Annotated in this window: 97 protein-coding genes and 1 riboswitch (2 of these 98 running past the window's edge); of the genes, 50 read left to right on the forward strand and 47 right to left on the reverse strand. The window is 44.5% G+C overall.

The features are described 5' to 3' along the window. The 3 genes in view from JJ941_RS01865 to JJ941_RS01875 are tightly spaced (at most 11 nt apart) and all read left to right on the forward strand, a layout consistent with a single transcriptional unit that may run on beyond the window. Nucleotides 1–182, forward strand: the final stretch of a protein-coding gene (locus JJ941_RS01865) for a hypothetical protein (protein ID WP_290961656.1). Its footprint begins 508 nt before the window's first position; the window shows 182 of its 690 coding nt (coding positions 509–690); its start codon lies off the left edge, out of view; the stop codon is at nucleotides 180–182. A 3-nt stretch (nucleotides 183–185) separates the two neighbouring features. After that, a complete protein-coding gene (locus tag JJ941_RS01870; protein WP_290961659.1) occupies nucleotides 186–1,973 on the forward strand; it encodes an adenylate/guanylate cyclase domain-containing protein in 1,788 nt (595 codons plus the stop codon). Nucleotides 1,974–1,984: 11 nt separating this feature from the next. After that, on the forward strand, nucleotides 1,985–3,181 hold the full coding sequence (locus tag JJ941_RS01875) for a hypothetical protein (RefSeq protein ID WP_290961662.1): 1,197 nt from the start codon (nucleotides 1,985–1,987) through the stop codon (nucleotides 3,179–3,181). Between the two features lie 12 nt (nucleotides 3,182–3,193). Here JJ941_RS01875 and JJ941_RS01880 read toward each other — a convergent pair whose 3' ends face one another. After that, nucleotides 3,194–4,864, reverse strand: coding sequence for an amidase (locus JJ941_RS01880; protein WP_290961665.1), 1,671 nt, complete (start codon nucleotides 4,862–4,864; stop codon nucleotides 3,194–3,196). Between the two features lie 191 nt (nucleotides 4,865–5,055). Beyond that, a riboswitch (cobalamin riboswitch) is annotated at nucleotides 5,056–5,272 on the forward strand. Nucleotides 5,273–5,435: 163 nt separating this feature from the next. Between JJ941_RS01880 and JJ941_RS01885 the strand changes: the two genes are divergently transcribed. The 4 genes from JJ941_RS01885 (at nucleotide 5,436) to JJ941_RS01900 (ending at nucleotide 13,557) form a co-directional block, all read left to right on the forward strand. Beyond that, on the forward strand, nucleotides 5,436–7,292 hold the full coding sequence (locus tag JJ941_RS01885) for a TonB-dependent receptor (RefSeq protein WP_290961668.1): 1,857 nt from the start codon (nucleotides 5,436–5,438) through the stop codon (nucleotides 7,290–7,292). Nucleotides 7,293–7,928: 636 nt separating this feature from the next. After that, a complete protein-coding gene (locus tag JJ941_RS01890) occupies nucleotides 7,929–11,591 on the forward strand; it encodes a vitamin B12-dependent ribonucleotide reductase (protein WP_290961670.1) in 3,663 nt (1,220 codons plus the stop codon). A 349-nt stretch (nucleotides 11,592–11,940) separates the two neighbouring features. Next, nucleotides 11,941–12,555: an inorganic pyrophosphatase gene (locus JJ941_RS01895; RefSeq protein ID WP_290961673.1), complete on the forward strand. Its 615-nt coding sequence runs from the start codon at nucleotides 11,941–11,943 to the stop codon at nucleotides 12,553–12,555. A 6-nt stretch (nucleotides 12,556–12,561) separates the two neighbouring features. Then, nucleotides 12,562–13,557 carry a cation diffusion facilitator family transporter gene (locus JJ941_RS01900; protein ID WP_290961676.1) on the forward strand — a complete coding sequence of 332 codons (996 nt, stop codon included), beginning with the start codon at nucleotides 12,562–12,564 and terminating at the stop codon, nucleotides 13,555–13,557. 88 nt (nucleotides 13,558–13,645) lie between these two features. Here the strand turns inward: JJ941_RS01900 and JJ941_RS01905 are convergent, their stop codons facing one another. From JJ941_RS01905 to JJ941_RS01915, 3 genes are all read right to left on the reverse strand, one after another. Further along, complete coding sequence (locus JJ941_RS01905; RefSeq protein WP_290961678.1) at nucleotides 13,646–14,797, reverse strand: ribonuclease D; 1,152 nt, start codon at nucleotides 14,795–14,797, stop codon at nucleotides 13,646–13,648. A gap of 86 nt (nucleotides 14,798–14,883) precedes the next feature. Continuing rightward, nucleotides 14,884–15,453 carry a hypothetical protein gene (locus tag JJ941_RS01910; protein ID WP_290961681.1) on the reverse strand — a complete coding sequence of 190 codons (570 nt, stop codon included), beginning with the start codon at nucleotides 15,451–15,453 and terminating at the stop codon, nucleotides 14,884–14,886. A gap of 85 nt (nucleotides 15,454–15,538) precedes the next feature. Beyond that, nucleotides 15,539–16,426 (reverse strand): aldo/keto reductase, encoded by an 888-nt coding sequence (locus JJ941_RS01915; protein ID WP_290961684.1) that lies wholly within the window; start codon nucleotides 16,424–16,426, stop codon nucleotides 15,539–15,541. Between the two features lie 185 nt (nucleotides 16,427–16,611). Here JJ941_RS01915 and JJ941_RS01920 point away from each other — a divergent pair, with 185 nt between their 5' ends. Continuing rightward, nucleotides 16,612–16,869 (forward strand): DUF4212 domain-containing protein, encoded by a 258-nt coding sequence (locus tag JJ941_RS01920; protein ID WP_349294175.1) that lies wholly within the window; start codon nucleotides 16,612–16,614, stop codon nucleotides 16,867–16,869. A gap of 2 nt (nucleotides 16,870–16,871) precedes the next feature. Next, nucleotides 16,872–18,638, forward strand: a complete 1,767-nt coding sequence (locus tag JJ941_RS01925) for a sodium:solute symporter family protein (protein ID WP_290961688.1) — start codon at nucleotides 16,872–16,874, stop codon at nucleotides 18,636–18,638. A gap of 1 nt (nucleotide 18,639) precedes the next feature. On the opposite strand, the gene JJ941_RS01930 is transcribed toward JJ941_RS01925, so the two are convergent. The 6 genes from JJ941_RS01930 to JJ941_RS01955 all read right to left on the reverse strand — a co-directional run bounded on the left by JJ941_RS01930 (nucleotide 18,640) and on the right by JJ941_RS01955 (nucleotide 22,314). Next, on the reverse strand, nucleotides 18,640–19,038 hold the full coding sequence (locus JJ941_RS01930; RefSeq protein WP_290961691.1) for a hypothetical protein: 399 nt from the start codon (nucleotides 19,036–19,038) through the stop codon (nucleotides 18,640–18,642). A 12-nt stretch (nucleotides 19,039–19,050) separates the two neighbouring features. Next, nucleotides 19,051–19,491: a cytochrome B gene (locus tag JJ941_RS01935; RefSeq protein WP_290961694.1), complete on the reverse strand. Its 441-nt coding sequence runs from the start codon at nucleotides 19,489–19,491 to the stop codon at nucleotides 19,051–19,053. A 47-nt stretch (nucleotides 19,492–19,538) separates the two neighbouring features. Then, a complete protein-coding gene (locus tag JJ941_RS01940) occupies nucleotides 19,539–19,898 on the reverse strand; it encodes a DUF1499 domain-containing protein (RefSeq protein ID WP_290961697.1) in 360 nt (119 codons plus the stop codon). A 32-nt stretch (nucleotides 19,899–19,930) separates the two neighbouring features. Beyond that, nucleotides 19,931–20,485, reverse strand: a complete 555-nt coding sequence (locus tag JJ941_RS01945) for a TIGR00730 family Rossman fold protein (RefSeq protein ID WP_290961699.1) — start codon at nucleotides 20,483–20,485, stop codon at nucleotides 19,931–19,933. Beyond that, nucleotides 20,485–21,645 carry a cysteine desulfurase family protein gene (locus JJ941_RS01950; RefSeq protein WP_290961702.1) on the reverse strand — a complete coding sequence of 387 codons (1,161 nt, stop codon included), beginning with the start codon at nucleotides 21,643–21,645 and terminating at the stop codon, nucleotides 20,485–20,487. The genes JJ941_RS01945 and JJ941_RS01950 overlap by 1 nt, the downstream gene beginning before the upstream one ends. A 261-nt stretch (nucleotides 21,646–21,906) precedes the next feature. After that, complete coding sequence (locus JJ941_RS01955) at nucleotides 21,907–22,314, reverse strand: endonuclease domain-containing protein (protein ID WP_290961705.1); 408 nt, start codon at nucleotides 22,312–22,314, stop codon at nucleotides 21,907–21,909. Between the two features lie 306 nt (nucleotides 22,315–22,620). Here JJ941_RS01955 and JJ941_RS01960 point away from each other — a divergent pair, with 306 nt between their 5' ends. Beyond that, nucleotides 22,621–23,814 (forward strand): phosphoglycerate kinase, encoded by a 1,194-nt coding sequence (locus JJ941_RS01960; protein ID WP_290961708.1) that lies wholly within the window; start codon nucleotides 22,621–22,623, stop codon nucleotides 23,812–23,814. Nucleotides 23,815–23,857: 43 nt separating this feature from the next. On the opposite strand, the gene JJ941_RS01965 is transcribed toward JJ941_RS01960, so the two are convergent. Then, nucleotides 23,858–24,448, reverse strand: coding sequence for a DinB family protein (locus JJ941_RS01965; RefSeq protein ID WP_290961711.1), 591 nt, complete (start codon nucleotides 24,446–24,448; stop codon nucleotides 23,858–23,860). 151 nt (nucleotides 24,449–24,599) lie between these two features. Between JJ941_RS01965 and JJ941_RS01970 the strand changes: the two genes are divergently transcribed. Continuing rightward, nucleotides 24,600–25,691, forward strand: a complete 1,092-nt coding sequence (locus JJ941_RS01970; RefSeq protein ID WP_290961714.1) for an AI-2E family transporter — start codon at nucleotides 24,600–24,602, stop codon at nucleotides 25,689–25,691. 9 nt (nucleotides 25,692–25,700) lie between these two features. Here JJ941_RS01970 and JJ941_RS01975 read toward each other — a convergent pair whose 3' ends face one another. The 3 genes from JJ941_RS01975 to JJ941_RS01985 form a co-directional block, all read right to left on the reverse strand. Next, complete coding sequence (locus JJ941_RS01975; RefSeq protein WP_290961717.1) at nucleotides 25,701–26,711, reverse strand: TlpA disulfide reductase family protein; 1,011 nt, start codon at nucleotides 26,709–26,711, stop codon at nucleotides 25,701–25,703. A 145-nt stretch (nucleotides 26,712–26,856) separates the two neighbouring features. After that, a complete protein-coding gene (locus JJ941_RS01980) occupies nucleotides 26,857–27,567 on the reverse strand; it encodes a CPBP family intramembrane glutamic endopeptidase (RefSeq protein ID WP_290961720.1) in 711 nt (236 codons plus the stop codon). 55 nt (nucleotides 27,568–27,622) lie between these two features. Then, nucleotides 27,623–28,096, reverse strand: coding sequence for a nuclear transport factor 2 family protein (locus tag JJ941_RS01985; protein WP_290961723.1), 474 nt, complete (start codon nucleotides 28,094–28,096; stop codon nucleotides 27,623–27,625). A 291-nt stretch (nucleotides 28,097–28,387) separates the two neighbouring features. On the opposite strand from JJ941_RS01985, the gene pheA reads away from it, so the two are divergent. Next, complete coding sequence (gene pheA / locus JJ941_RS01990; RefSeq protein ID WP_290961726.1) at nucleotides 28,388–29,527, forward strand: prephenate dehydratase; 1,140 nt, start codon at nucleotides 28,388–28,390, stop codon at nucleotides 29,525–29,527. 14 nt (nucleotides 29,528–29,541) lie between these two features. Here the strand turns inward: pheA and JJ941_RS01995 are convergent, their stop codons facing one another. From JJ941_RS01995 to tnpA, 4 genes are all read right to left on the reverse strand, one after another. Then, nucleotides 29,542–30,609: a hypothetical protein gene (locus JJ941_RS01995; protein WP_290961729.1), complete on the reverse strand. Its 1,068-nt coding sequence runs from the start codon at nucleotides 30,607–30,609 to the stop codon at nucleotides 29,542–29,544. Nucleotides 30,610–30,855: 246 nt separating this feature from the next. Beyond that, nucleotides 30,856–31,800: an FAD-dependent oxidoreductase gene (locus JJ941_RS02000; RefSeq protein ID WP_290961732.1), complete on the reverse strand. Its 945-nt coding sequence runs from the start codon at nucleotides 31,798–31,800 to the stop codon at nucleotides 30,856–30,858. Next, entirely contained in the window at nucleotides 31,790–32,989 is a 1,200-nt protein-coding gene (gene xseA / locus JJ941_RS02005) for an exodeoxyribonuclease VII large subunit (RefSeq protein WP_290961734.1), read from the reverse strand. The genes JJ941_RS02000 and xseA overlap by 11 nt, the downstream gene beginning before the upstream one ends. Nucleotides 32,990–33,065: 76 nt before the next feature. After that, a complete protein-coding gene (gene tnpA / locus JJ941_RS02010) occupies nucleotides 33,066–33,488 on the reverse strand; it encodes an IS200/IS605 family transposase (protein ID WP_290961737.1) in 423 nt (140 codons plus the stop codon). A gap of 227 nt (nucleotides 33,489–33,715) precedes the next feature. On the opposite strand from tnpA, the gene JJ941_RS02015 reads away from it, so the two are divergent. The 7 genes from JJ941_RS02015 to JJ941_RS02045 all read left to right on the forward strand — a co-directional run bounded on the left by JJ941_RS02015 (nucleotide 33,716) and on the right by JJ941_RS02045 (nucleotide 42,429). Next, a complete protein-coding gene (locus tag JJ941_RS02015; RefSeq protein WP_290961740.1) occupies nucleotides 33,716–34,996 on the forward strand; it encodes a dihydroorotase in 1,281 nt (426 codons plus the stop codon). Between the two features lie 116 nt (nucleotides 34,997–35,112). Beyond that, the gene (gene tsaB, locus JJ941_RS02020) at nucleotides 35,113–35,769 is read left to right on the forward strand and encodes a tRNA (adenosine(37)-N6)-threonylcarbamoyltransferase complex dimerization subunit type 1 TsaB (protein ID WP_290961743.1); all 657 of its coding nucleotides are present in this window, start codon (nucleotides 35,113–35,115) and stop codon (nucleotides 35,767–35,769) included. Between the two features lie 66 nt (nucleotides 35,770–35,835). Next, nucleotides 35,836–36,681: an acetyl-CoA carboxylase, carboxyltransferase subunit beta gene (gene accD / locus JJ941_RS02025; protein ID WP_290961745.1), complete on the forward strand. Its 846-nt coding sequence runs from the start codon at nucleotides 35,836–35,838 to the stop codon at nucleotides 36,679–36,681. A 74-nt stretch (nucleotides 36,682–36,755) separates the two neighbouring features. Further along, nucleotides 36,756–38,933 (forward strand): S9 family peptidase, encoded by a 2,178-nt coding sequence (locus JJ941_RS02030; protein WP_290961748.1) that lies wholly within the window; start codon nucleotides 36,756–36,758, stop codon nucleotides 38,931–38,933. A 101-nt stretch (nucleotides 38,934–39,034) separates the two neighbouring features. Next, nucleotides 39,035–40,033: a GTPase ObgE gene (gene obgE, locus JJ941_RS02035; protein ID WP_290961751.1), complete on the forward strand. Its 999-nt coding sequence runs from the start codon at nucleotides 39,035–39,037 to the stop codon at nucleotides 40,031–40,033. After that, complete coding sequence (gene dprA / locus JJ941_RS02040; RefSeq protein ID WP_290961753.1) at nucleotides 40,008–41,126, forward strand: DNA-processing protein DprA; 1,119 nt, start codon at nucleotides 40,008–40,010, stop codon at nucleotides 41,124–41,126. Before obgE ends, dprA begins: the two co-directional genes overlap by 26 nt. 94 nt (nucleotides 41,127–41,220) lie before the next feature. Continuing rightward, nucleotides 41,221–42,429: an ATP-binding protein gene (locus JJ941_RS02045; protein ID WP_290961755.1), complete on the forward strand. Its 1,209-nt coding sequence runs from the start codon at nucleotides 41,221–41,223 to the stop codon at nucleotides 42,427–42,429. 53 nt (nucleotides 42,430–42,482) lie between these two features. On the opposite strand, the gene JJ941_RS02050 is transcribed toward JJ941_RS02045, so the two are convergent. From JJ941_RS02050 to JJ941_RS02070, 5 genes are all read right to left on the reverse strand, one after another. Further along, entirely contained in the window at nucleotides 42,483–43,628 is a 1,146-nt protein-coding gene (locus JJ941_RS02050; RefSeq protein ID WP_290961758.1) for a hypothetical protein, read from the reverse strand. 181 nt (nucleotides 43,629–43,809) lie between these two features. Further along, nucleotides 43,810–45,546 (reverse strand): phospho-sugar mutase, encoded by a 1,737-nt coding sequence (locus JJ941_RS02055; protein WP_290961761.1) that lies wholly within the window; start codon nucleotides 45,544–45,546, stop codon nucleotides 43,810–43,812. A 128-nt stretch (nucleotides 45,547–45,674) separates the two neighbouring features. After that, nucleotides 45,675–46,616 (reverse strand): stomatin-like protein, encoded by a 942-nt coding sequence (locus tag JJ941_RS02060; protein ID WP_366069218.1) that lies wholly within the window; start codon nucleotides 46,614–46,616, stop codon nucleotides 45,675–45,677. Nucleotides 46,617–46,618: 2 nt separating this feature from the next. Continuing rightward, nucleotides 46,619–47,575 carry a stomatin-like protein gene (locus JJ941_RS02065; protein WP_290961766.1) on the reverse strand — a complete coding sequence of 319 codons (957 nt, stop codon included), beginning with the start codon at nucleotides 47,573–47,575 and terminating at the stop codon, nucleotides 46,619–46,621. A 1-nt stretch (nucleotide 47,576) separates the two neighbouring features. Next, on the reverse strand, nucleotides 47,577–48,074 hold the full coding sequence (locus tag JJ941_RS02070; RefSeq protein ID WP_290961769.1) for an NfeD family protein: 498 nt from the start codon (nucleotides 48,072–48,074) through the stop codon (nucleotides 47,577–47,579). 171 nt (nucleotides 48,075–48,245) lie between these two features. Between JJ941_RS02070 and JJ941_RS02075 the strand changes: the two genes are divergently transcribed. Then, nucleotides 48,246–50,033, forward strand: coding sequence for an ABC transporter ATP-binding protein (locus JJ941_RS02075; RefSeq protein ID WP_290961772.1), 1,788 nt, complete (start codon nucleotides 48,246–48,248; stop codon nucleotides 50,031–50,033). Between the two features lie 83 nt (nucleotides 50,034–50,116). On the opposite strand, the gene JJ941_RS02080 is transcribed toward JJ941_RS02075, so the two are convergent. The 4 genes from JJ941_RS02080 to JJ941_RS02095 all read right to left on the reverse strand — a co-directional run bounded on the left by JJ941_RS02080 (nucleotide 50,117) and on the right by JJ941_RS02095 (nucleotide 54,650). Continuing rightward, the gene (locus tag JJ941_RS02080; protein WP_290961775.1) at nucleotides 50,117–51,088 is read right to left on the reverse strand and encodes a hypothetical protein; all 972 of its coding nucleotides are present in this window, start codon (nucleotides 51,086–51,088) and stop codon (nucleotides 50,117–50,119) included. 19 nt (nucleotides 51,089–51,107) lie between these two features. After that, nucleotides 51,108–51,983, reverse strand: a complete 876-nt coding sequence (locus JJ941_RS02085; RefSeq protein WP_290961777.1) for a hypothetical protein — start codon at nucleotides 51,981–51,983, stop codon at nucleotides 51,108–51,110. A 119-nt stretch (nucleotides 51,984–52,102) separates the two neighbouring features. Next, a complete protein-coding gene (locus tag JJ941_RS02090; RefSeq protein ID WP_290961780.1) occupies nucleotides 52,103–53,059 on the reverse strand; it encodes a pyridoxal-phosphate dependent enzyme in 957 nt (318 codons plus the stop codon). A gap of 4 nt (nucleotides 53,060–53,063) precedes the next feature. Next, nucleotides 53,064–54,650, reverse strand: coding sequence for a hypothetical protein (locus tag JJ941_RS02095; protein WP_290961783.1), 1,587 nt, complete (start codon nucleotides 54,648–54,650; stop codon nucleotides 53,064–53,066). Between the two features lie 128 nt (nucleotides 54,651–54,778). Between JJ941_RS02095 and JJ941_RS02100 the strand changes: the two genes are divergently transcribed. Further along, on the forward strand, nucleotides 54,779–57,388 hold the full coding sequence (locus tag JJ941_RS02100) for a M14 family metallopeptidase (protein ID WP_290961786.1): 2,610 nt from the start codon (nucleotides 54,779–54,781) through the stop codon (nucleotides 57,386–57,388). A gap of 60 nt (nucleotides 57,389–57,448) precedes the next feature. Here JJ941_RS02100 and JJ941_RS02105 read toward each other — a convergent pair whose 3' ends face one another. The 5 genes from JJ941_RS02105 to JJ941_RS02125 form a co-directional block, all read right to left on the reverse strand. Further along, nucleotides 57,449–59,035 (reverse strand): amidohydrolase family protein, encoded by a 1,587-nt coding sequence (locus JJ941_RS02105; RefSeq protein ID WP_290961789.1) that lies wholly within the window; start codon nucleotides 59,033–59,035, stop codon nucleotides 57,449–57,451. Nucleotides 59,036–59,106: 71 nt separating this feature from the next. Continuing rightward, nucleotides 59,107–59,565, reverse strand: coding sequence for a methylated-DNA--[protein]-cysteine S-methyltransferase (locus JJ941_RS02110; protein WP_290961793.1), 459 nt, complete (start codon nucleotides 59,563–59,565; stop codon nucleotides 59,107–59,109). Nucleotides 59,566–59,875: 310 nt separating this feature from the next. Continuing rightward, entirely contained in the window at nucleotides 59,876–62,110 is a 2,235-nt protein-coding gene (locus JJ941_RS02115) for a TonB-dependent receptor (protein ID WP_290961796.1), read from the reverse strand. A gap of 54 nt (nucleotides 62,111–62,164) precedes the next feature. Then, nucleotides 62,165–62,638: a hypothetical protein gene (locus tag JJ941_RS02120; protein WP_290961799.1), complete on the reverse strand. Its 474-nt coding sequence runs from the start codon at nucleotides 62,636–62,638 to the stop codon at nucleotides 62,165–62,167. A 149-nt stretch (nucleotides 62,639–62,787) separates the two neighbouring features. After that, the gene (locus JJ941_RS02125; RefSeq protein WP_290961801.1) at nucleotides 62,788–63,015 is read right to left on the reverse strand and encodes a hypothetical protein; all 228 of its coding nucleotides are present in this window, start codon (nucleotides 63,013–63,015) and stop codon (nucleotides 62,788–62,790) included. A gap of 108 nt (nucleotides 63,016–63,123) precedes the next feature. Between JJ941_RS02125 and JJ941_RS02130 the strand changes: the two genes are divergently transcribed. The 3 genes from JJ941_RS02130 to JJ941_RS02140 all read left to right on the forward strand — a co-directional run bounded on the left by JJ941_RS02130 (nucleotide 63,124) and on the right by JJ941_RS02140 (nucleotide 67,963). Then, nucleotides 63,124–63,486: a hypothetical protein gene (locus tag JJ941_RS02130; protein ID WP_290961804.1), complete on the forward strand. Its 363-nt coding sequence runs from the start codon at nucleotides 63,124–63,126 to the stop codon at nucleotides 63,484–63,486. Between the two features lie 159 nt (nucleotides 63,487–63,645). Beyond that, on the forward strand, nucleotides 63,646–66,336 hold the full coding sequence (ppdK, locus tag JJ941_RS02135; RefSeq protein WP_290961806.1) for a pyruvate, phosphate dikinase: 2,691 nt from the start codon (nucleotides 63,646–63,648) through the stop codon (nucleotides 66,334–66,336). A 142-nt stretch (nucleotides 66,337–66,478) separates the two neighbouring features. Further along, a complete protein-coding gene (locus JJ941_RS02140; RefSeq protein WP_290961808.1) occupies nucleotides 66,479–67,963 on the forward strand; it encodes an NAD(P)/FAD-dependent oxidoreductase in 1,485 nt (494 codons plus the stop codon). 137 nt (nucleotides 67,964–68,100) lie between these two features. On the opposite strand, the gene JJ941_RS02145 is transcribed toward JJ941_RS02140, so the two are convergent. Both JJ941_RS02145 and JJ941_RS02150 read right to left on the reverse strand, forming a co-directional pair. Continuing rightward, nucleotides 68,101–68,817 carry a ribonuclease H-like domain-containing protein gene (locus tag JJ941_RS02145; RefSeq protein ID WP_290961810.1) on the reverse strand — a complete coding sequence of 239 codons (717 nt, stop codon included), beginning with the start codon at nucleotides 68,815–68,817 and terminating at the stop codon, nucleotides 68,101–68,103. Nucleotides 68,818–69,524: 707 nt separating this feature from the next. Further along, nucleotides 69,525–70,526 carry an asparaginase gene (locus JJ941_RS02150; protein ID WP_290961813.1) on the reverse strand — a complete coding sequence of 334 codons (1,002 nt, stop codon included), beginning with the start codon at nucleotides 70,524–70,526 and terminating at the stop codon, nucleotides 69,525–69,527. A gap of 234 nt (nucleotides 70,527–70,760) precedes the next feature. Between JJ941_RS02150 and JJ941_RS02155 the strand changes: the two genes are divergently transcribed. Further along, entirely contained in the window at nucleotides 70,761–72,887 is a 2,127-nt protein-coding gene (locus JJ941_RS02155) for an elongation factor G (protein ID WP_290961816.1), read from the forward strand. A 124-nt stretch (nucleotides 72,888–73,011) separates the two neighbouring features. Here JJ941_RS02155 and JJ941_RS02160 read toward each other — a convergent pair whose 3' ends face one another. Genes JJ941_RS02160 through JJ941_RS02175 form a run of 4 tightly spaced genes read right to left on the reverse strand, consistent with a single transcriptional unit; the run spans nucleotide 73,012 to nucleotide 77,344 of the window. Further along, nucleotides 73,012–74,424, reverse strand: coding sequence for an OstA-like protein (locus JJ941_RS02160; RefSeq protein WP_290961819.1), 1,413 nt, complete (start codon nucleotides 74,422–74,424; stop codon nucleotides 73,012–73,014). 36 nt (nucleotides 74,425–74,460) lie between these two features. After that, nucleotides 74,461–75,015, reverse strand: a complete 555-nt coding sequence (gene lptC / locus JJ941_RS02165) for an LPS export ABC transporter periplasmic protein LptC (RefSeq protein WP_290961822.1) — start codon at nucleotides 75,013–75,015, stop codon at nucleotides 74,461–74,463. 56 nt (nucleotides 75,016–75,071) lie between these two features. Further along, complete coding sequence (gene upp / locus JJ941_RS02170) at nucleotides 75,072–75,698, reverse strand: uracil phosphoribosyltransferase (RefSeq protein ID WP_290961824.1); 627 nt, start codon at nucleotides 75,696–75,698, stop codon at nucleotides 75,072–75,074. A gap of 2 nt (nucleotides 75,699–75,700) precedes the next feature. Further along, nucleotides 75,701–77,344, reverse strand: a complete 1,644-nt coding sequence (locus JJ941_RS02175; RefSeq protein ID WP_290961827.1) for a sodium:alanine symporter family protein — start codon at nucleotides 77,342–77,344, stop codon at nucleotides 75,701–75,703. A gap of 312 nt (nucleotides 77,345–77,656) precedes the next feature. Between JJ941_RS02175 and JJ941_RS02180 the strand changes: the two genes are divergently transcribed. From JJ941_RS02180 to JJ941_RS02215, 8 genes are all read left to right on the forward strand, one after another. Continuing rightward, nucleotides 77,657–77,950, forward strand: coding sequence for an HU family DNA-binding protein (locus JJ941_RS02180; protein WP_290961830.1), 294 nt, complete (start codon nucleotides 77,657–77,659; stop codon nucleotides 77,948–77,950). 473 nt (nucleotides 77,951–78,423) lie between these two features. After that, nucleotides 78,424–81,390 carry a lamin tail domain-containing protein gene (locus JJ941_RS02185; RefSeq protein ID WP_290961833.1) on the forward strand — a complete coding sequence of 989 codons (2,967 nt, stop codon included), beginning with the start codon at nucleotides 78,424–78,426 and terminating at the stop codon, nucleotides 81,388–81,390. Nucleotides 81,391–81,467: 77 nt separating this feature from the next. Further along, on the forward strand, nucleotides 81,468–81,671 hold the full coding sequence (locus tag JJ941_RS02190) for a PID-CTERM protein-sorting domain-containing protein (RefSeq protein ID WP_290961837.1): 204 nt from the start codon (nucleotides 81,468–81,470) through the stop codon (nucleotides 81,669–81,671). Nucleotides 81,672–81,789: 118 nt separating this feature from the next. Continuing rightward, nucleotides 81,790–83,679, forward strand: a complete 1,890-nt coding sequence (locus tag JJ941_RS02195; protein WP_290961840.1) for a T9SS type A sorting domain-containing protein — start codon at nucleotides 81,790–81,792, stop codon at nucleotides 83,677–83,679. A 2-nt stretch (nucleotides 83,680–83,681) separates the two neighbouring features. Next, on the forward strand, nucleotides 83,682–84,503 hold the full coding sequence (locus JJ941_RS02200; RefSeq protein ID WP_290961843.1) for a nitrilase-related carbon-nitrogen hydrolase: 822 nt from the start codon (nucleotides 83,682–83,684) through the stop codon (nucleotides 84,501–84,503). An 89-nt stretch (nucleotides 84,504–84,592) separates the two neighbouring features. Beyond that, nucleotides 84,593–85,807 (forward strand): 2'-deoxycytidine 5'-triphosphate deaminase, encoded by a 1,215-nt coding sequence (locus JJ941_RS02205; protein ID WP_290961846.1) that lies wholly within the window; start codon nucleotides 84,593–84,595, stop codon nucleotides 85,805–85,807. Next, nucleotides 85,804–86,031: a hypothetical protein gene (locus JJ941_RS02210; protein WP_290961849.1), complete on the forward strand. Its 228-nt coding sequence runs from the start codon at nucleotides 85,804–85,806 to the stop codon at nucleotides 86,029–86,031. The genes JJ941_RS02205 and JJ941_RS02210 overlap by 4 nt, the downstream gene beginning before the upstream one ends. A gap of 58 nt (nucleotides 86,032–86,089) precedes the next feature. Continuing rightward, a complete protein-coding gene (locus tag JJ941_RS02215; protein WP_290961852.1) occupies nucleotides 86,090–86,785 on the forward strand; it encodes an RsmE family RNA methyltransferase in 696 nt (231 codons plus the stop codon). A gap of 52 nt (nucleotides 86,786–86,837) precedes the next feature. Here the strand turns inward: JJ941_RS02215 and JJ941_RS02220 are convergent, their stop codons facing one another. Together JJ941_RS02220 and JJ941_RS02225 are read right to left on the reverse strand one after the other, a co-directional pair. Then, the gene (locus JJ941_RS02220) at nucleotides 86,838–87,389 is read right to left on the reverse strand and encodes a hypothetical protein (RefSeq protein WP_290961854.1); all 552 of its coding nucleotides are present in this window, start codon (nucleotides 87,387–87,389) and stop codon (nucleotides 86,838–86,840) included. Between the two features lie 65 nt (nucleotides 87,390–87,454). Then, on the reverse strand, nucleotides 87,455–88,609 hold the full coding sequence (locus tag JJ941_RS02225; protein ID WP_290961857.1) for a lycopene cyclase family protein: 1,155 nt from the start codon (nucleotides 88,607–88,609) through the stop codon (nucleotides 87,455–87,457). 143 nt (nucleotides 88,610–88,752) lie between these two features. On the opposite strand from JJ941_RS02225, the gene JJ941_RS02230 reads away from it, so the two are divergent. Next, nucleotides 88,753–89,772 (forward strand): GntG family PLP-dependent aldolase, encoded by a 1,020-nt coding sequence (locus JJ941_RS02230; RefSeq protein ID WP_290961860.1) that lies wholly within the window; start codon nucleotides 88,753–88,755, stop codon nucleotides 89,770–89,772. A 179-nt stretch (nucleotides 89,773–89,951) separates the two neighbouring features. Further along, on the forward strand, nucleotides 89,952–90,410 hold the full coding sequence (locus JJ941_RS02235) for a nuclear transport factor 2 family protein (RefSeq protein ID WP_290961864.1): 459 nt from the start codon (nucleotides 89,952–89,954) through the stop codon (nucleotides 90,408–90,410). Nucleotides 90,411–90,471: 61 nt separating this feature from the next. On the opposite strand, the gene JJ941_RS02240 is transcribed toward JJ941_RS02235, so the two are convergent. Next, complete coding sequence (locus JJ941_RS02240) at nucleotides 90,472–91,368, reverse strand: 3-methyladenine DNA glycosylase (RefSeq protein ID WP_290961867.1); 897 nt, start codon at nucleotides 91,366–91,368, stop codon at nucleotides 90,472–90,474. A gap of 99 nt (nucleotides 91,369–91,467) precedes the next feature. Here JJ941_RS02240 and JJ941_RS02245 point away from each other — a divergent pair, with 99 nt between their 5' ends. The 14 genes from JJ941_RS02245 (at nucleotide 91,468) to JJ941_RS02310 (ending at nucleotide 108,025) form a co-directional block, all read left to right on the forward strand. After that, nucleotides 91,468–92,334: a UbiA family prenyltransferase gene (locus tag JJ941_RS02245; protein WP_290961870.1), complete on the forward strand. Its 867-nt coding sequence runs from the start codon at nucleotides 91,468–91,470 to the stop codon at nucleotides 92,332–92,334. Between the two features lie 283 nt (nucleotides 92,335–92,617). Next, nucleotides 92,618–93,262 (forward strand): thioredoxin family protein, encoded by a 645-nt coding sequence (locus tag JJ941_RS02250; protein ID WP_290961873.1) that lies wholly within the window; start codon nucleotides 92,618–92,620, stop codon nucleotides 93,260–93,262. A gap of 62 nt (nucleotides 93,263–93,324) precedes the next feature. Beyond that, the gene (locus JJ941_RS02255; protein ID WP_290961876.1) at nucleotides 93,325–94,503 is read left to right on the forward strand and encodes an aspartate aminotransferase family protein; all 1,179 of its coding nucleotides are present in this window, start codon (nucleotides 93,325–93,327) and stop codon (nucleotides 94,501–94,503) included. 174 nt (nucleotides 94,504–94,677) lie between these two features. After that, a complete protein-coding gene (locus JJ941_RS02260; RefSeq protein WP_290961879.1) occupies nucleotides 94,678–96,039 on the forward strand; it encodes an NAD-dependent succinate-semialdehyde dehydrogenase in 1,362 nt (453 codons plus the stop codon). Between the two features lie 113 nt (nucleotides 96,040–96,152). After that, on the forward strand, nucleotides 96,153–97,874 hold the full coding sequence (locus tag JJ941_RS02265) for an NAD+ synthase (protein ID WP_290961882.1): 1,722 nt from the start codon (nucleotides 96,153–96,155) through the stop codon (nucleotides 97,872–97,874). A 99-nt stretch (nucleotides 97,875–97,973) separates the two neighbouring features. Next, the gene (locus JJ941_RS02270; protein WP_290961884.1) at nucleotides 97,974–99,980 is read left to right on the forward strand and encodes a LysM peptidoglycan-binding domain-containing protein; all 2,007 of its coding nucleotides are present in this window, start codon (nucleotides 97,974–97,976) and stop codon (nucleotides 99,978–99,980) included. A 4-nt stretch (nucleotides 99,981–99,984) separates the two neighbouring features. Beyond that, nucleotides 99,985–101,628 (forward strand): S41 family peptidase, encoded by a 1,644-nt coding sequence (locus tag JJ941_RS02275; protein ID WP_290961886.1) that lies wholly within the window; start codon nucleotides 99,985–99,987, stop codon nucleotides 101,626–101,628. Nucleotides 101,629–101,631: 3 nt separating this feature from the next. After that, nucleotides 101,632–102,483 carry a PHP domain-containing protein gene (locus JJ941_RS02280; protein WP_290961888.1) on the forward strand — a complete coding sequence of 284 codons (852 nt, stop codon included), beginning with the start codon at nucleotides 101,632–101,634 and terminating at the stop codon, nucleotides 102,481–102,483. A gap of 1 nt (nucleotide 102,484) precedes the next feature. Further along, on the forward strand, nucleotides 102,485–102,955 hold the full coding sequence (gene ribH, locus JJ941_RS02285) for a 6,7-dimethyl-8-ribityllumazine synthase (protein ID WP_290961891.1): 471 nt from the start codon (nucleotides 102,485–102,487) through the stop codon (nucleotides 102,953–102,955). Nucleotides 102,956–103,029: 74 nt separating this feature from the next. After that, nucleotides 103,030–103,857 (forward strand): isoprenyl transferase, encoded by an 828-nt coding sequence (locus tag JJ941_RS02290; RefSeq protein ID WP_255134887.1) that lies wholly within the window; start codon nucleotides 103,030–103,032, stop codon nucleotides 103,855–103,857. A 28-nt stretch (nucleotides 103,858–103,885) separates the two neighbouring features. After that, the gene (gene bamA / locus JJ941_RS02295) at nucleotides 103,886–106,345 is read left to right on the forward strand and encodes an outer membrane protein assembly factor BamA (RefSeq protein WP_290961897.1); all 2,460 of its coding nucleotides are present in this window, start codon (nucleotides 103,886–103,888) and stop codon (nucleotides 106,343–106,345) included. Next, on the forward strand, nucleotides 106,345–106,881 hold the full coding sequence (locus JJ941_RS02300) for an OmpH family outer membrane protein (RefSeq protein ID WP_290961900.1): 537 nt from the start codon (nucleotides 106,345–106,347) through the stop codon (nucleotides 106,879–106,881). The genes bamA and JJ941_RS02300 overlap by 1 nt, the downstream gene beginning before the upstream one ends. A gap of 53 nt (nucleotides 106,882–106,934) precedes the next feature. Next, complete coding sequence (locus tag JJ941_RS02305) at nucleotides 106,935–107,453, forward strand: OmpH family outer membrane protein (RefSeq protein WP_290961903.1); 519 nt, start codon at nucleotides 106,935–106,937, stop codon at nucleotides 107,451–107,453. A gap of 23 nt (nucleotides 107,454–107,476) precedes the next feature. Next, complete coding sequence (locus JJ941_RS02310) at nucleotides 107,477–108,025, forward strand: OmpH family outer membrane protein (protein WP_255134883.1); 549 nt, start codon at nucleotides 107,477–107,479, stop codon at nucleotides 108,023–108,025. 55 nt (nucleotides 108,026–108,080) lie between these two features. On the opposite strand, the gene JJ941_RS02315 is transcribed toward JJ941_RS02310, so the two are convergent. Then, complete coding sequence (locus tag JJ941_RS02315) at nucleotides 108,081–109,193, reverse strand: hypothetical protein (RefSeq protein ID WP_290961908.1); 1,113 nt, start codon at nucleotides 109,191–109,193, stop codon at nucleotides 108,081–108,083. A gap of 40 nt (nucleotides 109,194–109,233) precedes the next feature. On the opposite strand from JJ941_RS02315, the gene JJ941_RS02320 reads away from it, so the two are divergent. Beyond that, complete coding sequence (locus JJ941_RS02320) at nucleotides 109,234–109,926, forward strand: ribonuclease HII (RefSeq protein WP_290961910.1); 693 nt, start codon at nucleotides 109,234–109,236, stop codon at nucleotides 109,924–109,926. A gap of 7 nt (nucleotides 109,927–109,933) precedes the next feature. Here the strand turns inward: JJ941_RS02320 and rodA are convergent, their stop codons facing one another. The 5 genes in view from rodA to JJ941_RS02345 are tightly spaced (at most 14 nt apart) and all read right to left on the reverse strand, a layout consistent with a single transcriptional unit that may run on beyond the window. Then, the gene (gene rodA, locus JJ941_RS02325) at nucleotides 109,934–111,184 is read right to left on the reverse strand and encodes a rod shape-determining protein RodA (protein WP_255134880.1); all 1,251 of its coding nucleotides are present in this window, start codon (nucleotides 111,182–111,184) and stop codon (nucleotides 109,934–109,936) included. Then, entirely contained in the window at nucleotides 111,177–113,042 is a 1,866-nt protein-coding gene (gene mrdA / locus JJ941_RS02330; RefSeq protein ID WP_290961914.1) for a penicillin-binding protein 2, read from the reverse strand. The genes rodA and mrdA overlap by 8 nt, the downstream gene beginning before the upstream one ends. Before the next feature lie 6 nt (nucleotides 113,043–113,048). Continuing rightward, nucleotides 113,049–113,519, reverse strand: a complete 471-nt coding sequence (mreD, locus tag JJ941_RS02335; RefSeq protein WP_290961917.1) for a rod shape-determining protein MreD — start codon at nucleotides 113,517–113,519, stop codon at nucleotides 113,049–113,051. After that, a complete protein-coding gene (gene mreC, locus JJ941_RS02340) occupies nucleotides 113,516–114,358 on the reverse strand; it encodes a rod shape-determining protein MreC (RefSeq protein ID WP_290961920.1) in 843 nt (280 codons plus the stop codon). The genes mreD and mreC overlap by 4 nt, the downstream gene beginning before the upstream one ends. A gap of 14 nt (nucleotides 114,359–114,372) precedes the next feature. After that, nucleotides 114,373–115,343, reverse strand: partial view of a rod shape-determining protein gene (locus tag JJ941_RS02345; RefSeq protein ID WP_255134876.1) — the 3' portion only. 94 nt of this gene lie beyond the right edge of the window; the window shows 971 of its 1,065 coding nt (coding positions 95–1,065); the start codon falls outside the window, past its right edge — the gene reads right to left on this strand; the stop codon is at nucleotides 114,373–114,375.

Here is a 115,343-nt window from a genome sequence, read left to right on the forward strand (position 1 = left end):
TGCCCCCGCGTGTGGTAACATGGATCAAAGTTAAAAGCGGTGATTCTTTCACCATCGAAGATGTAGAGGCAGGGAATTATCAGTTAAAGGTTTATGCACTGGGATTTCAGGAGCGGGCTATTCCGGTTGAGATTGTTTCCGGTGAAGCTGCGACTGTGGGAACCTTAACGCTTAGTAATTAAGCTATGAACAGAAGTCAATTTTTCAGTTTGAGGTGGAAGCTGCTGACCGGTTTTGTTGGCCTGGTACTTACTACTGTTTTGATTTTACTGTTCAGTTCCAGCCAGATTTTAGAGTCTCGCATTCGTCAGGATATCGATGCCAATTTCAGTGAGGCCGGACGAATATTTGAGCGTATTCAGGATGTCCGGTTTCGCCAGTTACGGCAAACAGCCATCTTACTTGCAGATATTCCAAGCCTGAAAGCGGCCATTTCTACCGGTGATACTGCCACTGTTAATTATGTGCTCCGGGAAGACCTGCTGTTCCTGCTCGATTTCGACCCCATCATTCCGGATTCGCTTGTTCCCAGTGAGTTCTATATGAATCCGGATTCGGCCGGGTTATTAATTATATGCGACTCGGAAGGTAAACCCCTGGGGCAAATGTCATCCACACCGCTTCCGAGATATTCCATTGCAGACAGGGCAGGAATCAGTACAGCCCTGCAGGGAGAAATGCCCTCGCAAAGCTATATCTGGAAAGAAGGAGACCGATATTTCAATGTGATTACCATTCCGATTTGGTCCGGGAATCAGCTGGAGGGTACGCTTTCGTACGGATTCCCTATCCGGCAGCAGGAAACAGAACAGCTTTCCAAAGACATAGGCCTCGAAGTATTGTATTATGTAGATAATCAGCTGTTGGCCGGTTCGTTCGAAGAAATATCTCCATCCAATAAAAACACGCTTTCCAGGAATATACACGCCGCAACTTTTGAGGTGCTGAAGAACGGACAGGCAACCTCAACCGAAGTAGCGTTAGGCTCAGAGAACTGGCTCATTTATATCGCACCGATGTTTGAAACCACCGGCAGCATCAAAGGGATTGACGGGTACTACGCAGTAGCTAAATCATTGACGCAGGAACTCATTCCACTGCAAAACCTGCAATTGCTGATATTTGGAATCGGGATATTTGCTGTTGCCGGCGCTATCGTCATCAGTATTTGGATAACAGGCCGAATCACCAAACCCATTTACCTATTGTTAGACGGCGTACAGCGTGTCGAAAAAGAGGACTTTAGTGAAGAAGTACCGATCACAAGCCGGGATGAAATCGGGGAACTGACACGGGCCTTTAATGAACTGGTGGAAGGACTGAGAGAGCGCTTGTTAATGCTCAAATTCGTTTCTGAGGCCACCCTTGATGCCATCAAGAAGAATATTTCACGCATAGAACCCGGCGGTGAACGAAGGGATGTTACCGTTCTCTTTTCCGATATTCGTGGATTTACTGCCTGGGGTGAAAATCACACGCCGGAGCAGGTCATTGATATGCTGAACAATTTACTGAGCTATCAGGCCGATTTGGTGCATAAGTTTGGCGGTGACGTTGATAAGTTTGTTGGTGATGAACTGGTAGCTGTATTTCAGGGAGAGGATAAGGAGCAACAGGCTGTGAATGCTGCGGTTCAAATTCAACAAAGGCTGAAGTCCCTGTTGCAGAAAGAGCAAGAAGATCTGGCGGTGGGAATTGGGCTCAACAGCGGTGAAGTGGTTATGGGGGCCATGGGCAGCGAAAACAGAATGGACTTTACGGTATTGGGCAGCACGGTCAATTTGGGAGCCCGATTATGTTCGGCAGCCAAGAAGCATCAGATTTTAATTTCTGAATCTGTTTTTCTGAATCTGGAACGTAAAGTGCCTGTCAATGAACTTGAAACCATAAAGGTGAAGGGTATTGAAAAGCCGGTTCAAATCTATGAGATAGACTGGCAAACCGAGGATATGATGTCAATCGCGAAGAATTAGGGAGGCAAACCATGAATACCAAAACACGTTATGCTTTTATCATTGTTTCAGCGCTCAGTTTTTTTGCGGTTCCTGCAGTGGGGCAGGTTCAAATTGGCGGACTGGCAGATTTCGAAATTCGAAAAGGTGGAAGTGATTCATCTCCGTATGTAAATCAAACGCCCAATGAGAACTGGTCTGTGTACACTCCATATCTGCGATTATTTATAAGTGGCGGAATTTCGGAAAAATGGTTTGTTTCGGCTGCCTTACAGGCCGATTATTATGACGGGAAGCAACTCAGCTCCCCATTCTTTTCGGTTATGAATATTAATTACCTGCCTATATCGGGGTCTGACTTTATGGTGACGGCTGGTCGTTTCGTGACTCCATACGGAGCCTATTCCAACCGCGTACTTTCCTCCGATAACCCCTTTGTTCACCTTCCGCTTTCTCATGCATCGGGACTTCCGATTAGTAAAACCCGTGGCACGTTATACTCCCAGGTAGATTACGGGGAAGACATAACGGGGCTTACAATGGTGTACCAGCGCATGTACACCCAGGGAATAATGATAGGAAATCGTTTAGGAGATTCAGGTTGGCTTAAGTACAACCTGGCGGCTACATTAGCAGCTGCTTCAAGTCATTTTGAGTATGGGGAACATGCTACTCCGGCATTTACCGGGAGAATGGTTTTACAGCCCGTTTTTTGGGGAAGCCTGGGGCTTTCATTAAGCCATGGTTCCTACTTGAAACGGGATGATATTAATGTTTCACTTACTGATGACGAGCTTGCGGGATATAAACAGACGCTTTTTGGTGCAGATATGGAGCTGTCCTATCATTATTTTACCTTTTTGGCATCCTACAACTGGAGCAAATGGGAAGCACCGTATCTTGATTCCGTGGGCACTACGATTTCCTTAGTGTGGGAGGATGAAGTTCAGGTACAACACCTGAGTTCAGAACTGGTAATGGATTTCCCATTCCTCCCCGGAGCTTACGCTGGGATAAGGGCAGAGCGATTGATTTCAGGAGATCTGAAAAACAATCAATCTACCTATAGCTACGAGAAATGGACCTATGATCGGGATCGAATTGAGTTCACAGCGGGAATGAAACTCGAGCGCAATGTAATTTTGAAAGCGTCCTATCTGTATTCAACAAACGGAGGTACCGAGTTACAGGACAATGTATTCGCCCTTCAACTTAGTGCCGGCTTTTAGAATCGTTTTCGGTTAATTACTAAAAAGCGGAGGGTGTTTGGTATGATGATCGGTAACATCCTGATAAGCTTTAGCTACCGACAGTACAGTGGCTTCATCAAATAGATCTCCCACAAACGTGATGCTGGTCGGATGCATGTCATCGGTAAATCCATTGGGTAAAACCACACTTGGATGTCCGGTAAGATTGGTTGTCAGTAAATTTCCCCCTCCAAAAGCCGGAGAGATATATACATCAACCTGTTGCATAACGGAATCCATTTTCTGAATCAGTTGATAGCGCGCACGGTTAGCATTGATATATTCCGTAGCGGGGATAAAATGAGCAGCGCGAAAAGTATTGGGCCAGGCATTGGGTTCCTGCCACTTCATGAGATCGTCCTGATCGGTCAAAGTGAGCTGATCGAAAGCAGCGGCACCTTCAGCAGTAAGAATAATTCGAAGAGCACCGATTTCAAACTCAGGCAGTTCAACAGGTATGAGTTCAATCCCAAGATCTCTGAAAGTTTCCAATACCAGGCTGTCCCGTTCCTTATTCCAATAATCACGTTCAAAAGCAGATTTCAGGTAACCGATTTTCAGCTTTTTAATATCTAATTCGGCGTCATAATTGAAGGGAAGGTCGATGATCGTCTGATCGGTTCCATCGGGGCCATAAATGGCATTGAAAACCAGGGCCGCATCTTCTACGCTTCGGGTTATAGGGCCGATTTTATCCATGCTCCAGCTCAAAGCCATAGCTCCCGTTCGGCTTACCCGTCCGTATGTTGGTCGCAGGCCGGTAGTACCATTTCGGGTGGAAGGAGACACAATAGACCCCAGCGTTTCGGTTCCGATGGCAAATGGGAAAAGTCCGGCTGCAGTACCCGATGCTGAACCGGCAGATGAACCGCTGGATCCCTGCTCCAGATCCCATGGATTGTTGGTACGTCCGCCGAACCAGATGTCTCCGTAGGCAAGTGCCCCCAAAGTAGTTTTAGCAATCAGCACGGCTCCGGCTCCATCTAATTTTCTTATGACAGTGGCTGTTTCATCAAGTTCCTGATCTTTGAAAGGCATAGCTCCCCAGGTGGTCTTGTAACCCTCAACGGCCAGCAAATCTTTGGCTCCATAGGGGATGCCGTGCAGAGGTCCGCGATAAATTCCCTGTTCCAGTTCCACATCCATTTGCTGAGCCTGCTGAAGTGCTCTTTCCCTGGTTACGGTGACAATTGCCTCCAGTTTTTCATCATGCTGCTCAATGCGGTTCAGGAAAAATTCGGTCAGCTCTACGGATGAAATTTTTCGGTCTTTAATCAATGAAGCCAACTCTCCGATGGTATAAAAAGCCAGGTCATTTCGGTTTTCGGGAAGTTCTACATTCTCGGGCAAATCCCACGTTTGTGATTTCTGCTGAAAATCAAAAGTCTTACCCACCGGGATAGGGTTGAATTGAAGGGACGGGGGGACTGAATTATTTAGCTTAAAGTCACGAATGGTTTGAAGGTCATCGCGGGTGTCATTCAGCGATTCAATCATGGAGTCCCGTTCAGTCTGAGTAAACTCAAGGCCAATCACCGAAGCTGCATCCTGAATCATCGCTGAGGTGATGGGAGTATTTTGGGGTTGAATAAGTGTGAATGCAAATAAAAAACCGAGAATAATGCCTCCGGAGAAGAGCATTATTTTATTCGTTTTTTTCATGGTGTCCTTCTTTTCTGAATGTAATTAAAGCCAAATATTCTGTACGGGGATTATGAAGAGAAACAGTGACTAAGTCAATGTCATATATAGAATTGTCAGCTTTTTACAAGGTATGCATCAGGGTTATATCATATTGCATCTGAGAGACTTAGAGAATTCTACGTTTGATTTAAATGAAAATGTCTTTAGTTTAGCAGCGAATTAATGATGGTCTCGGGTGTATGTGTTTCATCACCCAGAGTTAAAAGGGAATCTCGTGAGAAACGAGAGCTGTTCCCGCAACTGTAATCCGAATCCGCCTCATGGCGGATGAAGTGCAGCCTCACCTTTGCCACTGTTTCTTAATTGAAACGGGAAGGCGCTGCAATCGGAGAAGCCAGGAGACCTGCCATCATTTAACCGATGCACCTCTTTCGGGTAAAAGGATGTGCAGCTGAACAATCATGCTTTTAGCTCTGGATTTTATTCTGTTTCCCTCACACTGATTCCCAGTCCAAGGGATTACTGTATATCATTCAGAAGGAAGTTTTTTACCCGCCCAAAGTAATTCAAAATCATAAATACAAAATACATGAAGCATTTAATTACGCTGATCACCCTTTTTCTACTGGCGGTTTCCAATTACACCTACGCACAAGTTGCTGATACCCTCGATTTAGGAGAAGTAGTAGTAACAGCATCCAAAACCCCCACTACCGATCGGGAAACAACAAAACCTGTGACGGTCATTGAACGGGAAGAAATCGAACGACATACCGGCTTATCCATTTCTGAGTTATTGAATCAGCAGAATGGAATCACTATAAACGGGGCGGCATCAAGTCCGGGCAAAGACAAATCGGTGTACCTTCGCGGAGCATCTACACAATTTACCCTTATTCTTATTGACGGTTTTCCTGTTACCGATCCATCGGGAGAAGGAGGGGCATTTGATCTGCGCCTTTTACCTTTGGAAAACGTAGAACGCATTGAAATCGTGAAGGGAAGTATGAGTACACTCTACGGTTCGGACGCCATAGCCGGAGTGATCAATATCATTACAAAGAAAAGCGAGACCGGGACTTTCAACGTAAACGGAAAAGCATCCTACGGTTCTTTTAATACCTACGATTGGGAGCTCGGCGCAAGCGGAAGTTCGGATATCATTGACTATACGGTGAATGTGACACGCACCCAAACAGACGGCATTTCAGAAGCAGAACCCCGGGATGGGGCTGATTTCAAAAAAGATGGGTATGAAAGAAATGCTATCAACACCCAGGTTTCGGTTAAGCCTGTAGAGGGCCTGACCCTTACTCCATTCTTGAACTACTCCCAATATGATGGAGATTATGATGCGGGTGCTTTTTCGGATGCAGACAACCGTTACGAAGCGAACCTGCTGAATACCGGCGCCCGAATCAGTTATAAAGGGGATAATTTTGAGATTAAAGAAGCAGCTACGTTCACTCAAACCGGGAGAAAATTTACCGATGGATTCGGAGTGTTTAATCCTGAAGCGTCGTTATTTAATTCTGACCTGTACGGTATCTACAACAAGTTTGAGAAAGTAAGGCTGCTTGCCGGATTTAATGTTCAGAGTTTAAATTTTCAGCTGGAGGGAATTGATGAGGGGTCTCAGATTTTGAGTCCTTATGTAACCGCATTCCTGAGATCAGGATTTGGGTTGAACGGTGAGCTTGGACTCAGGCTAAACAACCATTCTGAATATGGAAGTAACTGGACGTTTAATGTGGCTCCGGTTTATAACATCACGGAAGAAATTAAGTTACTTGCGTCGGTAAGTTCCGGATTTAAAGCCCCAACCCTCAATGAATTATTCGGTCCGTTTGGTGCAAACACCGAATTAAAACCCCAGCAAAGCCTGACGGTAGATACTGGCGTTGAGTTGCAATTATTGGATGGAAGATTATCCGCTTCCGCTATCTACTTCCGAAGAACCATTGAAGATTTGATTTCGTACAGCGGCAACCAGGGATACATTAATGTGAACGAGCAGAATGATTCAGGTATTGAATTGTCTGTGGGATATAAACTTGACCAAACGAAGGTCGAGGTTTTCTATAATTACCTGGATGGGGCAATCACTCAAAACGGGGAAGAAACGGATAACCTGATTCGCCGCCCTGATCATAATTTTGGGGTGAACCTGAATCAGCAACTCACTTCCAATTTTAGTGTAAGTCTCAGCGGACAATATGTGGGTGAGCGAAATGATCTTTACTTCAACACCAATACCTTTTCCACTGAAGAAGTAGAGCTGGAAAGTTACGTACTGATTAACGCAAATATTCAATATCAGCTATTGGATGAACAACTTGCCGTTTTTGCGTCGCTGAACAATTTATTGAATGCAGACTATACGGAAGTGTACGGTTTCAACACTCCGGGATTCCACTTTAAGGGAGGAGTGAAATTCCTATTCTGATTTTCTGAATTAATAAGAATTATGTAGCCGAAAGAAACCGGGCGTTGCTTCATTTATGTCAGCGTCCGGCATTGTTTTCTATTTCTATTTGGTAACGCCCCTCAAGCATTTGCCAGCCATGGTTTTTACAAATATTACTTTCTATTAAATATAAATATGAAAGTAATATTAGATGCCTTTCCGCTTAAAAAATCTATATACTTTTATTCAAAATATTATTTGATATATATCGAATTATAATTATAAAAATATAGAATTAATGATCTTTTCGTAAAAGCAGGGTGTGGATAACTTTCTCCAATCACCCTATTACTTACCGTAAAATATTCGTCTTTAAACTGATTTTAAAAGTAATTTCAGCAACGCCTCAAAGTCAGCAAATCATTTATACAATAAAATGTATAATAATAAATTCATTTTTATAAGTTGATTTTGCATGTTTATAATTAGTGAATTCACAGATGTGGATAAGTCCCCTAATTTGTGGAAAAGTATTTGATTTTTTTCTTGCCCAATCACCTCTGCTCGTCTATATTAATTCGTACTTCTTTAGGAGATAAGGTATCGGGATTTGTTTAATTGTCTCTCATCTACGAAGGTTTCAACATAATATTAATACACTAACGAAGTACGCCAATGAAATTTACTCGCTTCTATACTAAGTCGGACTGGAAGACTCCATTTGACGACATCGAATTTGCAACACGCACCTCAGAAATTAAAAACCCGGACGGCTCCCAGGTATTCCATATGGAAGGCGTTGTGGTTCCTGAAAGTTGGTCTCAGGTTTCCACCGATGTTATCGCTCAGAAATATTTCCGCAAGGCCGGAGTTCCTGCGAAACTGAAAAAGATCAAAGAGAAGGGAGTGCCCAAATGGTTACAGCGATCTGAAGCTGATGAAAAGGCACTCAAAGATCTGCCCGAAGAAGAACGTTATACACATGAAATTGATAGTAAGCAGGTCTTTCATCGTTTGGCGGGATGTTGGACTTATTGGGGTTGGAAACACGACTATTTTGACAGCGAGGAAGATGCGAAAGTTTTTTACGATGAATTAGCCTGCATGCTGGCTAACCAAATGGCTGCACCTAACAGTCCGCAGTGGTTCAACACCGGGCTGCATTGGGCATATGGAATTAATGGTCCTGCACAAGGTCATTATTATGTGGACGGCAAAACCGGAGAGCTCAAAAAATCCGAAGATGCTTACACCCACCCGCAACCCCATGCCTGCTTTATCCAGAGTGTAGATGATGACCTGGTGAATGAAGGCGGAATCATGGATCTGTGGACACGTGAAGCGCGTCTGTTTAAATATGGATCCGGAACCGGAAGTAACTTCTCTAAAATTCGCGGAGCCAACGAACCGTTGAGTGGCGGAGGAAGAAGTTCCGGCCTCATGAGTTTCCTCAAAATCGGAGACCGTGCTGCCGGCGCCATTAAGTCTGGCGGTACCACCCGACGTGCAGCCAAGATGGTGACGCTTGATCTCGACCACCCGGACATTGAAGAGTATATCAACTGGAAAGTTCGAGAAGAGCAGAAAGTGGCCGCATTGGTAGCCGGATCTAAAACGGTTCAAAAGCACCTTAAAAATATTATAAAACTCTGCCATACACCGGTTGAGATTGAAGGACGTACTTTCAACGGAGCGATGAGCCGCGACCCGCTGAAAAACAAAGAACTGGCTGCGGAAATCCGTAAAGCCAAGAGAAATCAGGTTCCTCTTAATTATATAGAGCGTGTGATTCAGCTGGCTGCACAGGGATTCACCGATCTTGAATTTGATACATACGACACCGATTGGAATTCCGAAGCGTATTCAACCGTAAGTGGTCAGAATTCCAACAACTCCGTTCGTGTGCCAAACTCGTTCATGAAAGCAGTGAAGGAAGATAAAGACTGGCACCTGTACGGCCGTGTGGAAAAAGATGATGCAGCTGAAGAGGGCAGAGAGCCGAAGCCTATGAAGACGATGAAGGCCCGTGAACTTTGGGACGACATCGCCTACGCAGCCTGGTCGTGTGCTGATCCCGGAACCCAATACCACGATACCATCAACGAATGGCATACCTGCCCCGAAGATGGTCCGATCAATGCAAGTAACCCTTGCTCGGAATATATGTTCCTGGATAATACCGCTTGCAACCTCGCTTCTCTGAACCTTATGAAATACTTCAAAGGAGATGAGTACAAAGAATTTGATATTGAGTCGCTGGAATACGCCTCCCGAATCTGGACGGTTGTTCTGGAGATTTCGGTACTGATGGCTCAGTTCCCGTCCAAAGAAATCGCGGAGTTATCTTATGTATTCCGCACGCTTGGGTTGGGTTATGCTAACATTGGTGCTGCGCTGATGGTACAAGGACTTCCTTACGACAGTGAAGAAGGAGCTGCCGTTGCCGGAGCTGTTACCGCGACCATGCATATGACGTCCTACGCCACTTCAGCCGAAATGGCGAAAGAGCTGGGTACCTTTGAAGGCTACGAGCGCAATAAAGAACATATGCTGAAGGTGATCCGTAATCACCGCCGTGCAGCTTACAATGCTGACCCGGAAGAGTACGAGGGACTTACGGTGAAACCGATGGGCATCGATGCTTCGATCTGCCCGGATTACCTGGTGAAAGCGGCTAAAAAGGCTTCTGACAAAGCGCTGAAAATGGGTGAAAAACACGGTTACCGAAATGCACAGGTAACGGTGCTGGCACCAACCGGAACCATTGGTTTGGTGATGGACTGTGATACCACCGGTATTGAGCCGGACTTTGCCCTGGTGAAATTCAAGAAATTGGCCGGTGGCGGTTACTTCAAGATTATCAACCAGGCGGTACCTAAAGCACTGAAGAATCTCGGTTATTCTGCCAAGGAATCGCAAGAGATTATCAACTACGCGAAAGGAGCCGGTTCGGTGGAAGGTTGCCCACACATCAACCCTGAAACACTGGGTGAGAAAGGCTTCACCGACACGCAAATTGATGCGATCAACGAAGCACTGCCCGGAAGTTTTGACATCAAGTTTGCCTTCAACCAGTGGACGCTGGGCGAAGACTTCTGCAAGGATGTACTCGGCATTACCGAAGAGCAGCTCAATGACATGAACTTCGACATGCTGCGCTACCTTGGATTCAGCAGAGAGCAAATCCAGGAAGCCAACGATTATGTATGTGGAACCATGACTGTTGAAGGTGCCCCGCATCTGAAAGAAGAAGATTACGCGGTGTTTGATTGCGCCAACCGTTGCGGCCGAATCGGCACACGCTTTATTTCTGCCAAAGGACATATTCGTATGATGGCTGCCGCTCAGCCTTTCCTTTCCGGCGCTATTTCAAAAACCATCAACCTGCCAAATGAAGCGACCATCGAAGATATGAAGGACGCTTACATGGATTCGTGGGAGATGATGCTGAAAGCGAATGCGCTGTATCGTGACGGTTCCAAACTAAGCCAGCCGCTGAATTCTATGGCGGATGTGCTGGAGGAAATTGACGAAGAAGAGGAAGCTCCGGCTGATGCTGAAACCACTATGGCACAGGATAAAGTGCTTGAAGTGGCCGAGCGAATCATTCACAAGTATGTGGCCCGTCGTCAGCGACTTCCGTTCCGTCGCGAAGGATACACACAGAAAGTGAAGATTGGCGGACAGAGTGTTTACCTGAGAACCGGGGAATACGAAAACGGCCAGCTTGGTGAAATCTTTATTGATATGCACCGAGAGGGAGCCGCTTTCCGAAGCCTGCTGAACTGCTTTGCCATCTCTATTTCACTTGGATTGCAGCACGGAGTACCACTGGAAGAATTTGTGGACGCCTTTGTGTTCACCAAGTTCGAGCCAAGCGGTATGGTAAACGGAAACCCACACGTGAAGATGAGTACATCTGTAATTGATTACATCTTCCGTGAGCTTGCGGTTACCTACCTAGGCAGAGAAGACCTGGCGCACGTGCCGGCCGAGCAGATCGAAACCCGAAATTTACGTCCGACCGCTGATGCCCAGGCTGAAGCCAAAGCGGACAATACACAGACCGAGGCGAAAGCCCCCAATGCATCATCATCATCGGATGCTGTCGCAAAAAAGACCGTAGCTGAGCCCGAACCGGCCGCTGTTGATACCAGCGAAAGTGCTCAGGTTCAGCAAAAAGCGGTACAGTCTGACAGCTACGAGAGCGAATACGACAAAGCCAAACAAATGGGATACACCGGTGAAGCCTGCCCCGAATGCGGCAGCATGACCATGGTTCGTAACGGAACCTGCATGAAGTGCATCACCTGTGGATCTACAACTGGCTGTAGCTAATTCGTTATTGGTTGATTCGTAAATCGTTAATTCGATTAACGAAATCACCATTTAACGAATAACCACTTTCATGGAGAACAGGATAAACCCTGATTGGCCGATAGCCAGTCGGGGTTTTTTATTAGCCCCATAACTAGTTCAAGCGTCCGCTTGGACAAGCTGGAAAAGGCCAAATAAGCAGAATTAAACATGGCACAAGCGGACGCTTGCGCTATTTAGCTTCATTTTAGCCAATTTAAAAGGTATTAATCAGAAAAAGTTCATCCTTCAAATTTCGATGTTCCTTGTTCGATGTTCCATATAGTTTTACCTTGAGAGGCATCAAAGTTCTAACACTCACCATTGAGCTATGAATTTTCCCAATCCTTTTTTCCGGTGGAGGCCGCATCCGTGGCACGGACTGGAAGTGGGCGAAGATCAACCCAAGATCGTAAACGCCTTTATCGAACTCACCCCTTTTGATACTATCAAATACGAAGTGGACAAGAAAACCGGCTACATGCGTGTAGATCGTCCGCAACGAAGCTCCTCACTTCCCCCATCTTTATATGGATTTATTCCCCGTACCTATTGCGGAAATCACGTGGGTGAACTGTCGAAAGATGATGTAAAAGGGGATGGTGATCCGCTGGATATTTGCGTGTTGAGTGAACGACCGATTGACCGGAACGAGGTTATTTTAAGCGCCCGCGTGATCGGAGGACTGCATATGGTGGATCACGATGAAGCGGATGATAAAATCATCTCCGTACTTGATAACGACACCTATTACAGCAACATAAACAGCGTGAATGATTTACCCCCGGTGCTGATCGAGCGGCTTCGTCATTACTTTGGTACCTACAAGCTGATCCCGGGAAAAAACCAGAATGACGTGTATGTGCAGGGCATTTTTGATGCGGACCATGCCTATAATGTAATCGAAGCCTCAATCAAAGATTACGAAGAAATGTTCGGTGAATAGAACCTGATGCAGAAAGCTCGGGAAAATATTCGGGTGCAATGGTTCATCGTTGCGGTGGCAGTCATTCTTTTTGTCATAAAGATGACGGCCTGGTATCTCACCAACTCGGTGGCTGTTCTCACCGATGGACTCGAAAGTATCGTCAATGTGCTGAGTGGCTTTATCGGGTTATACAGCCTGTATCTTTCCGCAAAGCCCAAGGATGAAAATCACCCTTACGGACACGGAAAAGTAGAGTTTATTTCAGCAGGAATTGAAGGCACGCTCATCACCCTTGCCGGATTGTACATTATTGTAGAAGCCGTGCAAAGCTTCATTCATCCGGAGCCGCTGCAGAGCCTGGATCTCGGTATAATCCTGATTGGAATATCAGCGGTAATCAACTTTGGGTTTGGATACTGGGCTTATCAAACCGGAAAGAAAAACGACTCGTTGGCCCTTCAGGCAAGTGGCCGACATCTTCAAACGGATACTTATACCACCATTGGTATCATAGCAGGACTGATTCTCATCCGTTTTACAAATATTCTTTGGCTGGACGGGGCCGTGGCAATTGTTTTTGCCCTTATGATCATACACATGGGCTTCCGGATCTTACGGGCAGCGGTGGCGGGAATTATGGATGAAACCGATGAAGAATTACTGGCTGAATTGATTGCTTACTTACAACAAAACAGAGATCCGAAATGGATTGACCTCCATAACCTCAGGATCACAAAATATGGGCCCACTCTTCATGTGGATGCTCATCTAACCCTCCCATGGTACCTTACGGTAAAAGAAGCCCACGCCGAGCTGGATAACATCGAAGAGTTAATTACACATAAGTTCGGAGACAGAATAGAGATTTTTATTCATACCGATTTCTGTCAGGAATTTTCATGCTATTTATGCACCATTGAGAATTGTGAAGTACGTCAGCATCCATTTGAAAAACGCATTAAGTGGACGGTAGAAAACGTAGCTTCTGATGGAAAACATAGACTTTCAAAATCAGTGTAAATCAATTTTTCTGTGTTATCCGAGTTCCATTGAAATAAACTGTCAGTCCATATTCATTCAATCTTAAAATATAATGCTGCCAGTTTGATCAGACATAATCACTCAAATCCAGGTCCAGCTCTTCGGCATACCTTCGCAGCAACTTCACTTTATAATCAGGCATCAGCTCTGTTTCGCCGGCTATAATTTCTTTGGTGAGTCGGTTGGGGAGAATAAAGGATTTGGCATGTTTGCCAAAATCAGTCACTAACCGATCCTGAATAGGGGAAAGAAGTCTATTTCTCAGATCATTGATTCGGTTCTGTTCATTCCGCATGGCCCGGTATTCCTCACCGGTCATAGTATCGCTGGCTTTTCGGGAAGTAGATAGGTCCTGCTCTTTTGCCTCATGGATTGCAGAATCAACCACCGATTGAAGCTGAGACTTAAAGTTATCATTCTTAATCCGCCCGTAAATCCCCATGGTCTGTTTCCAGTTGTGCACTTTATCAGGATTCTGAGCAAGCTCACTCACTATTTTTTTACTGGCAAGCTGATACATAGGCTTGTTCAGTTCGCGGGCTTTCTCATCAAAGAAATCCATGAGTTGGCAATAGACGAACCATTCAAAAACAGACAGGTTATTCTTGTCCTTTTCTTTGATCAGGTTGTTGTGATCTTCATCGCTGTAATCCAGGTGATCAAAAACGTCGTTCTCTTGCTTAATCCAGTCGAGGATACCCCGTTTTTCGGCTTGTTGATTGAGTTTGGCTTTAAAGTCGAGCAGGTAAATTACATCATCTGCTGCATATTGTTTTTGATTTTCGGAAAGCGGTCGTTTCCACCAGTTGCTCTGCTGTGAAGAGCTGTTCACCTTTACATCCAAAACCTCTTTGATGAGATTGGTCAGGGAAGCCGGTTCGTAATTCAACAGACTGGTGGCGGCATCCAGATCGTAGAGGTTTTTAGGAAAGCATCCCAGGGAATGCAGCAGACGAAGATCTTCTCCGAATGCAAAAACCACTTTCTGTACCTCCGGGTTCTGGATGACCGGAAAGATAGTCTTTATATCGAGATCGTCACTGAGTGGATCTACCAGGTAACAGTCGTTTCCGTCATAAATCTGCATGAGGCACATATTGAACCCATAGCGATAACGATTGCGATCAAACTCTAAATCTATGGCGAATTCTTTGGTTTGGTGAAGGTCTGAAGTGAGCTTTTGGAGATCATTATTCTCAGTGATGTAGTGAATAGCCATGTATTGTATTAAGTGCGAATTTGATACAAGGTAAAGATAAGCAGCCCAAATTTCTGATGGTTGTAAAAAGGTATCAGGCTAAGCTTTCATTTACCTGTCCGCGAAACCACAATCCGTGTATTAGCAAAAGCCTCCAGTTTTTTTAACTGTTCCTTTATTTGCTCTGACCATTGTAGCTGGGAGCGGTAATCCATGGAATAATTGGTGGCTTCATCATACTCTTTTTGTGCTTCCTCAAGATCAGCCATGGCCTGATCACTCATTTCCTCGAATACACTTACAGAGATGGTCCCGGCTTCCATGGCTTCTTTGACCCGCTTTCGGAATCTCCGTGCGTTTACTTCCGCCAGGTCAAAATGACCCTGTTCGTGGAGCAGAAGGGTAGCAATCCAGCTTTTGGACCAGGATTCATTTTTACTGAAGTAGGTTTTTATTTCGGCTTCATACTGCTGCCCGTTCATGTTAAACGAACTTTGATACCCAACAACAGAAAAGGCGGCGTGTTCACTGTATCGCTTGGGAATCTCCTCGAAATCAGTCCAAACCAATTCGTAGTCATCGCTCCAGTAGATATAATTTTTCCCGGGTTGATGCTGCCCGAAAACCAAACCGGAGCTAAACAGGAAAATCAATATGGTGGTTGCTATTGCCTTCATAATCGTGAATGGATGGTGGTATAATATCCGTCAACACGATGAGAAATTAAAATAAAGGCAACAAAAAGCTAACCGAAAGTTGGGGTTAACGGTGTTGATCATACTTTTTGGGAGATAATATGCTTCTGAGGTTATCCAATTCCTCTGCAGAAACAGGGGATTTCATCGAATTGATTATCTCCTCTAACTGATGCTTCGTGCGGATGCCAAGAACGGCTGAAGCTACCGCAGGATGATCCAGCACAAATTGAACAGCTGCTGAAATCGGGTTTCCGGTGTTATTGGCTGCCCGTTGTACTTCTTCAACTTCTTCGGTTGAATGCACCAGGTAATCACGAGCCGGCTTATCGATAAGCATGCCTTTACCCAGGGTTCCACGGGTAATCACACTGATATCATTTTCTGCAAGCAGATCCAGGCTTTCTTCTTCCGGGCGACGATCCAGCAGGCTGTACTGCATCATCACGCAGTCCATATCTGAGCGTTCTGCGTATTCCCGAATGGTATTTGGGCGGATGGACGAGATTCCATAAGCCCGAATCTTACCCTGATGTTTGAGACGTTCAAATGCTTCAATAATTTCGTCAATAGGATCTTCAATGGTTCCGCCATGCAGCATATAAAGATCAATGTATTCGGTCTGGAGCCTGCGTAAACTCTCATTCACGCCCGTCAGGATGTATTCTTTGGTAGGATTCCATTCCCATCCCGAACCATCTTCATCCCAAACATTACCAACCTTGGTAGAAATAATAACTTCATCCCTGAAAGGTTTCAGCGCTTTTCCAACTACTTCCTCATTTAGGCCATGATTGTAGAGGTCGGCGGTGTCAAAGAAATTGATCCCTTTATTATAGGCTTCACGGAGAAGGGAAGAGGCTGATTCTGAGTTGTTCTGAACTTCCAGAGACATACAACCAAAACTGAATTCACTTACTTCAAGATCTGAATTTCCCAATCTGTTGTACTGCATAATCCTCTTTTTTTGATGTGGAATAATATAATCAGATGTGGGAAAGAATGATTCCTGTTTCGCTCCAAAACAACGACTCACAATCACCGTTCGCATAAAAACCGGATTCAATCACATTCAAAAATTTGATTCATTCCTTCAAATACTGCATACTAAGCCGGAATAAAACTATGGAGGTCATACAGATGGAAGAACGGGACTTAAAAGGGTATTGGAAACGAAATCTCAAATACCTGGGCATTTTGCTTAGTATCTGGTTTGTCGTTTCCTACGGTTTGGGAATTTTACTTGCTCCCGCTTTAAATGAAATTCAGATAGCCGGATTCAAGCTTGGCTTTTGGTTTGCCCAGCAAGGTGCCATTTATACCTTTGTGATCCTCATTTTTGTTTACGTGTATTTGATGAACAAACTGGATCGTGAATTTAACGTGAATGAGGACTGATCATGGATGTTCAAATCTGGACTTATATTTTAGTTGGAGTAACCTTTGCCCTTTACATCGGCATAGCTATTTGGGCTAAAGCGGCCTCCACCAGCGATTTTTATGTAGCGGGAGCTCATGTGAATCCCATTACGAACGGGATGGCTACCGCGGCTGACTGGATGTCAGCAGCTTCCTTCTTATCCATGGCCGGCCTGATATCTTTCATGGGCTACGACGGCTCGGTGTACCTGATGGGGTGGACCGGCGGTTATGTGCTGCTGGCCTTACTGCTGGCACCTTATCTTCGAAAATTCGGCAAGTTTACCATTCCTGATTTTATCGGCGACCGGTATTACTCCAACTTTGCCCGAACCATTGCCGTGATTTGTGCACTGGTGGTTTCATTCACCTATGTAGCCGGACAGATGCGCGGGGTTGGACTGGTGTTCTCCAAATTCCTGGAAGTAAACATCGATCTGGGTGTTCTGATTGGGATGGCGATCGTCTTTTTCTATGCTGTTTTGGGTGGAATGAAGGGAATTACCTATACGCAGGTAGCTCAGTACTGTGTGCTGATTTTCGCCTTTATGGTTCCGGCATTCTTTATCTCTTTTCAGCTCACCGGAAATCCAATCCCTCAGTTTGGATTTGGTTCTACCTTAGCGGATGGATCCGGACAGTACCTGCTTGAAAAGCTTGATCAACTGCATACCGAGCTCGGTTTTGCTGCCTACACCAGCGGTACGAAAAGCATGCAGGATGTCTTTTTTATTACCGCGGCTCTAATGATCGGTACGGCCGGGTTGCCCCACGTAATCGTACGTTTCTTCACCGTTCCTAAAGTGAAAGATGCCCGTGTTTCTGTAGGCTATGCACTGATTTTTATCGCGATCTTGTACACAACCGCTCCGGCTATTGCGGCTTTTGCCAAATACAACATGATGGAAACGGTAAACGAAGAAGAATACACCGAAATGCCTGCATGGTTTAATACCTGGGAACAAACAGGACTGCTCACCTGGGTAGATAAAAATGATGACGGAATTATCACCTACGCTCCCGGCGAAGCTATCGTTGGACTGCCGGATATTCAGCGAAATGCGGATGGGGAAATTATCCGTGGCCCTTTTGGGGAAGTGAAGGTCAATAACGAACCTACAGATACCAATAACGAATTATATGTAGATCGGGATATTATGGTGCTCGCCAATCCGGAGATTGCCAATTTGCCGGCCTGGGTTGCCGGGTTGGTAGCCGCAGGTGGGCTGGCCGCGGCCCTTTCAACCGCAGCGGGTTTACTGTTGGTGATATCCACGGCTGTTTCTCACGACTTAATCAAGAAGCAGATTAAAACTGATATTTCTGACAAAGCTGAATTGATGTGGGCACGCATATCAGCGGCCGCAGCGGTAGTAATTGCCGGTTATTTTGGGATTAATCCCCCGGGTTTTGTAGCGGAAGTGGTGGCTATAGCCTTTGGGCTGGCGGCAGCGTCCTTCTTCCCGGCTATTATCCTGGGCATCTTTTATAAGAAAATGAACCGTCAGGGCGCCATTGCCGGAATGATAGCCGGACTGCTGTTCACGCTTTCCTATGTGGTGTTCTATAAAATTGCCTTCCCGGAGTTTAATTCACCGGAATACTGGTGGTTTGGAATTTCACCAGAGGGTATAGGTACACTGGGTATGCTCCTGAACCTGACCGTTTCTTTTGCAGTTGGTATGATCTTCCCGGAACCGCCGGAGGATGTGCAGGAAATGGTGGAAAGTATTCGCTATCCGAAATAATTCAGAATGGAAAATAGGAAATGAATAAAAACCAAAGAAGGTAGCTTAAACTAATTAAGATGAATCTTTGGTTTCGTTTCCTGAGAAATCCTTCATTTTCAAGTTCAATAATGCCCATGCCACTTGGAACGAACCAAAGAAGAGTGAAAGGAGCAAAAACCAACAGCAGTGTCATCTGAAAGTATGAGTAAGAAGCATTCTTCTTGATTTCTTTAATTTGCTTCTTAGCCTTGCTATGGCTTTTTGCTCTTCTTTTTTGCGTTCCTAAGCAAATACCTCTTTTTGTCAGTTCATCGGAAGCAATCCTAAGCACATCATCTTCCCATTCGTCTGGCGAGTCAATGATCTTCAGAAGATCATCTTTGTGTCGCTCTCTTATAGGAGGCTTGTAGGCTTTCAAAACAATATTCTATTAAAACCATCCGGCCCCTAAACCGCGGAAAGGCCAGGGGATGGAGGCAATAATCACCAAAAGGCCAATGCCATACATAATGGCAATTCGTTTGTACTTGGCTACGGAATCAGACATACGTTTAGCCGTGCTGAAACCAATGGTAATCAATGCAATGGCGATGATCATCATGGACATGTGCTCTACAGTATAGAACCGGAGCACCTGGCTTTCCATTACGCCGGATTCAAATGAAACTTTGGGGCTGATAAAATAAAGAGCCAGACCTATCAATAGCTGGATGTGCGTAAAAATAAGGGCAAGAAGAGCGGCAAGCCTATCCGATTTTTGATAATCTTTTTTGCCTGACCACCCGGTAACGGCTTTGAACAAAGCCCAGACAATGAGTACCAATACAATCCATCGAAGTCCTGAGTGTGCGTGTAATAATCCTTCGTACATGTGCTAAAATATTTTCTTTAATTGATGAAGATGAATATAGCCAAGAATTAACTCTTAATCTTAAGCTTAGCTTTTTTGAGAATGCGTTTTACACGACGTTGATTCACCCCGAGATCGTAAGCTCCAACCCGGCTTGCACTTCGGATGAAAACAGTAGTTGTTCCAGCGGCTTCTTCCATAATTACATCCACATCATCCTTAAATCCAAAAACGGGAATGCGATATACGGCATGAAGTTCAATCCTTTTGGGATCGATCACTTCCCACCGGTACGATTCTTCGTCGAAGACTTTAATAAATGCTTCGTACACCATTTCGAGACCGGTTTGATATACTTCTGAAGTCCGGATACAGTTCGGCGTAGCAGGGCAGGGAGGTAGTGGATTCTTTTCGGAAATTTTGGGCATAGTCGGATTGAAACTTGATTACGAGATAAGAATCAATCCTCCTCGAAAAAACGTTCCAGCATTTCAATACAAGAGTCAATCTCGTTACAAACTTTGAAGAGCTTGAGGCTGCTTTTTCTTACAAAATCATACTGAATTGAGTTCTCGGTAAACTTAACCAGTCCATCGAAATACCCCTCTGCATTAAGCAGGAAAATAGGTTTGTCATGAATACCCAACTGCCGCCAGGTAAGGATTTCAAAGAATTCGTCAAGAGTTCCGAATCCACCGGGCAGGATAAGAAAAGCGTCAGAAAGAGATTCCATAAGCGCTTTTCGGGTATGCATGTCCTGCGTTTCGTGGAGGTCGGTGAGTTCGGTATGGGCCACTTCCAGTTTCTTAAGCCGCGTTGGGATCACCCCAAAAACGTCACCGCCACTTTCGAGGGCGGCATCGGCCAGCTTGCCCATCATCCCGACTTTACCACCGCCATAAACCACACCCCAGTTTCGCCGGGCAATTTCGCGACCCGCTTGTTGGGCCAGCTCGGGAAACCGTGGGTTATTGCTTTCTCTGGAACCGCAATACACGCAGACGTTTTTCTTCATCAGGCTACGGTAAACATTCGTTTGAGAACGGTGTCAAGTTTTTCCACAAAATAGCGCACATCCTCTTCGGTATTCTGCTTACCGAAACTGACGCGAATGCTCGACTTAGCCAGTCCGTCTTCCATGCCAATACCATTCAGCACATGCGAAGGCTCAACCGCTCCGGAAGTACAGGCTGACCCATTGGATACACAAATACCCTCAATATCCAGGTTCAGCAGCAGCATCTCGCCATCTATATATTTTCCCTGCTCATCACTGAAGGAGAGGTTAACGATGTGGGGCACTCCGTTGTCTTGCGGGCCATTCACATTGTAGTTGAAGTCCAGGTTGTTGTCCATCTCTTTGAGGAGAAGGGAACGTAGTTTTTTGAAATGCTTTTGATGTTCATCCATCTCTTCAACAGCCAGTTCAAGGGCTTTGGCAAAACCAACAATTCCGGGCACGTTGAGGGTACCTCCCCGGCGGCGGCGTTCCTGAGATCCGCCATGTACCCACGGGATCCATTTAGAGCCATTTTTCACATACATAATTCCGGTTCCCTTCGGCCCGTAAATCTTGTGAGCACTGCCGCTCAGGAAGTCAATCCCCAGATCTTTTACGTTGAGCGGAATTTTACCCAGACTTTGAACGGTATCGGAATGAAGGGGTACTCCGTGCTCTTCACAAACTTCGGCAATTTCTTTCAGCGGGTTGATGGTACCGATTTCATTATTCACGTGCATTATCGTAACCAGTGCCGTGTTTTCGGTAATGGATTCTTTAACTGCCTCAGCCGTGATGGTACCACAATCTCTGGATGGGGCAAAAACGGGTTTAACTCCCTGCATCTTGGCAAGCTCTACCGTGTGCAGAACGGCATGATGTTCCAGTTCGGAAGTGATTACTTCTTTCTTATCTCCGGAAACAGCCAGCACACCTTTAATAACGGCATTATCGCTTTCGGTGCCGCCACTGGTAAAGATGATCTCTGAAGGTTCAGCACCAATTAAAGCTGCCACTTTTTCCCGGGCGTCTTCCACTACCACCTTCGATTTCTGCCCCAGGTGATGAGGGGAATTGGCGTTTCCGTAATTTTCTTTCAGGTAAGGAAGCATGGCTTCCAGCACGCGATCATCTAAGGGTGTAGTGGCCGCATGATCTAAGTAAACCGTTCGCATTCAGTGAATAAGGTTTGGATTATTTTTTGCCCTGAGAAAATATCCATTATTTGATTGAAAAGCAGGGATAAAAGCGCTTTCGGGATTAGGATCAGAAACCGGGCGTACCCGCCTCGCCCTGATTTGAGCAGGGCTCAAATGTTCCCTCTCGGGGAGAGGGATGTTCTTTGGGAAATAGAGGTGTGAGTTCACTCAAATATTTGTATAACTCAAACACCTGTGTCCCTCCGGGGAGGGACAGATCATAGTCGCAGACTATGATCAGGGCGGAGGTCCGGACTCTGCCCCGTCCTCTAATTCCAAAATCACTTTATCTATAGCCATAAGCACCGCATCCATATTGGTAAGCACATCTTTGTTTCGGAACCTGATCACCCTGAACCCGGCTTCTTCTAAATGTCGCTGCCTTCGTTGGTCGTATTCAAAAGCTTTCGGGCTGTCATGGCTTGAACCATCCACTTCAATGATCAATTTCAGCTTTTTGCACATGAAATCAGCGATGTAATTCAAAACAGGTCGTTGCCGGTTGAACGTGTATCCCATGCGCTGCTTTTTCCGAAGCCCGTATTTCCAAAGGCAAACCTCTGCTTTGGTCATGTTTTTCCGTAAAGAACGGGCATTGGGTCTAAGGTCTTTGTTATAGTAGTTAAAAGCGGAGTTTCTTGACATATTTGCACCCTCTTTTTTGGGAAAGTAGTGTTCTTTGGGGTTTTATGCTACGGGGTGGGGTTGTACCCGCCTCGCCCTGATTTGAGCGGGGCTCAAATGTTCCCTCTCGGGGAGAGGGATATTCTTTGGGGTGGTGGTGTATGGGTTTGTTCATAGATTTTGTAATGCACAAATACCTGTGTCCCTCCGGGGAGGGACAGATAAAAGTCGAAGACTTATTATCAGGGCGGTGATTACCGCTTCATTTCGTGGAGAGATCTTGGTACCTTCATCACCGAATTACCAAACAATTTATTTACTCAAGCCATGGCGAAACTCACACTCAACGATATTGATGTAAAAGGGAAAAAAGTGCTGATGCGCGTAGATTTTAACGTGCCTATTGAAAACGGGGAAATCACTGATGACAATCGAATTGTACAGGCACTGCCATCTATAAAGCACGTAATTCAGAATGGCGGGTTATTGATATTGACCAGCCACCTTGGGCGACCGTCGGGGATGCCGGAACCTGAATTCTCCCTGAAACCGGCAGCCAACCACTTAGCTGAGTTAATTAATGCCAAAGTTCACTTCGCGGAAGATTGTATAGGGGATAAAGCAGAAGAGGCGATATACAATGCCAAGCATGGAGAAGTGGTTGTGCTCGAAAATGTCCGCTTTCATAAAGGGGAAACCAAGAATGATGAGTCGTTTAGCAAAGCGCTGGCTTCCCATGCCGATGTGTTTGTGAATGATGCTTTTGGAAGCAGTCACCGTGCCCATGCTTCGGTGGCTGGAGTTACACGCTATCTGCAGCCGGCTGTTTCAGGATTTTTGCTGGAGAAAGAGATTAAGTACCTGGAAGAAAGCATCAATGATCCGGATCGTCCGTTTGTGGCAATTTTGGGTGGAGCTAAAGTGTCCGATAAAATCGGAGTGATTAAGAACCTGATTTCAAAAGTGGATTCCATCATTATTGGCGGGGGTATGACTTATACTTTTTATAAAGCCAAAGGCTGGCCGATTGGAAATTCTTTGGTTGAAGATGATAAAGTTGAATTAGCCAAAGAGCTGCTTCAGGAAGCCGAAGAACAAGGCATCCGGTTTATGCTGCCACTGGATTCTGTAGTTGCCAAAGAATTTAACAACGATGCAGAACACAAAGTGGTAGATGAAGAAGGTATTGAAGACGGCTGGATGGGACTCGACATAGGCCCACAGTCTTCCATTGCTTTTGGAAACCAGATTAAGGCTGCCAAAACCGTACTATGGAACGGACCGATGGGGGTGTTTGAAATGGAGAACTTTGCAGACGGAACCTTCTCTGTTGCGGAAGCCCTGGCTGAAGCCACTAAATTCGGAGCGACCACCATTATTGGAGGTGGTGACTCTGCAGCTGCAATCAAAAAGGCAGGCCTCAGTGATGAGGTATCACATGTTTCTACCGGCGGCGGAGCCAGCCTTGAGTACCTGGAAGGAAAAGAACTTCCCGGTGTTGCATGGTTGACGGATAAGTAAAAAGAAAAGCCTCTTACTTGATATAAGAGGCTTTTAAGTTCACTTACATTCCTTCCATTTCGCCCAGTACTTCCTGCATCTGGAAAGTATGTCGCTGGCTGTGGGCTCCCACAAGCAAAAATACCTGGTAGGTATCGATTTCTCCGAATGGAGTATTTGCTTTATGATCTCTGAGGTTCTGCTTGGCATTTGAAAGATAGTTGATGAGTCGATCCCGGGAGGATTCCAGTTCATCCAGCATTTCCTGTTTGGTGGTCCACTTGCCCGAAGGTTCGAATTGCTCGGCTGTTTGGACTCGGGTTCCGCGATTGGCCATCATCCCGATGAGTACTCCATCCGAAACAGAACTGTCAAAATCGGGATCTGCTTCAGACTGACTCATATATCCCTGGGCCATTTGAAAAAACGAGGATTCTGTAGTCAGGATATGCTCCAGGCAGTTGGCTACCGACCAGCCACCGTCTTCAGGGGTGTAATTCCAGGCTTCATCAGGTAGAGGTTCCACCAAATCCACAATATTTTGGTGAGTTGCATTCAGGTATTCGACAGCAAAATTGCGGTCGGCGGTACTAAGCTGTGCCATCACGTTCACAGAAAGCAGCAGGGTCAAACAAAGCGTAATCATTCTTTTCATAAGGCGCACAATTAGTTAGAGTGAACTTGAGTGTAATAAAAATGCAGAAACAAAGTCCCATCCTGTTAGAAAAAATAATATAGACTTAAGCTTATATTAATGATGATATATTGCTGTTCGAATTGTATCCTTTGGCATAAAATCGAATCCTATGAATGAATATCCACTTTTACTTCGAAACACCATACGACTGGCTTTCGCCTTTTTGGTGGTAGCCGCATTGATTTTAGCCCGTCCGCTTTTGGTGCCTTTGTTTCTGAGTATTATGCTGGCCTACCTGCTTTTCCCTTACGCCGATTGGCTTGAAAAACACAAAATCCCACGTATTGCAACCAACTTTATCGTGGTGTTGGGTTTTATAGCCATTGTGACGGGCGTCGTGGCGGTCATTGGTACACTATCAACAAACTTCACGGAAGACTTCCCAAAACTAAAAGAGCAGTTCGAGATCAATATCCAAAGTATATTTGATGCAATCGGAGCATATACCGGTATTTATATCTCGGGGATTGATTCTTTGATTGAGTCGCTGGGCGAAACCGGGCAGTATATAAGTCAGCTTTTTACAGCCACCACAAATACGCTTTTGAGTCTTGGGCTGATTCCTGTTTATACCTTCCTGCTGCTGTTTTACAGGGATAAATTCCGGGACTTTATCTCTATGCTGATCTATAACGACCAGGAGGAAGCCGCACAGAATATCATTGATCAGGCTTCAGAAGTAGTGCCAAAATATTTGAAAGGACTGGTGATTGTATGCTTTATTCTGATGGGATTGAATTCCCTTGGGTTTTACCTGATTGGACTGGAATATGCCTTGCTCTTCGGAATAATTGCTGCCCTGTTTAACCTGATCCCATATTTAGGCACTGTGCTTGGTTATGGGGTAGTGCTGCTATTTACTTTAGGAACCGGAACGCCGGGCTTGGCCATCCCAATCCTCATCCAGTTTTTGATCGTCCAGTTTTTAGAGAACAACATCCTAACCCCGAATATCACCGGTTCATACGTTCAGATAAATCCGCTGGTCATTATTTTTTCATTGATAGCGGCCAGCATGATTTGGGGAGTGCCGGGCATGCTGATCATCATTCCGTACCTCGGTTTGTTTAAAATCGTCTGTGAAAATGTGGAAGACCTCAAGCCCATCGGGTTTCTTCTGGGAACCCGGGGCACCGAACGGCATGCCATCACTATCAAATCGCTGCAACGCAGGTTTGGCTGGCTGGATGAAGAAGAATAGCCACTAACTCTATTTTCGGTTTATCAAGGTGTCCATTTTTGCAGTGAGCCTTTCGCCCCGAAGATGCTTGGCCACAATATTTCCTTCAGGCCCAATAATGTATTTTTGGGGAATGCCGCCAACATTATATAGGGTAGGAATTTCATCTTCCCTCTTTTTTTCCTGGAGGATTTGAGTCCAGGTCATCCCGTTCTCAGTAAGAAATTTGTCGTATTTCTCTGAATCTTCCTCCAGTGCAATACTTAAGATGGTTAAATCTTCTTCCGGGTATGTTTCTCTCAAGGACTTAATAACCGGAATTTCAGGCATGCAGGGCCCGCACCATGTCGCCCAAAAGTCGAGAATGATATATTTGCCTTTATGATCGGCGAGGTTGAATTCTTCCCCGTGATAAGTTGTAGCTGTGAATTCCGGCGCAGCCTGTCCAATTCCCAAAGACTCCAATTCATAAATAGCGCCCAGTCCAAGATCGACGAACCATTTACTTTCATTAATTTCAACCAGATCCTGCGCATATTCAAGTGCCTTTTGGTGGGTGTCGGGATTTCGTTTATAAACTCTGACAAGCGATGTAAGAATAGCAGATTTGCCAACCGGATTAGTGACGTAATCTTTTAAGGATTCAAGTTTCTTCATAGCATCCTGATGGGTTCTGCTAGAATCTCCTACATATGCATGGCCGAGAGAGTTAGGAACCCAAGCCCACACATCAGAGTCAGGTTTAAACTTACTAATGGCTTCATCCATGATAGCCGCATTTCCGGTATTTCCCCACATCATTAGGGCACTCTGTAAAGCTTTTTTTCCGGCCACGGTTTCTTCGTGCTCCAGATAATATTCATAGAATTCGGAAGCATACTTTGACTGAATGGAATCGTCATATTCAGTTGCCTGGACTTCATCCCAGGAGCTATTTAAATAATCAATATATGCGGAATCAACTTCGGCCTGAGCAAGCCCCTTGGAATTAAATGCTACAATTAATAGAAGAGATAAGATAGTACACCGAAAAATGTTCATGACAGATCCATTTGATTAAACGTATAACTAAATCTATTAAATTTAGAATGATATGCAAATTTATGAGATCAATTAACAAGTTAGTGTATAGTTGCTGCTGGTAGTGGAGGAAGAAAGGCTTTCCCGGGTACTTAAGCCTAAAAGACTATAGCAGTTTAAAGTCTTTGGTTTGAGGGGTATAGCATTTGTGAAGTATGAACAGAACGACTGAAGGAATTAACAGGTACCAGCCCAAACTGATTAAACCTGAATAAGCTCCAGGATCAAAAGGCATTTGTCCCTGAACAGCTTCTAAAAGTTGAATTCCGTTGGGGCCGTTTGAAAACATGGTGTTGTTAATAACATTCCACCCAAGGTGAAGAGCTATGGGAAGTATGATGGAGTTTGTTTTTTCATAGGAAACAGCGAAAACATAACCCATGTATCCGGTTATAATAAATACCACAATCATTGCCATGATGTTTCCCATTACCCCAAAAGTAAACCAGTGATAAACCCCAAATGCGGCAGCGGTTAGCAGAAGGGAAGTTTGTCTTTTCCCTGTATATCTGAGTAGCAGGTACAGAATAATGCCCCTGAATGTGAGTTCTTCAAATAAAACAGATTTCAAATCATAAAAGGTGGAATTAAAAATCAGTTCAGGGGTGATGCTATCACTGAGTTGCCAGCTTACACCACTTAAGTATCCGAAGAGTAATTGAGTGATGGCACTCAAAATCGCAAGAATGAGAAATCCGCTGACGAACTCTTTAGTCCTTTGACTTAGAGGTGTAAACCAAATAGTTAAAAGGTTCTTTTTCTCTGATAAATAGACAATCACCCATGAGATGGCGAGCACGGTAATAGCATAGATCATGGCTGCAAACTACGGAGGATCGGTAGAAAAGTTTTAGTAAATCGTACCATTTTTATTACTTCAACTTCTCCCATTCTTCCTCAGTGGCCATAGACTCCTGGTACTCCATCAGCAGTTTCCATTCGCCGTCCTTTTTCACCAATAGTCCCTGAAAGTGAACATAAATCGGCTGGGGTTCTTTCCCCTCCATTTGCGAATAGTAGTTAAAAATGCCAGTGTCATGAGCGGTGGTTTCGCTGTGCATTCTTTTACTGAAGCGAAACTCTACACCGGCTTTCATTTTCCCAGCTTTGGTATCCAGAAAGCCTTGCTTCCAGCCATCTAAGGCACTTGAAATGGGGTAGCTCTCTCCGGAAATGCCATTTACCAAAACAGCATCTTCATGATATAAGGCTGCATAATCCTCAAATGCACCTTCTTCTACGGTTCGGCTCATTTCATCCCAGAGAGCATCAACATCGGTGGCAGGGTCCTGCGCAGGAAGCAGAAATAATACAGTGAGGAGCGGGATAAAGAAAAGATTAGTCATAGTCATGAATTTTAATTCGGGTGATTTTCCACAATAGCTAATTTTGGGTATTCCGCCAAATAGCCAGTTCCCGGTTCCATCCTTCCTGCAAAAAGGGCAACTTGTACTTAATTTTAGTGGGATAAAGCATCTTCTAATCAAGCAAATCCCAGAATCCTCCTAATCAAGGTTCAATAATCTGAAGTGAAAATATCAGAGTTAGCAGAACCCATTCATCAACCCAAAATTCCTTCTTTAAATGCCCATCACATTTACTACTTTCCATAATCACTCACAGATAGGAATATTGATATGTCAGATGAATTAGACTCCATCCGCAAGCAACTGGATGATATAGACCGGACTATTCTTAAAGCGCTGGCTCAGCGACAGGGACTGGTAAAGGAAGTCTCGGATTTGAAGCTCAAAAATGAACAGGGCATCCGGGATCTTGAAAAGGAAGAGCAGCTATTAAACCGGATTCGGGATTTGGCCCATGAAGTCGGCCTGGATCGATATTACGCTGAACACCTGTTTCGGGAAATCATCACCAACTCGGTACGCTTTCAGACACACTCCCTGGTTGATCATCAGAACGAGAAATCGGAGGGGGAAGTCATTCGGGTTTCTTACCAGGGAACCGATGGGGCTTACAGTCATCAGGCAGCTACTCGTCACTTTAGCGATCGTTATTCAACGGTGGATGCCATTGGCTATGACACCTTTCAGCAGGCGGCGCAGGCTGTTTTGGATGACAAGGTGGATTATGCATTGTTACCCATAGAAAATACCACGGCCGGCTCCATCAACGATACTTATGACATTCTGGGAAATGAAAAACTCCATATTGTGGGAGAGGAAATTCTGAAGGTAGTTCACTGCTTGATGGCCGTAGAACAAGTAGAATTAGGTAAAATCCGGCGGATCATGTCACACCCCCAGGCCATTGCCCAGTGCTCGCAGTTCTTAACGAAGCTCCCGCGGTGTAAGGTGGAGTCATATTTGGATACGGCCATGTCGGCCAAAAAAGTACTGGAAGACGGAGATTTATCCCAGGCAGCTATTGCCGGAGCCCATGCGGCAGACTTATACGGACTACATGTGATTGAACACGACATTGCCAATCAAAAAGAAAACTATACCCGCTTTGTGGTAGCCGCTAAAGAGCCGGTTCAGGTTGACGTTCAAATACCGGCTAAAACATCCCTGATGATGGTGACTTCAAACGAAGAGGGTTCTTTGATAGAATGCCTGAATATTTTGCATAAGCATAAAATCAACATGGCCAAGCTGGAATCGCGCCCAAGGTTGAATGAACCCTGGAAGTATTCTTTCTACCTGGATATTCTTGCCAATATAGACGACCCTGAAGTTTCTGCCGGTTTGGATGAGCTCAATAAAAAAGCCGAGGAGTTAAAGGTCCTCGGCTGTTATCCTAAACAGGAAGCGTAATATCCTAATGTTCTTTAGAAAGAGTATGTAGCCCGGGCAAAGAAGTTGTAGTTCGTATCCACAAAATCACTTCGGGACTCACGGATTCGGTACCGGAAATCGATATTTAAATCATCAGTGATGAAGTATCGATATCTGAATTCAACTTCATCGGAATTAGGTCCATATACATTTGGAGTAAGCCAGTCTGAATCCGTTTTGGCAAACTCAACCATAAACTGGTGCTTGTCTGCGAAATTGTGCACGCCCAAAGAAAGCACAGCACTGGTTCCGTCTTCAAAGGTCGTATTCAGGTTTTGGCCAATTTCGGCGGCAATACGGAAACTTCCTCCGTTAAGGGCATCGGGCTTGGGCAGGTCGTAAACCAGGCGGCTCATTACAGCCAGGTAGGTGCTGTAACCACCGGATTTGAAATAAGCATTGGGCGCTACAAACAGCCCAAATCCTTTTTGTATGAAGTTGTTGTCATCGCGCGTTCGGTTTTCGAGCCCAAGATAAGAAACCAGGTTATGCTCGTTGTTACCAAAATTAAGCGCTCCGCGGTAGGAGTAAGAGGTATTATTGCGCGGCTGATACTCCCCTAAGATTTCTCCGTACCAGTCTTCATTCAGGTTTCTTTTCACATAAATCCCATCCACCCAGTGAATGTTTATGTTGTTGCTCATAAAGCGGAAATGACTTCTTCCGGCATTGGAAAGAACTTTTGGGTAATACTGAAAACGTCCTGCTTTTACCTCGGTTTGTTCATTCTTGAACCGATAGTAAAATTCATCAAAAGAAATGCTTCCGCGATTAAGTCCGCCGCCATCGGCTTGTATGGTAAAACTGACTTCCGGGAATTCAGAAGACTGAGTAGTAGCTAACCGGGCTTTGAATCCGTGATTCTCGTTGAATGTATAAAAAGCTCCAACCCGGACTCTCAGGAAAGAAGTACCTTCAAAGTGCTCAAGAGCTTCTCCCGAGGAGCTTACGTAGGCAAACCTGGCGTTCCCTGAAAAGTCAAAATTGCTGTTATCCTGTGCGTTGGCGTTCAAAAAAAATGCAGCGAACACTGCAATCGTAAAACTTATTCTGGAGATCATTCTCTTGGTAAAATTTTTTGTTGGATAATTATAGTTACTTAAAAATTGTCCTACCCTTATCGGCGGTGACTTAAAATTCCTTAAGGCGTTAACCGTTATTATTCCCAAAACGATTAAGTACCGAAGCGTTTTGTCAAAACCCATCATTTCAGGACATTTCATATAACCTACTGTTCCGCTACTAAGAACGGCACGTTTATTTTTTTGCAAAGGATAAATTGTTCTTATTAAGAATTGATGAAGTGATCAGATTAGGTTCATCACATCTTCAGCGCATCCCCAGGATACGGTATAACCCGCGCCGCCATGGCCATAATTATGGATTACGGGCAAATGAGGATCTTTTTCCAGCCTGATTTGTGGTCTTCCGGGACGTAACCCAACTTTCACATCTAATACCGGCAGTTCCAAAACAGCAGGTTCAAATTCCGAGCAATATGTAAGGATTCGTTCTGTAAGGGAGGGATTCGCTTTGGTAGAAGTTTGATACTTTTTGGCGGAACCACCTAATATAATTCCATCCCTTCGCGGAATGATGTAAGCCATTTCCTGATCTCCCAGCTCATACTCGGTGGCCATTCCCTGAATTTTCTGATCAGGAGCTACTCGCAGAACCTGTCCCTGAATGGGGTACAGTTGTTCGTCACTGAATAAATGCTTTGCGCCTAAACCGGTGCAATTCACCACCGGGAAATATGCTTCAAGTTCATCAACAGAGGTAACTTCCTGCCGGATTATTTCCCCGCCTGATTCTCTAATACGATTCAAAAGGTACTCCAGATAGATGGGAGTTTCTATCAAAGGTACGTTGAGGGTGTATCCTCTGTAATTGGGGTGAACCGGATGCTGAACGTTGTCATTAAGTATATTCTCGCCCGGTAAAGCATCCAGCCACCACGGTTTTTCCCGGGTGTCGAGATAGGCTGTGAAGGGGATGAAAGAGACCCCGGAGTCTTCATTCTGGGCAAGATGCTTGAATCTTAAAAGCGACCTGCGGCTCCAACTGTTTACTTTGTTTGTCGGGTAGGCTTCATAAGGAAACCAAATGGCGGCAGCTACGGCCGAAGTGGTTTGTTTGGGAAGTTCTTTTGTAATGATGTTTACCTTGAAGCCATGCTCGGCAAGCACAATGGCGGTTGTCAGACCGGAAACACCGGCTCCTAAAACCGTTATGTGGTTCTTATTCTCCAAGAGTGACTTTTGCATCTTTCCATTCTAAGTCAAACCCTGATGCTTTTTTGAAAGCTTTGGATTCCCGGACCCATTTTCCATCCTGCCATACACGTGCAAAACCTTTTTCGAGGGGTTCGTTAGGATTTTGCTTATCCAGAGAGTGAAATAATTTGGTGAGATGTTCTTTTCGGTTCCGAACCAACGATTCGGTCCGGTGTTCCAGCTTTTCATTCAGGGTAAGAATACGGGACCGGGCCGATTCCATCTTCTGCTTTACAGCCAGCAAGGCGTGTGACTTCGCCATATTTGCTACTTTATCTTTATATAACTCAATGGCTCCGGTGGTATTAACCTCCAGTTTTTTGGCATAATCTTCTACCATAAACCGGATTTCGTTAATGTCGGGCACGGCAAGTACAGCCGCCTGTGTTGGAGTAGCGGCCCGGGAATCGGCTACAAAATCGGAGATGGAAAAATCAACTTCATGTCCCACCGCGCTGATTACAGGAACTTCACAGTGATAGACAGCGCGGGCAACTGATTCTTCATTAAACGGCCACAGGTCTTCCAGGGAACCACCGCCACGTCCGATAATCAGGACATCCACATTCTTGTGATTGGAGAAGTAGTTGATGCCATTCACGATTTCCGGCGCAGCATTCACGCCCTGCACGCTGGCGTGATAAAGTTTCACATCAGCCAGCGGCCATCTTTTTTCCAGGGTAGAACGGATGTCCTGAAAAGCGGCACCGGTCGCGGATGTCACCACCCCGATGCGTTCGGGAAATTTGGGAAGTGCTACTTTGTGGGTGTCATCAAATAAACCTTCTTCTTTCAACTTTGCCTTCAGCTTTTCAAAAGCCTGCTGAAGCTTCCCGATCCCGGCTTGCTGAACCAGATTCACAATCATCTGATAGCGACCATGGGGAGCATACACCTGGATATCGCCACCGACTACTATCTGTTGACCATCGGTTAGATTAATGCCAAGCCGTTGCGCAGTGCTTCTCCAGATTACACAGGGAAGGGAGGCATCGGCATCTTTGAGGGTGAAATAATAGTGCCCGTTCCGGCTTTGATTGACGTTGCTGGTTTCGCCCTCCACCAAAATATCCACAAAATTCTGCTCCAGCAGGTTCTTGATCTTCTCGGTGAGCTCGGCAACGGTTGGGATATCAAAAAGAAACGGAATTTGTTTATCGGGCATGGGGGGGTGGTTGAGGTTTAGAATCTAACAGGCAATTAATGTAAGAAGGATTGAAATCCTTCGCTTAAATAAAGGACTACATTTTCCTGATATCAAATTCCTTAACCTCATCTTGAAATGAGCGATTTTGATGATGTAATTCCTGATTGTAGATGTAATTCCTAATCCTGTTAATATCATTCATACTAACCGAAAATACTCCATATCCCTGTTGCCATTCAAACTTCCCACTTGGGTAGTAGTTTTCATTCACCCACCTTGATGAAGAACCTTTCATTTGTTTTATGACTTCAGCCACTGAAAGGGTTGTTGGAAGTTTGAATAGAACATGCAGATGGTCTTGCATACCATTCACGACATCAACCTGAATACCCCATTCCAAGGAGTTTTCTTTAATGTAAATGTTCAGTTCTCCTCTGAAATATCTCTTTAGTAGTGGTAGTCGGTCTTTTGTACTCCAAACGGCGTGTACCCAAACCTGATTCAATGTTTTTGGCATAGTACTATTTTTGATCAATTCTTTAGTAAGAGCTATTTCAGGCTGATTCCTTACAAAAATTTCTAAATTGATAAGGCTGTTATCCTTTATTCAAGCAACGGATTTCAATCCGTGCTTGTACATTGATGGATGTTTTGAAATAAATAAACCCGCCCAAAGTCCCTTTGTGCTTTAGCACCGAATCACGGTATATTTGCGGTCGAACTTGAAAGCTCAAAAACAAATTCATGCTCCTCAAAAACCTGAAGCCCGTTAGTAACTCTCATAAAGGTAAAGACATCGTAGATATCCGTATTGAGGAAGGAGTAATTAAAGAAATAGGCAGTGGACTTAAAGCCGGGAAAGGGGAGGAATCTCATGATTTTGAAGGAGCCTATGTTTCTCCGGGCTGGATGGATATGCATGTGCATTTGCGCGAGCCGGGGTTTGAACACAAAGAGACCATTAAAACCGGATGCGATGCCGCTGCGTTTGGCGGTTTTACGGCGGTGGCTTGTATGCCTAACACCAAACCGGCAACACATACCCGCGATGTGGTTGAGTTCATTATCAAAAAATCCGAGAAGCTTCCGGTGGACGTTCACCCGATTGCGTGTGTAACCAAAGAGCGAAAAGGGAAATCCATTGCTGAAATGGCTGACCTGAAAGATGGCGGTGCGGTTGCTTTTAGCGATGATGGTGATCCGGTTTACGATTCACAGGTAATGCGCGTGGCTTTGGAATACTCGTCGATGCTGGGCCTGCCTATTATCAATCATGAAGAAGATCTGGCCCTTTCCCGTCCCGGACATATGAACGAAGGCAAGGTAGCAACCCGGCTCGGTTTGGATGGAACTCCGGGGATTGCCGAAGAAGTGATGATTGCGCGCGATATCATGCTGGCAGAATACACCGGTGGACATATTCATGTTGCGCACATCAGTACCAAAGGGGCGGTAGATTTGGTGCGTCAGGCTAAGAAGAAAGGAATTAACGTAACTACGGAAGTCTGTGCGCATCACTTTGATCTGACCGATGAAGAAATTGAGAAGCAGCATTTTGACACCAACTTTAAAATGCACCCACCGCTTCGAACTCAGGAAGATGTGGATGCTATGGTAGAAGGCTTGGTGGATGGAACTATCGATGCCATTTGTACCGATCATGCACCGCACGCCATCGAGGAGAAAGAAGTAGAATTCATTTACGCTCCCAATGGAATTATTGGGCTGGAAACGGCATGGTCGATAACGAATCAGCGGTTGCTTCAAACCAAGAAACTGGATTTGCAGCAGCTGATGGATAAACTGGTATATAATCCGCGTAAGATTCTGAACCTGGAATCTCCGGAGATTAAAGAGGGAGCTAAAGCCAACCTCACCTTCTTCAATACCGAAGAAGAATGGACCTTCACTCCGAAAAACGTTCGATCCAAATCAAAGAACTCTCCCTACCTGGATAAACCGTTGAAGGGTAGAGCCGTTGGGATTTTCAATAAAGGACAGTTGGTGCTTAACGAGCTGAGATAGTATTCATACCGTTCATTCCTGCAAAGCTTGCCTGCTGAAACAGGCAGGGCAGTAATCCGGATGTAAAAACAAAGACAGATCTTAACTGTCAGATAATGACTTTTTAGTAATCATTTATGATACTCGCTTTCGAAACAGCTACAAACATTTGCTCGGTTTCCTTTCAGGATGATGGAGGGGAGATCCACGAGAAAAGAACGGAGCGAAAAGGTTCACATTCCGAACTGTTGTTTCTCTACGTCCGGGAATTGATGAAGGAGCATGACTTTAGTATAGCTGACCTGGATGCTGCTTTGGTGAGTACAGGTCCCGGTTCCTACACGGGGCTCCGAATTGCTGCCAGTGCGGTCAAAGGAATGCTGTTTGGTTTGAATGTCGATGTTTATGCCGGCAATACGCTGGCAGGCTTTGCGCAATCAGCCGGTGAGGGAACCGTTCATGCTGTAATTAATGCACGGCGGAAGCACTTATACCATCAAAAGTTTGAGGTGGGGGGAAAGCTTACAGCTTCTTCCGGGTCAGAAATTCTTGAGCTTACTGAAATTGAGCCGATGCTGAATTCTGGTGAGAAGATTATCGGGACCGGAATTGGCCGTTTACATAAAGACAAATTGGAAGGACTTGAAGTGCTGGAAACCACAAACATTTCGGCTAATGCTCTGATAGCTCTTTTCAATAGCTCATCGGGGAAACAGTTTTTCAAGAAAACCACGGCTGAAGAGCTGGAATCAAATTATTTGAGCAGTAGTCAGGTTAATAATACATCCGTATAAACAGATTCAGAATTAACCCTCAGAATCTTTATTTTATCTCTCTGAAAAATTCACAAAACACAGTTTATGTCCTGGTTTAAAAGAAAAGACGAAAACATCCAGACCAACACCAAAAAGGAAATGCCGGAAGGGGTTTGGATTAAAGTTCCTACAACCGGTGAAACAATCCATAAGCGCGAGCTGGAGGATAATCTCTGGGTAGATCCTCTGAGTGGCTATCATTTCAGAATTGGAAGTGAGAAGTACTTTGAGATTATCTTTGATAAAGGAAAATTCAAGGAAATCGGGCAAGAAATTCAGCCTACCGATCCGCTGGAGTTTGAAGACCGAAAGAAATACAAAGACCGGCTGGAAGAGTATCAGGAAAAGACCGGGTTAAGTGATGCCGCACGAGTTGGAGTGGGCAAAATGAATAAGCTCGACCTGGTTGTGGCCTGTATGGATTTCTCTTTTATCGGAGGAAGTATGGGATCGGTTGTGGGCGAGCGACTGGGTGTTGCGATCGATTACGCCCGTGAGAATAAAATCCCGCTGATGATTATCTCCCAAACCGGTGGCGCCCGTATGATGGAAAGTGTACTCAGCTTGATGCAGATGGCTAAAACATCAGCCAAATTGGCCCAGCTTGAAGAAGCCGGAATTCCTTACATTTCTTATATGACAGACCCGACTACCGGAGGGGTAACCGCCAGTTATGCAATGCTGGGTGATTTTAATATCGCTGAACCCGGCGCTTTGATTGGATTTGCCGGGCCGCGTGTAATCAGGCAGACTATCGGCAGAGATCTTCCGGAAGGCTTCCAAACGGCAGAGTACCTGCTGGAGCATGGATTTCTGGATTTCATTCTCCCACGAACCAAGATGAAAGCAAAGCTTACCAAACTGCTGAAACTGGTTCTCCATAAGAACTAAACCTTATTAAACTTTACAACAGAAAAGAATGCTCAACCGGCGTTCTTTTCTTTTTTAACCCAAATTTATCATTTATGAAGGCACTTAGACTCTCAATTATATTGTTGGCGCTTTGTTCTGTTGCTACGGCTACCGTTGCTCAGGACAAAAAAGCTATCGAGTTTGAACATATTTTCGACGGCACGTTTTCTCCAAATAACGTGCAAAATGTTCGCTGGATGAATGACGGCGAATACTATTCGGCTACCCGTAACAATCAAATCATTCGCTATAACATCGTGGATGGTTCTGAAGAGGTATTATTCAACGGTAATGATTTTACTGATGCGGACGGTGATACCATTCGTGTGCAGGGTTATCAGTTTTCTTCGGATGAATCGAAGCTGCTGATAAAAACCGATGTGGAACAAATCTGGCGCCGAAGTACCCGCGAGAATTATTATGTGTATGAATTTGAGTCAGGGGGTTTTTCGAAGCTGACGGCATCAGATGAGAAACAACAATATGCTGAACTGTCACCTTCAGCCGATCGTGCCGCTTTTGTGCGAAACAATAATTTGTTTTGGGTTGATTTATCGACCGGCGAAGAAACTCAAATCACCTCTGATGGTGAGTTCAACAAGATTATTAACGGTGCCTCCGACTGGGTGTATGAAGAAGAGTTTGGTTTTGCCAAAGCCTGGTTTTGGTCGCCCGAGGGAGACCGGATCGCTTTTTACCGCTTCGATGAAGAGCGGGTGAAAGAATTTTTTATGACCAACTGGGGTTCTCTCTATCCCGAAGAAGTAGAGTTTAAATATCCAAAGGCCGGAGAGCAGAATTCCATTGTATCCATTCATGTGTACCACATTGATTCCGGTGAAACAGTGAAGATGGATGTAGGAGAGGAGACCGATCAGTACATCCCGCGAATAAACTGGACCCGGGATAACAACCGATTGGCTATCCGCCGTATGAACCGGCTGCAGAATAAGCAGGACTTACTGATCGCCAATGCAGAAACCGGTTCAACAAGAGTAATCCTCACAGAGCAAAGCGATACCTGGCTGGATGTACACGATGACCTTTATTTTTTAAGTAACGGAGAGCAGTTTATAACCACCAGCGATAAGAGCGGTTATAACCATGTGTACCTGTATAACATGCAGGGCAGACAGCTTGAACAGATTACATCCGGCAACTGGGACGTAACCGAACTGATTGGACATAACGAACGGATGTATGAGTTGTACTACGTGAGTGCCGAGCAGTCGCCACAGGAACGCCATTTGTACAGCATCAGGATTGATGGAAAGAAAAAAGAGAAGCTGACGAAAGGAGATGGCTGGCATGACATAAATATGAGCAGGGACTTCAAATACTATATAGATACCTGGTCAGATTATAATAAGCCTCCTGTGGTAAGTCTGCATCGAAGTAATGGCCGAAGTGTGAGAACTATCGAGGACAATACCGGCCTGAGCAAGACCCTGGAAGAATACAGCTATGTAGAAAAAGAATTTTTTACTCTGGACGTTAATGGCACCAGCCTGAATGCTTATGTACTGAAACCGGTAGATTTCGATTCAAACAAGAAATACCCTGTGCTTATGTATGTATATGGTGGCCCCGGCAGCCAGACAGTAACAAAAGCTTTTGGAAGCGGACAGCGCCCCATGTGGCATCAGTATCTTGCAAATCAGGGGTATGTAGTGGTTTCAGTAGACAACCGGGGAACAGGTGCCCGCGGCCGGCAATTCAAAAAACAGGTGTATAAAAAACTGGGCCAGTTAGAAACGGCTGATCAGATCGCAGCTGCCAAACAAATTGCAGAATGGCCGTATGTTGACGAAAACCGCATCGGAATTTGGGGCTGGAGTTATGGCGGGTATATGTCATCGTTAGCATTGGCTGAAGGTTCTGACATATTTACTACGGCCATTGCGGTAGCACCGGTCACCAGCTGGCGTTTTTATGATACCATCTACACCGAACGATACATGCAGACTCCTCAAATGAATCCTGAAGGATATAACAAAGGGGCGCCCCTGACAAAAGTGGATCAGATTACAGGCAATTATTTACTGATTCATGGTACCGGGGATGACAACGTTCACTTCCAGAATTCTGTTGAAATGATAGATGCGTTGATAGAGGCTGACGTTGACTTTGAAACCATGATTTATCCCAACAAAGCTCATAGTATTTATGGTGGAAATGCAAGAAAGCATCTCTATCAGCTGATGAGTGACTTCGTTTTTGAAAATTTATAAATAAGCCAGGTGCCATCTCGAGGCGAAAGCCCGAGATCAGGATACCGAAAATCTAAATGTGCTTTTGATTAAGTACTTTTGACCGAAAGAAAAAACACTTTATGCGCTTTGCTGACTACGCTAAAATTTATGTAACGGCCGGAAGGGGTGGAGATGGCTCTGCTCACTTCAGACGGGAAAAGTATGTCCCCAAAGGAGGTCCTGACGGCGGAGATGGCGGAAAGGGCGGCGACGTTATCCTGGTTGGGAATGAACAACTGAATACCATTCTTGACCTTCGGTATCGAAAATATGTGAAAGCCGGGAATGGGGAGAACGGTTCAAAGAGTAAAAGCTCTGGTGCTGCAGGCGAAGATGAGCTCCTGGAAGTACCGCTCGGTACGGTTGTATTTGATGCTGACACCAAAGAAAGACTCGGGGAAATTACCCACCATGAAGAAAAACTGGTGATTGCCAAGGGTGGCAAAGGCGGTCTGGGAAACTGGCATTTTCGCAGCTCTACCAACCAAACTCCACAACATGCTCAGGAAGGTAAACCCGGTGAAGAACGTGCCGTTGAACTGGAACTAAAACTGATTGCAGATGTTGGCCTGGTGGGTTTCCCAAATGCAGGAAAGAGCACTTTACTTTCAGCACTGTCTCATGCAAAGCCTAAGATTGCTGATTATCCTTTTACCACGCTGGAGCCTAATCTTGGAGTGGTGAAGTTTGAGGATTTTCGGAGTTTTGTAATGGCAGATATTCCCGGAATTATTGAAGAAGCCCATGAGGGGAAAGGGCTGGGGATTCAGTTTCTCCGGCATATAGAACGTAATAATGTGCTGCTGTTTATGGTCAGCGTTATGACGGATATCAAGTATGAATACGAGGCGCTGCTGAGTGAGCTGAAATCTTACCGGAAAGACCTGCTTGATAAGCCGCGCATTCTTGCCATCACCAAGATGGATTTAAAACAAGGGTTTGAGTTAGAAGAAGAGCTTCACTTTGATGATGAAATTCCCGTTATTCCTATTTCGTCAGCCACAGGTCATGGGGTAGATGAGCTGAGAGAGAAATTATGGGAATACATTCAACATGGGAAAGAAAAAGAAGAAACATAGGGTACTGGCTGCGCTGAGCTTAATACCGGGCTTTGGAAGCCGGCGCATTTATAAACTGCTAAAAAACACCGATGATCCTGAGGAGATATTCAGCCTTGGGAAGCGTAAACTCAGATCGGTTGAAGGTATCGGAGAGGCTTCGGCTCTTTCTATCCTTTCCTTTGACGATTGGGAAAAAGTGGATCATCTTTTAGAAGAAACGGAAAAAAGTGGGTCGAATATCATAACTCTGGCTGATCCTGAATACCCTCCGTTGTTAAAACAGATTTATGATCCTCCCGCTTTGTTTTGGTTTAAAGGCAATTCAGAAGCTTTGTCTAAACCGGGAGTAGCCGTGGTAGGCACCCGAAATACTTCAGCCTATGGCCGGAATATGGCAAAGAAGTTGACCGGTGAGCTGGCGGAGCATGGACTCTGTATTTTCAGTGGCCTGGCCTATGGAATTGATTCCATCGCACATCAAACGGCCATAGAGTTTAAAACACCGACTGTTGCCGTATTGGGTTCTGGAATTGACAACCTGTATCCCAAAAAGAATGCTGATTTAGCGAATCGAATTGTGAAATCAGGTGGGGCCGTGATCACCGAGTTTCCACCGGGTACTAATCCTGATGCCGGTAACTTCCCGGTCCGGAACCGAATTGTAAGTGGGATGAGCCTGGGAGTTTTAGTGGTGGAATCGGGCCTGAAGGGGGGAAGTATGATCACAGCTGATCTTGGCCTCGACCAAAACCGGGAAGTGTTTGCAGTGCCCCACCCGTTGGGCAATCCATCAGGAACCGGATGTAATTACCTTATTAAGAGAGGCGCGGCTAAACTGGTACAAACCGTGGATGATATTCTGGAAGAGCTGCCCATAGAACATTCCCCGGAGTCATCAGTTCAGGAAGAGAAAAAAGTAAGCTGGCGCGATAGAGAGCTGGATGAAACAGCCGTTAAAATCTGCGAGGCGCTGGAAGAAAAACCCTTTCAGGTCGATGATTTAAGTGATGCCATAGGAGTGAATACCAGCCGGTTATTGGTTTCCCTTCTTCAGCTGGAAATGGATGGGGTAGTTCTGCAAAAAGCAGGAAAGAATTTCGAACTTCTCTGAGCAGTAATCCTTTACAAAATTCCGGAATAAAGGCTTAAGTTTTTACGCATTTGTTCGATAACACGAATAATCTATAGAACAAATTGGCGTGCGCATGGAAACAAGTGTAATGAATCCCGTTCCAGATAAGGAATTTGAGCGGATTGTAGAACTGTCAGCATTTGATTTAGATTACTCCGGGTTAAGTCATTCCCTTAAAGATTTAACCAAGCTGGCTGCAAAAGTTGCCCAAACTGAGATCTGTCTTGTTAACATTATTGATTCCTTCACTCAATGGACCGTCTCTTCCTATGGTCTGGATGTGCATCAAATGCCAAGAGAGGAAGGAATTTGCCAATACACCATTCTAAATGATCATGCTTTCGAAGTAAAAGACCTGAGCGAGGACCGGAGATTTCAGGAGCGGGACTATGTAGCCTATCCTCCCAGACTGAAATACTATTTTGGGTTGCCTCTCATCACCCATAAGGGATTCAAGATAGGGGCGCTGTGCATGCTGGATCCAAGTAAGAAAGAAATCAGCCCGGATAAAGCTGAACAGCTCAGAATTATTTCCGATGAGATTATGGAACGGCTTGAAGCCCGAAAACGAATTATGAAATTAGAAAGCAGGTTGATTGCGGGCTATAATTTCAAACGCAGGTTAAATCATGATATTCGCGGACCTATTGGCGGCATAATTGGATTGGTACAGCTTATTAAAGATCAGGATACCGATGAAAAGGTAAGTGAAATAACCCGCTATCTTGATTTGATTGAAAAGGCAGGAGATAATTTACTGGGCATTGCCAATAAAAGGCTGTCCTACAAAAAGAGGAATGAAGAGCGAAAATTAAAAGATAATGAGCTTACTTTGCTAAGCTTGAAATCCAAATTAAGTGAGCTATATAAACCCCAGGTTGATATACATGATATCGACCTGACGATCGCAAATCACCCTCAATGCGAGGATCTTCCGTTTCCGAAAAAGAATGTACTGCCGGTTATAGGTAATCTTATTTCAAACGTGATTAGGTTCACACTACCGGGTGAGATGATTATGGTGAGGCAGGAATACAGGTGTGCTTCCGGTTCCAATCATTTGTTAATCACCATTAAAAATACGGGTTCCAAGTTAACGAACAATCAAATCAGGCAGGTTTTCAGTAATGAATTTGAGTCCGATCAAAAAGTAACGTCAATGAACCTTAGCGCTATTCACCGATTGCTCAAGAAAGTGGGTGGAAGTTTTTCAATTTCCGATGAAGGGGACCGTGGGAACCGTTTTGATGTAGAGCTTCCGGTGCTACTTACCAGGAAATAAAAAAGGCCGGAAGAATTTGTCATTCATTCCGGCCTGAGAAAAAGAGTGTGGGATTAGCTTTTATAGCGATAAATAGCTGCTAATCCTGAGTTCTTGGGAACTTCAGCCTGCGGCAATCCATACAGCGTACTTCCGGTACGGATGGCCGAAATGGCCGCATAGTTAATCAGATCCACGGCCTCACCATTAAGCGATTCTGACATATCCACCCGGTTTTCATCAGGATGGAACACACCGAACTGGCGATGACCCATGGGCACAAATAAAGTATCCACTTTACCGTAATAGGCACTCTTCACAATTTCCTCGATTTCCGTGGAAATTAACGCGCTGCCCTGCAGGTCATTGAAACGCTCGATATCACTTTGGATATCTTGTTGGAAATAATTTCTGGCAATCTCCCAGGATTCATCAGCTATTTCCTGTGCGCTTTTATTATCAACATTACCTCTAATGGATTCGTCTAAAACGTTAGAATATTTGTTGGCTTTTTTGTAGTAGGCAACCATCTTTTCAGGCCCTGCGACAATAAGAGGCCCGTTTTCCTTTTTCAGGTACTTGGTAACCTTGTTTTCAATATGCTTAATGAAGAGCTCTAGCTCCTTATCATCTTCATTGGTATCTCCGCCCTGTCCGTGGAACATTGCGTTCTTACCCCCGGTGCCGGTATGCTGCTGTATCGATCGTTCATGAACGTGATACTTGAGGTGTTCTTCCATACTGGTGGGAACACTTTCAAACTCAACTTTGGTAGTTACGTCGGGGGCAACCTTAAACATTTTGGTCTCATTCTGGCTCAGCATCAGCACATGGTAAATGCCGTGATGATTCTGAAGCTCGAGAAGGGGAGTAATTAAAAAGTTTTCAGCGATATAATAATTTTCTTCGGGACTCACCGGGATCTTAAAAAAGTCGAAATAATCTTCGTTGATGTATAACGCCAGGCCCTTATCCTGATGTAACCAAAACTGATTCTCTTCGGTTTTAGACTGAACTTTCTTAAAGAGTTCTTCAGCTCTGTTCTCTTGCCATCCCTTTTCTATAAGTTCATTTTTTGCTTTTTGGATGAGATTCTTAAGTCGTATGGAATCTTGTTTGCCTTCTTCGCCGGTTTTATGAGTTGGTAAAAATATAGTGACGTTGATGTCTTTGGTTTCATTGATAAGTTTCTCAATGGTATCTCTTTTCACTACACTCATAATAATAACCTCATTAATTTAGATTGAATTGTACTAATACAACAAAATCAGACCTGTGGTGTTCCACAGATGTTGTAAATCATACTGAATAATTAATAAGGTTTTACCATGAAAGTAAAGTCCGGTTACACCTACCGGGCACGATTTAATAATTCAAGAATTTTGATGTAGAGGTAAGAAATTAATTCTTCAGTCCTTCAATCATCATCTCTATTTTTTTGTCAAGAGTGGCTGCTACCTGATTGTAATCTTCTGCACTCATCAGGTTGGTATTCACGCTGCAGTAGAATTTAATTTTAGGCTCCGTACCCGAAGGCCTTGCCGAAACGATAGCGCCATCTTCCGTAATAAACTGAAGGACGTTCGATTTGGGGAGGTCAATGTCCTTAATCTCACCGGTAGCCATATTTTTCTCTTTGGCTGTTTGGTAATCTTTAACCGTCACCACCTGTGAACCACCTAATTTTTTCGGTGGATTTGCTCTGAAATTCATCATCATCTGTTGAATTTCTTCTGCGCCCGATTTTCCTTTCTTAGTAACAGAAACCAGGTTTTCACGGAATAATCCGTGTTCAACATACATATCCAACATAGCCTCGTATAAGCTGGTACCCTGATCTTTATAGAAAGCGGTCATTTCAGCAATAATGGCACAGGAAACCACAGCGTCTTTATCTCTTACATGATCGCCAATCAGGTAGCCGTAGCTTTCTTCCCCACCCGCTATAAACTGCTTTCTCCCTTCAAGTTGGGTCATCAGCTCGCCAATATATTTGAAGCCGGTGAGCGTATTGAAACATTCAACACCCTTTGATTTGGCTATGCGGTCGATGAGATATGAGGTAACCACGGTTTTAACGATGTACTCATTTCCGGTGATTTTTCCGGCTTCTTCCCAAGCGGTAAGCATGTAATTGATGATGAGAGAACCGGTCTGATTACCGTTCAAGAGTACAAAATCTCCGTTCATGTTTTTTACGGCAATGCCCACCCGATCCGCATCAGGATCGGTAGCCATAACCAGGTCGGCGTCAATTTCTTTGGCCTTTTCCAGGGCCATGTTCAGGGCTTCTTTCTCCTCGGGATTCGGATACACAACGGTAGGGAAGTTGCCGTCAACCGTCATTTGCTCTTCTACAAGAGTAACATTTTCGAAGCCGTATCTTTTCAACACATCCGGAACCAGTTTTCGGGAGGTGCCATGGATGGGAGAGAAAACGATTTTCAGGTCTTTCTGTCTTTCAATAGCATCCTTTGATACTGACAAATCTGCCAGTGCTTTCAGGTACTTTTCGTCCATATCCCGGCCGATTACTTCAATCAGATCATCGTTACCGGCAAAATTGACCTCATCAACGCTTTCGATTTTTTGCACTTCTTCCATCACCATTTTGTCGTACGGATATACAAATTGACCACCATTGGCATCGTAGGCTTTGTAGCCGTTATACTCTTTGGGATTGTGAGAAGCGGTCAGCATTACCCCGCTTTGGCAGCCTAATTCCCGAATGGCGAAAGAAAGTTCGGGAGTAGGACGGAGTGCATCAAAAAAGAACACTTTTATACCATTAGCTGAAAACACATCGGCCACTACTTTAGCCAGTTTCTCGGAATTATTCCGGCAGTCGTGAGCAATCGCCACCTTTAGTTCCCGGCCGGGGTATTCTTTCTTCAGAAAATTGCTGAGCCCCTGGGTGGCAATCCCAAAGGTGTATTTGTTGACCCGGTTTGAACCGATACCCATAATTCCGCGAAGTCCGCCGGTGCCAAATTCCAGGTCTTTGTAGAACGCATCGGTCAGCTCATCAAATTGCTTGTCATCCAGTTTTTGGCGGATCGCTGCTTTGGTTTCCTCGTCATAACTTCCTTCCAACCATTCGTTAATTTTGTTTTGTACAGCCGAATCTAATGCGTTCATTTCCTGATTTTTTGTAGTGAATAGATAGTTTCAATTATTGGTCTTGTAAGCGGCAAAGAATATAAATAATAAAAAAGGGCAATTCATGATTTATGAATTGCCCTGAAATCGTTAACCGGTTTTATAGATCAGCTTTCTTTTTTGTTAACCGTTATTTCTCCCAGCGATAATCCCTCCATTATGGCATCGTAGTTAGAGATATCTTTAGGTAAGATCACGTTGTTTTCATTTCGGCCCAGTCCGGATAGTACATCCAGATATTGCTCTGAAAGCTGAAGCCGCATAGCTTCGGTTCCTTTGGGTTGAGCAAGGGCACCGGCAATTTCCTCAATGGATTTAGCCGTAGCTTCGGCAATCGCTAATATTTCTTCTGCCTGTCCCTCAGCTTCGTTGATGCGCCGCTGCATTTCCGCTTCTGAAATATTGATGATTTCGGCTTTCATACCTTCGGCATCATTTACTTTAGAGCCTTTCACACCCTCAGAAGTTGCGATGATGGCCCGGCGGTCCCGTTCCGCAGTCATTTGTCGCTCCATAGCTTTCTGGACGGTGCGAGGGGTAAGAATGTTCTTGATTTCATACCGGTGCACCTTAATTCCCCAAAGCTGTTCTACTTCGCTGAGCACACTCACCACTTCACGGCTCATTGCAGCCCGTTCTTCAAAGGTTTGATCCAGTTCCATATTACCCAGAACCGATCGTGTAGTAGTTTGAGCCAGTTGTACGGCCGCATAGCGGTAGTTAGTTACTCCATAACTGGCATTAACGGGATCCATAACGCTCAGGTAAATGACTCCATCAACTTCAACCTTTACGTTGTCTTTGGTGAAGCACTCCTGAGGTTCTACCTCAATGGTTTCTTCGCGTAAGTCCTGCTTGTAAACTACCTTGTCAACAAAAGGGATAAGGGCGTGAAAACCCGGCCCAAGTGTTTTCTGATAATTACCCAATCGTTCAACAATGTATGCATACTGGTTAGGTACCAGCCGCAGCGAACGTATGAATTTGTACATCACATAAACCGAAAATGCACCTAATAAAATCTGACTGATTGTCTCCATGATTTCCATGATTATTGCTCTCCTTTATTAGATGTTCTGGTTCTTTTGGCGGATGGATTTTTGGTATGATCGCTGATGGTACTTACCCCTTCAAAAAAGGTTTTGAGATTCGCCGTTTCGGTAGGCAGAACGGATACATTGGAGTTTTGGATGATATTCCCAAATTGTTTGATGTATTGTTCTACCAGTTTGGTTTTCACGGCCAGTTCACCACCGGGTTTATCAATGGCTTCTGCTACTCTTCGAAGGCCTTTGGCCGTTGCATTGGCAACCAGCTCAATTTCTTTAGCACGACCTTTGGCTTCATTTATTCGTCGCTGTCTTTGCGCTTCTGAAATCAGTACCTGGCTTTGTTGTTCTCCTTCCGATTCATAGATGCGTGCCTGCCGGTGACCTTCAGAGTTTGTAATCTCAGCTCGTTTAGCTCGTTCGGCTTCCATCTGCCGCTCCATAGTGTCCACAATCTCACCGGATGGCCGGATATTCTTTATTTCATACCGCATCACTTTAATGCCCCAAGGATCAGCAGCTTTATCAATTTCACGAACAATATTCTCATTCATTTTTTCCCGTTCTGAGAAGGTGTCATCCAGGGTCATTTTACCGATTTCGCTCCGCATGGTGGTTTGGGCCAGGTTCACAGCTGCCGCCTGGTAATCGGAGATACCATAGCTGGCCTTGTGTGAATTCATCACCTTAAGGTAAACCAATCCATCCACGGACACTTCAATATTGTCTTTGGTGATACAGGTTTGGCTCGGTACATCCAGTACCTGTTCCCGCATTTCCTGGCTGTAGGCCGGCCGGTCAACAAAGGGAATCAGAAAGTGAAAACCGGGTTTAAGTGTCTTTTTGTATTTACCCAGCCGTTCCTGAATAACTTCTTCTCGCATCTCCACAATCTGAAACAGCCGGGTGAGCACGAAGTAGGATAAAACGATGATTACTAAAATTGTGGTCCACAACATATTAGCTTTTGTTTGAGTCTTTAAGTTGATTTTTCTTTGAGTCGATGATATCCACCGGCTCTACAATCCAGGTTGTATTATCCCGGTATTTGATGCGCACCTGTACGCCGGTCGGAATATCACCCTCCAGCGACCGCGCCTGCCAGGATATCCCCTGAAACCGAATACGCCCTTCATTATCGAGATCGTTGATAGGCTCTGTGACTTCTGCAATCTGATCCATGGCCTCGTAATCTTCATCGGCGAATTTATAGGAAGTTTCCCCTTTAAAATATTTGTTGATAAAAGGCCGGATGGCGATAGTCAGAATGGTTGATGACATCAGCCACACAAAAGCTGCGGTAAAAGGATCCTCCAAAAAGCCAAAGTACCGAAGGATACCAACTCCTAAACCACTAAAGCCAAGCAGGAAAGCAACGCCTCCGGGAAGGGCAGCTTCGAGGAACATCAAAAGAACGCCCCCGATTAAAAAAATCCACGTCAGAATTTCACTATCCATAATCTGAAAAATAGATTTAAGTTTTAGTATAGATAGTGATTTGAAGACAAAAAATCTCAAATGAATTGCATTTATTTAAATGGCAGAGATTAATACTGCGGCACGATATTTGGATACTATTGCGGAAACCAAAAAGAGGTGCTTTATTGTTGATGCCATCAAACCAAGCCCATGACTAAGAAACCCGAGAACGATCATAAATCCATAAAGTCGCTTTGGCAAACGCTGAAGCAGATATTTGCGCTGAGCAAACCGTACCGGCTTCGTTTCTATGCGGCAACGGTTGTTACTTTGCTGGCATCAGCGGTATGGCTTACAGTTCCGTTAGGACTTCGTGAATTACTGGACGCGGTATTTGAATCCGGCAATAACGAACTGCTGAACTGGCTGGCTATCGGTTTGTTTGGGCTGTTCATACTGCAAGCTGCGTTTTCATTTTTTGGGAATTATCACCTGGAATGGGTGGGTGAGCGGGTGGTCACCGATTTACGAAAGAAAGTGTATGAACACCTGCATCGGCTGGGATTCAAGTTTTTTGCGGAGCGCAGATTGGGGGAAATCACCTCGCGGTTAACAAATGATGTCGGCTCCATCCGAACGGCATTGACGGATTCACTGCCTCAGTTACTCACCATTTCTTTTTCTTTGATTGGCTCGGTCTCGTTGATGGTAGTTCTGAACTGGCGTTTAAGTATGGTGATTTTTGTGACGGTGCCTTTCGTAACACTGGCAACCCGTTATTTCGGACAGAAAATTCGCCATCTCTCCAAAGATATTCAGGATGAACTGGCCGATTCCACAGCTGTTGCCGAAGATGCACTCGGGGCTGTCCGGCTGGTGAAGGCTTTTGTACGGGAAGACTATGAGGTAGGCCGATATCAAACCGCAGTTGAGAAATTATTTAAGACGGCCCGGCGAAAGATGGTACTGACTCAGCTTTTCTGGTCGGGTGTCGGCATTATGTTTATGAGTACTTTGGTGATCATTTTCTGGTATGGAGGAAAAGAAGTTCTGGCTGATCGGCTCACTGCCGGAGATTTAGTTGCTTTCATTATCTATGCCCTGAATATTTCAAGATCTATAAGCCAAACTTCCAGACTTTATACAGCTGTGAATACAGCAGCAGGGGCCTCAGAACGTATTTTTGAGCTGCTTGAAGAAACCCCCGAAATAGAGAATAACCCTGATGCTCATGATATCGAAGGAGTAAATGGGGAAGTGCAAGTGAAAGGCCTATGGTTCAGTTATGAGGGAGAGAAAGAGGTGCTGAAAGGGATCTCATTTAAAGTTGAAGCCGGGAAAACCATTGCCCTGGTGGGACCAAGCGGGGCGGGTAAAACAACATTGCTCAATCTCATTCCCCGTTTCTATGATCCTCAGAAAGGCAGTATCTATGTGGATGGCACCAATATTCAGGAAGTGAAATTCAAATCCCTTCGCAAACATATTTCTATAGTACCGCAAGAGGTGCATTTGTTTGGAACCACCATTCGGGAGAACATCACCTATGGAAAACTGGATGCCACCAAAGAAGAAGTTATTCAAGCTGCCAGGGATGCCAATGCCCATGAGTTCATCATGCAAACCGAAAACGGTTACGATTCATTAATTGGTGAAAAGGGCGTAAAACTGAGTGGCGGGCAGCGCCAAAGGCTGGCCATAGCAAGGGCTATTCTTAAGAATCCGGCTATTCTATTATTGGATGAAGCCACTTCTTCTTTGGATTCCGAATCAGAGGCTCAGGTTCAGGAAGCTTTATTGAGACTCATGACCAACCGAACCACGTTTGTAATTGCTCACCGTCTATCCACGGTTCAGCATGCTGATAGAATCCTGGTGTTAGACGAAGGAAAGATTGTGGAACAGGGAACCCATGTAGAATTGATAGGCCAAAACGGGCTGTACAGTCATTTGTACGAGTTACAGTTCAGGGATTTAGACCAACCAACGGTTATTTAAATTCCAAGCTCCAAGCTTCAAATTTCAAATATTACTCACTACTCACTACTCACTGCTAATTTAGAATTTGGTGCTTAGAAACTTTACCTGTCCGTATTGTACATCCTGATAATGTCAGAGTAGTTCAAATCATCCAGTAAATCTCTTTCAGCTAACCCGTTTATATAATCTACGGTTACCCCCGCATTAAACATTCCGATGATTGCTGAATAGGAGAATTGATCAAGGTAATTATTCTCAGAAAGCTGATTCAGATAATCAATGCTTACCCCACCATTGTACATTCCTATAACAGCTGAATATGAAAATTGATCAATAAAATTACTTTCGCTTAGGGCATTTAGGTAATCGATAGAAACCCCTCCGTTATAGAGACCAATTATTGCGGAATATGAAAAGTCGTCCAGGTAACCTGCCTCATTCAAGCTGGAAATATAGTCTAAAGAAACTCCGGAATTATATAATCCAATAATTGCTGAATAGGAGAATTCATCCAGCAAGTTTAGATCGTTCAGTCCATTAATGTAATCCATCGGCACACCACTGTTGTAGAGACCAATGACGGCAGAATAGGAGAAGTCATTCTCAAGATATCCGCCCTCATTTAGCTGTTCCAGGTACTCGATAGGCACCCCTGTTTGGTATAAGGCCTGATACCCTGAGTTCGAATAGATGTCATCCAAGCCAGCTTCATTTATGGCAACTAAATAATCAGCAAAGCCTCCTTCAAAACTAAAGTCCGGTAAAGGAGCCATCTCCGGGATGTCAATATCAGGGATGTTAATGTTGATATCGGGAATATTGACATTAACACTTTGTTGATTGCTTCCAAAAACGGAAGACCATGCCCGGGCCGGACTCCAATCGTGGTACCAAAGGAATGATGCTGCAAACACCATGAAAATCAGTACTGCGTTTTTAAACAAGGACCCATCATCTTCTTCAGGGGGTAAAGGCTGAAAGGCAACGTTATCAGATTCCTGACTTTTCTCACGAATATATTCATCCAGATCAAAATCAGGATCTGTTTCACTGTTTCTATACTTTGTTTTCATAGTCGGTTACTCAATAGGTTTAACCGTCGCTGTTTTCGCGCTGATAAAGATCAACAATATCCAGGAAATTGAGATCTTCATAAAGCCCCTGATCTTTCAGCTGATCCAGGAATTCAACGGTTACACCAGCATTATAAAAATTGGTTATATACACAAAAGATAAGTCCTCAAGATATCCGGCTTCATTTAAGGTTACAAGGTACTCAACGGGGATGTTATCGTTGTAAAAAGCGGTCACATCCACAAACGAAAGCTGGTCATACACACCGGCGTCCTGCAGACTTTCGAGATAGGTTAGCGGAATCTGGTTTTGGAAATAGTTGGTGATATAAACGAAGGAGAGGTTTTCCAGAAAACCTGCATTCTGTAGTTCATCGAGATAAGAAACAGGGACGTTGGCGTCATAAAGTTGTCGGGCCGAAAACCCCGAAATTTCATCCCCGAGATAGCCGCGATTCTGCAGTACAGATAAATACTCCGTAATCGTCATATCCAATGAAGAAGCAGGAGGGGCGGGTGGAGCTTCAACCCCGGGTACCGATGGAACCTGTGGAGGCTCCGGTATGGTAATTTCAGGCTGACCGAGACCGGGAGCCTCTGCTGTCACCTGGGTAGATTGGTTATCACCGCCAAAAAAGTATGCCCAGGATTCAGCATCGCGCCAGCTATTAACCCATAAAAAAGCCGCAGCAAATACGATGAATATGAGGACAGCATTTTTGAACAGGTAGCGATCAGGATCTTTTGTTTCTTCCTGTAGTGGCATTTGTGCGGTGGGCTGACTTTGCCGGCGAATGTATTCGTCTAAATCAAAATCCGGGTCGTGATCATCATCAAAATTGCGGTCCAGATCGTTAGTGAAAGAGCGTGTTTTATTGTCTTCTTTTTTTCCCATGGCAATAGATTGTTTACCTAAGGACGAATTTATGTGGGGAATTGTTTCACATCCTAAAAAAGAAAATGATAGACTTATTTCATTATCGAACTATGTTGGCTGACCGATAGAGAAAGTGATCACCACGGCAGGTTATCCAAATCCACATTTCCACCGGTAATGATAATGGCAACTTTCCTCCCTTTCACATCTACTTTTCCATCAAATACGGCTGCCACAGGCACTGCGCAGGAGGCTTCGATGATCATGTTCATACGTTCCCACACATAGCGCATTGCTTCAATGATTGACTCTTCAGGAACGGTTACAATGTCATCCACATACTGTCGGATTAGTGAAAAGGGTAGTTCTCCTAATGAAGTTCGAAGCCCATCGGCGATCGTGTCCGGGTTTTTAACGGGAATAAGCTCACCTTTTTGGAATGAGCGAAAGGCATCGTCAGCGTTTGCAGGTTCGGCTCCAATAACTTGTATATCCGGCTTAATGGATTTAGCGGCCAATGCGGTTCCGCTCAATAACCCACCGCCGCCCACTGGAGCTATAATCATACCCAGGTCGGGATGATCTTCCAGCAATTCCAGGGCAGCCGTTCCTTGTCCGGCTACAATTCTTGCATCATTATAGGGGTGAATGAAGGTGGCCCCGGTTTGGGCTACGACTTTCTCAAGGGTGGATTCGCGGGCCTCAAGGGTAGATTCGCAGAAAGTAACTTCGGCCCCATAGTTTTTAACAGCTTTCACTTTCACTTTTGGAGCATTTTCGGGCATGACTACGTAAGCTGGAATGCCCCGAAGCATGGCAGCTAAAGCCAATGCCTGTGCATGGTTTCCGGAAGAATGCGTAGCCACTCCCTTAGCAGCTTCATCTTCACTTAAAGAAAAAATTGCATTGCTTGCTCCCCGGAACTTGAATGCCCCGACTTTCTGAAAGTTCTCACATTTAAAGAAAATTTGACCGCCCGTTTTCTGGTTCACCTGCTTGCTGCTTAAAACAGGGGTTCGGTGTATATGTTCGGAAATTCGATGCCGAGCTTCCTTTACATCTTCAAAGACAGGAGGTGTGAGGTTGGTTTTCATGGGTTTATTTGATCACTTCTTTAATTCCATCTAACAGAGACTTCCACCAATAAGCGAAAATCGACTTTTCAACATCCCGTTCAAAATTAATTTCACCAATCCGGGTACTTTCCCCAAGGTTATCTGATTTCAGCACAAAAGTATTGGCGATAAAATCTCCAAATTGCTGTTTCAACCCGGTTTTTTCAGGATTGTCTTTGTTCAGGAAGGATACTTTTAAATCCCGGTACTGTAATCTCACATCTCCGGAAGCAGACTTAGAATTAAGTGAATAGTTGGCGTTAAGGTTTTCAACCAGTCCGTCTTCAATTTTTACAAAGCCCACGTTTTGCAGCATATCGCCTGCTTCCTTTGGGTCAAAGCTATCCAGGTTGACGCTCACCCTGTGGGTGTTGTTTCTGTCGAAGGTGGCATATCGAACGTCTAAGGTCATTCTAGAGGTATTCATGAACAATGTCTCTACATCCAACTTGAGGGAGTCCTCCTTAAATTTTGGGTGACTTTGGGTTCTGAAATCCTGTATCGTAGCGTTGATGTTATTAAACGTAATGCTTCCGGTATTTTGAGCCGGAGGTTTATGCTCTTCATAGGTGATATTGGAATTTGAAATAACGGCTTTATTCAATCCGAAAGAGAAATCCGTTGAGGTGGCTATTTCATATAGCAATGGTTTGGGGTGAATTCCCGGAGGACGTTCTTTGTATTTATCCCGAAACACTTCCATACGCGCTCCTGAAATGTGGAGCGAGTCCAGTTCAAAGTGCCGGTTTGCGAGGGATGCCATATCAAAGCCGATGAATTCTATACCGGGAATGTTTAAGTCAATTCGATCGATTTGCCGGTTTTTGATTTCAGAGAACCGGTATTTTGGGGCCAGCGGAGTGAGGGCGAAATCAGCCAGTGAGGCATATTGTGATTTTTTATTGAAGGTGAAATCGCCGGCTGTTATTTCGTACAGTTTCCTCTCCATCGACAGTCGCAAACCCGAGCCATTGATGATCAAATTATCCATAAAAATAAGCTGAGAACCATCCAGAAGCTCGTTTATGTTTACATCTCTGGCTTCAACGGAAATGTCATCAACCCGAAAAATTTCCTGCTTGTTGGGCCTGATGATTCGGCCCTTTCCTTTATTAATTATCAAATCAAAGGTGGCCAGCTTTTTTGTGATATCATCGGTGGAGCTATTCCCGGAGTTGGCAAATGCTGAAGAAGAAAAGTCGCGGGAATAGAGTTCTACATCAGGTTGCTGAATAATAATCCGTTCAAAATTTGGAAAGGGTTTATTAATTAGGCTAAACCAATGAATTCCTGCTATGGATACCGATGATGCTGAAATTTTTCTGATGTGAGGAGAAGCACTATCGGGGCGAACTACTATGGAATCAACCGTTATAGAACGCCGCAAAAGGCCGATATCGAAGGTGGAAAAATCGAGGGTGAAATCCTGATCGGTTTGGCGACTGAATTCTTCAGTGAGGGCTTTCTTCAGGGGAGTGGTCAAAAAGGCGGGGGCAATGAATGCGGCGACTCCTGCAAGAATTAGTACAGATATAACAAATATTAAAAAAACTTTTAGCGCTTTTTTCATATCTCAAAATTGAGATAAATCCTCAAAAAGCAAAAGACTTTATTCTTAACGGAATACTCTTATTATAAGGCCAACTTTAAATACAAAGCCATCAGTTATCTGACCGCTGAACGCTAAAAAACCACACTATGAAATCACTGCTAAAACTTCTCTTCGTATCAGGCTTCTTTTTATTGTCATCAAACCAGGCATTGGCCCAGGATGAATTTGCCTACGAACGGTTCCAGTTTCACCCCAACCTTAGTTATGATTCAGAGATTACCTCTCCTGCAGAATTCCTGGGATATGAACTGGGTAAGGAATATACTTTTCACCACCGGGTGATGGATTACTTTAAGCAGCTGGATGAAGAATCCGGCAGGTTGACTTTCCACAAGTACGGCACTACCTATGAAGGGCGGGGTTTGTACTATGCTGTCATCAGCTCGGAGGAAAATCAGGGCAACATCGAGTCTATTCGGCAGGCCAATCTTGAGTTGGCGAACAACCCTGAATCAACCGGAATTGACGATAAACCGGTGTTTGTGTGGCTCAGCTACAATGTGCACGGTAATGAGCCATCAAGCAGTGAGGCAGCAATGCAAACTGCTTACCGACTGGTAGCCGGAGCCGATCAGGAAACGGAAAACTGGCTGCAAAATTCGGTAGTTATTATTGACCCGATGATTAATCCGGACGGGCGCGACCGGTATGTGTACTGGTACAAATCGTCCCGGGCAAATGTGCTGAATACAAATGCAGATGACCTGGAGCATGATGAAATTTGGCCCGGAGGTCGAACAAACCACTATTGGTTTGACCTGAACCGAGATTGGGTATGGCTGGTTCACCCTGAATCGCAGGGAAGAATTGCCGCTTACCAAAAATGGATGCCCCAAGTGCATATGGATTTCCACGAGCAGGGATTTAATAATAACTATTTTGCCATGCCGGGTACCACGCCTCGAAACCTGGAGCTTCCGTCTGAATACGATAAATGGGCAGATACTTTTGGACGCGGTTTAATAGAGGAACTGGATGAAGCCGGTGTTAATTATGCGACCCGTGAAGCTTTTGACTTCTTTTATCCGGGATATGGCTCCTCTTACCCAAGCATTATGGGAGGAATCGGGATGCTGGCTGAACAGGGAGGCCACAGTCGGGGCGGACGGGCAGTCGAAACCGATGATGGCTATGTGCTGACTCTCCGGCAACGGGTCTTTGATCATTACACCAATGGAGTTTCCATCGTTAAGACGGCCGTTGAGAATAAACAGGGATTGCTGGGTTATTTTCAGGAATCGGTTTCACAATCGGCTCAAAAAGGAAATACAAAAGCCTACATTCTGCCAAATAACCAAAACGACTACACCTACCAGGTGGTAAACCTGATGCTGAAACACGGGGTGAAAGTTGAGCGCGCTACCGAGAACTTCACGCAGCGGGATGCATACAGTTATTGGGATGGAAGTTCCTCCAACAGAAGATTCAAAGCCGGCGATTTCATTATCAAGACCGATCAACCTAAGCATTTATTCATCAACACCCTGTTCAGAAAGCAGATGGAAATTGAAGATTCGGTTATGTACGACATGGCAACATGGTCGGTGCCTCTTGCCTATAACCTGGATGCTGCGTGGACAACTCGGGGTGTCGGGGCCTCCACGGAAATGGTTACCCAAGAGTTAGAGTATGAATCCGGACTGGAGAATTCCGGTGCGCAGTATGCCTATGTGATTGACTGGGAACAACGGCATGCACCCAAAGCACTCGCCAAGTTGTGGGAGATGGACTATAACGTCCGCAGTGCACGCCGCAGTTTTAACGATGGCAATAAGTCATACTCAGAAGGCTCGCTGATTGTGTTGGTGGGCAGGAATTATGAGAAAAGAGACCGCATAGCCTCCGACATGCAGAAAATTGCAGAAGAAGCCAATGTTGTGGTGAAAGGATTTAACACCGGACGTATGAGTAAAGGAATGGATTTGGCGTCCGGTGACAGCCAGCCTGTGAAGAAACCAAACGTAGCTTTGATGGTAGATTCTCCCTTCAGTTCCTACACCGCCGGTCAGCTTTGGTTTTTATTTGATCAGTGGACCGAGTTGGGTATAAGCCGGATTCGCTCGGGAAGTTTTTCAAGCAGCGACCTGGATGAGTACGATGTAATTCTGATGCCTGGAGCCTGGGGTGGATTGAGCAGCGTTTGGAGTGAAAATGAAATGGAAGCTGTGAAAGATTGGGTACGTCGCGGAGGGGTCCTGATAGGTACGGAAGGGAGTGCTTCATGGCTGACCAAAGATCAATCAGGCTTTACCGATGTGGCACTCTTTGAAGAGGAGAAGGAAGATACAACAGAGGTTGACCCGAAAGCGTACACCAAATATGCAAACAGAGAGGATGTATTTGGCCTAGAGCGTATTCCGGGATCCGCTTTCAAAGCGATGGTTGATAACACAAACCCGCTGGCTTTTGGAATGCCGGAGCGGCTTTACTCATTGAAATTTGGTGATGATGGACTTGTGCCTTCAACCTCATACCAAACGGTAGGATACTATGTGAAAGAAGCCGATGAAGTATTGGCTTCGGGTTATGCCTCCGAAGAGAATAAAGAAAAAGCAGCCGGAAAAGCTTTTGCGGCGGTAGAAAACATGGGAAGCGGTAAAGTGGTGTTCCTGTTGGATAACACCCAGTACCGCATGTTTTGGGTTGGGCCCACCCGTATGGTGCAAAATGCAGTAATGTTGTTACCGGGTATGTAATGCTAAACCACAGAGTGCACAGTAAAGCTCAATGCTGCTCGGTGAACTCCGTGGTTTTCTTTACCAGTCTAAACCGGGTTGAGTAATTTCGAAATCTGCCTCGGCTTTAGCAGCTTCAACCATTTCAGCTACGTCTTTGAGTAGCTCTTTGGCATCAAAAACAATTCCGTCTTTGATGGTATAACGAATGCCGCCCTTGCGAACGGGCTGGTTTTCATCATTCACATAAATAGCACCGGTGCCATAAAGTACTTTCAGGTTTTTCATGGGATTGGCGTCAACAATTACCATATCTGCGATTTTTCCAACCTCAATGGTTCCAAGCTCATCATCCACACCCAGCACTTCCGCTGCCTTTAAGGAGGCTGATTGAAAGATTTCCAGCGGATGGAAACCGGCTTCTCTGAAAAGCTCCATTTCCTGAATGTACCCGAAGCCATATAATTTGTAGATGTAGCCCGCATCGGAGCCGAGGGTAACACGTCCGCCTTTATTCTTGTATTCGTTCACAAACTGCAACCACAGATCAAAGTTTTCTTTCCAGGCTATTTCCTGTTCGGTACCCCACTCAATCCAGTATGAACCGTGGGAAATGCGGCTTGGGGCATAAAACTTCCATAAAGAGGGAAGCGTATATTTTTCATGCCACTCGGCCCGGCGCTGGGCACTCAGGTCACGATTAGCTTCGTAAATTGTGAAAGTTGGATTCAGGGTGAAGTCGAGATCTATCATTTCATCCATCACCGATTGCCAGGTTTCAGAACCGGGAGCTGCGGCTTGTTTCCACAGGTTTCCGGCTTCTTCGAATCGGTGCTGCTCGTTGTTGTAGTTGTAGTCGAGCGGGTAATCCTGGATGATTCTGTCCTCAAACATGGATTCGGGCAGCCCGTACCAGTGGGTCATGGAGGTCAGGCCCAGCTGTGCCGACTTTAGCGCGTCATTGTAAACCACCCGGGTCTGCGCGTGGTGGGTCATTGTACCCAGTCCGAGTTTATTTGCCTCGTCAATTGCAGCAGCATATACCTTTGGGGAAGCTCCAAAAAACTTGATGCCATCGGCTCCTTCTTTGTGAATCATTTGCACCCATTTTCGGGCTTGTGCTGCAGTAGTGATTGGGCCTTCGTGCCCCATCCCGAATCCAATCCATGCTGAAATTCGGGGAGCGGTAATTTCATTTTTCTCACTTCTCTTTTTATGGCGGAGTGTCCAGTCCATTCCGTTAAAAGAGCCCGGCTCCCTGATGGAAGTGATGCCGTGAGCCAGCCAGAGTTTATATACATATTCCGGGGTGGTTCCCTGCGCTCCACCTCCGGTATGTGCATGCATATCGAAAAAGCCGGGGAGCATAAACATGCCTTCAGCGTCAATTACTTTTGTATTCTCATCGGCTTCCGGTCGTCGGTTTTCGTTAATTGGTAAATTGGGATAGCCGACGGTTTGGATAGATGCAATTCGGTTTCCTTCAACCACGATATCTACCGGACCGGTAGCGGGAGAGCCGGTGCCGTCAATCAGGTTTACCCCGCGTATGATCAATCGTTCATACGGACCTTCGCCTTCCGAACGGTTGGGAGCATCCGGCATTTGAGCCAGTACGGTCACTGAAAAGGTGGCAATCAATAAAAAAAGTGAGGATAAAAATTTCATAGTGTGAAAGGATGATTGAAAGAATTGGACGGAATGTAATGGTTAGCGGGATATTTCACCGTAAAAAATAGTTATAGCAGAAGGGCACCTTCATGCTTAAGGAGCCACTGCTTTCGCTCTGCACCGCCGGCATAGCCCGTGAGTTTATTATCAGACCCAACTACACGGTGACAGGGAATGACAATGGCTATCGGGTTTTTACCGTTTGCTTTGCCTACTGCCTGGGATGCTTTCTCATCCCCGATGTTTTTTGCAATAGCCCCGTAGGAAGTGGTTGACCCCTGTGGAATTTCCAGCAACTGTTTCCACACTTTTTGCTCAAACCCGGTTCCCTGTGGAAGCAGCTGTAACTGAAAGGAAGCCCGAAGACCTTCAAAGTATTCTCTGAGTTGGGTTTTGGCAGATTCGGTGTGAACATCAGGATCTTCAGGTCCGTCAAAATCCATGAATTTGATTTCGGTGATACCATCACCATTCGACAGGATGCGAAGAAAACCGATGGGAGTCTCCAAAAAGCTAACGTAAGTCACAGGCTATTTTTATGAATGATTATTCGCTGGAGAATATAGACTCACAGAGATTTATCAAAATCTTAAAATAAATTTATTCAGCCTGAAAAAACTCACTCGTAAAATACTGATAAGCAGTGATTTGAAGGGTGAGAAAATTTTTTTAAAAAAAAGTGTAACAAATCCCGTTGTGGTTACTCTTGTAATCAGCTTAAAGGTGAGATTAATGTTTATACCCTAACAGTTAGTCGATTTTTACTCCTTAAAGCTGAAACCTAAAGCTAAGGCCCTGGAACTGAACCTTCCAGGGCTTTTTTATTTTCAGGGCTTGTTAGAAATAGAGGCGATAGAGCAGGCTTACATTAATGCCGGGCTGTGGTCTCAGGTCTTTAATGCGGGAAAGGTGATCGTAATATTCAGTGTTCAGCAGGTTGTTCACATTCAGCGAAAAGGTATGCAGAAGCTTTCCACCTTCTAATCGGTATTGAGAGAAAGCATCTACCAACAGGTAACGGTCGGTTGGAGTTTCGAATTCACCGGTACGCGTTTGCTCCGCTGAAAACCTAACTCTGCTTCCTATTTCAAATCCATCTTTAGCATACTTAAGGGATGATTTTACTTTGAAAGGAGGAATTTGAGGAAGCGGCCGGGTATCGCCGTTGTATCCGGATGTGGCTTGTTCCTGTTCAGATACATTTCGCTCTCCAAGGGTGTAGCTTATGGATGCATCGAATACAAAATTTTCCAGAAACTGTATTTCTCCGGAGAGCTCAGCTCCATACAGAACAGCTTCAGTTCCTATGAACTGGTAATCCTGTAATGTAGGCCGCTGAACATTTTGCCTACCCGTGTTGCGTGCGTATAGGTAGTTGCTGAAGTCATTATGAAAAAAGGTGATATCTGCATTTAATATTTTTCGGTTAAACCTTAAGAAAATTTCTTTTCCAAAAGCTCGTTCAGGTTTCAGATCAGGGTTACCTATTTCGAATGAATAAGAGGCAAGGTGAGGTCCTTCAGAGTAAAGTTCTTCCAGTGAAGGTGCCCGAAATGAATGTAAAAAGCTTCCCCCCACAGAAAAACCACCACCTATCTGGTAGATAACAGCAAATGAAGTGGCAAGAGCAGGAAAAGTTCGGTCTTTATATGAAGTAGAGTCGATGGAACCATTCTTTGCTCCAATAGGATAAAACAAGCCTCTTTCATTTGTTGTATTCTTGACAAAATCGAATCGCAATCCTGCCTCCAAATGAAGAGCATCAAAATCAGCTTCTTCAATCAGGTAAACACCCGCTTTAAAGCTTTGGGATGGCGGAGTTCCGGCTCCATTCACCACATAATCTTCGAACTCTAATGCTATTCCTGCCGAACCCTGTGAAATTATACCAATGTCACTATGTTTGGCATTTACGTTGAAGTTTGTCGTCAGCAGGTTAAATTCGGTGCCTACGACAGGTTGCCCTTGTGCATTTTCACCTTCAATCTCTTTATGATTGTAATCTTTAAAGGATAACTCTGCTTCTATTACATTGAACAGGCCGTTTGTTAGTAGGACTTCAGATTTGGCATCGTACTGAAATTTTTGCATTTCAATATCTACACCATTTGGGTGACCGTTTGGGTCGGGGGGAATGCCATATTTACTAAAATACAATGTCCCGGAAGCTCCTATGTAACCCCAAGGCTGTATAAAACTAAGTCCGACACCATCATTCGTGGTTTGGAAAAAAGTATTGTCAATAGGGCCAAGAGGAGTGCGGGAATTATTGGCAAGTCGTAAGCTTAAATCAGCCTGAATAGCGAAATTTTTAAATGGTGTTTGAATACTGAGGGCTCCTGAACCACCTCTGTTGACTGTTTCTCCACTGAGGGAAAGCGAGCCATTAAGTTTGGAAGGAAGTGTAGTGGCTATCTGGTTTTTGACAATATTTACCACACCTCCTATGGCATTAGATCCATAAGCCAATGCAGCAGGGCCTCTGGCGATCTCGATTTCATCCGCTGAAGAAGGGTCAGTTGTAACAGCATGATCTGATGACTGAGCTGAAATATCTCCGGTACTCATTCCATCCTGAAGGATAACTACCCGTTCATCACCGAGACCCCGTATAACCGGACGACCCGGAGCTGAGCCATTGGTACGCTGATCAAATCCGGGTAAATTAGACAGAGTTTGGGATAGTGTGGACCCTAAATTTCTTCTTAGCTCACTCCCAAATACATTTTTCGAAGCATGTTCCAAACCTGCCCCCTCAAGCTGGTCTTTTTCTCCTACAACCTCAATGGATTGAGTGCTGAGCACTGTTGCGCTTAATTTTATATTAAGATTCAATGATGAATCGGTAAGGGCAACTGTGCGGGATTGTGTTCTGAAACCGATTCGATGTATGGTTAGTGAATAAGATCCGGCCGGTATATTTTCAATCTCGAACGTTCCATTAACGTCTGTGGTAGCCGTACGGTTTAACTCTTCAATATGAAGGTAAGCAAACGGAACCTCTTTTAAAGTTTCTGCATTAACTACTTTTCCTTTAATCGTGAAGCTATTACCCTGGCCAACAGCTTGCACAGTGCAAGCTGTTGACAACAGTAGCAATAACAAAAAGCTGTTTAATCCTCTCACTTAATTGGAAGCTGAAACTGTTACTGGAACAGTTGCAGGGCCAAATTCTTCGGCTCCAACATGCAGAAGAGAAAAATTAAATGAAGCTTCCCCTTCACTTACCCCATTTATGGTAAAAAGGAAAGGCTGGTTGGAAGCATCTTCTTGCGAAATGGAAATTTCGCCGGAGCCATTTATGGTTTCAAAACTTAAGCTATGTTCGTCTTTATCGGGCGTAAAGACTTCGTCATCTTCATCAATAAAAGCGATTCTAAGATCTGATGATGTTGAAGCTTCTATTGTTATTTCACCTGACATCGAACCTGATGAATTTTGAGAAACCAGAAGTGTGCTACCTTGATAAATGGCAAATCCAACAGGTTCTTGTTCATGGTCTTCTGAAGAAGTAGAGTTTGAGCATGCGGTTAAAATTCCTGCGAAAATAAACAGTGTTAATACAGCTTTAGCCGCTGATAAAAAGGATACTTTTTTCATGGGTAAAATGATTTAAATAAGTTGGTAAATAATATGACAGGCCGCGAAATGAGGCCGGATTTAGTGGCTTACTTAAATCAATGCGGGTGGGGAGCGACCCAGAAGAGGTATGAATGGTTCATCGGAAAAGTGGAAATCCGTTCCCGAAATCAGCACTTCCTGATATTCCAAGATATAAAAGGTGCCGGATTGGTATCCGGAGTGTAAGAACTTATCGTACAAACCGGGCAAACGGGATCAGATTCGGTATAATGCTGTTCGTTGGCATGATGCAGACATTCCAAGCCATCACTATGGTAGTGAGCCATAGAAGAAAGCAATCCTGCTACTGCAAGCAGCAAAAAAGCGACAGATATGTAATTTTTGAATCTGCTCATTATTATTAGGTATTATACCGTAAGAATTTGATGTGTAATATCATCAAAAAAAGGCTTATTAATCTATATTCGTTCGCAACTATTACACAATTTAAAACTTGCTGATCTATGGCTGAATTTTTTGAAATTACAAAGGAATGGTTTTTTAGTCTGGGGGAAGATTACGGGGTAAATCCCATAATTTTCGGGAGTATTTATGTAGGAGCTATTCCTTTTTTTACGCTGAGTATCGGCTGGTTAGTCAAGAATTACCGCCAGCAAAAATCGATCGTTCTACCGGCCATGAGTTCTACGTTCTTTTTTATATCCGCTTATCTGTACCTGATCATTGCCGGCGAAAATGTGCCCTGGAGGGTGTATGCGGTGGTGGTATTGATGATTGGCTATGGGGCATGGTCAACCTATCAAAAAGTTAAAAATAAGATCGAAGATGTGGCTCCCGAAGTAGATTCGAACGAACTTCCGGGCTGAAAGAGCCTCTTTATCGCTTTTCTAAGCTATATACATAAACCCTTCACATTACTTTTGAATACTATAACAGTTCGGTCTTAGAGGCCGGGTTGAAATAAGTGGGTGTATCAGCCAGGCAGAAGGCCTTGTTCTTAAATAAAAGCACAATGAGGTAATGTTATGGCTGATTTAGAAAAATTTGTATATCGCTTCGGAAGATTTAACACAGATGGAAACAGAGGTATGAAACATCTGTTGGGGGGCAAAGGGGCAAACCTTGCTGAAATGAGTACAATCGGAATTCCGGTTCCGCCCGGATTTACCATTTCTACGGAAGCATGTAAGAAAACAATTGATAACCGAATGGAATGGCCTGAAAATCTTATGGGCCAGGTTAGGGGAGGGGTTAAACATATTGAAACCGAAATGGGAATGAAGCTGGGTAATGAAAAGGCCCCCTTGTTGATATCAGTTCGCTCCGGTGCCGCTGTTTCCATGCCGGGGATGATGGATACCATTCTGAATCTTGGAATTAATGATGAAGTTGTAGAAGCGATTATCAGAAAAACGGGCAACGAACGATTTGCTTACGACAGTTACCGCCGGTTTATTGATATGTTTGGAGATGTGGTGATGGGGGTAACCCACGATCATTTTGAAGAAGCTATCGAGAAGCTGAAGAAAGAAGTGGGCGTCAAAGAGGATCTTGAATTGACTGCATCTCACCTGCGGGAGTTAACGGATCGATATAAAGCGATTTATCGAAAAATAACCGGGCACATGTTTCCGGATGACCCCATGGAACAACTCCGATTTGCCATAAATGCCGTATTCAATTCGTGGAATAGCGCACGAGCTATAAAGTACCGTCAAATCAGTAATATTCATGGTTTAATAGGCACGGCGGTAAACGTGCAGGCCATGGTGTTTGGAAATATGGGGGAGAGCAGTGGAACCGGCGTTTGCTTTACCCGAAATCCGGCTACCGGTGAATCCAGGCTATATGGCGAGTTCCTGCTGAATGCCCAGGGTGAAGATGTTGTGGCAGGGATCCGCACGCCAAACCCAATTGCAGAGTTAGAAGAAAGAAATCCTGAAATTTATAAGGAGCTGGTAAATTATACCGGTAAACTCGAATCTCACTACAAAAATATGCAGGATATTGAGTTCACCATTCAGGATGGAAAGCTTTTTATCCTTCAAACCAGAAATGGTAAACGAACGGGAGCGGCTGCCGTTAAAATTGCGGTAGATTTAGTTGAAGAGAAAATCCTTTCCAAAGATGAAGCTATTCGGGACCTGGTTGACCCGGAACACATCGAACAGCTTTTGCATCCTCAGTTTAAAGATGGGGAACAGGCTGAAAATACCATACTGGGAAGCGGGTTACCGGCTTCTCCGGGAGCGGCGGTTGGTAAAGTTGTATTTGATTCCAAAAAAGCCGAGGAAGCAGGTAAGGACAATAAACCCGTTATACTGGTAAGGATTGAAACCAGCCCGGAAGATGTGGGTGGAATGTCTTCTGCTGAAGGTATTCTAACATCCCGAGGTGGAATGACCAGCCACGCCGCTGTTGTAGCCCGCGGATGGGGCAAACCATGCGTGGCCGGCTGCAGTGATATTGTGATCAATTACAAAACAAGATCGTTTACCAATGGAGAGGTAACGGTAAAAGAAGGCGATTGGATTTCACTGAACGGTAATACCGGGAAAGTGATACTGGGCAAAAAAGAGTTGTCTAAACCTGAGTTCAGTGAGGAATACCAAACCTTTATGGATTGGGTTACTGATATTGAACTGATGAAAGTTCGAACCAATGCCGAAACACCGGAGGATGCACGGGTTGCCCGCTCGTATGGGGCAAAAGGTATTGGCCTTGCCCGTACCGAACATATGTTCTTTAAGCCCGGCCGGGTTAATTTTATGCGTAAAATGATAATAGCAGAATCTAAGGAAGAACGTGTTGCAGCTTTAAGCAACTTACTTCCATTCCAGAAACAAGATTTTGCTGAAATTTTTGAAGCCATGGAAGGACTGCCTGTCACCATCAGGCTGCTGGACCCGCCACTTCATGAATTTCTTCCACAGGAAAAAGAGGAAATCGGAAAAGTAGCCGGCGAGCTGGGAGTGACACCAGACAAACTTTTGCAGAAAGTAAACCAGTTGAAAGAGTTCAACCCAATGTTAGGACATCGTGGTTGCCGGTTGGGAATCACCTACCCTGAAATAACTGAAATGCAGACCCGCGCTATTATTGAAGCGGCTATAGAATTGGTTAAACAAGGCAAAGAAGTGTTCCCCGAAATAATGATTCCTCTGGTAGGAAGCGTAGAGGAGTTTGTAAATCAGCGTGAGGTTGTTGAAAGAGTTGCCACGGAAATACTGGCAGAAGCAGGTGTAGAACTGGACTATAAAGTAGGAACCATGATAGAGATACCAAGAGCGGCTATTTTGGCGGATCAAATCGCTGAAAAAGCAGATTTTTTCTCCTTTGGAACCAATGATCTGACACAGCTCACCTATGGTTTCAGCCGTGATGATGCCGCAAAATTCTTGCCGGATTACATTGAAAGGGGCATCCTGAAGCAGGATCCTTTCCAGGTATTGGATGAAGAAGGTGTCGGGCAATTTGTTCATGCAGGAACACGGCTGGGCAGAATGGTAAACTCCACACTAAAAGTAGGAATTTGCGGTGAACACGGCGGAGATCCATCCAGCGTTCATTTTGCATACAACACCGGTTTGGATTATGTGTCCTGTTCCCCATTTCGGGTGCCGGTGGCTCACCTCGCTTCCGCACAGGCTGTACTCAGAAAAAACAAGGAAGAACAAGACATCAACAATCAAAAAATAACACCACTGCGTGCCTGATATGATAGGTTAATCATCCAGCTGTAAATCCATGATCTCTGCACTGCTTGCATTTTATATGTTGAGGAAAGATATATTGTATGAAATGAAGTAAGCATACAGATGGTTAGGTCATCTCTATCAAAAAAGGAGACATTGATTTATGGCTGGATATGATTTTGATATGATTGTAATTGGCGGTGGTGCAGCCGGCTTAACAGCTTCGGGGATAGCGGCCAATTTTGGTGCAAAAACAATGATGGTTGAAGCCGATCGGTTAGGGGGAGATTGCACATGGACGGGGTGTATTCCTTCCAAAACTCTGCTCAAAGCAGGAAAAGTGGCTCGCCAAATTAAAGATGCCGGAAAGTACGGGCTTGTTGACGGAGAGCCTAATATCGATTTCAAAAAGGTGATGCAACACGTGGATGACGTCCGTAAAGAAGTGTATCACGATGCAGACCGGCCGGAGATTTTTGAAGACATGGGCATTGAAGTGGTTCAGGGGCTGGCATCTTTTAAAGATAATCATACCATTGAAATTGAATTTAAGGATGGCAGAACAAGGGCGGTGTCATCCAAATATTTCATTATTGCTACCGGAGCCAAAGCATTTGTGCCACCCATACAAGGAATCGAAGAGGTGGACTACCTGACGAACGAAAGCCTTTTTGAGATAGAAGATTTACCTGGAGAGTTACTGATTATTGGTGGCGGACCTATTGGCACAGAGATGTCTCAGGCTTTTGTGAATCTCGGCTCGGATGTCACAGTGATTGATATGGCTGATCGAATTTTAGCGAATGACGATCCGGAGTTGGTTGACATACTACACGATGAGTTGAAGAAGCAGGGCGTGAATTACCAATTGAATGCTTCAGTAAAAAAAGTGATGCAGGACGGAAGCAGAATTAAAGTACAGGTTGAAATTGAGGGAGAAGAGAAAGTAATTGAAGGGGATGCCCTTTTAATGGCAACGGGACGAAGAGCGAAAACCTCTTCACTGAACCTGGAAGCAGCCGGTGTAAAAACAGAAAAAGGGAACATTGTAGTGGATGAATCCTGCCGAAGCAGTCAATCTCATATTTATGCCGCCGGCGATGTGACGGGACGATATCAGTTCACCCACATGAGCGAGCATATGGCCAAGATCGCAGCTACAAAAGCTCTGCTAAAAGTTGTGCCCATGAAGATTGAAAAAGATATGGTATCGTGGGTCACTTTTACTGATCCGGAATTGGCTCATGTCGGCAAAACGGAGAAGCAGCTAAAAGAGGAAGGCGAGAAGTATGAGGTTTATCGATTTCCATATTCCAAAATTGATCGGGCGGTGGCTGAAGGAGATACTACCGGCCTGGTTAAAATATTCGCTAAGAAATTATCGGGTAAAATCCTTGGAGCTACCGCAGTGGGAGCTCATGCCGGAGAATTTATCTCTGAATATGCCGTTGCGATTAAAAACGGGGTATCTATGCGGGGCATTGCGGATACTATTCATCCCTATCCCAGCTGGGGATTGGGGGCACGTCGTGCTGCCGATCAGTGGTACATCAAAAACCAAAGCGAGTGGTCGGTGAAGCTGATTAAAACTATTCTTGGCTACCGGGGTGAGATCCCTGATTACAGTGATCCGGACCGGGTGGTATAATATGGTAATAGAGGCTTCGTTCCGACGCAGAGCGTCAGAACGAGTGGGGAAGTAAAAATAGCTGATTCTTAATCGGCATAAGCTTCATCCTCAAGATTCTATACAACCTCGCTATGACGCTCTGCGTCGTAGCGAATCTACTTAGGCGGGCCGGACTGAATTTCTTCCAGCTTGCTCATTGCCCGGTCTTTCAGGTTATTGAATTGGTCTTCGGGAATATGACCGACTGTGTATTGGTGGTACAGCCACACAATATAGGTGGCCATTACATCTTCGTAGCAGTAATGCTCAATCAGGTCAAGTTCACCCCGCTGGAACATAGCCAGCACTTCATTTCCCTCCCCGGTTTGTTTGAAGGGTATGCCAATAAGCTGACCCAAATGTTTGAGTTTGGGCCAGGAACTGGCTCCGTAATTACTGAATTCATCTACCAAATCTACGTTATGCCGGCTGTAGCGGTAGCGGATATCATAATCGTGCATGCGAACCGGCATTTGTAGTCCGTGCTTCATCGCACGGTAGGTTAGCACGGGAATATCAAAGCCTTTTCCGTTATGGTGAATCAGGCCAAAGTCTTTATAGGTACCTATTGCATCGAAAATCTGTTTGAGGCCTTCCTTTTCATCCTCGCCACTCCAGGCCACTTTTTGTTTAGGTCCGCCGGTATTCTCAATCCAAAGTCCAACCCAGGAAACCATTCGGTGATACATAGGTGGAAGGAAACCTGATTTATTTCGGGCTAATTCCTCACTCGCCTTTTCCAGTAACAGCTCCTGATCAGAATCCTGGTCATTGAGTACCCGGCGAATGAAATCAAAATCCGGAACGGTCTCTACATCAAAAATAAAAAACATGGTGAAGGTGTTAGGTGCAAGTTTTAGGTGTTAGGTGTTAGGTGTTAGGTGCAAGTTTTAGGTGTTAGGTGTTAGGTTTTGGATGAAGCCTTCCTAAAACCTTGAGACTAACACCTAAAACCTATTACAGTTCCCCGGCCAGCGATTGCTGGAAACGTTGCTCAATATCGGTTTTGGAATCGTAATGTGCTAATAAAAACATGAGTTTGTATAAAACTTGTTGCCACAGATAGTATTTTTTAGCGAAGGTTTATTATTATGGTAATATTTACTAAAGAAATCGAGTGCCAGTTTGAAAAGTATCTATTTAGTCCTATTTACGGCGATTCTGCTTTTGTCAGAAGTTCAGGCTCAAAAAATATCCAATTGTCCAAGTAATTCTGCTAATCCAGAAAATAATTCGTTAGCTCGGTTGGATTCTTTTCTAACAGCAGATGGCTATGAATCTCACCGTGTTAAGAAAGGGCTTGATAATTTGCAGTATTCTAATATAGAACTTCTAACGGGCAGTAGTTATAGTTGTTATAAGTTGAATTACTTTAAATCTACAACTATGACGAGTATTTCGAGTACGGCTTATACTTATTATAAAGTTTCCAATTATTACTTTATCGTAACTTGGAGTACAGTGAAATCTACTAAGCCGACAAATATTTTAGTTTTCGATGATCAGTATAATTTGCATACAATTTCTCTTCTCTGAGATTTTAATTGTCGTCTGTAAGTTCTCCCGCTAAAACAGTTTGAAATTGTATTTTTACATTTTCGAGTGATTTATGGTTAGCGAGTAACCACATCATCTTAGTCACAGCCGCCTCCAGGGTAAGATCATTCCCACTAATGGCCCCGTGTTCTAAAGCTGCTCGCCCTGCGGAATATTGGGTGAGATCGACCGAATCATAATCGGCTTGGGAGACGATGGCTACAATCACATCTTGCTCCCGGCATTTATCCAGAAAAGGAAGCAGGCTTTTTTCACCTTTCACGCAGAAATTCCCGCTTCCGAATGCCCGAAGAATTACTGCACGCACGTTGTCCAGCTTCAAATCCATCAAAAGCTTTGGATTCAGGTTGGGGTGAGCTGTAAGCACAAAAACCTCATCGGAATATTTGGCTACGTTCTTAAAATTCCCGTTTCCGAATTGCTCCTGAACGAGGGATTCAATCTGAATTCCTATATCAGCAAGGGGGGAGAAGTTGGGAGAGCCGAAAGCATCAAAATCGCCAATACTGAGTTTGGTGGCACGGTTGCCGCGATAAAGTGCATCGTTGAAACAGATGCCGACTTCCTTAAAATCCATCGTAGCCAATTCGATGGCGTTTACCAGGTTCCGGCGTGCATCGCTGCGAATGGTACTCATGGGCAGCTGCGACCCGGTAAAGATGACCGGCTTGCCCAGATTCTTCAACCCAAAGCTAAGAGCCGATGCAGAATAAGCCATAGTATCGGTTCCATGCAGAATCACAAAACCGTCGAACTCTTCATATTTTTCTTTAATACAACCCGCCAATTTCACCCAATGCCAGGCATTCAAATCCGAACTATCCTCGAAGAAAAGGGGGAAGGTTACAATCTCAGCAATTTCATTTAACTCCGGAATCTCTTCATACAACACCTTCGACCACCGCTCCGGATCCAGCTCAACACCCGCTCCTTTAGCGTTCATGGCAATGGTTCCCCCGGTCTGTATTAATAAAATCTTTTTCATGTTGATTTATTCGTGACTCCGTTTATTTTTGATCTTCACATTCTATTCAAAAAGAATGGGTACTGTTCATTGAATTTTTGGCGCAAAAGCTGGTCGCGCTTTTTGACAAGTTAACCTGCTATCCATAAACATAGCAGAAATTTTGCCACTAAAGCACCAAGGCACGAAAAGTAATTAATTATTTCGTGTTTTAGAGATTTAGTAGCAGTTGAAAAAAGAGAAAAAGGAGTTACCATGAAAGTTTATAATCCTACCCGTATTCGTAATGTTGTTCTGTTGGGGCATTCAGGCTCCGGAAAAACAACGTTAGCCGAAACGATGCTTTTCGAAGCCGGAGCCATTAACCGACGAGGATCGATAGAAGAAAAGAATACCGTTTCTGATTACCATAGTCTGGAAAAGGAAAAGCAGAAATCCATTTTCTCATCTTTCATGAACCTGGACTGGCGGGGCCATAAAATTAATCTTATCGACACCCCGGGCACATCGGATTACATCGGGGAGGTGGCAGGAGCCGTTCGTATCGCAGATACCGCTATTTTTGTACTAAACTCGGAACAGGGGGTTGAAACAGCTACCGATTCACTCTGGAAATACGTTCAAAAGTACAGTGTACCTTCCATGTTTGTTGTCAATAAACCGGATACGGATCAGTCAGATTTCTGGAAGACTGTAAATGAAGCCAAAGAACATTTTGGACGCCAGGTAACAGTGGTGCAGTATCCATTCAGTGAAGGACCTGATTTCCACGCAATCATCGATGTGCTTCGCATGACGATGTACGAATTCCCCGAGAAAGGAGGGAAGCCGGATAAACTGCCGATCCCCGAATCGCAACAGGCCCGTGCCCAGCAGCTACATCAGGAACTTGTGGAAACCATTGCCGAGAATGACGAAACCCTGATGGACATCTATTTTGAGCAAGGAGAGCTGGACGAAGAACAAATGCAGAAGGGATTGCATATTTCTTTGGTTAACGGACAGATATTTCCACTTTTTGTGAACTGTGCGGCAAAAAATATGGGCACCGGCCGGGTAATGGGATTCCTCGATGATGTGGCTCCGAATCCCCTGGAAGGAAATCCGCCTAAAACTGAAGACGGAGAAGTTTTTGAACTGGATCCGGATGGTAAACCCGTGATGTTTTTATTCAAGACGCATTCCGAGTCACATGTCGGGGATTTGATCTATTTCAAAACTTACGGCGGTTCCATCAGGCCGGGAATGGATTTGATCAACAGCTCCAATGATTCCTCAGTACGCCTTGGAAGCTTATTCCTGACGGAAGGGCATAAGCGTATCGAAATAAGTGAAATTCAAACCGGAGATATCGGAGCTGTGGTGAAGCTGAAGGATGGAGAAGTCAACGACACCCTCCACGAAAAAGGACATGAAGTTAAACTACAAGGTATCCAGTTTCCTCCAACAACAATACGTACAGCCGTGAAGCTGAAGAAAGAAGGGGAGGAAGATAAGCTGGGACATGCGCTGCATCAGATTCACCGTGAAGATCCTTCGGTAGTCATTGAACACAGTCAGGAACTTCGTCAGGTTATAATTCACGGACAGGGCGAGGAGCATCTTGCTGTGATAGAAGATCAGCTCAGAAACCGATTTAAGCTGGATGTGGAATTCATCACTCCAAAAATTCCATATCGAGAAACCATTACCAAAGGAGTGAAGTCTCAATATAAACACAAAAAACAATCAGGTGGAGCCGGGCAATTTGCGGAGGTTCATCTTTTGATTGAGCCATACACAGAAGGAATGCCTCCACCGAGTGACCTCAAGGTTAGGGATGTTCAGGAGCACGAACTGGATTGGGGCGGTAAGCTGGTGTTTCAGAACTGCATTGTGGGTGGGGTGATTGACAATCGGTTTATGCCGGCTATTCTCAAAGGAGTGATGGAGAAAATGGAGAACGGCCCGATGAGTGGTTGTCGTGCCCGCGATATCCGGGTTTCCGTTTTTGACGGATCGATGCACTCGGTAGATTCCAACGAAGCGGCCTTCAAAACTGCAGCCCGGATGGCCTTCCGGGATGGTTTTATGCAGGCAAATCCACAGCTGATGGAGCCGGTTTATGAAATTGAAGTTACCGTTCCTTCCGACTTTATGGGGGATGTGATGAGCGACCTGAGCACCCGGCGCGGACAAATTCAGGGCATGGATGGTGAAGGTTCAATTCAAAAAATAAAGGCACATGTTCCCTTGGAAGAACTGGATCATTATTCAACCCGGCTGAAATCGATGACGCAGGGAAGTGCAACCTATACGCGTGCGTTCTCTCACTATGCCCAGGTTCCTCATGATGTTCAAAAACGAGTAGTTGATCAGAATCTGGAGCTTCAGGAAGCCTGAAGAACATTGAACAAGGAACATTCAACACTGAAGTGTTCCTTGATTAGCTTGATTTCAGGATTACCATGATTGTAATTCAGAGCGGCAGGAAGAGCCTTCGCTACTTAGACATGGAAATTAGCGATTAGTTTCCCTTATTGATGTATTCCAGATATCTGTTGGGCAGCTCAAAAGGGCGTTCTTTAGGAACGGGCGGGAAACGCGGGACGGCCTCCATTTTGGGGCGTTCTGGGCGGCGCTCCGGATTCCAGGAAAAACCGTCTAACTTTCGATCGGCAAGCCCGGCAAATTCTTCAAAGAAGTAGCCATCATTTTTGCCGGCTACCACACGTTGCAGGTCTCCGTTGCTGAAGTACATCACCGTTTGCGGGGATGAATATTCAACAGCCCCATCAGGTTCGTCAGATTCATTCTTGGTGTGATATAAAACCTGACTGTTCGGATAAATTTTAATGCGTGAAATATTTCCATCCGTAAAGTTTGCAATCAATGTGTCCCCTTTTATTTGGTGCAGGCGGCCGGTGGCGCTGTCTTCCTGTACAGCGATGGTTTTATGGTATGCTTTCAGCTGCTGTACTTCATTGCTATCCATTTGAACAGAGATGTAGGGGCCGGTAAGCTGAATATTATCATGCCAGGCAATGGGATTGGATATCAGCTCAAAAACCTCCGTTGAGGAATCATATAAAAGAGTATCAGAAACGGATGAGAATTTTCGGGACCAAACTCTGACGTTCTCGTATCCACGAATTAGGTTGGTTGAATCCTGCTCCAATAGTAACAGCTGATCACCAAAAATATGGGTGGTATCGGTGGTGTCAGAACTGATTTTTCGCATGTAGCCATTGCCGTCCACAAAGCGCCTGCCGGTAGAATCGGCTTCCAAATAATCTCCGGTTAGTGTCCCGTTGTTAGTACTGTCGGCTACAAAAATATTATCATACAGCTGTAGGTATTGGGTGGATCGATTGATGAATAAACTGTCTCCTTCCGCATACTGAGCTGAGTCGGATAACTGCACATTTCCTTTAAAAATAGCACTGTCTTGGTTTTGGAAATAGGTGCCACGTTCCGCAATCAGGGTTCCATCCTGATCTTCCAGTCGAATTCCATTATCAAAATAGGCGACCTTAGAGAAAAAATTATAGTCCACCCTCTTCCCAAAAAGAGTGGTGCTGTCTTGCATGATAATCACCCGACCGCGTAGTAAACTCAGGTCACGATTCGTGTAGTAGTAAAGGGTATCGCTCCAGATAGTCTCATCCGGTGTTTCAATTTGGATGTTTCCGAAAGCACGGATTTCATTTCTGTTTATGAACCGCCATGCACTGTCGCAAACCATCTCGATATTTCCGGTGGTGAGCCGGGCGTTATATAATTTCTGAATTTGCTCGCCATCCAAAGTGGCACCAACGGCACGACTGAAGGATTCGATGTTAATAACACTTTGACCAAATACGGACAACGGCTGCAGTAGAAGCAGTGCAAGTACAAGAGCAGATCCGGCTTTGGTAAAGGGGGAAAGAAATTTATTCATGAACCGAATATACAATTACGATGAGTTAGAATATAGCTAATCAATGACTGCACGCCCGCCGCCTTCGTTTAGAGTATAATTCGTGAGGTCTGAATCGCCAAAGAATCCCTCGGCTGCGATACTATCGGGCGGGGAGATGAAGATGACGAATTCCGGAGTACTCACCCGGTCTTTCTGCCGTTCCCATTTCAGATATTCAGAGCGAAGCTTTTTACCTTCGGGGGCATTTACACGAACGCTTCCAAACATCTCAAAAGCGGATTTATCAGGAAGATGAACGGCACTGTCGGTGTAAACATAAGTGTCCGGTTTCCCTTCCTCATCAAATATTTCGATGTAAACCGGGCCCGAAATTTTGCTGATGTTTTGATTCTCATTCTTAATGGAAGAGGCATAGGTTCCTGACAGCTTCAACTTAAGCTTCCCGTCTTCCATGATCTCCATATTAATTCCCCAGCTTTCAGTTGTAGTGAATAAGGAATCGCTCAGGGCTTCCTGAACCTGCTTATTCTCAAACTCGGTAAGTTCGCCACACCCTGAACCGGATAGCATCAGCATAACGGGCAGTATGAACAAGTGTGTAATCTTCATGTGCTGATAACGGTTTAAGCTGTAGCTATTGTCTGCCTGCCGATGATTGTATAGAACTACAGGGTGCCAAAGTAGCGGTCACCGGCATCTCCAAGCCCGGGAACAATAAAGGCATTCTCATTCAGCCTTTCATCGATAGCGGCCGTAATAATAGGAACGTCCGGATGGTCTTCCCGAAGTCGTTTGATACCTTCCGGGGCTGAAATCAGTGAAACAAACCGAATGTTATCTGCTCCATTCTCTTTCAGGAATTTGATGGCATGGGAACCACTTCCACCAGTGGCAAGCATCGGGTCGACAACGAGTGTATATGCTCCCTTTAATCCACCGGGAAAATTATGGTAATAGTTAACCGGCTCATGGGTTTCCTCGTCTCTGTACACCCCAATGTGCCCGACTTTAGCATCGGGCATAAAACTTATGATGCCATCCACCAGACTTAATCCGGCCCGGAGGATGGGAATCACAAAAACTTCGGCAGCCGGCTTATAACCTGTCGCTGTTTGGATGGGGGTTTCTACTTCGTATTCCTGAAGGGGAAGGTCGGTAAGTGCCTCAGCTGCAAGGATGGTACCTATCGTTCCCATAGCACGCCGGAAGGGAGCGGTTTCTGTATTTTTATCCCGGAGGATACTTAGATACCGCTTTACAACCGGGTGATCTATTTCAGTAACCTGTTCCATGTTTAAATTTCACCTTTAGCTTCGAGCTCGTCCATTTTGTTGAAGTACTTCTTACTGGCTACCGCTACAGAGCCGGAAAGGGCAAACAGGGCGATGATGTTCGGGAAGGTCATCAAGCCAAGCGCAATATCACCGATTGCCCAAACCGTAGCCAGCGGGAATATGGCCCCGAGGAAATGCATCCCCAAGTACACGACTTTGTAGTAAATGATGGATTTGTCGCCAGCCAGATACTGTATGGATCTATCTCCATAGTAGCTCCAGCTGATGGCTGTAGAGACTCCAAAGAGGAGCACGCATATAGTTACGATATAATCTCCGTAAGGGAAAATAGGTGCAAGACCTTTCTTGAAACCAAGGGATGTTAGCGGGGCCCCGTTTTCAATAATGCTGGTGTAGATATTATCTATTTCTTCACCGGCTTCGTTTGTGAAAACACCAACGCCATCAACCATTACAAGGGTACCTGAGAAGGCAGTAGTCTGATCTTCATCGATAAAAAACTTACCAGTAGGAAAGTCATTACGTTCAACGGTACCGTTAACAGGCTCACCATCTTCAATCAACAGGGTGTTACTTCCATCGGTGATTTCAACAGCATTATTACTATTTCCGGGCTCATAAACCATGTCGTGGCGTTCTTCCCAAACTCCGGTACTTACGATTACAAGTCCGGTCATAGTACAAACTACGATGGTATCAATAAACGGTTCAAGCAGTGCTACCACACCTTCACGAACAGGTTCTTCCGTTTTAGCAGCACCGTGAGCAATCGGGGCCGAACCCTGACCTGCCTCATTGGAAAATAACCCTCGTTTTATACCCCAAACCAAAGTGGTAAGGAATAATCCTGAACCTACACCAAACAGCCCTGCTTCGGGAGTAAAGGCAGAAGTAAAGATGGTTCCGAAAGCAGGAATCACGTCGTCGGCATTGATGGCAAGTATGATAAGTGCACCCAATACATAGATAAGAGCCATGATGGGCATCAATCGAGAGGTAACCTGCCCAATACGCTTGATACCACCTACAATCACGATACCTACAAAAGTTGCGGTAAATAAACCGGAAGCCCAGCTTGGAATCTGGAAGGTGCTGTACATAGTGTCAGCAACGGTGTTGGCCTGAACGGCATTACCGGTAAGGAATGAACAAATTACTGCCATAGCGGCGAAAAAGACGGCCAGCCATTTCCAGTTGGAGCCGAGCCCTTTTTCGATATAATACATAGGACCACCGGATACGGAGCCATCGGCATTTTGAATTCGGTATTTAACAGCAAGCGTACATTCCGTGTATTTAATGGCCATACCAAAGAAAGCGGTAACCCACATCCAGAAAAGAGCACCGGGTCCACCATAATGGATGGCAATAGCAACACCGGCAATATTACCAATACCTACAGTTGCTGAAAGAGCAGTGGTAAGCGCCTGGAAGTGATTGACGTCGCCGGTATCATCGGGGTTATCATAAATTCCCATTACAGATTTGATACCATGGGCAAAGCGTCTTATTTGCACAAAGCCAAGTCGAAGGGTGATGAAGATTCCAAATCCCAACAGCACCACAACCATGAGAGGAAATTGTTCCGGGGTTGACCAAACCAGGTTGTTCAGCCAGTTTACAACTTGTTCAAATACTTCCATGAATAAAATTTTATAGGTTAAGAATATGTTAAGAAGGCAGGCTGAAAGTAAAAAACATTTGGGAATATTAAAGGGTTAACATTTGTGAAAGCTGAGCAAGTGAAGCAGGCGCTTCTTTAAACAGGATGATTAATGAAGTAAACGGAACAGGGAAAAGCCGTGTTTACTTTCATCAGATGGTGAAAATGTTGCTGTCAGTAAAAGTTAACTGCGTATTTTGTTCAAACTTGTGAACGATTTTACGGAAGCTTTGTTTTCATTATTGTATTTTTTAAGAAACCATAGACAAATTATTAAATAACCTTTTAGATTATGACTAAAGCAGATATCGTAGATGTAATTTCTTCATCTGTAGGGTTAACGAAAGTAGAAACAGAGGCGGTTGTAAACGGTTTTATGGAAACTGTTATTGACGCTATGAAGAGAGGCGAGAATATTGAGCTGAGAGGATTTGGCAGTTTTAAAGTTGTTAAGCGAGCTCAGAGAGTAGCCCGAAATCCAAAAACGAATGAAGAAGTTATTGTGCCGGAACAATATGCCCCGGTGCTGAAAATGTCGAAAGATTTTAAAGAAGCAGTCAACGAAGCACACATGGTTGAAAATTGATTTAGAAAACCTGTTAAAACTTCTTATTTTCCGAACTGTTCGAACAACAGTAATTTTTATAAAACAATATGTAGGTGAGTATTTATGCCAAGCGGTAAAAAAAGAAAGCGCGCCAAAATAGCCAAGCATAAGCGTAAAAAGCGTCTGAGAAAAAACAGACACAAGAAGAAAAAGTAAGATTTTATAAGGCTCCGTTTCGGAGCCTTTTTTATTTATAAAGAAATTGAGACTAAAGCCGGAGATTTACTCCCCGGCTTTTTTTATTTGATGAATATTATCTTAGATGCATAAATTGATTTTCATTAGAAGTCTCTAATCTTTTAGTGTCAAGAAGAATAAATCCCAGAATAGTGTTTCATTAAGGTAATTAGACTCAGATAGATAGAGTTTTCATTGAGTATTCTAATTAACCTAACGAGAGAACTCCCTTTTAAATAAGCAGGGGTAAGGGATTAAGTCAAGATGGAATGTCCATGAGGAATACTATTCTGCTAATTTTTACACTATCGTTGATTTCTATCAGTGAAATTTCCCAGGCACAGACAACCTTGCTTTCAGATGATTTTGAAGCTGGCAATTTAAATTCCTGGGTTGATGATTCCACGAATCACTGGGCTGCATCAACAAGTTCACCTATAAATGGTTCGTACTCAATGAAACATGCCTTGAGTAGCGAGGAGAACGAAAGTTATATTTACAGCTCAATATCCTCCGGAGATTTGTCTACAAAGGTGACAACCTGGCAATTCAATTTAAATAACGGAAGTTGGGATCCATCGGGTTCAAATTTTTTCGGTGTTGGCATTTTTGGAGATGAAGAGTATGTAATGAGTAGTACTTACAATGGATACGTTGTAGGTATAAATTTTAATGGTATTTCCGACATCCTGACCCTTTATAAGGTTACTAATGGTTCATATAGTGCAATTATAAGCACTCTATTTGATTGGGGGTCAGGTGATTTAATTGGTATTGAAGTTGAGAGAAGTAGCTCAGGAATTTGGAGTCTGTCGTATGATACAGACGGCGATTTTGATAATCTAACTTTAGGAGGATTAGCAACTGATACTGATCATACAACTTTCTCTTATGTTACTGTCTATTTCGAATATACGAGTACAAGAGCAGGGGAGTTATGGGTCGATGATTTTTCAGTTGAACAGGAACTTGAGAACGCAAAGGCTGAACCTTCCAGTCATGCAACTTCATTTACGGCCACAGGGTCGATTAAGAGAATTGATTTAAGCTGGACCGATGCTTTAGGAACTACACTGCCGGATGGATACTTAGTTAAAGCAAGTGATATGGATAATGTATCAGACCCAACAGACGGGACAGCTGAATCAGATGACTCAGATTTATCAGATGGAGCAGGGGCGTTGAATGTATTATATGCTGAAGGATCGACTTCTTTCACCGGTTTGGATGAAACGACCACCTACTACTTTAAGATTTATCCTTATACAAATTCAGGTTCGGATATTGATTATAAAACAGATGGAACGGTTCCTGAAGATGATGCTACCACTTTAGAAACTCCGGATATTATTTTTAATGAAGTTTTAGCTGATCCGGATGGTACCAGCGGGGATGCAAACGGGGATGGTATTGTAGATACCGATGATGATGAATTTATAGAATTGGTCAATTATGGGGCTACGGATATAGACATCAGTAATTGGGTTTTTTCTGATAACTCTACGGACAGGTACACGTTTCCTTCTTCAACAACACTTAAGGCGTTGCAAGCGGCGGTAATATTCGGAGGAGGAACACCGACAGGAGATTTTGGCAATAGCATTGTTGATTCCACATCTTCACTGGGGTTGAATAATACAGGTGAAACGATCACTCTGAAAAATGGATCAGGAATTGAGATTATTAGTTTAACATATGGTTCAGAAGCTAACAACGATGAATCAATTACAAGAAGTCCTGATTTAACGGGTAGTTTTGCACAGCACGAAACCGCCGATACAGATGATGCTTCTTCTTTTTCTCCCGGAACCCGAATTGATGGTACGTATTTTCAGCCTTCTGTGGAAATAACGGGCAATGCTGGGTGGCGTCTGCTTTCCTTGCCGATTGAAGATGGAACCGTAGCCGATATATCTGACAATACGGCCGTTCAGGGTATTTCAGGTGGTGATAACGCAGGTGCAGATCCAAACTTATTTATCAACCCGGCTTATGACGGTTCTGACCAATCGGATTATATCACCCCCACCAATACAACTACTCCATGGGGAGACGGATTGGGTTTTATCCTTTATTTCTTCGATAACTCCACAAATGGAAGTTCCCCATTACCGATTACCCTGGATGCATTTGGTAATGCCCCTGATGCAGACGTGAATGTAACAATTTCCGATACCTGGACGCTTGCCGGGAACCCATTCAACAGTAACCTTTCCATCGATGATATTTCAGGAAATGATAGCGGAAATGGGGTAAATGATGGTTTAACAAGTCCAATTTATCTCTATGGTGCCTCGGGATGGGAAACAGTGAATCTTGGTAGCAGTAATGTTATAGGCGACTGGAGTGGGTTCTTCGTTCAAAGGTTTAGCAGCAGTACAACTGAATTAACGATCCCAACTGCAGCTGCTACAACCGATGCAGTCAAGTTATCTAAATCAGGATCAGAAGATAATTTCCGGCAGATAAATTTGTTATTGGAAGCTCCGGGAAATTATTCTGACCGGACAACCAAGCTCTATTTCTCTGATCATTCTTCTGCAAACAAAGATGGATTTGATGGCGGTAAACTTTCACCACTGGATGGTGCACCTTTTCTGGCATTTGAAAACGATTTTGGGAACGGTAAAGAACTATTGGTTCAGGATGCACGACTCTTAGATCCAACAGAGGAACAACGTTATGAATTGGTGATTGCCGATGCCGGAATTTCTGGTTCCTATACCCTCAGCTGGCCTGAAATGAAGAACATCCCGGAGGATTGGGAGTTCACGCTGAATGACTATGAAACAGGAGAATCGGTTACGATGGCACCGGAAACTTTGTATGAGTTTGAGGTTGAAGCGACTCAAAAACGAAAAGAGACTTCAGCTTCTCATTTTTCAGCAGCACAGGCTGAAACTGAAGAGGTAAACTCACGATTCTCTATTACGCTGAAAACCAGTACAACTACAAGTACGGAACAAGAGGATGAGCCTCAAACTTTTGCTTTAAAACAAAATTATCCGAACCCGTTCAACCCAATTACAACAATTGAATATAGCGTGTCGAAGTCAGTGCCTGTTACTTTAACGGTGTATAATGTAATGGGGCAGCAAGTTGCTATTCTTGTTAATGAAACAAAACCGGAGGGTACATACCGGGTGAGTTGGGATGCCGCCGATATGGCAAGTGGGATATATCATTATCGCCTGCAGGCCGAAAGCCAGGTGATGATTCGCCAAATGACTCTAATTAAATAAATTATTCATGATGAATTACGGATGTTGATTGCTTCTGAGCTTCAGCATTTATCGTCTTAAATTCAAAATTTCAGATTATGAAAACCCTCATTTATATCTTCATTACAATTGTTTTTTTACTTGCCTTATCAGTTATTGTGCATGCTCAGCCCGGTTTACCAGCCAACCCAAGTCAGGCACCAATTGACGGAGGACTTGGCTTATTGGCCGCTGCCGGCGGAGGCTATGCGCTCAAGAAATTACGCGATCGCAAAAAGAGGCAAGAGGAATCAGGGTTATAAAAACCGGTTACATTTAATAAAGTCATCAGGTGCTCAACATCGGGCACCTTTTTTATATAAACCAAATTCTTTGCCGTTGATCGGTCATCATATACATAGTATCAATCTGCTTTTCTTCTTGATTGGGGTATTTTTCAGTCCGGCAGCGGTTGCTCAAAGTGAAAGTATCACCTACCGGGAAATCTCACTGAAACTGGTGGCGTCCAACGGAGTCGAAGATGTCAGCAACAAGCTCTACTTTCATGCCAACGGATCGGAAGGAAAAGATGGATACGATGGTGCAAAGCTGGCTCCGATTTCATCAGCTGATCCCTATTTGTTTTTTCTGCAAGACTTTGGCAGTGGCAGCGAGCGCCTGGTTCAGGATGCCCGGAATTTATACCCCGATACGGTGCAGGTCTATGACCTGGAAATGGAAGATGCCGGTTTTTCCGGTGAGTTCACGATCAGCTGGGCTGGCTTTAAAAATATTTCGAGTCTTTGGAAGCTGGATTTTATTGATGAGGATGAAGATACAACCATAATTATGGCAGAAGACTCAAGCTATTCATTTACAAGCAGCCGGAATTTTAGAATCAGCATTGAGCCCATTGCCTCCCGGGTTGAAATTACCGGCGAGGCCGGGTGGAGGGTGTTGTCTTTTCCGGTGAAGGATGCGGCGGTAACAGAAATCATGGATGACACGGCTGTTCAGGGAATTGCCGGCGGGGAGAATGAAGCCGCCGATCCAAACATTTACATCAATCCTGCTTCCAACGGCACGGCGGGGAACGGGTATCTTGTTCCAGAGAATATTTATACCCCATGGGGAGATGGACTGGGATTTATTGCCTACTTTTTTGATAATAACGTGAATGGAAGTACCGAGCTTCCCCTTATGCTTGACGCTTCCGGCCCCGAACCTTCCTCAGATGTAATTGTGGACGTCAGCAGTTCATTCACCCTTATCGGAAATCCCTTTATGAGTAACATCAAGCTTGATGACATCGAGGGAAATGGCAGCGGGGGTGTGAATGGTGGATTAAAAAGTCCGCTCTACTTTTATGATTCCAATGGCTTGAATACGGTTAACTTTGGAACCGAAACGGTTGTAAGCAGTTGGGCCGGCTTTTTTGCCGAAAGAAATGACAGTTCCACAACCCAGATTACCATCCCGACTTCAGCAAAAACTTCCGATACGGCAAATGCCTATTACTTCTCGAAAAGTAGAAATAAGACGTTTAGACAAATCGAGCTTCAACTGGAGGAACCAAACGGACAGAAAGATATTTCCAATAAGTTGTTTTTCAGTCCGCAATCATCCGATCAGCCGGACGCATTTGACGGAAGTAAAATGATTCCCTTTGATGGAAGCCCGTACCTAAGTTTTATCAGAACCCGCAACGACTACCGGTACGATTTGCTGGTGCAGGACGCAAGGGCAATGAATCCCTCTGAACATCAAAAGTATGAACTTGCAGTTTTTGGTGGCGGAATAAGCGGAACCTATACCTTGCGATGGCATAAATTTTACAACATACCGGAGTATTGGGATTTCACCCTGATTGATTATGAAACCGGAACTTCGCTGCTAATGGAAGAGGAACAGTCTTACTTCTTTGAGGTAAAGGCCGATGGGAAGAAAAGCTATACAAGCGTACTTAAATCTCCGGTATTTCCTCCGGCTGTTGTAGAACCATCTCCCCGCTTTGGCATTTTATTGAACACTACGAATTCCGTAAGTACTGAAAAGAAAGACAAGGTTGATCAATTTAGTTTAGATCAGAATTATCCGAATCCTTTCAACCCGGTAACTCATATTCAATATACACTAAAGGAAGCTGCCCCGGTTTCACTCACGGTATTTAATGTGATGGGACAGAAAGTCCATAAATTAGAGGATAGCCCAAAACCAGCCGGCACTTATACTATTTCTTGGAATGCGGATGGAATGGCCGGTGGAATTTACTATTATCGCCTGAAGGCGGGAGACGAAGTTATCACCCGTAAAATGACACTATTAAAATAGGCATGATGAAAATTGCACTAATACAGCAATCCTGTTCTGAGAACAAAGAAGCGAATCTAAAAAAGGGACTGGATTCGGCCAGGAAAGCAGCCGAGGCTGGTGCCAATGTCATTTGCTTTGCAGAGCTGGCGTTCGAGCCTTTCTATCCTCAGTTTCAAAATCCGGATAACCCATCGGAATTTGCAGAATCTATCCCCGGGAAGACTACAGATGTCTTTTCAAAACTGGCAAAAGAATTCGGTGTGGTCATCATCTTAAATCTGTATGAAAAAGATGGAGCTGCTCTTTTCGACAGCTCACCGGTTATTAATACCGACGGTTCCATTTTGGGAACCACACGCATGGTGCATATCACAGAGTATGCCTGTTTTCATGAGCAGCAGTATTACACCCCGGGGGATAACGGTGCTCCTGTTTATGAAACCCCATTCGGTAAAATCGGCATCGCCATTTGTTACGACAGGCATTACCCTGAATATATGCGGGCGCTGGCTTTGGCCGGTGCTGATGTGGTTTTCATACCCCAGGCGGGTTCGGTGGGTGAATGGCCGGAAGGTTTATATGAAGCCGAAGTCAGAACAGCTGCTTTCCAGAATGGATATTTCGTGGCTTTGTGCAACCGCGTGGGGGAAGAACCAAAACTTACATTTGCCGGGGAATCATTCGTATGCAATCCCGCGGGTGAGATAATAGCCAGAGCAGGGGAAGGAACTGAAGAGATTTTGTACGCAGAATTGGATCTTGCCGAAGTGCATAGATCACATGCAAAAAAGCTTTTTCTAAGAGACCGACGTGCGGATCTTTATCGTGATTGGGGCTTTTAAATTCAATCAATATTGAATATTCATGATTCAATATTGAATATTGGAACGTGGTCGTTATCTTCAGTCGAAAATAAGCACGCGATTTGAATATGCCTGAGACTCTGAAAGAAGTTCAGCTTCGTACAAAAGGAATTTTACCGGTTCAAAAACTCAAGTTACTTCATGCACTTGGGATTATAACATCTGATCCAAACTATCCCATTCAGGATAATCAGTTTCAACCCAACTCCATCGATCTTCGTCTTGGTGAGGTTGCATATCGTGTTCGCTGCAGCTTTCTACCCGAAAATGATTCGGTGGAAGAGAAGGTGGAAAAACTGAAAATGTATGAAGTGCCGATTACAGACGGAGCGGTGCTGGAGCAAAATTGCGTGTACATCATTCCTTTATTGGAAGAACTGAACATGCCCGAATCAAACAACACGATTCAAAAGGGACTGTTCAACGGAAATAAAGAAGAGAGTGAAGTCAAGCTGGGTACGGTCGAAAATCTTTCGGCCAAGGCAAACCCCAAAAGCTCCACCGGCCGGCTGGATGTATTCACGCGGGTCATCACCGATTATTCGCATCGTTTTGAAGAAGTTACCCCCGGCTATCGTGGAAAAATGTACCTGGAAGTGGTCCCTAAATCATTCTCTATAAAAGTAAAAACCGGGCAAAGGTTGAATCAACTACGCGTTCGGCATGGATTTGAAGTGCTTCCCGATCAGGATTTACTACGGGTGCATGCAGCAGATCCACTGCTGTTTGATGAACAAAGAGTGCCTGTTTCCATGGAGAAGATCAAGGTTAAGCAAGGCTTGTTTATGAGTGTTGACCTGAAGGGGAAGAAGGGCGATATCATTGGGTATAAAGCAAAAAAGCACAATAATTATATCGATCTGGAGAATATCGGGCATTATGAAGTGGAGGAATTTTGGGAGCCGATTTATGCCCAGCAGAACGATCAGCTTATCCTTGAACCGGAGGCCTTTTATATTTTTGCATCCAAAGAACGAATTCGGGTTCCGGCTCACCTTGCTTGCGAAATGATGGCTTATGATACTGGCTCGGGAGAGCTGCGAACACATTATGCAGGATTCTTTGACAGTGGCTTTGGCGGATCGGTGGAAGACCAGGGAGCAAGGGCAGTGCTTGAAGTTCGCTCACATGATGTCCCGTTTATGATTGAGGATGGTCAGACCATGTTCAGTATGCAGTTTGAGCCTAATGCCGAGAAACCGGATTTTGTATATGGCGAGGAAATTGACAGTAATTACCAGGGACAGGATCTCAAGTTAGGTAAGCATTTCAAGCAACCATGAGCCGATATTTAGTCAACCGATGTATATGCCACAGCCGGAGCTTCAAAGAAGTAAAAGACCATGCTGAAGAGAACGGTATTACATCCGTAAAAGAACTTCAGGCGGAAGACTTCTGCAGCTGTGGATGCGGACTCTGCATTCCCTACATCGAGTTGATGTTTGAAACCGGGGATACGGAATTTGAACCCGGCGCATATTACAAGAAGGCTTACAGGGCTGATTAACTTGCTTACTCAGTAAACCGGTGTTTCCCGATGTACATTAAGTTTAGTGAACTGAATAATGGATAACGTTTTTTTCGCACACCCTGAACATATATCTGCTAACCGACTGGAATTGGTTGATCAGGAAGCAGCTCACGCTTCCAAAGTGCTGCGGTTTAATGTAGGAGATGAATTGTACGCTTCTGATGGAAAGGGAAATTTGTATAAAGCTCAGGTCTCATCCATCTCCAAGAAATCAGTATTGGCGAATATCCTGGAAACCAATTCGGAACCGGAGCCAACGATCAAAAAAGTGTTGGTTTTTGGAGCCATAAAGAAAAGAGACCGGCTGGAGTTTGCGGTAGAGAAGGCGGTGGAACTCGGAGCGTGGGAAATATGCATCTTTAATGCAGATCATTCCGAGCGATCCAGAATAAATGAAGAACGACTGCAATCCATTGTATTAAGTGCCTTCAAACAAAGCAAAAGAAGATGGCTGCCAGAGGTGCATTACCTGAATTCCCTGGACGATGTTTTTGATCACTATCTCACCTACCATTCGGTGATGGCTCATGTGGAAGCAGATAATCGCCAAGCTGAGAGCTTAAGTCACGACAAGAATTTATTGCTTGTGGGCCCAGAAGGGGGCTTCTCAGACAGAGAAGTTGAACTGGCAAAAAAGAAGCATGCTCAAATGATTTCGCTGGGGAAAAACAGGCTCAGGGCCGAGACGGCTGCACTTACGATGCTCTCACAATTTCTTTTTACAGAATAAAAAAGCCCGGCGGCAACCGGGCTCTGTAGCATGAGTAAAGTTAAACTCTAAATTATGCTTCGGCCATCATGGTTTCAGGATTCCAGCATTCCTGAGTATTGGTTTCGGCGGCTTCAGCTATTTGCTCAACATCTAATTCATTTGCAACCACATGGGGCATAACCCGGCTCGTTTCTGTGATAAGAGCAGCTATGGTTGTCAGGCTGGATTTTGTGAACTCAGCTAAATGATCTTCGCCGGCTCCTAATGCAGCTGTGTGAAGCATAGTGTAGCCGGAGGCAATCATACTGAGTGCGGTGTAATCATCACGCAGCATTTTGGATACCGGATCTTCCCGTTGTGTATCCATCAACCCGGCCAGTGAACCTGAAACGGTTGCTAATTTCTTTTTGATGGTTGAAGCTGTGCCATCGTTCAGCAAAGCTTCCATTCCATCGAATTCATTTAGCTGTTCCGTCAATGCCACATCTATATCGTGTAGTAAATCCACGGCTTTGGTGTGATCTACTTTGCTGGAGCTTTTCTGAGTTTTAATTACTTTTTGTGTGTGTTTTAATAATGCGTAAAGGTCGGTTGTATAATCTTGAAGCTTTTCTGTTTCCATAATAATATCTGAATTTTCTGTGGATTAAATTCACTTATTAAAATGGATGTGAGGGAGCTATCGTTTCATAAATTCTTCCAAATAGCCTTAAAAAAGGGGATATAAGGTACAGAAGACATTATTTTTAAATCCTGACGAAGGTTGGTGTCTTCACCGAGAAAACGGAAAATATCATCAAAGTTATTTTTCTTGAATAGTGACCTGAATACCCTGAGGCTATCGTTGGTGGAGTTGGAAAGAATATGGAGCAGCAACAGATCGTAATATCGATACTTTAGCTTTGATTGCTGCGGAGGAAGGGGTTCAAATCCCTGGATCAGATTCTGAGCCAGCTTTTGAGTGTAGTCCTGAATTCGGGTAAAGGTGTAGCCTGTGCTGGGTTTTGTTTGGCCTCCCACCGATCCCAAATTGATAATGTTTTTGTCATAGTAAGGTACATGAGGACGGTCTTCCATCGGAATTTCTCCATATTCTTTTCGCCTTATCTCATAATGATCGTCGTCGAGCCCAAGCTCATGCAGCAGGTAATGCTTAATCTTTTTCTTGTACTTTTTCTTTTTCAGCACGTCTTCTGAAAAAACCGTGAACTCTAGCAGGGCCTTGCTCTGTGTATAGGGTAGCACGTACATAAAACCAACACCGGGCTCAAACTCATTATCGAAATCCATGATGGTGAAGGTTTCCGGGTCAAAGGCGGGCTCAAAGGTTTTTATTTCCCAGCCCAGAAAATGCTGAATAAGCGGGTATTTGATTTGCGACCGGTCAAGGTCTTTGGGTTTCATGATGCTCTGGAATATATAGTTGGCAATGTAACTGTCGCCGCCTTTGGTAAGCATCACCGCCTTACTTTGATTGGAGGAAAAATCCAGGATATTGTCTTCCAGTAGATCAAAGTTCTTGTGCTTTTTCAGTTCCCTGAGCACGTATTCCCGGAAATCTCCACTTCGGATGCAGTAATAACTGTACTCATTGAGATAACGAAAGGTGCTGTAGTCTAGAACGGAAACCCAGGTTTTCTTCCATTTCTTGTAGATGATATCCCGGTATGGCGGCTCATTATTGGTCCAAAAACACCAGGTTTTATCGTTGGTGGGTGCAAAGGTTGAGTCCGTTACCAGCACTTCTCCTTTATAATTTCCTTTTGCCAGGTACCAGGCAAGGCTGAGTCCGGATAAACCACCGCCGGCAATAATGACATCGTATTTGGCTTCAATCTTCAATACTGCAAACCTCCGGCGGTACTGAGTAACCCGAAAGACCGAGCTGAACTTTTATACTTTTTTTCATGAGCTGAGTGAGCGTTACTTATGTTCGCATCAGGTATTGATTATATTCCTTGAAATTGAAAAAGCAAAATGAAAGTATGATTGATTTACGCAGCGATACAGTAACCCGTCCGACTCCCGAAATGCTAAAGGCCATGACGGAGGCTGAGGTTGGGGATGATGTGTTCGAATCTGACCCGACAGTGAATAAGTTTCAGCAGAAAATAGCTGCTCTTTTTGGAATGGAAGCCGGACTGTTTGTGCCAAGCGGAACCATGAGTAATCAACTGGGCATTAAAGTGTTAACCGAACCGGGAGATGAAATTCTTATTGATGAAAAAGGTCATATTTTCAATTATGAAACCTCGGCAGCTCCGGCACTTTCTGGAGTTCAGGTTACCACATTGCAGGGCAAACAGGGTAAATTGAACAGAGCGGTTTTAGAAAATAAAGTCCGCGGAAATTTTGATTGGGAGCCTCGAACGAAAGTGGTATGTATCGAAAATACAACCAATAAGGGCGGTGGCGTGTGCTATTCGAAGGAGGAGTTGAGCGAGATTAAAGCCTTTGCTGATGAACATGAGCTGGCCATACATTTGGATGGCGCCCGCATCTGGAATGCGATGACGGCCACTGATATTAAACCGGAATATTTTGGAACCATCGCCGATACCATTTCAGTTTGCTTTTCTAAAGGATTGGGTGCTCCGGTTGGGTCTATGTTGCTTTCCTCAAAAAAGAACATTGCCAAAGCCCGGCGCTACCGCAAAATGTGGGGTGGAGGAATGCGACAGATAGGGCTGCTTGCTGCCGCCGCTGAATACGGAGTAGATAATCACTGGCCGCTTCTGAAAGATGATCATCGGAGAGCCCGTGATGTGGCGGAGACTATTGCCGGGTGTAGCAAACTGGCCATCGATATGGACAACCTGCAAACAAACATCCTTATTTTTGATGTGCCGGAAGGAGATGCTGTTTCTGCCGTTGAAAGGCTCCAGGAAGAAGGCATTGTCATGATCCCTTTTGGTCCCAAAACCATTCGCGCCACTTTCTACTTCGAAATAGGAGATGAAGATGTGAAACAGGTAAAAACAATTTTGAAGAAGTTATTCAATTGAGGGAAGTGATTTGGTGATTAGGTGATTAAGTGATGGGATGAAGAGGCTGATCGACTAAATCGGTAAAAAATAATACCCAGCCCACTATATCACTTTATCACCACATCACTACACTCTGTAACTATTTGCTTCGTTGAACGTGATAAAAGATTGTTAACCCTCACCAAATCTATATTACCATGAGAAAGTCTGTACTGTTAAGTTTTGTTTTTGTGTTTACTCTGCTGCTGGTTGGTATAAACGCCACCGAATATATTGCCAAGGAAGAAGAAGCTGTTAAGGAAGTAATTCTGAACGGCTATGTTCACGGGGCATTCAATGAATTAAATCCTGAAGCAATGGCTGAAACCTTTCACAAAGACTTTGCTATCTTTTCTGTAAATGGGGAAGAAATTGGCAGGTATCCCATCTCCAAATGGATTGAAAGCACAAAGAAACGAAAAGAAAGTGCGGAATTCGATCCTGAGAATAACGTCTGGAAACCGGAATTCACAAACATCAACGTGACCGGAAATGCTGCTTCTGTTGAGCTTGAATTACATCACAAAGGGAAGCATGTATTTACGGATTACCTGTCTTTGCTGAAATTTGAAAGCGGTTGGAAAGTGGTAGCTAAAGTGTATCACAGGCATCAATAGGTGGTAGTGACATGGTGATATGGTGATTGAGTGATCCCTCGATCATCACCATATCACTTAATCATTCCACTTTCTTTAAAACTTCCCTCATCTTTTCAATGATTCTCTCGCGTATGGGAAGGCCTTTTCGGAAGATCATTTCCTGCTTTTGTTTGTATTCCTTTCTGCCGGCTTCCGTCTCAATTTTGATGGGCTCCAGCCCTTGATCTCGTAAATCGTAAGGGCTGGCTTGCATATCTATATGTCGGGCCTCAACTGCCAGTTCGAAGGCATCCAGGATGAGTGAACTGGAAATCCATGGATACATCTTGAAAGCCCATTTATACAAATCCATATTTGAATGAATGCACCCCGGTTGTTCGGTCTTGTGAAATTTCTCCCGCGATAACTCAAAGCGGTTCATGGGTTTTGCCGGTTGGGTGAAAAAGCGGAAGGCATCAAAATGGGTGCAGAGTAACGGTCGTGATTCCACAAATTCGGCCAGCTCATCCGGTTCCATACGCATGGGAACCTGATCATGCCTTGGATTATCCGTTTTATAAACCATTGCCCATTCGTGCATTCCAAAACAGCCAAATGAGGGTCGGCTGTTCTGTGTGTTCTCCAGCATCTGCAGCATCCATTTCAAAGAGGAGATGCGTTTTTCAGGGAAGAGGGCAGGGTCTATAAAAGCGATGTCGCCATTAACAGTAAGCTCACTTACTTCAGGTAACAAATCGAAATTTGAAAAGGAAAGCGATACTCCCATTCCGGGCGACCATCTCCTCAACCCCGAAGGACGAAAGGCATAGTATTCGAAAAGAAAATCCATAACAGGATTCTTTTCCTGACGAGACCGCGCTTCCAGGTAATCATCCAGTAACTCATTCACCCGTTGTTCGTGAGCTTCCTTTTCGTGCAACCACTCAGACTCAGCAATCAGTTTTTGATTCTCAATTTGTTTTGTCTCTGCTAACATATCACAAAGATAAGGAATGATTATTCAGGAATTAAAAACTCAATAGGTTAAATTCAGCTAACGAGAAATACTACAACTGAATTACCAAAGCCAGTAAACTTGAAGCAACTTCTGAATTTCATCATTCACCTTAGGCTGCACTACCAGTTTTTTATCCTTTCCGGAGGTTATTTAATCGCAGCGCTCTTTGTGGATGCAGTAGCATGGGACCAATTTTGGCTGCAGTTTATAAACGTGCATGTGCTCTTATTTGGCGGGGCTACGGCCTATAATTCCTGGTGGGATAAAGATGAAGGTCCCATTGGGGGACTAAAATCACCCCCAAAAATGAACACATGGATGTGGCCGGCTTCGTTGATCATGCAATATGCCGGCTTAGGCTGGGCAATTACCGTCGGCTGGAATTATGCCATCATTTATGCCGTCAGCATGTTGTTTTTTTGGCTGTATTCAACCCCGCTTGCCCGGTGGAAAGGGAAACCAATCCTTAGCATAGTTGCCATTGGCATCAGTACCGGAACCAACTCCTTTTTTCTGGGCTATCTGGCAGCGGGAGCTTACCCGATTAGCATCTCGGAAGATATCATTGCTTTAGGAGTGGCCGCGATAATATTGAGTTTGTACCCGGTTTCCCAGATTTATCAAACGGACGAAGATGAGGGCAGGGGAGATCGTACCTTTGCAGTTCGGTTTGGGTTGAAGGGGGTGAAATGGTTTTTTGCCATCCTTTTCTTACTTGGAGCAACCTTGCTTTCTGTATTGCTTGATCACCAAAATGAGCAATTGGGAATGATATTCGGAGGGGTGACTTTTACAGCTTATGCTGCCCTTAGTACCTTTGTTTGGAAACTGGAAGGAAATCAGGATGAATATGATACCGTGATGAAAATGAAGTTCTTTGCTTCTTTCAGCTTTGTGGCTTTTATAGGCGGAACGTTGTTGCTACAAATTCTTTTTCAAAACTGAGTTCAATTAACATTGGAAGCCAGATTTATCTCCCAGCCCTATCTAACCCTTCCAGAGTTAAGCCTATTTGCTTGAGTCAAATAAATTGCCATAACTCTGGAAGGGTTATGGGGAATAAGCAGAATTTTTCTTCTTCATATAATCTCCAAATAGATTCGTTTTCATTGATTACGATTGAAGTAAGAAAACAGCTTGTGGAAGCTTCTATACAATCGATTAGTTAATGAAGCGATGCACCAAAACAATTATATTTCAAATTTAAGTAGTACGACTAACAAATAGCATGGAAACAGCAGTAGATTCGGTAATAACGAGAAAGCTCATTGAGAACACCATTTCTTTTGAGGAATACACAGACTTGGTACAGCAATTATTTAAAGAGGACCGGACAACCAATGAGGATAACCGCCCTGATATGCTGGAGTACACCAAGTTGAATATACACCGGACCTCCAAATGGAATAAGAGAGCAAAAATCTCTGAAGAGCTTGCACATGAGCTTAAGAACTTTCCAAACCGGATGACGTGGTTGGTTATTACCGAAGGCTGGTGCGGGGACGCGGCTCAGTCGTTGCCTTTCATCCACAAAATGGCCGGATTGTCGGATAACATTGAGCTTAAACTTATTCTGAGAGACCAGTATCCGGAAGTAATGGATGAATTTCTGACCAATGGCTCCCGCTCTATCCCCAAGCTGATTGCTCTGGATAGGGAAACGCTGGAGGTTTTGGGAACCTGGGGTCCACGACCAAAGGAAATTCAGGAAGTATATATGAGCGAAAGGGCAAACCCTGAAATCGAGAATAAGGTTGCATCTGAAAATCTGCATTTATGGTATGCCCGCAACAAAGGGAAAGCTATGCAGGAAGAGTTTATTCAGCTACTCGATGAGTGGAAGAAGAATGAACACAAAACCGGAAATCGGTAAGCCACTACATTTATTTTGAATTACTTAGCTATCTTAGGGAAAATCTTAGCTAAAATTCAGAAGTGTTAAAGAAATTCCTCAAGTACATAGCTCAGACCAGTGATGCTCCCATGGGGCTGGAAATTTCTCATGCCGAGGGCCCCTTCTTTTTTACCACAGACAATAAACGGTACGTGGACTTTATTTCAGGCATTGCCGTAAGCAGCCTGGGTCATCGCCATCCCAAAGTAATTCAAGCTATCCACGAACAGGTTGACAAGCACCTGCATGTGATGGTGTATGGAGAATTTGTGCAAAAACCGCAGGTTGATTTTGCGGATTTGCTAACCTCAAATCTTCCTGAACAGTTGAATCAGGTTTATTTTGTAAACAGCGGAACAGAGGCTACCGAAGGCGCTCTGAAGCTGGCAAAAAAATACACCGGGCGAACAAAATTTATTGCTTTTAAGAACAGCTATCACGGCGACACGCATGGCTCACTGAGTGTGACCGGCCGGGATGTGTACAGGGATCCTTATCTGCCGCTTTTGCCGGATGTTCATTTTCTTTCTTTTAATTCGGAAGATAACCTGGACTTGATCGATGATAAGACCGCTGCTGTAATTATGGAGCCCATACAGGGAGAGGGTGGGATTATTCCCGCTGATAAGCAGTGGCTGCAGGAAGTCCGCCGAAGATGTGATGAAGCCGGCGTGCTGCTTATCTTTGATGAAATTCAATCGGGCTTTGGTCGCACAGGAAGCCTGTTTGCTTTTGAGGAATACGAAGTTACTCCTGATATCCTTTGTCTGGCTAAAGCTATGGCCGGAGGCATGCCGATGGGGGCTTTTGTTTCATCCGCCGAAATTTTTCAAACCTTTAAGTACGACCCGCCGCTGAATCACGTAACGACTTTTGGCGGACACCCGGTTTCTGCAGCTGCAGCATATGCCAACCTCAAAGAACTGCTATCGGGCAATTATTTACAGCGAGCGAAGGAAATAGAGCAAATCACCAAAGAAAAATTGAGGGGCCCGGGGATTGTTGAAGTCCGTGGCAAAGGCGCCATGCTGGGCCTTCAACTGGAAAGCTGGGATTTAACCAAAAAGGTTGTTGAAGATTGTTTTGAAATGGGGATTTTGCTGGGCTGGACTCTTCACTCCAATACGCTGATTCGCCTGGCACCGCCATTAATTATCGAAGACGATTTACTGCACGAAGTGCTGGACAGGATTATGGAATCTGTAGAAAAACATTCGTGATGGAACGCGGATAAAGCGGGTTTGGCGGATGATCACGGATTTTGAAATGTACCTGAATCTTGTAATCCGAAAATCCTGAGAATCATAGTTCAAACCCTATCTCTTGAAGAAACGGAATTGAAACTATTGATATGCTGTTTTATCGATTAAGAAACTCAACAAAAGAATAGTTACATGAAAACTATAAATCCTGCTACCGGAAAAGTCATCAAAGAATATGATGATATGAGCTTTGATGAAGTGGATGAGATTATTCAAAAAGCGAATGCTGCTCAGGCCGACTGGAAACAAACCGGTTTTGAAGTAAGAGGATCTTACCTCAATGAAATTGCCGGAATTCTGAGGGAGCAGAAAGAGGAGTTGGGTAGGCTGATGGCAGAGGAGATGGGCAAGCCTCTGCAGCAGGGAATCGGAGAGGCCGAGAAATGTGCCTGGGTTTGTGAATATTATGCCAAACACGCTGAAGATTTTTTAAAAGACGACCCGGTTCAAACAGATGCTTCCAAAAGTTATGTTACCTTCAATCCGTTGGGTGTGGTTTTGGCCATCATGCCGTGGAATTTCCCCTTCTGGCAGTTATTTCGGTTTGCAGCCCCTGCACTCATGGCCGGAAATGGTGCTGTACTCAAACATTCAGAAAATACAACCGGATGTGCCTTAAAGATTGAAGAAATCATCCATGAAGCTGGAATTCCCAAGGATTTATTTCGAACGATTGTGCGTGATAAATCCAATATGAAACAGGTAATTCAGCACGAAGGTATTGCTGCAGTAACCCTAACTGGTAGCACTCGGGCAGGAAAAGCTGTGGCAGCACAGGCTGGAGAAATGCTCAAGAAAACCGTACTTGAATTGGGAGGCAGTGATCCATCCCTCATTCTTAAAGATGCAGATATCAAAGCCAGCGCTGAGACCTGCGTAAACTCAAGGCTACTGAACAGCGGGCAAAGTTGTATTGCTGCCAAACGGTTTGTAGTGGTGGAAGAGGTGTATGATGAATTCCTGGAAGAATTCACTGCTCTGATGGAAGCCAGAAAAGTGGGAGATCCATTTGATGATAACACCGATGTTGGTCCTCAGGCAAGGGTTGATCTCAGAGATCAGCTACATGAGCAGGTTCAGGAAAGTATAAAGAATGGAGCTGAACTGGTTATGGGAGGAGAAAAACCGGAAGGTGATGGAGCTTTTTATCCTGTAACTATCCTTACGAATGTAAAACCCGGAATGCCGGCCTATTCGGAAGAGTTGTTCGGTCCGGTGGCAAGCATCATTAAAGTGAAGGATGAAGAAGAAGCCATTCAGGTAGCCAATGACACAAATTATGGCTTAGGTGCTTCGGTCTATTCTCAGAATGTGGAAAACGCCGAAGAAATTGCAGCCACAAAACTGGAAGCCGGTTGCTGCTTTGTTAATGAACTTGTTAAATCCGATCCCCGCCTGCCATTTGGTGGTATTAAAAATTCCGGCTATGGACGAGAATTAGGATTATATGGCATCCACGAATTCATAAACACCAAAACAGTGTACGTTAAGTGAAAAGTAAATATTGATGAGTAAGTAGATCCATCAACCTATATCACTTAATCACGTCATCACCTTATCACTTAACCACCAAACTCCTTATCTTGAATCCAATTAATTAAGAGACTGTGCGCATACGACTTCAACAACTGAACCCGATAATCGGGGATTTAACCGGAAATCAGGAACTGATTCTGTCAGCTATTCGCGAAGCTGAGAAAGATGGAATAGAACTGTTATTGCTACCTGAATTGGTGACATGCGGCTACCCGCCTATGGATTTAATGGAGCGCCGTGTATTCCGTGAATTACTTTACAAGGTGAATCGCGAAATCATTGATTCTACGGGAGAAACAACGGTTATATTTGGTTCAATTACCGAAAACCTGACAGGGAAAGGCCGGTCTTGCTATAATTCGGCCATTGTAGCTCAGCACGGAGAAGAGGTAACACGGGTTCACAAGACTCTGCTCCCAACATACGATGTATTTGACGATCTGCGGTATTTTGAGCCAGGTAATGAATTTGAGCCGGTTGTTATCAAAGGATTTCCATTCGGGATTACCGTATGCGAAGATATCTGGTTTAACGATAATGATGTTCAGTACCACATTTACGATGTAAATCCTGCCGAAGTATTGGCAAACAAAGGAGCAAAAGCCATTATCAACATTTCGGCTTCTCCCTTCAATAAAGATAAACCGGTGTCCCGGAAAAGAATGCTTCAAAATCATGCCCGGAAGTTAGGAACACCACTTTTTTATGTGAATCAGGTGGGCGCCCAAACCGAGCTTTTGTTTGACGGTGATTCCCTTGCTTTTGATGGTTCCGGAGAGATGAAAGCTCGATCCAAGAGATTCGAACCGGACTACATGGATATTATCTTCAATGAAGAAGATCAGTCGGTTGAAGCTATAACGGATGTGGAGGCAAACTTTGAAACACCGGGCAAAGAGCAGGTTATGTTTGAAGGTCTGGTAATGGGAGTTCGCGATTACCTGAAAAAATCCAACGCCGCCGATAAAGTGATATTAGGTCTGAGCGGGGGAATTGACTCTGCCCTGGTTTGTACGATTGCGAAAGAAGCACTCGGGGCAGAAAATGTAAAAGCTGTGACGATGCCATCGAAGTTTTCATCGGCAGGAAGTGTCTCCGATTCAGAAAGGCTGGCGGAGAAACTGGGGATTGAACTCCTGGAAATCCCCATAAAAAATATTTACGAAGAATACCTGAATGCGCTGGCTCCGGTTTTTGAGGGAACTGAATTCAATGTGGCAGAAGAAAATCTGCAAAGCAGGACCCGTGGTGATCTACTCATGGCCATTGCGAATAAGTTTGGATATATGCTGCTGAATACAGGAAATAAATCCGAAATGGCTGTCGGTTACTGCACACTGTATGGCGATATGGCCGGGGGATTATCCGTCATATCCGACGTTTACAAAACCGAAGTTTATGATATTTGCCGCTGGCTGAATGAAGAATATTACGGGGAAGAAGTAATTCCGGAGGCCATTCTTACCAAAGCTCCAAGTGCGGAATTACGCCCAGATCAAAAAGATTCAGATTCTTTGCCCGACTACGGAACTTTAGATACCATTTTGAGATACTACCTGGAGGAGCAGCGATCAAGAGAAGAAATCATCAGTAGCGGCTTAGACGAGCACACCGTAGATAAAACCCTCCGATTGGTAGATTTGAACGAACACAAACGATTCCAGGCACCACCCGGGCTAAAAGTGTCCGCAAAAGCCTTTGGAACCGGGCGCAGATGGCCATTAGCGCAACAATGGACCGGGCAAGAGAAGCAAATCATTCAATCCGGAAAAATTAATAAAGAAGGGCGCTAATTCGTTGTTTTCTTCGTTGATGTTGCCGTGAGTTCTATTCTCCCAATTCTATACAATAATTAGTACTTTAGACAATCATTTTAAAATCATCTCTAATACATGCTTAAGAAGTTACGAAAAACGGCTATTGCCATAACCTGTTGTATGTTTATTGCACCCGGCATTTCTGCCCAGGACACCACTGCAACACTCGATTTAAAAGAAATGCCATTGCGGCTTTTGGATTACAAAAGTCCTATGCAAGGTTTGCAGGAAGGTGATGGAATAACCCAGCAACCGGCCATGCAGGAACTGGATAACTTCCAGAAAGATATCATGAGTCGCATTTCGGATATCTATCGCATACACATTAAAGCGATGGAAGCCCAGGTAAGCAATGATCCTCTGGAAGCAGAAGCTCAGATTAATGATGCCGTAGCTGCCACTCAGGGACTGTTGGATGATTATCCTGAAATCCGGGGCGACCGGCGATTTACCGAACTGTACCGATCCGTAATTTCAGAATACCGACAGTTTTATGGTATCACGGAAGTTGGGAATGAGCCTGAAGGAGAGATTTTTGCTATTCAGGAAGAACTGTTTTCTGAAGATGACAGCTGGATGAACGAAGATTATGACTTCCCGGAAGACCTTCCACTGAATAAAACGGATGTTCCGCTTATTCAGAATGACAAAGTAAACCGCCACCTGGTTTATTATACGTTACGTCGGCCTGAAGTAATGGAGACGTGGTTACAACGAGCAGTTAAGTACCAACCTATGATGCGCAAGATCTTTAGAGAAGAGGGCGTACCCGAAGAACTTACATACCTCGCTTTTATTGAAAGTGGATTAAACCCAAGTGCACGTAGTTGGGCTGCTGCTGTTGGAATGTGGCAGTTTATCAGGGCAACCGGCTCCGTTTATGGACTGGAAGCTAACTGGTGGATTGATGAGCGTCGCGATCCCGAAAAAGCAACCCGTGCAGCAGCACGTCACTTAAGAGACTTATACAATATTTGGGGTGACTGGCACCTTGCAATGGCGAACTACAATATTAGTCCGCGTGGGCTGAAACGAGCCATCAACAGAGCGGGTGGAGTTGAAGATTACTGGGCAGCTTATCCATATCTGCCAAGAGAAACCCGTGGGTATGTTCCCGGCTTTATTGCCACAACCTTAATTGGGATGAACCCTGAAGAATTTGGATTCCAGAAAAGCTATCCCGGTGAGCCCTATTCCTACAAAGTAGTAGAAGTTGACGGGTTAATGGAACTGTCGGATTTAGCAGCTGCTGCAGGTATCACCACTGAAGAACTTAAAGAATACAATCCTGAACTGCTTCGCTGGGCAACCCCTCCGGGAGGAAAGTATCCACTGAAACTGCCTGTTGAAACGGACAGAGAAGAATTTCTGGCTGAGTACAATGAGATTCCTAAAGAAAGCCGAAGCCAGAACATAACCATGCATACGGTTCAAAGGGGAGAGTCTCTGGGAATTATTGCTCGTAAATACGGAACTACTGTAGCCGGTTTGTATGGCTCCAATGAAAACCTCTCCAGTACTATCTACCCCGGGCAGAAAATTGTAGTGCCTCTTCCTCAGGGAAGTGCTACACAGATTTCTGCCAACAAACCCACAAACCAGCAGCGAAGTGTGACTACCAGACGGTCGTCCTCATCTCAGGTTAGTGCCCCTGCAAATTCAACAGCCGTGACCTATAAAGTGAAAACAGGTGATACGGTTGGGCATATTGCTGAGTGGTATGATGTAAGAGCGTGGAATATCCGCACGTGGAACGGCATCGGCAATACCATAAGGGTAGGGCAGTCGCTTACCATTCATGTGCCAAAAAGCCGGAAGAGCCATTACGAAAAAGTAAACGAAATGAGCTACGCCGAGAAGCAGGCTATCGAGCGCAAGCAGCGCCGTGGAGAAGACATTTTTATCGCATCCGCAACATCAACCGATAGCGATAATTATACCACCTATACCGTTAAGCAAAACGACACCCTTAGCGAAATAGCAGAAAGCTTTGGCGTTGGCTTAAGTCAATTGAGAAGCCTGAATAATATCTCCGGAAACCGGATTTATGTAGGCCAGACTCTCAGAATTTCTGCCAACTGATTTTATGACCAGGAAAGGGAAATATAAAGCAACCTTTGCCACAGCGCTGATTATACTTGCTTCGGCAGGGATAGCTGCACAGCAGACGGATATCTATTTCCTGATCAAAAAGAACTTTAGCATTTTCAGTAATGCCTATGAAAATGTGGCCCTGGAGTATGTGGATGAGGTAGATCCCGAGATACTCATGCGAAATGGTATTGATGCCATGCTCGAAACATTGGACCCCTACACCGTCATGTTCAATGAATCTCAAAACGAGCAGGCCGAAATCATGTCGCGAGGCAATTACGCTGGCATCGGTATTGAAGCCGGCTATCGTGACGGGGAAGTGGTTGTGATTGCACCTACTGAAGGCGGCCCGGCCGAGCAAGTCGGCATCAGGGCCGGAGATGTGATTGTTGCCGTTGATGGAGTTTCAACCGAAGGACTTCAACCCGAAGAAGTAAATGCGCTGACAAGCGGAGAGGTCGGATCAGATGTTACCATTTCCATAGAACGTTTTGGACTTGATCAAACGCTGGATTTCACCCTCAACCGGCAGCGCATTGAAGTGAGCAATATTTCTTATTCCGGTTTGATTGGGGAAGAGGGAAAAACCGGTTATGTTAGACTCACTCAGTTTGGCAGTAACTCTGCTGAGGAAGTCAGACAAGCCATGATTAATTTGACGGAGAGCACGGAGCTGGATGGTTTAGTGATTGACCTAAGGGACAATCCAGGAGGTATTTTACAGGAAGCCGTAGGTATTATCGACAAGTTTATTGAGCCCGGCATTACCGTTGTGGATATACGCGGGCGAGTAGCAGAGTATAACCAAACCTTTGCAACGCGAGAGCCTGTTATGTTCGACAAACCGGTGGTGGTTTTGATGAATGAGGGAAGTGCCAGTGCCTCAGAAGTACTTGCCGGCGCTCTTCAGGATTTGGACAGGGCTTTGATAGTCGGAGAACAGAGTTTTGGGAAAGGGTTAGTTCAGGTGGTTAAGCCATTGCCGTATAATACATCCCTGAAGATCACTATTTCGCGTTACTACATTCCAAGCGGCAGAAGTATTCAGTCTATTCAGTACACGCATCAGGGGCGGAATTCTGCGGTTATGAATCAAGACTCATCCAAAAGAGAATTCAAGACCCGCAACGGCAGAACGGTGTATGAAGGAAGAGGCATTGAGCCCGATGTGGAATCTGGAAAAGGCGACCTGAGTATTCTGGAGATAGCCTTGCTCCAAAAAGGAATGTATTTCGATTTTGCTACTGAATATGAAGCCACACATGATTCCTTTGTCTATGATGCATTACCTGATGACGTTTTTGAGGAATTCAGAAATTATCTTACCGAAAATGGCTTTGATTTCGCCACTGAATCCGAGAAACTGCTAAACGAGTTGTCTGCCCAGCTTAGAGGAGTGGATGGTGCCGAAAATCAATTAAACGGACTTAGAACGGCTATTTCCAGAGAAAAGGAGAAGCAGTTTACAGAAGATGAAACTGAAATTCGCAGAAACCTTTATCTCGAGTTGGTTTCCCGATATGAGGGGCAAACAGGAAGGGTGGAAGCCGGACTTAAATCAGACCCGGACGTACTCAAAGCCCTTGAGTTTATTGCCAACGAAGCAGAAATGAATAAGCTGCTTTCAGGGGAATAAAGCATGCCTCTTAAAGCAGATTTACATATCCATACCACCTGCTCCGACGGCCGTTTATCACCTGAAGAAGCCGTGCAAGTGGCCAAGGATAAAAATCTGGCAAGCCTGGCGATAACGGATCACGATACCTGTCAGGGGTATTTCAAAGCTGTTGATAAAGCAAATGAGTTGGATATTGAGCTCATTCCCGGTGTGGAGATTACATCCGTGCTGGCAGATAAAGAAGTTCACATACTTGCCTATTATTTTGATCCCGATACCAATTATCTGGAAGAATTCCTGAAAGAGCAGAAGAAAGCCCGAAAAAACAGGATTAAAGGGATTATTAAAACGGTGAAGAAGTCGGGAATTGATGTTGAGTATGATGAGGTTTGGGCAGAGGCAAACGGAGCGAATATCGGCCGGCCACACCTGGCTCGGGTGCTTACCCAGAAAGGATATGTAAGCAGCCCTAAAGAGGCTTTTATCAGGTACCTGAGCAATCAGAAATTGGGTTCTATTGAAAGCACTTATCCTGATTACCGGGAAGTGATTGAGATCATCAAAAATGTGGGCGGAGCCAGTGTGGTGGCTCACCCCGGAAGGTTTTATTCTTCGGATGAAATGCGGGCCTTTGTAGATGCAGGCATTGACGGTGTTGAGTGTATTCACCCCAGTCATAATTTCAAGCTGCAAAAAAAGTACACCGAATTTTGTGAGGAGCACGGATTATTGATGACCGGAGGCAGTGATACCCATGAAGGTGTCGATGCCGGATATACCAATTTGGGTGTGGTTACGATTGCCTACAAGCATATTGAGAAAATGAAGAAAATGACGGAACAACGAAAAAACATTACGGAAATTAAGAGTTAGTATGGCAGCAGAGTTAATAGAAGGCGACACAAATCCCGGAAAAGTGAAAATTGGCATCGTGGTATCAAAATGGAATTCCATGATTACCGATAAGATGCTGGACGGGGCTTTAAAAGCGCTTAAAGGTAATGGGATAGAGGAAGCGGACATCACGGTAGTAAAATGTCCCGGCTCCTATGAAATACCGTTAACCGTGCAAAAGGTTCTGGAGAACCGAGACGTAGCCGGTGTGGTTGCCCTGGGAGTTGTGATAAGAGGAGGAACACCACATTTTGACTACGTATGTGACGCTGTTAACCGTGGAATTACCGATTTAATTTTAAAACATAATAAACCCGTGGCGTTTGGAGTTTTAACTACCGATGATGTGAAACAGGCGATGGAACGAGCCGGTGAGAAAGGGAATAAGGGTGGAGAAGCCGCTTTGGCCCTTTTAGAGATGATATCAATGGAACAAAAACTAACTTCCTGAAAAGATTATTTACCTTGATAAAGGACAAGCAAAGCTCTAATTTTCAAAGCTTCAAAAACAGCCCAAAAAATCACTTGAAAGAGCTTACTTTAACAAACACCGTACAGACTGAAGACGATAAGAAGAATCAGGAAATCCTGAAGAATTCAGGCGAGATTCCTCTTCATATTGCCATAATTATGGATGGCAACGGTCGGTGGGCTAAGAGTAAGGGAAGTATCAGGCTGCATGGCCACAAAGTTGGAGTTGACTCGGTTCGGGACATTACAGAATCGTGTGCTCAGCTGGGTGTTAAATATTTAACGCTGTATGCTTTTTCAACGGAAAATTGGGGACGTCCATCGGCAGAAGTGCAGGGCTTGATGAGATTGTTGGTTTCCTCACTCCGTAAAGAGGCTGAAAACCTGAATAAAAACGATATCAGGCTGGCCACCATTGGTCAGATGGACCGCTTTCCAAAGAATTGCCAGAATGAGCTTCAGGAGGCTATTGAGCTCACCAAAGATAATAAGCTGCTGGAATTGTGCCTGGCACTGAGTTATTCCGGACGATGGGATATCACCGAGGCAGTTAAGAAAATAGCTCATCATGTAAAGGAAGGACGTTTAGACCCCGACCTTATCAACGATCAAATGATAAGTGACCACCTTTCGACCGCAGATGTTCCCGATCCGGATTTAATAATCCGTACCAGTGGGGAGTATCGCATCAGTAACTTTCTATTATGGCAGCTGGCATACTCCGAACTCTACATTACGGAAACCTACTGGCCGGATTTCAGAAGAGATGAATTATACGAAGCCATTCGTTCCTATCAGCAAAGAGACCGAAGGTTTGGAAAAATTCCATCATCCAAAGACGAAAACTCCTATTCATCTCGTTTAGTTAACAAAAAATCATAAGCATTAACCAAAAGGCGTGTTGTTACTTTTGAAAAGATTACTTTTTGCAACCTTATTGACGTTCGGCTTCACTTCTCATCTTTTACAGGCTCAGGATATTGAATTAACCGACCCCACTACACTCACCCCGGCCGAGTATCAAATTATGGAGGTAACGGTTGAAGGGAATAAAAACACCCGCGAGCAATTCATTAAAAATGCCAGTACGCTGGTTGAGGGAAGCTCCATTACCTATCCGGGTGGAGATAAACTGACAAGAGCAATCAGCCGACTTTACCGGTCAGGACTCTTTTCAGATATCAAGATTTTTGTTACAGATCGAACTTCTACCGGAATCAGTTTTCTTATTAAAGTAGAGGAGCAGGCACGCATCCTGGAGTATAAGTTAAAGGGTATTAAGCGTTCAGAGCGACGTGATTTGGAAGATTTGCTGGTTTTAACCCCCGGAACGGTAATTACTGAATCCGCTATTGGTCAGGCCAAGAACACGATCCGACGTTTTTACGAAGATAAAGGGTATTGGTACACGGAAATTGAAACCAGCACAAAAGAAGTGGAAGGGGTGGAAGACCGTGTTCGACTCATTTTTGACATCAAGCCGGGAGAACGGTTAGAGGTTAAGGACATTGTTTTTAAAGGTGCTGATGAGTTCAAAGACCGAAAGCTGCGTCGTCAAATAAAGCCACTTAAGGAAGATGCCTGGTGGAAAATTTTTGGCAAAAAGGTATTTAAAGAAGAAGAATTTGAAGAGGGAAAGGAAAGTGTGTTAACCTTCTACCGTGAAAATGGATTCACCGATGCCCGAATTATAAAAGATTCGGTGTACACGTACGAGCATGACGGATTATTCAAAGATAAAACCGGACTCAAGGTAGTGGTGACTATTGAAGAAGGCCCGCAATATAAAGTCCGTGATATCACCTGGGACGGAAATACGGTTTACTCCAATGAAACGCTCACACAGGTGCTGGGTTTTGAGAAAGGGGACATTTTCAACCAGAACAAATTTGAAGAAAATTACAGCTTTGGCGAAAGCAGCGTTAGCAGTTTGTACCAAAATAACGGATACCTGTTTTTCAGGGCTGTTCCAAATGTTACGAAAGTTGCTGAAGACTCTCTCGATATCCACTTTGATATTTATGAGGATGAAATTGCCACTATTCGCCACGTAAGCTTCTCCGGAAATACACGAACTCACGATGATGTAGTACGCCGTACGTTGAGAACCACTCCCGGAAATCGCTACAGCAGAGATGCCGTTATCCGAACCATTCGTGAACTTGGTACGCTGGGCTTTTTTGATCCGCAAAACATTCAACCCGATATTTTACCGAACCGTGAAGATAAAACCGTTGACATCAATTATCGCTTAGATGACAGCCAAAGTACCAGTAACTTTGAGTTTTCCGGTGGTTATGGTGGCCCGAGTATTGGTGTGATTCTCTCTGCCCGGGTTAACTTCAATAACTTCTCGTTAAAACGTGCTTTTGAAGATGGCGGCTGGACTCCAATCCCTTCCGGTGATGGACAGAAATTATCATTGGGTGTTCAGGTTACCGGTACAGGTTATCAGAGCTACAGTTTTGGTTTCCAGGAGCCATGGTTCCAGGGTAAGCCTACATCGGTTGGGGTGAATGTATCTTATAACTTGTTGAACTACAGAGGTTCCACGGAAAGAAATGAGCTGTTTTCAAGCTCAGTTTCCATGGGTAAGCGTTTGAAGTGGCCGGATGATTATTTCTCTACACAGTCAATTATCGGCTACCAGTTATACAATATTGAAGGGAACTCTTCTTTCCTTGCAGACGGAACTTCCAGCCTGTTAACCTTTGAGCAAGTGCTGGAAAGAAATTCTGTTGATAACCCAATTTCTCCGATGACGGGTTCTAAATTTACGCTTTCGTTTGAAGCGGCCCCTCCACTGCCGGGATTCTCTGAATATTATAAATTGACATCGGCCTACCAGCATCATGTGCCGGTTGTTGAAAAGCTTGTGTTAACCAGTCAGGTGCAATATGGATACATCGGTTACTTTACTGATGACAAGCGAAGTGAGCTGAATAAGTTTTTAGTTGGTGGTACGCAGTTACAACAGCGTCAAAGCTTTTTGTATGATAACATTGACCTGCGTGGTTACCCCGGTGGTACCACAACCAGTATTTCTCCGATTGTTGATGGCAGAAAAGTAGCCGGAACAATGTATAGTAAGTATTCACTTGAAATGAGATATCCGGCCGTTTCCAACGAACAGGTTCAGATTATTCCTTACGTTTTCACCGACGCAGGTAATTCATATCTTGACTTCAATGATTTCGATCCCTTCCGTGTAAAAAGATCAGCCGGTTTGGGAGTTCGATTATACCTTCCCGTGCTGGGCTTGGTTGACCTGAGTTACGGTTATCGTCTTGATGGCGTTACGGTACCAAACAGTGCTGATGTACAGCCGGGGAACTGGGAATTCTTATTTAACATAGGAGCACCGTTCTAATGCGATTGTATAAGTATTTATTTATTGCTGCTCTGGTTGCGGGACTATCTCAATCTATATGGGCGCAGGAGCAAAAAATCGGATTTTATGAGTCTGATTACATTCTTCAGCAGATACCGGAGTATGAGGGGATTCAGCAGCAGCTGGATTTACTGAGCACCCAGTGGAAGGAGCAGGTAGAAGAGATGGAGAATGAGATTCAGCAGCTTCAGGAAGACTATGAAGCCAAAGAAATACTATATACTGATGAAATTCGTAATCAAAAAAAGCAGGAAATAGCTCAAAAGAAGAGACAAAAAGAGCAATACCTTGCCCAGAAATTTGGACCTGAGGGAGAGTATTTTTCCCGGCAGCGTGAATTGTTAGAGCCTATACAACGCCAGGTTTTTACAGCTGTACGAGCAGTGGCTCAGCAGCAGAGTTTTGATTTTGTATTCGACCGTTCAGGCGACATCTATATGGTGTATGCCAATAATGAATACAATTTAAATGATGATATTTTGTTGGAACTGGGAATCGAGGTAGAAGAACAGTAACGACAATTGACTGAAAAAACTTTTAAATTAGAAAAAACGACAGATCCACAAACATGAGTAAAAGAATTACCGCAATTATCCTTTTCCTGAGCGTTTTTGCGCTCCAGGATGCTATGGCACAGGTGAAAATCGGTTACACCAATCCCGCCCGTGTACTTAGCCAACTTCCTGAAGTAGAAGAGGTTGACGAACAAATTAATACCCTGATTGACCAAAGAGATGAGGAGCTGGCTGCAAAAGCCACCGACCTGCAACAAATTTTCTCTAACTACGAGTCTTCCATGGCCAATCTTTCTCAGCAGGAAAGAGCAGTTAAAGAGCAGGAGTTGATGGAAATGAACCAGGAGTTTGAGCAGGATCGTGAGACCATGATGAATGAAATTCGCCAAAAGCGAAATGAATTAATGGCCCCCATCATCGAAAAGATGAATGCAGCAATGGAAGAAGTTGCACAGGAGATGGACCTTGACCTGGTACTTAATGAAGGAACTTCTTACGGAGACGCCATTATCTTTTTTGCAGAAAATGAAGGTCTCGACATCACCGACGAAATTATAGCAAAATTAAAATAATCAAAGCCAATAAAACGATACAAATGAAGAAATTAAGCTTATTACTTGTTTCCTTTTTGATTGCCTTTTCATCCATGGATGTTGCCAAGGCACAGGAAGCAGAAATGAAAATCGGTTACGTAAACCCGCAAGCTGTGCTTGCTAAAATGCCGGAAATGGCTGCGATACAGAAAAGACTGCAAAATTTTGCAGAACAGAAGCAGCAGGAACTGCTTCAGAAAGAGCAGGATTTTCAACAGCAGGTTGCTGAGTATGAGCAAAAAGCAGGCGTAAGAACACAGGAAGCTAACCAAAGAGAACAAGAGCGTCTGGCTCAGCTGCAGCAGGATTTAAGTACAGCTCAGCGTGAAGCAGAGCAAGCACTTCAGCAGCGCCGCCAGGAACTGTTAGGCCCTATGTTTACACAAATTGGTACAGCCATTGACGCGGTAGCCAAAGAAAAAGGCCTGACTTATGTATTGAATACAACCACCTCAAGCGGTGACCTGATTATTCTTTATGCTTCTGATGAATACCAGTCTAAATATGATATTACCGACGCGGTAATGCAGGAACTGGGTGTATTCAACTAAGCGAATACGTATCCAACATTACTTTGAGAAGCCGTTCAATTCTGGGCGGCTTTTTTTATTTCACATTTTTTTTCCGATTCCGGATATAATCCTCAAAAATATATCCGCCTAAATTATCAAGAGAGGCAAAGTAGGCTTTTCCTTTGTTGGCTTCCGTCATTTCCCGCACAAAACTTTGTAGATAAGGATCTTGCGCAATCATGAAGGTGGTGATAGTAATTTGATCTCTGCGGCATTTCACGGCTTCGTCAAGTACCTTATTGACGATTTTACGATCCAGCCCAAAGCTGTTCTTATAAAGTCTGCCGTTTTCAATCATACAGGACGGCTTCCCGTCGGTTATCATAAAAATCTGTTTGTTGGCGTACTTTTTACGCTGAAGAATATGACGTGCCACTTCAAGACCTTGCTTGGTGTTGGTGTGATATGGACCCACTTTTAAATAAGGCAGATCATCCACGGAAATTTTCCAGGCTTCGTTGCCAAACGCTACTATATCCAGAGAATCCTTGGCATAGTTATTCATGATAAGTTCTGAAAGGGCCATAGCCACTTTTTTGGCCGGTGTGATGCGGTCTTCGCCATATAGTATCATAGAGTGACTCAAATCGATTAGCAGAACCGTAGCATTAGATGTGTAGTGATCGGTTTCATAAACTTCCAGATCATCTTCCTGTAGGTTGAAAGCGTCAATGCTACTATGGTTCAGCATGTTCAACATAGTGCCCACGCTGTCTATTTGCCCGATGTCATCGCCCTGCGTCCATTTTCGGGTCTCCGGCTGGCGTTCCAATCCTTTACCGGTGTGGGGCGTTTTGTGCGATCCTACTCCACCTTTCTCAAGGTCTTTAAAAATTTCTTCCAGTGAACGTTTTCTGAGGCTGCGCTCCGTTTTTTTGGTCATGATGAAACCGGCACTACCACCATCATTTTCGATATAGCCTCTTTCCTTCAGTTCATCAATGAAATCACCCAAAGAATAGCCATCATCAAACTGTCCGGTAATGTCATATTCATTATCGAGATCGGTAAGCCAGTTCAGAGCTTGTTTCACTTCCCCGCTGGATATAGTTAGCAGCTGTTGAAACAAGTCCCACAAAGTATCGAACGGAGATTTCCCATTTGTCTTGGCAAATCGCTCATCCCACTCGAAATATTTAAAGTGCATAATCAGATCCCTTTTTCATATCAAATACTAAGTGGAGCAAATGAGTTCCATTAATTCAGAAAAGAATAGAATACATGAATATATTCAATGCGAAATCAGGAACGAAGAAAAGCATATCATCGACCGGTTAAAATTTGAACGACAATTGTGGGCAGAAGGCTACACGCATGTAATGGGACTGGATGAAGTAGGCCGCGGATGCTTGGCGGGACCGGTTGTAGCTGCCGGAGTGGTATTTCATCCAGATACAGACATACCGGAGATAAGAGACAGTAAAGGGATTGGAGAAGAAGAACGAAACAGGCTGGCAAAGCAAATAAAAGAGGAAGCCTTGCTGTGGACAGTTCAGGAAGGAAGTATTGCTGAAATTGACAAGTTGAATATTCTCTGGGCTTCACTTCACACCATGCAGAAATGTGTTGATGCCACCAAAATTACCCCGGATTATTTGCTGGTGGATGGCAATCGATACATTAGTTCGCTGATACCTTACACGTGTTTGGTAAAAGGGGACGACCGGTCGATGAGTATTGCGGCTGCATCCATTCTGGCAAAGGTTTACAGGGATGATTTGATGCGAAAACTCCACGAACAATTTCCGGAATATGGTTGGGATACAAATGTCGGTTATCCTACAGCCACTCATAAAAAAGGATTGAAAGAATTTGGCTATACCGTACATCACCGGACCTCCTTCAAGTTAGGCACTTCCAAAAAGCGACCTTCAAAGTAAATCTGCTTTAGCGGTAGATGCTGAAATCCCGTTTATAGAAGTCCATATTTAAACATATGGCCAACATAAGGGTGTTGGTGATAAAGGCCGACCCGCCATAACTTACAAATGGAAGCGGCAAGCCGATTACCGGGAGAAGGGCAGAAGCACTCCCCACATTGATAAAGAAATGCACAAAAAAGACAGAGGCAACACTCACCGTTACCAACTGAGCAAAAGGGTGCTTATGGCTGCCAGCCATGTTCAACAAGCGGATGAATAAGAAAAGGAAGGTAATGATTACAATTGCAGCACCCACAAAGCCAAATTCTTCTCCAATCACACAAAAAATAAAGTCGGTCCACTGCTCCGGTAAAAATTTAAGCTGAGTTTGGGTTCCCTCTAAAAATCCTTTGCCGGTTAATCCGCCTGAGCCAATGGCTGTTTTCGCCTGAATTACATTCCATCCTGCCCCGGTAGGGTCGTAAGCAGGATTTGTAAATGCGGCAATGCGGGCAATTTGATGAGGTTGCAGCAGCTGAGTAAGTGCCAGCTGTACCCCTGAGGTAGTCAGCAAGCCGGTGATGAGGGATGTGATGGATAACCAGACTCTTCGCTGAATAAAGAAGATGGCGGCCGTCAAAATTACGGCTGCAATCACACCATAATACCATTCTATAACCGATAAATATGCGATGATGGCCGGAGATATGATGAAGAGCGAAACTCCGTAAGGTAACCCGGACCAGAACAGCATGACGGGAATCAGCGTCAGAAAAATCAATGCCGTTCCAAGATCGTTTTGCATGAAAACGAGAATGGTTGGTATCAAAATTATGATCACAGAAATAACAGCGTAACGAACATTCTCTGCAGAAATATCCCGGCGACTTGTAAGATAATTTGCCGTAGCCAGGATCGTGGCAATCTTCATTAACTCACTGGTTTGCAGGTTAAATGGCCCAAAACGCAGCCAGCTTTTGGCACCATTTACTTCGGTACCAAAATAGAGGGTTATCACCATTAGCACTAAACAGATGGCGTAAAAGGCGTAAGAAAGCTGAATGAAGTTTCTCGGAGATATTAGCTGAACCGCTGCCAGCATAAATACGGAAAGGGAAACAAAGATGAGTTGCTTATAGAAATTGTCCTGAATGTATTCCGGCAAAAACTGGGACACCGGGCCCTGTGTAGCACTGTAAATAGCTACAATACCAATGGTGAACAGCACCACCCAGGCGAAAACTACAGACCAGCTAAATTCTCTGATGTTATTCATTCTGTGCGGGCTGATTTAGTTGTGGGGCAGGTTGTTCGTCTTCCTCTTCTTTGGGCTCAAAGTTCAGTACGTAATTATAAACGTAAGGCCGGGTTATTTCGCCCTGCAGATACTTCTCAATTACCAGAGAGGCGATGGGGGCTGCCGATGTGGAAGCAAAGCCGGCATTCTCAACAAATGCGGTAACAACAATTTCAGGATTGTCAAGCGGAGCGTAGGAGGTAAACCATCCGTGGTCCATGCCATGTGGGTTTTGGGCCGTTCCGGTTTTCCCGGCAATTTCAATATTAGGATGATTGGCATACCAGCGTCCGCTTCCTTCTGTCACAACACCACGCATCCCGGCTTTAACCACTTCAAGGTACTCATCCCGCAGCCAGTCAATTTTCGTACTTTCGGTGCGTACGCGGCTAATGGATCCATCCGGATGCTTGAAAACCTGCACTAAATGAGGTTTTACCCGATACCCTCCGTTGGCAAAAATGCTGGTCATTTGAGCAATTTGAATAGGGGAAACAGAAACCATTCCTTGCCCAACTCCAAAGTTGATAAGATCTCCGAGCCCCCATCTTCGTTCCCCAAGCCGTCTGTTCAGGTACGTGCTGTCCGGGATGAGGCCCGAATTGGCGTTAGGCAGATCTACATTACTGGCTACACCCAAACCGAAATCTTTAACCAGGCTGCTCCATTCATTAAGCTTGCCCTGAGAAGCGATCTTATCCATCAGCGAAAAGAAATAGGTGTTACTGGAAAAAGTGATGGCTTTTTTCAGGTCATACTCGCCAACGGGAGCTAAATCTCGGTAGGCCCGCCCGCGCACATAAGCTCCGCTGTTATAAATTTTTGTTTGCGGGGTGATGATTCCCATGTGCAAACCGATGATTCCCATTAACGGCTTAAAGGTAGAGCCCGGGGGTTGACGGCTTGAAATGGCCCGGTTATACAGGGGAGTTGTTGAATCCGCATTAATTGCCTGCCAGTAATCCTGATCCAGCCGTCCGGCGAGTTTGCTAAGGTCGTAAGTAGGAGAGCTGACCATGGCAAGAATGGCTCCGGTATTTGGGTTCATAGCAACCACAGCTCCGCGTTTACCTTCCATCAGCTTTTCAGCAAATATCTGTAGCTCCGTATCTATAGTGGTGATGATATTGCTCCCCTGCTCGGGATTGCGGCCAATTTCATTCCCTTCAAACTCTCCAAGAGCTTGTCCAAAAGCATTTACTTTGAGGTACCTGATGCCCAGTTCTCCGCGCAATGAGTCTTCATAGATCATCTCAAGGCCGCTTTTGCCAATTTTGTCGCCAAGACGGATGGTCTCAGATTGCCGATATTCGTTTTCATTGGCTTCCCGTAAATATCCAAGGAGGTGCGAGGCTTTCATCTCGGTGGGATAGTGACGTTTACTCTCTATCTGATGACCAATTCCGGGCAGCTGCCACAGGTTTTCCTGAACAGCCGAGAACGTGGGGAAATCTATCTCTGTAAACAACCGGGAAGTACGATGCCAGGAATACTGTTGAGCTTCCTGAACCTTGGTGTTTAAGAGGGAGTCAGAAACTCCAAGTAAATCAGCAAGCAATGGAATGTTACTTTTATCGAAAAGGGAAGGGGTGATGGTGATCGAAAATATGGGCTCATTATCGACAATAAGATTTCCGTTTCGGTCATAAATCAAACCGCGTGCAGGATCTACATATTCCTGCCGAACGGAGTTTTCCTGACCCAGAGCGGCGTACACTTCGTACTCCACAATCTGCAGGTAGAAAATCCGCCCCAGCACAATCAGAGTAAGCCCAAGTATGATAACCTGAAGCGCCCGGATAGAAGTTCTTGTTCGATTTGTTTGACCGGTGGACATCTGTGTCTAATTTCCTTTAAAAATGAAAAGCATGGCTCCCAACAGTGCTGTATATAAACTGTTTCCAAGGATAAAAATTATAGGACTAAATCCGGTTGTATAAGCCTCAATGAAGCTGCTTAATCCAAGGAAAATCAGGTTATGGAAAACAGCCGCCGCAGTGATAACAAGGAAAATCTGCCACAATAATAAACGCCCTTCTTTTCTTTGGTTCACGAAATTAAAGAATGCAAAACACATCAGCGTTTTGGCAAACATGTGTAATCCCCAAAAGTCAAAAAGGGCATCCTGTACCAGGCCAAGTGAGGCAGCAAATAACACCAGCTTAATGCGATCGTATTTCATGGCCAGCCAAAGCAGGTAAAGAATCAGCGGGTCGGGAGTGGCTCCAAATAAGCTCAGGTGCTGAAAAATGAGTACTTCAGCCAGAATGAAGCATAAGCCAATCAAAAAGTCTTTTAGGGTTTCTGCACTCATTCAAAAAGCTGGTTATAATCTTGTTGAAGGTTTACGATACTCGTATCAGGCTGAAATTCGATGACAAAGCCCTGTGCAATATCAGCCAGTATCACAAAGGGTTCTAAATAAATGCGTTGGGTTTCACGTCCAGGTTCCGGCTCAGACCGGATTACCCTTCCTATAGGAATTCCACCAGGAAATTGGTTGCTGTTTCCTGATGTTTCCACCACATAGCCACTGTCAATAGGAATGGTCTTGGGTACAAAGTCCATCACAAGTTCACCATATATTTCACCCGGCCAGCTCACAATACCATGAGCCTGATTCTCCTGAATGCGTGCACTTACCCTGAATAAAGAATTATAATAGGGCATCACCTGTGAGTAGTAAGTTCCGGTGAGTACAATTTTTCCGATCAATCCATCAGAAGTAACAAGGGGCATTCCGTCTTCTAATCCATCAGAACTTCCGGCATCAATGGTCAGGATATTATTTGATCCTGTTAACTGCTTCCCAACAATAGAAACAGGAGCTAATTCAAACTGACTACGCTCTCTGTATCCCAGAAGACGTCGAAGCTCACGATTCTCTTGCTCAATGGACCGGAGCCGGCTCAGTTCATCCTGCAATAAAATATTCTGGCGCTGCAGGTAGGTGTTAGTGTTGAGGGCTTGGCGGTAAACCCTGATGTTAGCCAAAGGTTCTTCGAGCAAACTCAGGCCCGTCACGGAAATTTTTCGCAGGGTATCAATGCCGCCCTGATGCCTGCCAATCATTATGGCTAAGGCAAAAACCAGGATAAGAGCGGTAACTATGTAATCTTTAGCATCACTTAAATTGAATGATCTAAATCGCATTCATTTCCAGGGGATTAGGAAATTACCGGACGGTAATATTCGAGATTTTCAAGTATGGCACCGGTTCCGCGAACTACGGCTGTTAATGGATCTTCTGCAATGTGGACAGGAAGATCGGTTGTTTCCATGATCAGTTTATCCAGATTCTTTAACAAGGCTCCGCCTCCGGTCAGCATAATTCCGCGATCCAGAATATCGGCCGACAGTTCAGGAGGAGTTTGCTCCAGAGATTTTGTAATCGACTCAACAATGGTGTTTACCGATTCCGCTATAGCTTCGCGGGCATCTTTGGAAGTAATGTGACGTGTTCTTGGAACCCCGTTTACAAGGTCACGACCTTTGGTAATCATCTCCAGCTCTTCATCAAGAGGAGCGGCTGAACCAATCTCACATTTAATTTTTTCGGCCGTTCGCTCACCAATCAAGAGGTTATGATTTCTTCGGAAGTAGTTAATGATGTCTTCGTTGAGTTCATCACCGCCTAAACGAACCGACTGCGCATAAACAATTCCTGATAGCGCAATTACGGCAATTTCTGTAGTACCACCACCGATATCCACGATCATACTTCCCACCGGCTCATGAACATCCAGTCCGATTCCGATTGCAGCGGCCATGGGTTCATCCACAAGATAAACTTCTTTGGCCCCGGCATGTTCGGCGCTGTCTCGTACGGCACGGCGTTCAACTTCCGTAATTCCGCTGGGTACACAAATAACCATTTGTCGGGTGGTGGAATACCACTTCATCTTCACTTTCTTGATCATCCCACGGATCATCTGCTCGGCAACTTCAAAATCAGCAATAACGCCATCTCTTAACGGGCGTACGGTTCTGATTTTGTTGTGCGTTTTCTCGTGCATCAATCTCGCCTGATGTCCTGTAGCAACAGGAACATTCTGTTGATTGAGAGCAACAATAGAAGGCTCATTTAAGACAATACCTTCTCCCCGAGAGTAGATCAACGTGTTTGCGGTTCCTAAGT

Source organism: Gracilimonas sp., assembly GCF_017641085.1.
Taxonomy (GTDB): Bacteria; Bacteroidota; Rhodothermia; order Balneolales; family Balneolaceae; genus Gracilimonas.

What these genes read in the sequence shown, in the direction of transcription:
- JJ941_RS01870 (WP_290961659.1), top strand. Translation starts at nt 186, where the DNA reads ATGAACAGAAGTCAATTTTTCAGTTTGAGGTGGAAGCTGCTGACCGGT.
- JJ941_RS01875 (WP_290961662.1), top strand. Translation starts at nt 1,985, where the DNA reads ATGAATACCAAAACACGTTATGCTTTTATCATTGTTTCAGCGCTCAGT.
- JJ941_RS01880 (WP_290961665.1), bottom strand. Translation starts at nt 4,864, where the DNA reads ATGAAAAAAACGAATAAAATAATGCTCTTCTCCGGAGGCATTATTCTC.
- JJ941_RS01885 (WP_290961668.1), top strand. Translation starts at nt 5,436, where the DNA reads ATGAAGCATTTAATTACGCTGATCACCCTTTTTCTACTGGCGGTTTCC.
- JJ941_RS01890 (WP_290961670.1), top strand. Translation starts at nt 7,929, where the DNA reads ATGAAATTTACTCGCTTCTATACTAAGTCGGACTGGAAGACTCCATTT.
- JJ941_RS01895 (WP_290961673.1), top strand. Translation starts at nt 11,941, where the DNA reads ATGAATTTTCCCAATCCTTTTTTCCGGTGGAGGCCGCATCCGTGGCAC.
- JJ941_RS01900 (WP_290961676.1), top strand. Translation starts at nt 12,562, where the DNA reads ATGCAGAAAGCTCGGGAAAATATTCGGGTGCAATGGTTCATCGTTGCG.
- JJ941_RS01905 (WP_290961678.1), bottom strand. Translation starts at nt 14,797, where the DNA reads ATGGCTATTCACTACATCACTGAGAATAATGATCTCCAAAAGCTCACT.
- JJ941_RS01910 (WP_290961681.1), bottom strand. Translation starts at nt 15,453, where the DNA reads ATGAAGGCAATAGCAACCACCATATTGATTTTCCTGTTTAGCTCCGGT.
- JJ941_RS01915 (WP_290961684.1), bottom strand. Translation starts at nt 16,426, where the DNA reads ATGCAGTACAACAGATTGGGAAATTCAGATCTTGAAGTAAGTGAATTC.
- JJ941_RS01920 (WP_349294175.1), top strand. Translation starts at nt 16,612, where the DNA reads ATGGAAGAACGGGACTTAAAAGGGTATTGGAAACGAAATCTCAAATAC.
- JJ941_RS01925 (WP_290961688.1), top strand. Translation starts at nt 16,872, where the DNA reads ATGGATGTTCAAATCTGGACTTATATTTTAGTTGGAGTAACCTTTGCC.
- JJ941_RS01935 (WP_290961694.1), bottom strand. Translation starts at nt 19,491, where the DNA reads ATGTACGAAGGATTATTACACGCACACTCAGGACTTCGATGGATTGTA.
- JJ941_RS01940 (WP_290961697.1), bottom strand. Translation starts at nt 19,898, where the DNA reads ATGCCCAAAATTTCCGAAAAGAATCCACTACCTCCCTGCCCTGCTACG.
- JJ941_RS01945 (WP_290961699.1), bottom strand. Translation starts at nt 20,485, where the DNA reads ATGAAGAAAAACGTCTGCGTGTATTGCGGTTCCAGAGAAAGCAATAAC.
- JJ941_RS01950 (WP_290961702.1), bottom strand. Translation starts at nt 21,645, where the DNA reads ATGCGAACGGTTTACTTAGATCATGCGGCCACTACACCCTTAGATGAT.
- JJ941_RS01955 (WP_290961705.1), bottom strand. Translation starts at nt 22,314, where the DNA reads ATGTCAAGAAACTCCGCTTTTAACTACTATAACAAAGACCTTAGACCC.
- JJ941_RS01960 (WP_290961708.1), top strand. Translation starts at nt 22,621, where the DNA reads ATGGCGAAACTCACACTCAACGATATTGATGTAAAAGGGAAAAAAGTG.
- JJ941_RS01965 (WP_290961711.1), bottom strand. Translation starts at nt 24,448, where the DNA reads ATGAAAAGAATGATTACGCTTTGTTTGACCCTGCTGCTTTCTGTGAAC.
- JJ941_RS01970 (WP_290961714.1), top strand. Translation starts at nt 24,600, where the DNA reads ATGAATGAATATCCACTTTTACTTCGAAACACCATACGACTGGCTTTC.
- JJ941_RS01975 (WP_290961717.1), bottom strand. Translation starts at nt 26,711, where the DNA reads ATGAACATTTTTCGGTGTACTATCTTATCTCTTCTATTAATTGTAGCA.
- JJ941_RS01980 (WP_290961720.1), bottom strand. Translation starts at nt 27,567, where the DNA reads ATGATCTATGCTATTACCGTGCTCGCCATCTCATGGGTGATTGTCTAT.
- JJ941_RS01985 (WP_290961723.1), bottom strand. Translation starts at nt 28,096, where the DNA reads ATGACTAATCTTTTCTTTATCCCGCTCCTCACTGTATTATTTCTGCTT.
- pheA (WP_290961726.1), top strand. Translation starts at nt 28,388, where the DNA reads ATGTCAGATGAATTAGACTCCATCCGCAAGCAACTGGATGATATAGAC.
- JJ941_RS01995 (WP_290961729.1), bottom strand. Translation starts at nt 30,609, where the DNA reads ATGATCTCCAGAATAAGTTTTACGATTGCAGTGTTCGCTGCATTTTTT.
- xseA (WP_290961734.1), bottom strand. Translation starts at nt 32,989, where the DNA reads ATGCCCGATAAACAAATTCCGTTTCTTTTTGATATCCCAACCGTTGCC.
- tnpA (WP_290961737.1), bottom strand. Translation starts at nt 33,488, where the DNA reads ATGCCAAAAACATTGAATCAGGTTTGGGTACACGCCGTTTGGAGTACA.
- JJ941_RS02015 (WP_290961740.1), top strand. Translation starts at nt 33,716, where the DNA reads ATGCTCCTCAAAAACCTGAAGCCCGTTAGTAACTCTCATAAAGGTAAA.
- tsaB (WP_290961743.1), top strand. Translation starts at nt 35,113, where the DNA reads ATGATACTCGCTTTCGAAACAGCTACAAACATTTGCTCGGTTTCCTTT.
- accD (WP_290961745.1), top strand. Translation starts at nt 35,836, where the DNA reads ATGTCCTGGTTTAAAAGAAAAGACGAAAACATCCAGACCAACACCAAA.
- JJ941_RS02030 (WP_290961748.1), top strand. Translation starts at nt 36,756, where the DNA reads ATGAAGGCACTTAGACTCTCAATTATATTGTTGGCGCTTTGTTCTGTT.
- obgE (WP_290961751.1), top strand. Translation starts at nt 39,035, where the DNA reads ATGCGCTTTGCTGACTACGCTAAAATTTATGTAACGGCCGGAAGGGGT.
- dprA (WP_290961753.1), top strand. Translation starts at nt 40,008, where the DNA reads ATGGGAAAGAAAAAGAAGAAACATAGGGTACTGGCTGCGCTGAGCTTA.
- JJ941_RS02045 (WP_290961755.1), top strand. Translation starts at nt 41,221, where the DNA reads ATGGAAACAAGTGTAATGAATCCCGTTCCAGATAAGGAATTTGAGCGG.
- JJ941_RS02050 (WP_290961758.1), bottom strand. Translation starts at nt 43,628, where the DNA reads ATGAGTGTAGTGAAAAGAGATACCATTGAGAAACTTATCAATGAAACC.
- JJ941_RS02055 (WP_290961761.1), bottom strand. Translation starts at nt 45,546, where the DNA reads ATGAACGCATTAGATTCGGCTGTACAAAACAAAATTAACGAATGGTTG.
- JJ941_RS02060 (WP_366069218.1), bottom strand. Translation starts at nt 46,616, where the DNA reads ATGGAAATCATGGAGACAATCAGTCAGATTTTATTAGGTGCATTTTCG.
- JJ941_RS02065 (WP_290961766.1), bottom strand. Translation starts at nt 47,575, where the DNA reads ATGTTGTGGACCACAATTTTAGTAATCATCGTTTTATCCTACTTCGTG.
- JJ941_RS02070 (WP_290961769.1), bottom strand. Translation starts at nt 48,074, where the DNA reads ATGGATAGTGAAATTCTGACGTGGATTTTTTTAATCGGGGGCGTTCTT.
- JJ941_RS02075 (WP_290961772.1), top strand. Translation starts at nt 48,246, where the DNA reads ATGACTAAGAAACCCGAGAACGATCATAAATCCATAAAGTCGCTTTGG.
- JJ941_RS02080 (WP_290961775.1), bottom strand. Translation starts at nt 51,088, where the DNA reads ATGAAAACAAAGTATAGAAACAGTGAAACAGATCCTGATTTTGATCTG.
- JJ941_RS02085 (WP_290961777.1), bottom strand. Translation starts at nt 51,983, where the DNA reads ATGGGAAAAAAAGAAGACAATAAAACACGCTCTTTCACTAACGATCTG.
- JJ941_RS02090 (WP_290961780.1), bottom strand. Translation starts at nt 53,059, where the DNA reads ATGAAAACCAACCTCACACCTCCTGTCTTTGAAGATGTAAAGGAAGCT.
- JJ941_RS02095 (WP_290961783.1), bottom strand. Translation starts at nt 54,650, where the DNA reads ATGAAAAAAGCGCTAAAAGTTTTTTTAATATTTGTTATATCTGTACTA.
- JJ941_RS02100 (WP_290961786.1), top strand. Translation starts at nt 54,779, where the DNA reads ATGAAATCACTGCTAAAACTTCTCTTCGTATCAGGCTTCTTTTTATTG.
- JJ941_RS02105 (WP_290961789.1), bottom strand. Translation starts at nt 59,035, where the DNA reads ATGAAATTTTTATCCTCACTTTTTTTATTGATTGCCACCTTTTCAGTG.
- JJ941_RS02120 (WP_290961799.1), bottom strand. Translation starts at nt 62,638, where the DNA reads ATGAAAAAAGTATCCTTTTTATCAGCGGCTAAAGCTGTATTAACACTG.
- JJ941_RS02125 (WP_290961801.1), bottom strand. Translation starts at nt 63,015, where the DNA reads ATGAGCAGATTCAAAAATTACATATCTGTCGCTTTTTTGCTGCTTGCA.
- JJ941_RS02130 (WP_290961804.1), top strand. Translation starts at nt 63,124, where the DNA reads ATGGCTGAATTTTTTGAAATTACAAAGGAATGGTTTTTTAGTCTGGGG.
- ppdK (WP_290961806.1), top strand. Translation starts at nt 63,646, where the DNA reads ATGGCTGATTTAGAAAAATTTGTATATCGCTTCGGAAGATTTAACACA.
- JJ941_RS02140 (WP_290961808.1), top strand. Translation starts at nt 66,479, where the DNA reads ATGGCTGGATATGATTTTGATATGATTGTAATTGGCGGTGGTGCAGCC.
- JJ941_RS02145 (WP_290961810.1), bottom strand. Translation starts at nt 68,817, where the DNA reads ATGTTTTTTATTTTTGATGTAGAGACCGTTCCGGATTTTGATTTCATT.
- JJ941_RS02150 (WP_290961813.1), bottom strand. Translation starts at nt 70,526, where the DNA reads ATGAAAAAGATTTTATTAATACAGACCGGGGGAACCATTGCCATGAAC.
- JJ941_RS02155 (WP_290961816.1), top strand. Translation starts at nt 70,761, where the DNA reads ATGAAAGTTTATAATCCTACCCGTATTCGTAATGTTGTTCTGTTGGGG.
- JJ941_RS02160 (WP_290961819.1), bottom strand. Translation starts at nt 74,424, where the DNA reads ATGAATAAATTTCTTTCCCCCTTTACCAAAGCCGGATCTGCTCTTGTA.
- lptC (WP_290961822.1), bottom strand. Translation starts at nt 75,015, where the DNA reads ATGAAGATTACACACTTGTTCATACTGCCCGTTATGCTGATGCTATCC.
- upp (WP_290961824.1), bottom strand. Translation starts at nt 75,698, where the DNA reads ATGGAACAGGTTACTGAAATAGATCACCCGGTTGTAAAGCGGTATCTA.
- JJ941_RS02175 (WP_290961827.1), bottom strand. Translation starts at nt 77,344, where the DNA reads ATGGAAGTATTTGAACAAGTTGTAAACTGGCTGAACAACCTGGTTTGG.
- JJ941_RS02180 (WP_290961830.1), top strand. Translation starts at nt 77,657, where the DNA reads ATGACTAAAGCAGATATCGTAGATGTAATTTCTTCATCTGTAGGGTTA.
- JJ941_RS02185 (WP_290961833.1), top strand. Translation starts at nt 78,424, where the DNA reads ATGAGGAATACTATTCTGCTAATTTTTACACTATCGTTGATTTCTATC.
- JJ941_RS02190 (WP_290961837.1), top strand. Translation starts at nt 81,468, where the DNA reads ATGAAAACCCTCATTTATATCTTCATTACAATTGTTTTTTTACTTGCC.
- JJ941_RS02200 (WP_290961843.1), top strand. Translation starts at nt 83,682, where the DNA reads ATGATGAAAATTGCACTAATACAGCAATCCTGTTCTGAGAACAAAGAA.
- JJ941_RS02205 (WP_290961846.1), top strand. Translation starts at nt 84,593, where the DNA reads ATGCCTGAGACTCTGAAAGAAGTTCAGCTTCGTACAAAAGGAATTTTA.
- JJ941_RS02210 (WP_290961849.1), top strand. Translation starts at nt 85,804, where the DNA reads ATGAGCCGATATTTAGTCAACCGATGTATATGCCACAGCCGGAGCTTC.
- JJ941_RS02215 (WP_290961852.1), top strand. Translation starts at nt 86,090, where the DNA reads ATGGATAACGTTTTTTTCGCACACCCTGAACATATATCTGCTAACCGA.
- JJ941_RS02220 (WP_290961854.1), bottom strand. Translation starts at nt 87,389, where the DNA reads ATGGAAACAGAAAAGCTTCAAGATTATACAACCGACCTTTACGCATTA.
- JJ941_RS02230 (WP_290961860.1), top strand. Translation starts at nt 88,753, where the DNA reads ATGATTGATTTACGCAGCGATACAGTAACCCGTCCGACTCCCGAAATG.
- JJ941_RS02235 (WP_290961864.1), top strand. Translation starts at nt 89,952, where the DNA reads ATGAGAAAGTCTGTACTGTTAAGTTTTGTTTTTGTGTTTACTCTGCTG.
- JJ941_RS02240 (WP_290961867.1), bottom strand. Translation starts at nt 91,368, where the DNA reads ATGTTAGCAGAGACAAAACAAATTGAGAATCAAAAACTGATTGCTGAG.
- JJ941_RS02250 (WP_290961873.1), top strand. Translation starts at nt 92,618, where the DNA reads ATGGAAACAGCAGTAGATTCGGTAATAACGAGAAAGCTCATTGAGAAC.
- JJ941_RS02260 (WP_290961879.1), top strand. Translation starts at nt 94,678, where the DNA reads ATGAAAACTATAAATCCTGCTACCGGAAAAGTCATCAAAGAATATGAT.
- JJ941_RS02270 (WP_290961884.1), top strand. Translation starts at nt 97,974, where the DNA reads ATGCTTAAGAAGTTACGAAAAACGGCTATTGCCATAACCTGTTGTATG.
- JJ941_RS02275 (WP_290961886.1), top strand. Translation starts at nt 99,985, where the DNA reads ATGACCAGGAAAGGGAAATATAAAGCAACCTTTGCCACAGCGCTGATT.
- JJ941_RS02280 (WP_290961888.1), top strand. Translation starts at nt 101,632, where the DNA reads ATGCCTCTTAAAGCAGATTTACATATCCATACCACCTGCTCCGACGGC.
- ribH (WP_290961891.1), top strand. Translation starts at nt 102,485, where the DNA reads ATGGCAGCAGAGTTAATAGAAGGCGACACAAATCCCGGAAAAGTGAAA.
- JJ941_RS02300 (WP_290961900.1), top strand. Translation starts at nt 106,345, where the DNA reads ATGCGATTGTATAAGTATTTATTTATTGCTGCTCTGGTTGCGGGACTA.
- JJ941_RS02305 (WP_290961903.1), top strand. Translation starts at nt 106,935, where the DNA reads ATGAGTAAAAGAATTACCGCAATTATCCTTTTCCTGAGCGTTTTTGCG.
- JJ941_RS02310 (WP_255134883.1), top strand. Translation starts at nt 107,477, where the DNA reads ATGAAGAAATTAAGCTTATTACTTGTTTCCTTTTTGATTGCCTTTTCA.
- JJ941_RS02315 (WP_290961908.1), bottom strand. Translation starts at nt 109,193, where the DNA reads ATGCACTTTAAATATTTCGAGTGGGATGAGCGATTTGCCAAGACAAAT.
- JJ941_RS02320 (WP_290961910.1), top strand. Translation starts at nt 109,234, where the DNA reads ATGAGTTCCATTAATTCAGAAAAGAATAGAATACATGAATATATTCAA.
- rodA (WP_255134880.1), bottom strand. Translation starts at nt 111,184, where the DNA reads ATGAATAACATCAGAGAATTTAGCTGGTCTGTAGTTTTCGCCTGGGTG.
- mrdA (WP_290961914.1), bottom strand. Translation starts at nt 113,042, where the DNA reads ATGTCCACCGGTCAAACAAATCGAACAAGAACTTCTATCCGGGCGCTT.
- mreD (WP_290961917.1), bottom strand. Translation starts at nt 113,519, where the DNA reads ATGAGTGCAGAAACCCTAAAAGACTTTTTGATTGGCTTATGCTTCATT.
- mreC (WP_290961920.1), bottom strand. Translation starts at nt 114,358, where the DNA reads ATGCGATTTAGATCATTCAATTTAAGTGATGCTAAAGATTACATAGTT.